This is a genomic window from Streptomyces sp. NPDC127108 (assembly GCF_042677545.1).
Lineage (GTDB): Bacteria > Actinomycetota > Actinomycetes > Streptomycetales > Streptomycetaceae > Streptomyces.
In genome coordinates this window covers 56,412-138,899 of record NZ_JBHXTE010000001.1, presented here as the reverse complement: position 1 = coordinate 138,899, position 82,488 = coordinate 56,412, and the positions used below count along the sequence as shown (strand labels likewise).

The following is an 82,488-nucleotide window of genomic DNA, read 5'->3' as shown; positions in this document are numbered from 1 at the left end:
AGACCCGTCACTGAAGGTATCGACGGACGGGGGGCCCGGCGGGCCTGGGGGGACCGACCGGCCCGCCAGGCCCGCCGCAACCAACGAGTCCGACGAGTCCGACCACACCAGCGACACCCATGAGTCCGGCCACACCAGCGCCACCAGCGACTTCAGCGAGAGGGAACCGCACCCATGCGCATCACCGACCCGCCGCGGACCGGCCTGAGCTTCGACGACGTGCTCCTCGTGCCCCAGCGCACCGCGCTGACGAGCAGACGCCAGGCCGACCCCGCGACGGACCTCCTCCCGGGCCTGCGGCTGCGCCTGCCCGTGATCTCCGCCAACACCCAGTGGTGCACGGGCGACCGGATGGCCCGCGCCATGGCCCTGCGGGGCGGCGTCGGCATCCTGCACCGCATGCAGACCGTGGCCCAGCAGGCCCAGCAGCTCGACGCGGTCAAGTCCGCCGAGCCCGGAGCCGAGGACAAGGACCGGGCGACCCTGGACGCCGACGGCCGTCTGGTGGTCGGCGCGGCGGTCGGCGTCACGGGGGACTGGCGCGAGCGCGCCCGGGCCCTGACCGGGCTCGGCGTCGACATCCTCCTGGTTGACGTGGCGCACGGCCACAGCGACCAGGTCATCGACACGGTGCGGGAACTGACCGCGGTCTACCCCCGGACCCCGGTCATCGCGGGCAACGTGGCCACCGCCGCGGGCGTGCGCGACCTCGCGGCGGCGGGCGCGCAGGCGGTGAAGGTCGGCATCGGCCCCGGCGGCGTCTGTACGACGCGGCTCGTCGCCGGGACCGGCGTGCCGCAGCTGACGGCGGTGCTCGACTGCGCCGCCGCGGCGGCCGGGGCGGGCGTGCGGATCATCGCCGACGGCGGCATCCGGCAGGCCGGTGACCTGGCCAAGGCCCTCGCCGCGGGGGCGCACGCCGTCATGCTCGGCTCCGCGCTCGCGGGCGCCGACGAGAGCGCCGCCACGCCCGTGGAGCGGGATGGGCGGGCGTACCGCGTCAGCAACGGCTTCGTCTCGCTCGGCATGGAGCTGACGCTGCGCCGGGCGAACGGCGGCAAGGTCACCCAGGAGGAGGTCGACGACTACGTACCCGAGGGCGTGGAGGCGACCTTTCCCGCCTCCGGGCCGCTGGCCACGACGCTGCGTCAACTCGTCGGCGGCGTGCAGTCGGCGATGAGCTATTCCGGAGCGCCCGACCTGGAAACCTTCCGCGAGAAGGCCGAGTTCATCCGCGTCACCGGCGCGGGCCGCGCGGAGAACGGGCCGCACGCCCGGGAGCGCTCGGTGCAGATCGATGTCGACCACGTCGCGGAGGCCGTACGGACATGACGGACATCCCCCTCGCCCCGAAGTCAACGCACGCGCCCCTCCCACAGGAGTCACCGGCCGCCCTCCGCGCGCAGGAGTCCCGGCATCCGGCCGCGACGCCCGGCATGTGGTCGCGGCGGGGCCCCTACCTCCTGGACTGGGCCTCCTTCGGCACCCTCGTCGACGACCTCGCCGACCAGGTGCGCGCGGACGGCTTCGTGCCCGACGCGGTGCTCGCGCTCGCCCGCGGCGGCCTCACCCCCGCCGGGCATCTGACGTGCGCCCTCGACGTCCCCGCGACGTACGTCGTGCGCGTCCGGCGCACGACCGACGACAGCCGGTACGCCACGAAGACCCCACCCGTCGTCGACAGCGCGGCCCCGCTGCCGCTCGGCGCGGGCCGGCGGCTCCTGGTCGTCGACGACATCGTGGGCACCGGCGAGACGGCCACGGTGATCCTCGACTATCTGGAGGCCGCGGGCCTCGCGGCGGACGACGTCAGGTTCGCCGCGGTCGTCCGCAACCACCGCAGCGCCTACGTGCCCGAGTACTGCGCCGCCGTCATCGACGACTGGATCGTCTTCCCCTGGGAGACGGCCCGCGAGTCCACCGCCGACTGCCGCCCGTTCCCGGCCGGACTGCGGGTGCGCCCATGAGCACGGACACGACCGGACCGGGCGGGCGGCGGCACACCGAGGGCGGCTACCCCGGCAGCGGCCTCACGCGTGTCGTCTGCGCCGCCGAGGTCGGCCTGCCCGGCTGCTACGACGCCGTCGACCTGTACACGTACGACGCTCCGCTCAGCACCCGCGTCGAGGCGGCCCGCACCGTCGCCGACATCGAGCGGACGCACGGCTCCCGGCCCACGGTGGTGTTCACCCACCTCACCGAGCGGCCGGGGGCGCGCGTGCTGTGCCACCCCTATCCACGGGCCGTCCTCCTTGCGGCGCTCACCACCTCCGAGGAGAAGCACCTGCCGGAGATGGCCGACCGCCTCGCGCGGCCGGTTCCCACCGCGTCCGTGCCCGGCCAGGGCGTCGTGGTCCGGCGCGACGTGCCGGGCCTGATGGCCGAGCTGCCGCTGCTTCAGCACCGCCCCGGTGACGCGGGCCCCTACCTGACCGCGGGGGTCGGTGTGACGACCCGCCCGGACGGCAGCGGCGTCAACATGGGGTTCTACCGTGCCCAGGTCGTGGGCCCGGACCGGGCGCGGATCTTCCTCGACCCGCGCACCGACGGGCACCGCAACCTGCGGGAGTGGCTGGCGACCGGCCGCCCCATGCCGATCTCGGTCTTCCTCGGCGCGGACCCGGCGGTCACCGTCGTCGCGGCGTCCCGCCTGCCCGCCGAGGGCGACGACTACGAAATCGCCTCACGCCTGCTCGGCCACCGCATCGGCACCTCGGGCAGTCCGCCGGTGCCGGACGACGCGACGCACGTGATCACCGGCCTCGTGCACGAGGAGGACGAAGTCGAGGGCCCCTTCGGTGAGTTCAAGGGCTACTACGCGGAGGCCCGCCGCAGCAACGTCCTCACGGTGACCGGTGTCTCGGCCACGCCCGGGGCGCCGATGCCGACGATCGTGGCGGGCGCCGAGTCAGGGCTCACTCTGATGAGCTTCCAGAACGAGTACCTGATGTACGCCCACCTGCGCGGGGCGGGTCACCCGATCAGGTCCGTGCGCTATTCCCTGCGGGCCCGGGGCGAGTTCGTGGCGTACATCGAATGCGACGAACCGAGCGCGGAACTGGTGCGGGAGGCGATGGCCTTCGACGTCCGCTCGAAGGTGGTCGTCTGCGGCCCGGACTTGTCCAACCCCGGCCAGGCCCTTGCGACATATGGTTTCACCACGCGCACCGAGCCCTACTACCGCAAGGGACGGGTGGAGGGGGAACGTATAGGTCTGGCCCTGGTCATCCCGCCCGAGGGCCGGCCGACCGAATACTGAGCGACCAGTACCGACCGACCAGTACCGACCGACTAAGACCGACCGGCCGAGACCGACCGAGCGCTTGACGACGACGGAACGAGGACGCAGAGCACGATGAGTCGATTCGCAGAGGCGCTGCCCGCCGCGCTGCTCGTGGTTCCCGGCCCCGGTGGGACCGTGACGTTCATCCAGCAGCTGAAGGGCCCGTACGCCGGGAGCTGGCTGTTGCCCGGCGGCGGCATCGAGCGCGGGGAGGCCGCCGAGGCGGCCGCGCTGCGGGAGGCCCGCGAGGAGACCGGCATCGCGGTGGAGTCCTGCTCCCTCTTCGCCGTCTACGAGTTCACCGGCAAGTGGGCGGAGGGCGACTACCACCTGCTGATGTTCGCCTGCCTCGCCGACCGGGCGTACGAGCTGCCCGTGGGCTACGAGGGCCACAACGTGGGCGAGATCAGGCAGGCGCGCCCCGGGGACATCGCGATGCACTGCACGGACTACCAGATCCTCACCGACGCCGGTCTCACCGCCTACGACGACGAGACCATCGCGCGGGGGCTCGCCGAGGACGGCATCACCATGCGCGCCCACCGGGTGGGCTCCACCAAGCGGTTCATCGCGCCTTGAGCGCCCCGGCGGCCGACACGGCACGGCAGGTGCTCTGTCGGCACGCGATGGTCACCCGGGCGGCCCGCAGCCCCTGGGCTAGGGCGGCCCGGGGGCTCGCGCCGGTGCTGAGGGCGAGCACGAACGCGGACGCGAGCGCGTCTCCGGCGCCCGTGTCGTCCGCGCAGGTGCCGTGCTCGGCGGGCAGGAACAGGATCCCGTCGTACTCCGCGCTGGCCACGGCGGCCCCGGCCGCGCCCGAGGTGACGACGACCGTGCGGGGGCCCAGATGACGCAGCCGCGCGGCCTGCTCGGTCGGCGTCCCGGCCCGGCCCAGGAGCTGCCGGGCCTCGCCCGCGTTCAGGAGCAGGACGTCGTACAGCGGCAGCAGATGGGCGCGCGGGCCGAAGTCGGTCTGGCGCGTGGGCATGCAGCACATGAGGGTGCCGTGCCGTCGGGCCTGCCGGGACGTCCGGGCAAGCAGCTCCTCGGAGAGGCCGCCCTCGGCGACGACGGCTCGGGCGCGGGCGACGCGGGTGTCGAGGGCGGGGCCGCGCAGGGCCGTGGCCGCCGCGGGGTCGGGCAGGGCGATGCGCGAGGCGATCTGCCGACGCAAGCCGTCCAGGGTGACGTCGAAGCGGCCCACGCCGTCGGCGGTGCGCAGGACCTGGAGCCGGACGCCGAGGCGTGTCAGCTCGTCCTCCAACGCCGCCGCGTCCGGGCCGAACCCGGACAGGCCCACGAAGGTCGGCCGGGCGCCGAGCCTCGCCAGATTGACCGCGACGTTGCGGCCCACGCCGCCGTGATGCCGCTCCACGCTCCAGACCGCCTGCGTCCGGCGACCGGCAGCCGAGGTGTGGGTTCCCGCGCTGAAGTACTTGCGGTCCAGCACGAGCGAGCCCATGACGACGATGTCGCCGAGGTGGTCGCGTCGATCACTCATTGGATCGTGCCCCCGAAACAGGTCGTGCCGCCCAGAGAAGTCGTGCCGCCCAGAGAAGTCGTGCCGCTCAGAGAAGTCGTGTCCCCGGACCCAGAGGAAATCTCACGTCGTGGAAGAGAAGGCTGAGAAAGCCGTACGGAGCCACGGAGTTGACGTGCCTTCGGACACCGCCGAGGCGCCCGGCTTCTGGTGGAAGTTCTGGCTGATCTACCTCGCGGGCGTCACCGCCGCGACCAGTATGGGGAAGATTACGCCGGTATCCGTGGAAATGCGAGAGGAGTTGTCGCTCTCTCTCAGTCAAGTGGCGCTCCTCGCCTCCCTGGTGACGGCCGTCGCCGCCGTCCTCGGTCTGCTCGTCAGCTATCTGCTGCGTCCCTACGACCCGCGCCGGATGCTGGTGGGCGGCCTCGTCGTCATGGGCGTCGCGGGCCTCTTCTGCGCCCACACCGGGAGCTTCGGCGCGCTGTTCGGCGGGCGGCTGCTGGAGAGTGTCGGCTACGTGATCGTGGTGATCGTCGCGCCGGTCCTGCTCTTCGGCCTGGGCAGCGGCAGCCGACTGACGTCCGCGCTCGCCATCTGGGGCACGTTCATGCCCGTGGGCCTCGCGGTCGGTTCGTTCGCGGGCGGTGTCCTGTCCACGTGGTTCGACTGGCAGGGCTGGCTGACGATCGCGGGGGCCGTGACGCTGGTGGTCGCGGTCGCGACGACGCGGCTGCCCGCGGACATCGCCGCAGGCCGCCCGGCACCCGCGCGCGCCGCCCACGGGGTCAGTGCGAAGGGGCACCCCCGAAACCTGCGCAGCCGTGTACGCAGGCTGGCGCGCCCCATCGCGCTGGGCGCGGGCTTCGCCACGATCAGCGGCGCGATCGTCACCTGCGTCACCCTCTACCCCACGTATCTGCACGAGGAGTTCGACGTCCCCACCGAGACCGCGGGAACGCTCACCGGCATCGTGTCCTTCGTCGGTGTCGCCGGTGGCTTCCTGGCCAGCGCCCTGCTGCGCCGGGGCAAGGACGTGAAGCACCTGTTCCTGGTCGCGCTGCTCATGCCGGCCGGAGCGTTCGCCGCCTTCGGCGGGGTGGGCGGCACCTGGGGCTCCGTGAGCAGCGCCCTGGTGGTCGCGCTCAGCAACGAACTGGTCGTGGCGTCGGTCTTCGCGGCCATTCCCCTCGCCGTGCGCGCCACCTCCGACATGGACGCCGCGAACGGCCTGGTCGCCCAACTCGGCAGCATCGGCGCGCTCGCCGCCCCGCCCCTGGTGGGCCTCGCCGTCACCGTGGCCGACGGCTGGTGGGCGGTCGGCCCGTGCCTGCTGGTCGGCACCGGCGCGGGGACGGTGCTGCTGTGCCTCGCGACGCGCGCGGCGTCCGCGCCGGATTTGTCACACGCGTAGCTAGTGGTTCACGCCTCCCTCGCCGACGGTGGTCCCTCCTGTGCGCGTGGAAGGACTCGGGGAGGGGTTCAACCGTGAGACGTAGGCGTTTTGTGGCAGGGATGACCGGGGCGCTCTCGGGGATCGTGCTCGGCGTGGACCCGGTCCGGGCTGCCACGTCGGCCGCCCGCGCGCCAGGCTGGCAGCCCGTACCGGCACCAGGCAGCACCCCGGCCGCCCAACTGCGCCGCATCGCCGCCGCCGGTGCCGGACTGGGGTGGGCCGTGGGCGAGGAGAACCTGGCAGGACCCTCGCGCGGCCGTGCCCTCGCCATGCTGTGGAACGGCAGCGCCTGGACGAAGACCGACCTGTCGCACCTGGAGCACAGCCGGTTGAGCGACGTCTCCGGTACGTGCGCGACCTCGGCGTGGAGTGTCGGCATGCCCACGGGGACGGCGAGCCCGCTGCTGCGGTGGGACGGGACCACCTGGCGCACGGCCGCGTTCCCGGGGCAGGGCGAGTCGGGCGTCCGCCTGGAGGGCGTCGCGGTCGGCGCCGACCGGCAGGTGTGGATCTGCGGCACCCGGGGCGGCGCGGCCCGCCTGCTGCACGGGGACGGGCAGCAGTGGCGGTGGCTGGACCCGCTGCCGGTCGCGAGCGCGAACCTGTACCGGGTCGTCCTCGCCGCCTCGGGCGAGGTGTGGGTGAGCGGTGACCAGGCGTCCGGCGGCGGCTGGGCAGGGCTCGTCGCCCGCTGGGACGGGGCGTGGACGGTCCTGCCCCCGGTCACGGGCGCCCGGCTCAGCGTCAGCGATGTGCACCCGGCCGCCCCGGACGACGTCTGGGCGGTGGGCACCGACGCGGGCGTCGGCGGCCCGCCCGGACGCCCCGGCAACCCGGCCCTGAGCCACTGGGACGGCACGGCCTGGACCCGCGTACAACCGGGCTTCACCGTCGGCGCGTTGTCCGGCATCGCCGCCGACGCGCAGGGCCGCGCGGCGTGGATATCGGGCTGGAACTACCAGGACCAGAGCCGCACCACCTACCTGCGCAGGGACGGCGACACCTGGACCGTGGTGCGCGGCCCCGCGGGACCGGCCTCGGCGCCGTACCTCAACGACGTCGTCCCCATCCCCGGCACCACGGGCTACTGGTCGGCGGGGATGACGAGGCCCGTCCCGGCCCCGCCGACCGAGGCGTACACGGAACGCTTCGAAGCCTGAGCCGGGCTCACTTGAGCCGGGCTCACCCCGAGCCGGACCGGCCTGCGCGGGGCTGGCCCGAGCGGGACTCAGTCGATCACCGCGGTGGCTTCGAGCTCGACCAGATGATCGGGCACGTCCAGTGCCGCGACGCCCAACAGCGTGGCCGGCGGCACGGGCGTGCTCCCCAGCTTCGCGGCCGCCCGGGAGATCCCCTCCAGGAGCTGCGGCATCTTCTCGGGGCTCCAGTCGACGACGTACACGGTCAGCTTCGCCACGTCGGCAAAGGAAGCACCGACCTCGGCAAGGGCGGTGGCGACGTTGAGGTAGCACTGTTCGACCTGCGCGGCGAGGTCGTCCGCGCCGACGGTGACTCCGCCGACGTCCCAGGAGACCTGCCCGGCGATGAACACGAGCTTGGACCCGGTCGCGATCGACACCTGCCGGTACGCGTCGATCTCGGGCAATCCACTGGGGTTGACCAGGGTGATGGCCATGCTGTCCGCCTCCTTGCCATGAGCACCCGCGAGGCCGCACACAGCCGCCCGGACCAGAGCACTCTCGGTTTCCTTTGGTTACTCGGGAACGCTAAGAGAGTCCGCGCTGACCTGGAAGAACGCACTTTTCGGTGACTGGGGAACCTGAAGGTGACCCAGCAGCTCAGAGCCTGAATCCGTGGCCAAGAGCGCTCCGAGGGAGCGCGTGGATCTCGGGATGGATGAGGGAGAGCAGGCGCTCAGCTTGTTCTTCGGCCTCCGAGCCGTCAGTCGGTCAGGGCAGCCGTGAACACATCGTGGTGCGCCGTCAGCCACTCTTGGATGCGGTCCCAACGCTGCCAGCCACCGCGCTCGGACAGAGCCCGGGTGTAGACGGGGTCACCGGTGGCCACTCGGTCGGCGACGAAGGCCCGGCAGGACGCGGTGGCCTCTTCGATGACGTCGGGCAGTTCGGCCCGCTCCTGTACGGAGAGGCCGTAGCTGTCGGCGAGGATCCGCAGTCGCGTCGGGGCATCCGGCCCTGCGGGATAGTGAGCCGCCGCGGTCGCGGGATCGAGCATGGGAACCCAGTAGCGGGCGGTCATGGCGACGTCCCACACCGCCCGGCCGGGGGCCGCCAGGTCGAAGTCGATCAGGGCCACGGCACGGCCGTCGCGGAAGACGACGTTGTCGGGGCACACATCGTTGTGGCACAGCATCGTCCCTCCCTCCGGGTCGGACAGGGACCGGGGCCACTCGGCGCCCGCGTCGACCGCGATGGCTGCGCCGGCATCGTGCAGACGCCGCAGCAGGCTCCCCACCGATCGCAACGCGGACTCGGTCATGACCCAGCGCGGATACGGCGGTAGAGCGACGTCGCCGGGGATGAAGGTCAGCTGTTCTCGTCCGTCCGCGGTGAGCCGGACCGGCCTCGGAGCCGCGTCGAACCCGTGCTCTGCGAGTGCGACCAGATGGGCATGAAGTGCGCGTGCGGTGCGCGGTGCCGGGCGCTCCACCACGGCACCGTGGCGGAAGACCGCGCCCGCGTTCGCCATGCCGCCGACCAGGGCTTCGCCCTCTGCCATCTCGCCCTCAGCCGTCATGTTGATCACGCTACCGTAGGGTCAACCCCCGTACGCCGCACCGGAGTACCCCCTCTCCTTGCAAGGGCAAACCCCCTCGTCGATGCGGTGGATCACCCCAATGTGCCCGGTGCCCTGGGGACGGCAGAGTCCAGTCATGACCTTCACACGTTTAAGCGGAAGAATTTCGACGTCCGGCGTGCTCGCCCTGGTGTGCGCCACGACCGTGCTTGCGGGCACCGGGTACGCGGACAGCAAGGACGCCTCCGCACCCACCGATCAGCGCGCCTCCGCACCGACCCCCCAGGCCACCCACCCCCAGCAAGCCGCCGCGCGCGGCTCGGTGGTCTCCGTGACTCCCGTGGTGGATCTGGACGCCGAGGAAGTCGCGGCCCGCATCAAGAAGGCCGGCATCGAGGCGAAGCCGGGGCAGGTGCGCTACGGGGTCCGCGCGTACCGGATCGTGTACCGCACGGTCGACACCCAAGGCCGTCCCACCACGGCCAGCGAACTGGTCGCGGTGCCCAGGAACGGCGACCGTGAACTGCGTGTCGTGTCCTGGTTGCACGGCACCGAGGTGTTCCGGGGCGAGGTGGCCTCGGTCAACGACGAGTCGACGGACCGGGATTCGGCGCTGCTGTTCGCCTCGACCGGGCTCGCGGTGTCCGCCCCGGACTACCTCGGCCTGGGGGAGGGCCCCGGATCCCACCCCTACGGGCATCCCAAGGCGACGGTCACCGCGCCGCAGGACGGGCTGCGGGCGGCGCGCTCCTTCGTCCGGCGCGACGGCCGCGACCTCGACCGGCGCGTTCTCATCAGTGGGTTCTCGCAGGGCGGGCCCGCCACGATGATGCTGGGCCGGGCCCTGCAACAGGGCATCGACCCGTATTTCCGCCTGGGCGCTCTCGCGCCGATCGCGGGCCCCTTCGACCTGACCGGTTTCGAGGCCGCCGCGGCGGACGACGGGATCGAGCGTTCCTCGCTCTACCTCGCCTACTTCGCGACCGCGTGGAACCGCATGTACGGCCTCTACGCCACGCCCAAGGACGCCTTCCGCGCCCCGTACGACAAGACGGTGGAGTCGCTCTTCGACGGGAACCACACCGGGGCCGAGATCGGGGCCGCGCTGCCGAAGACGTCGAAGGAGCTGTTCACCGCGGACTTCCTCGACAAGATCCGCAACCCCACGGGTGAACTCCGGCGGAACCTGAAGGTCCTGGACACCACCTGTGACTGGCGTCCGCAAGTCCCCGTCCACCTCTTCCACTCCAAGGCCGACGAGGACGTCCTCTTCAAGAACTCCGAGCACTGCGCGCGCCAACTGGCCTCCAACGGCGCCGCACACCAGCTCAGCGAGGTCAAGGATGCCGACAGCCACAGCACGACGGTCGTGAAGGTTCTGCCGCAGGTGGCACGAGAGTTCAACGCCACCCGCTGACCCGCTGCCCGCGACACCCCGGCCCGTCACGAACCGGCGAGTCCGGCCGTGCATCCGTACAAAGGTTTGCCCGTTCGCTCGTCGTGGCGATTTCCCTCCTCGTGTTCATGACGAGAAGCTGATCGATGGCATCGCCATCGGCGCCTGGTCGGCGCACGGCTTCCTGAGGGAGAGTCACCGTGAGGACCATCGAGCACGTCGTGTCGAGGCACCACCCGGCGTTCGTCGTCCCGGCCCTGCACCTGGGGCTCGGCCGGGACGACAAGGTCTATCTGGTGCTCGGCGGTCGCACGGACGGGCAGGCGCTACGGCTCGCGTCGGACGGCTCGCAACAGCGGTTCGGGCGGGTTGGGTACGCGGCGCTTGCCATCACGGCCACCGCCGACGGCGTGATCGCGACCGCCGAGGCCCACTTCCCGCACCGGATCGACTTCTGGGACAAGGACTTCAACTCCCTCGGCAGCATCGACGACTTCACCGGAAACGACACGGACGGCTACTACGCACCTTCGGCCGTCGAGGCGACTTCGAACGGCTGGTTCTACGCCATCGACCAGCACCGCAGACAGGTGGTCCGGCTGAAGCCCGGCACCGTGGGCGAGCGCATCACCCTCACAGGCCTCGACCAGGACGCCACTTCCAAGAGGGTCCCGGTGGGGTTGCGGGTGGCCGAGGGCCTCGGGCTGATCTACACCGCATGGCCCACGGCCGGGCCCGGGCTCATCTGTGTCTCGAAGCTCGACGGGTCGTATGTGCGGACCATCAAGACGAAGCCCGCTGGCTTCACCTTCGGCGGCTATGACGTGGACGACGAAGGCTGTCTCCACGTCTCCACCGGCCTGGAGAAGGAGCCGGATCGGCGGCAGGTCACCGTCTACGACGCGCAAGGTCAGGTCAAGCGCACGGTCACCCTGGCCCTGCCCGACGACCCGTACAAGATCCAGTACCTCAGGGTCCGCAACAAGCTCTACTACGTGAAGCGCAACGACCCCAAGTACCTGTTCGAGGTGTACGACTTCAGCGGGGGCCTCGTGCGCCAGGTCGGGGCCGACGTCGAGCGGCTCGCCGTGTCGTACGAGGCGGACCAGTGGACCGCAGGCCGGAAGATGCCGCTGACGGTCACCCACGAGCGGGGCCGGTGGTCCGACGACCCGCGCTTCCGGGTGTGGCTGCGGCCGCTGGGCGTACCGGAGTTCACCGAACTCCCGCTCACCGCCGGGGCGGTCACCCCACCCGCCGACGCGCGGGGCCTGTACCACCTGCGGGTGTCGCCCGACGTCGCCGGACGGCTCAGCGACTACGTCGTGGACGGCATCGTCGAGGTCCGGACACCCGACAGCACCAAGGGCTCGCTGTCCCTGATGACCTGCCGCGTCGTCATCGGTGAGGGCGGCGCCGAGACGTTCACCGCCCTGAACCGCTTCTCGTACGGCCGGGGCGAACCCATCACCGTGCGCGTCGTGGCCCGCGTCGCCGACGGCACGCCCCTGCCGGGCACCGCGCGCGTGCGGGTGCTGCGGGACGGGGCGGAGGTCCACGCCGAGAACGTCACCCTGACGGACGGCAGGGGCCGCATGGAACTCAGCGCCCAGTACACCGGCACGCTGGAGCCCGGGCGCTACGTCATCGACGCCGAGCAACTGCCCGGCTTCACCGTCGCCCCGCAACACCTCGACCTCGGACCCGGACTGGTGCGGCGGCCGGACTTCCACATCACCTGGTACAGCGACATCTACGCCAACAACCACGCGAGCATCCCCTCCGACCCCCGGGACGTCGTCAGGGACCCGTCGACGCAGCGCCTGCCGGCCTTCGCGGACCTCCCGGACACCGTCCAGGACCACGTCGCGAGGGCCGAGAAGCTCGGGCTCAACCTCTTCGTCGACCGGCTCGGCCTCGTGTGGCCCAAGTCGTTCAAGGACGGCGCCGCCGACGCCGCCATCGTCGGCCGGCTGAAGCTGTCGAAGATCGCCGTGCACTGGGACAAGGCGATGTTCGAGGACCCGGCCCGCCGCACCATCGCCGGATACGGCGCCCGCGGCATGGAGGAACAGGCGGTCCTCTACGCCAACGACACCTATCTGCCGCTGACCTGGCCTGGGAACCACGAGGAACGCAAGTATCCGGCGCTGGAGAGCGACCTGCGGAGCGTCACCGACAGCCTGCACACCTACACGGCGTTCCGGGGCTGGACCTGGGGCGCGAACTGGTGGGTGCCCGCCCTCGGCGCGGCCGCCGCGGAGAACGAGGACCAGCGCAAGAAGTACACCGACGCCCTGCAACACGTCGAGGAGCCCGGCGGCTGGGCGCCGATCCTCGACACCGTCACCGACCGCTCGATCGCGCTCAAGCCCGCCGACGGGGTCCGGTTCCGCGGCGTCCTGAACGAGCACTTCCCCGGCAAGGTCAGCGCGATGACCGCCCCCTACCGGGCACCACAGACCCTGCCCCCGGTCCTGTTCGCGTCCGCCGACGAGGTCGACCTGCACTACCAGGGCGAGCAGCTCCAACTCCTCGGCTCCACCGCCCACATGGTCGACTACTACCGACGCCCCGGCAAACCGGCCTGGGGCCACCCGGAACTGTTCAACGACGACGGCACCGGCGGCATGATCCTGCCGACCCTGCTGCAACAGGTGATGCGGGGCGCCAACGGCACCGGCATGACCGGCGACCAGGGCGCCTACCACCTGGAGGGCATCACCGCCCTCGACGACCGCGACGCGGGCAGCGGCGGCAGGCCCGGCGACCCCCGCTCCGGCGGCGCGGGCCGCACCTCGATGCTGCGCGCCGCGTTCGACCTGAGCACCCGCCTCGGCCCCACGACCGCGGCCGCCCGCAACGCCGACCGCGTCGCGATCGTCGTCTCCACCCGCATGCAGCGCCTGGAGACCTCGCAGGGCCTCAGCAGCAAGTACTTCATGCGGCTCTACGAGGCGTACACCGCCTGCCTGTACGCCCACCGCCCGGCCACCTTCGTCTTCACCGAGGACGTCAGCGCCGACGTCCTGCGCGGCTACGACGCCGTCCTGCTCATCGGCCAGCGCACCGACCTGGACCCGCGCCTCGCCACGGCGCTGGCCGAAGTGAGCCAAGGGCCGGGCGCCGTGCCCGTCTACGCCGACGACAGCTGCGTCCAGCGCCACAAGGACGCCTACCGCTCCCTCGGCACCGCCTTCACCCGCGTCGAGAGCGACGAGACGCCCCAGAGCGACGACGACTCCTACCGCCGCCTCCGCCAGGTCTTCCTCGACCAGGCCGCCAAGGTCACCACCGCCCTCAAGGACGTCGTCGCCCCGGTCGCCGAGTGCGACAACCCCGAGGTGCTGCTCAGCGAGCGCAAGACCGGGAGCACCACGTACATCTGGGCGGTCAACAACACACTCCTCGACTGGGAGCCGGGCCTGGTCTGGCGCGTGGGCCTGCGGTGCGGCCACCGCGTGCCCGTGACGGCGAGGCTGAAGGTGGCGCTGCCCGCGCGGCACCAGGTCGTCGACGTGCTCACCGGGGAGCAGGTGAGCCTCGTCGGCGGGGAGTTCACCGCGGACCTGCGCACCGTTCCCGCCCGGCTCTACGCCGTCGTCCCGCAGACGCACGACCCGCTGCCGCCCCCGGCCGAGTACGCCTTCGGGCCGCACGTGCGCGACATCGCGGTGGCCGCCGACGGCCGCACCGCCGCGCTCACCGCCTTCAACTGGGACCAGAACCTCTACGGCCTCGACCTCGCCACCGGCACCACACGCTGGCGCCGCCGCCTCGGCCACCACTTCGCCTACACCCCCAGCGCCCCCGGCACCGGCTTCGCCGCACAGGGCTTCGACGTGCACAGCCCCGAGGGCTACCACCTGTACCTGCTGAACACCGACGGCTCGCCCCGGCGCCGCTTCGCCCTGTTCGGCCTCGCCAAGAAGGCCACCGACTGGACCAAGGGCGAGTGGGGCCACGACTACGGCCTGAACAACTTCGCGACCGCGCCCGGCGGTTCCTGGGTCGCCACCTCCGGCGACCTGGGCCTCGCGCTGTGGGACAACCAGGAGGGCGGGACGCGCGAGAGGTGGGCGCACGAGTGGTGGAAGACAGGCGAGCGGACCCCGCTGCGGCTCCTCGCCCTCGACGACGACACCCTCATCACCTTCGCCGCGAACACGATCACCGGAGTCGCCGCCGCGGACGGCTCTACCCTGTGGTCGATCCCCACCGCCGAGGGAAGCTTCGGCGGCGGCGTCGTCAGCGGCGACCGGCGCACCGCGGTGATCTGGTCGGACGCCGACGGCGGCCGCGTGTACGTGATCCGCGGCGGCGCCCTCGTCGCCACGCTTCCCACCGCCGCCAGTGAGGTCTCCGTCAGCGCCGACGGCTCGTTCCTCGCGGTCACCTTCCGCAACCAGCTCAAGGCCTTCGACTCCCAGCGCGGACTGCTGTGGACGTACACCGGGGACGACCTGCTGCGCCGCCCCCGCGTCTCACCGGACGGCACCCGCGTCGCCGTCGGTAGCGAACTCGGCACCCTCGCCGTCCTGCGGCGCGACGGCACCCGGCTCACCACCAAGGACCTCAAGGCGCTCCCGGTCCCGGCCTGGCTGCCCGACGGCGGCCTCCTCGTCGCGACCTGGACGGGCACCGCGATCCGCTACACCACCGACCTCGGCGAACGCTGGCGGACCCGGCTGACCCCGTCCGAGACCGACATCCGCCCCGAGCTCCTCACCCCCGACCCCGTCCCGGTGGTCCGCCGTGCGGGCTGGGGCAACACGACCGCGACCAAGGACCTGACCCCCAACCTGATCAAGACCACGTCCGCCCTCCTGGACGTGCGCCTCGTCAGCCCGACCCGGTACGTCGACCTCGGCAAGCAGAACGCGGTCGCACTGCTCACCGACGGCCGCCCCGACGCCCCGGCCAACCCGTGGGTGCCCTGGTCGGTCATCGGCGCCGTCCGCATCCAGGACGGGCAGGAGCTCCTGTTCACCGTCGACACCTTCCGCACGCAGGTCCAGCTGACCGGAGTGACCTTCGCCGAGGACCCGGCCCACCCCGTGTCGTGGCTCCGCGACGTCCAACTGCAGTGGTGGGACACCAAGGCCGGACTCTGGAAGGACGGCCCGAAGCTCCTCTCCGACGCGGGCGCCGTGCATACCCACACCTTCGCGCCCCTGTCCTCCTCCCGCTTCCGGCTCCGCACCACCGGCGGCGGCATCTGGCCCGTGGGGAACATCCGGCTCGGTGAACTCGTCTTCCACGGCACCGTGGTGGGCAACTCCCACCGGGACGTGCTGGCGGGGAACGCGCTCGCCGTCCTCTTCGACGACCGGGAGGACGACGTGCGCGACATCGTCGAGGACAGCACGGCGGCCGACATCCAGATCGGGGGCGCGGCCGTGGGGACCAGGTGCCTGCGGCTGAAGAAGCCCGTGGAGCGCTACCCCACGTCGAGGGTGCCCTTCGGGCACGCCATGCACGACTGGGACTTCAGGATCGTGGAGAACCCGGGCGCCCCGGGCGAATACCGCTACCTCCAGTTCGCCTGGAAGGCCCTCAGCGACCGCACCACGGGGATCAGCGTCCGGCTGGGGCCCGCGAAGTCCGCGCCCGTCTTCTCGGCGTCCATCGGCGACTCGCGCTGGCCACCGCAGACGTCCATGGTCGAGAAGCGGTTCGGGGGCCGTGTCCCCGCCGACTGGGAGGTCGTGCGCCTGGACCTGTGGAAGTTCACCGCCGGAGCGGTGAAGGTGGTCGACCAGCTCGCCCTGCGCAGCAACGGCGACGGCGCCCTGTTCGACCAGATCGTGCTCGCCCGCACCGAGGACGCACTGCCCGACCTGCCCTGGCCCCAGTCGACGTGACACCCGGTGGCCCGGACGCCGGCTAGGCCCGTACTTCGCAGGTCGTTGATTCGTTTGGTGTGACCGGTTCGGTGGTGTCCTGGGCCGGTGGTGTGGCGTTGGATCGGGTGTGTCGATGACTTCCCGGTCTCCGCGGCCACGGGCTCAGCGTCAGCGTCTTGAAGTGGCGGTGACGTCCGTGGTGGAGAAGCGTCTGGGCGCTCTGCCTGTCGCTGCCGAGTTTCTGCGCCAGCTGGATGTCGCTGGGATTGTCGACGAGGTATGTCCTGGTGGTGCGAGTGCGCTGGTGACGCACGGACAGGTGGTCGAGGCGTTGGTGGCCAACCGGCTGACCTCGCCGGCGCCGCTGGTGCGGGTGGAGGACTGGGCCAGGTGCTGGGCGGTGGAGGAGGTCTTCGGGATCGAGTCCGGTCTGCTCAACGATGATCGTCTGGCCCGGGCACTGGACGCGATCGCTCCGCACCTGGAGCACATCGCGGGCACGGTCGGGGCGCGGGCGATCGGTGAGTTCGGGATCGACGTGGCCCGGATGCACTGGGACATGACCAGCATGTCCGTGCACGGAGCCTTCCCGGCTGAGGGCCAGGACGAGGACTTCCCCGTCACGGCCACGGGCATCCCAAGGACCGGCGCTTTGATCTCAAGCAGGTCCAGGCCGGGCTTGCGGTGTCGGCCGACGGCGGCATCCCGCTCCACGCCCGGGTCTTCGGCGGTGGTGCGGCCGAGGTCAGCCAGGTCGTCGGCGCGATGAAGGACCTGCGGGCCATGGCCGGTGAGCGCGACTTCCTGATGGTCGCCGACTCCAAGCTGGTGTCCTACTCCAACATCCGTGCCCTGCTCGCGGCCGGGGTGCGGTTCATCGCCCCGGCCCCGGCCGCGCAGGTCAAGGACGAGGTCTATGCCGCCCTCGGCCTCGCGCAGGCCGCTGTCGTGGACTGGACCCCGGACCGGGAGGCGGGCAAGCCCGCCGAGCTGCGCGAGACCTACCGCGTGCTGGAGGACGCCCACACCCTGACGGGCCCCGCAAGAGCGATCCGCCGCTCACCGTGCGGCGGATCCTGGTCCACTCCACCGCCAACGCCGCCGGCCGGCAAGCCGCCCGGAACAAACGCCTGGCCAAAGCCACCGAGGATCTGAACAAGCTCACTGCTGCGGCCGGCGGACGCCACTACAGGACCCGGGAGAAGATCGTCGCCCGGATCGGTGTCATCGCCGCCAAGCGCCGCGTCACCTCCTGTCTGCGCTGGACCGTCACCGACAACGACGACGGCACCCCGGTCCTGGCCTGGCACTTCGACACCAGCGTGCTGAAGGCCGAATCTGCTGTCGACGGCTGGTACGCACTGCTGACGTCCGTCCCCGCCGACCAGGCAGATGCCGGGCAGGCCCTGATCCACTACAAGGGCCAGGGCACGGTCGAACGCAGATACCACGACTTCAAGGGCCCGCTCGCGATTGCGCCGGTCTTCGTCCAGCACAACCGGCGCGTCGCAGCCCTCATCCAGGTCATCTGCCTGGCCCTGCTGGTCTTCTGTCTGATCGAACGCCAGGTCAGACGGGCGCTCGGCCCCGAGCAGACCATGAGCGGTCTCTACCCCGACAACCGCCGCGTCCGCCCCACCGGCCGCATGATCTTCTACCACCTCGGCGAACTCACCCTGCAGATCGGCAACATCACCGACCCGCCCACCGTCCAGATCACCCGCGGCGTCCAACTCCACCTCCTCGACCTGCTCGACACCGACATCGGACAGACCCGCTGGCCGCAGACCTGAAACGGTGACCGCGAAGTCCGGGGCTAGAGGGGACCACGCCTCACACAAGGCCGAGATCGTTATGCATTACTTGTCTCGAATGGGACTGGTCGCTTATGCACCCGTACCTGTAATGCGCAGGTGTGCCGGCACGGCCCACCACTGGTCCGGGCGGTCGACGACCGGGGCGTCGGGGCCGGTCTCGCCGTACCGGGCGAGGCGCAGAAGGTAGGCCGCGATGCCTGCCGCGCCCTGCATCCACGTCGTGCCGGGCGGCAGCAGCGGCGGGTCCTCGCGGTGTTCCAGAAAGCGCCAACGGGCGCCCGCGTCATCCCTGATGACCCGGTCGACCAACGCGTCACCCATCCTGTGCGCGGCCCGCAGCAGGGTCTGTCTCCTCTCCGGCGCCCGGCAGTCCTGGGCCGCGTCCAGCAGGACGTCTCCGACGCCCGCCGTTCCACAGCAGCGGCCGTCGTTGTCCCAGAAGCCGGGACGGAGGCGTTCCGGCACACCCGAGGTGAGGATCGAGGTCATACAGCGGTGCCGCAGTTCGTCGACGTCGTGGCCAGCCACCTCGGTGACCCCTGCGTGCGCCAGCGCGGTGAACAGGTGCGAGGTGCCCGCCGGGCCGTGGCACCACGTGTACGTCACCGGTTCCACCTCCCGGCGCGACGGCGGGATCGTGTGCGGGACGACGAAGCCCGCATCCTTCAACGACCCCACCGAGAGGACGTGCCGGGCGCCCGCGACCGCTGCCTCGACGAAGTCCTCGCGGTCCAGGGCGGCGCCCGCGACCGCCAAAGAGGCCGCGACCCCAGCGGTTCCGTGCGAGTAGTTCGGCGCCCTCGACGCCGCCCCCGGTTTCATACCCCAGTCGAGGCCCGCCTCCGTGCGGTCCGCCGCCCGCAGCAGGGCCTCGCCTCCCGTCGTCGCGATCGCGTCTGTGAACTCACTCTTCGCCCAGACCGCCGTCATCACCACGCCCGCGGTGCCCATGACGACGTCGGTGAGGGGCGCGTCGGAGCCCGGCTCGAAGTCGAGCGTGGTCTTCCATCCGTCGCCGGTCGCCAGGGCGGCCAGCCGCCGCAGCGCCACCACTTCCTCGCCCGGGGCAAGCAGTCTGAGCGCCGTCGCGTCGCCCGCGAGGCCGTCGTACAGCGAGGGTTCCGTTCGCTGCCCGGCCTGTCCCGACAGTCTGGTCACCATGCCGGTCGTCAGCGCCGTTTCCCGCACGTCCAGCTCCCGGTACTGCGCGATCTCGGCCAGCACCGGGGCCAGGCCGGCGATCCCCGCGTACAGCGAGTCGCGGTCCTGGGCAGGTGACGTGGCCTCAGGACCGCTCTCCACCACGGCCTGCACCAGCCACGGGCCCTCGTCCTCGCGCACGTGGTCCAGCACCCACGACCACGCGGCCTCACCCACATCCCGATATACGTCGCTTCTCACCAGGCCACGCTACAACCGCCGGATCACCGGCCCGTGCGGTGCGGTGTTGCCGCTCCGTCAGTTCCGGCGGTCGCGGAGGGCCGGTCATGACGCTGACGCTGAGCCCGTGGCCGCGGAGACCGGGAAGTCATCGACACACCCGATCCAACGCCACACCACCGGCCCAGGACACCACCGAACCGGTCGCACCAAACGAATCAACGACCCGCGAAGTACGGGGCTAGGCGTGCGGGCCCACCGTGACCGTGCCGACGGTCAGCCGCAGCGCCGTGGTGTCCAGGAACGCGCCGATCCGTGCCGCCTCCTCGTCGAGCGCGCGCCGCCGTGCCGCGCTCAGCGGGGCGAGGGGCTCGACGGTCAGGTCAGCCTTGCGTCCGGAGCGCCGCAGGTGCCAGACCCCGGCGACCGTCCCGTCGATGAGGAGGACGGGGTAGTTGCCCGCTTGGCCGGTGCGGGACAGGGCGCGTGCGGCGGCCGGGCCGGGGAAGAGCCGGTCGCGCGGGTGACATCCCACCACGTACGCGTCGAAGTAGGGCAGGAGCCGCAGCGTCCGCGCGGCGGTGGGAGTCTTCTCGTGCGGCTGCGGCTGCGGCTGCGGCTGCGGGTCGTCGGAGGCGTTGAGCCAGCCGGTGCTGCCCTCGACGTCGACCGGGCGCAGGCTGCCCGCGGCGGCCAGGGTGTCGAACAGGGCGGTAGCCCACGCGGGAGGTGCCCCCAGCCACTGGGCGAACTGCCGGGGCGTCGCCGGACCGTAGGCGTACAGGTAGCGCGCGACCAGTGCGTGCACGGCCTCGTCGGCGGGCTCGGGACGGAATCCGGGCAGCCGTCGCTGCGGGGAGAGGTAGGTGGCCTTGCGGCCCCGGTCGGGGCCGAAGCACAGCGCGCCCCGGTGGGCCGCCAGGTGCAGCGCCTGGCGCCAGCGCGGCCACATCCCCTGGAACGCGGGCATCACCAGGTCGCCCGCCCACGGCCCGGTGGCCGCGACGACCGCGTCGCCCAACTCCTCGGCGGTCAGCCCGTCGTCGTCGGCGTCGGCAAGAGCCACGGCGATGGCCTCGACGACCTCCTCGGTCTGCTGGTCCGTCAGACGCGCCGCCTGCGGCAGTCCGTTCGGGCCGGACGGCAGGGCGGACAGTGCCCCGGTCCACATCGGCAGGTCGCGCGCCGCGAGGAGGTGCACGGTGCCCCGCGGCCCGAACGTCTTGACCAGGCCGTCCGCCCCGCCGAGCGCCGCCCGGACATCCGCGCGGGTGCCGCCGCCGAGGCGCGCGCCGATCGACAGCTCGGCGGCGGACATCACCTGGGCGTGCGCGCCGCACATGGCGGCCACGATGTCGGCGACCCGGGAGGGCGCCGGGGCGGGCGCGGCCGTGCCGGTGAGTCCGTGTCGCGCCATGCGCCGGTCCCATACCTGCCGCCACGACAGCTGGGGGACCGCGGTGGTGTCGATGTCGATTTCCATGGGCGTCACCGTAGAAGCTAAAGAGGTCAGATCCTGTCCTAGACGGGGCCGCGCCGGGAGGCGGGTCCTCCGGGTCGGATCGGAACGGAAGTCCTCCGTCCCGCTCTGAACTGGGGTTATGGCGGAGGCGCAGATTGACTTTGCGTCCTCTTTACTGTTGTCTGCCGCCATGAACAGACGCATTCGCACCGCCGTGTGCACCCTCGCCGCCGCCGGTCTCGCGCTCACGCTCGGGGCCTGCTCGGAGGCCGAGAAGAAGGCCGTCGACGCCGTGGACAAGGCCGTCAACGAGAAGTACGAGGTGACCTACGAGGTCTCCGGCAAGAGCGTCGACGAGATCGAGTTCGCCGCCGGCGAGGGTTCCGCGTCCAACCCGAAGCTGGAGAAGGTCAGCAAGGCGCAGCTGCCGTGGAAGAAGACGGTGACGCTGCGCGGCATCATGCCGCCCACCGTCGTCCCGATCTCGACGGACCCGACCGGCTCCGACCTCACCTGCAAGGTGATCTACAAGGGCAAGGTCATCAAGGAGGCCTCCGGCGAGAACGTCGTGGCGGGCTGCATCGCCGTCTCGCCGATGGGCAAGTAGCTTTCCCGCCCCGGCGCGAAGCGACGAAGCCGGTACGAGACCTCCTGCGCCGCGCGCGGGAGGCGGGCCAGGACCCGGGCACCGCTCAGGTCCTGGCCGAAGCTCGCCCCGTGGCCCACCGCGCCCCGACCGCGAGCCACGCCGCCATCGCCGCCCACGCCAAGGGCCGCTGAGGGAGCGAAAGGGCGCCGACGCGCTGCGCCGCCGCCAACTGCGCGGTCGCGGTGGCGTACATCCCGAGAGGGAAGACGATGCACCACAGCGTGGGTTCGTAGGCCAGCGGGACGCGGTGGTGCAGATGCCGCCAGACGCCCGTGGCCAGCAGGAGCGGGATCAGGAAGGTGGCCCACGTCCACAAGGCGACGACCGTGCCGCCCAGAGGGGCGCGGACCGGGGCGGGCAGGAGACCGTCGTGGGCGAGGAGCCGGGCACCGGCGAGGGTGCTGATGGCGGCGGCGCCCATGGTCACCCAGTAGCTGGGTGCCAGGCGGGCGGGCGGCGGCGGGTCGTACCGCAGACGCCTCACGACGGCCGCCAGCGTGACCGCGTACAGCACCACCCCGCAGACCCACAGCCCGAGAGCGAGCGTGACGACGGGTCGGCCCGGGCGCAGGCCGACGAGCGTCAGGACGAGGGCCTGCAGGCCGACCGCCGCCAGGAACCAGGTGCCGTCGGCCTGGCGCAGGATGGTGCGTGAGCCGAAGCCGCGGAGCCGTGCGATCGCGTGGGCGAGCACGGCCCACACGACCGCCGCGACGACCAGGAGGGCGCACCCCGCGACCCGGGCGGGCCCCGAATCGAGGCGCGCGGCAAGGACACCGCTCGCCGCGACCAGGGTGAAGTGCCCGAACAGCCGCGTGGGGTCGCCGAGTTCGGCCCGGACGACAGCGCGGTGGTACCGGGCCTTGAGCGCGGTGGCGCACAGCAGCACGACATACAGGGCCGTCGCTATGCCGAACAGGACGAGGGACAACGCCCGTGCACCCGTCTGCGCCAGCGCCCGGGAGACGATGCCCGTGGCCATGACCGGCGCGAAACACGCGGGCGCGAGCCCCCGGCACCGGTCGGCCAGCGCGCGCCGCATCAGCGCCGGGTGAGCGTGTCCCGCTCCGACCGGGGCGCCTTGCCCCGCGAGTCGGAACGCGGGCCGGAACGTGGGCCGGACCGAGCGGCGACCGGCGCGCGCCACCGCCCGCCCGGACCGGAACGGCCGGGCGCGGGCACACGGCGCCCGCCCCGCGACCGGTACACGACGTAGGGGCGGACGAGGTAGCCGACCGGCGCGGCGAAGGCGTGGACCAGGCGGCTGAACGGCCACGAGGCGAACAGGGCCATCGCGAGCAGCGCGTGCACCCGGTAGGCGAGCGGCGCGTGCGCCATGGCCGACACGTCGGGATCGAGCGTGAACAGCGAGCGGAACCACACCGAGACACCCCGCCGGTAGTCGTACGGGTGCGGCTTCATCGTGGTGGCCGTGGCGGTGAGGCCCGCCAGGAGCACACACAGCAGGACGGGGTAGACGGCGCGGTCGCTGCGGCTGGTCGCCGCCCGGACGGCGGGCACGCGCAGACGGCGGTACAGCAAGATCACCAGACCGGCGAGCGTCGCGAGGCCCGCCGTGCCGCCGACGAGCAGCGCGTTCGCGTGGTACAGCCACTCGTGGACGTGCACGCGCTCGGTGAACGACTCCGGCACCAACAGGCCGATGACGTGCCCGGCGACCACGAACAGCAGGCCGAAGTGGAACAGCGGGCCGCCGACGCGCAGCAGCCGGCTCTCGTGCAGCTGACTGGAGCGGGTCGTGAAGCCGAAGCGGTCGTAGCGGTAGCGCCAGGCGGTGCCGGTGACGAGGACGGCGAGCACGAGGTAGGGCAGGACGCTCCACAGGGCGATGCGCAGGTGGTTCACCGGGAAGTCTCCTCCGCGTGCCGGGCGTCGGGAGCGCGTGCGGGATACGGCAGGAGGCCGACGGTCTCTGCGGGCGGGCCGGTGCGGGCCAGACGCAGGGCCGCCTCGCGGGTCGCCGGGGAGGGGCCGGGCAGGGTGCGGCAGACCGCGTCGACGACGTCGGCGTACGGGCTGCGGTACGAGGTCAGGGCGAGGCGCAGCAGTTCCAGGGCGGGCCGGTGCTCGACGAGCGGCGCCGCCTTCAGGTCCGGCGTGCGGGCGGCGAACTCCAGCATCAGCGGCAGGAAATCGGGCAGCTCGTCCTCGGGCGGACGCCACCCGTGCTGCCGGTAGAGCGCCTTGAGCCGCGCCAACGACGCGCCCCGCCTGCGGGTGTCCCCGTCGGTGTAGTACGTCAGATACAGACACCGTCGGCGGCTGCGGTCGAACGTGACGACGTACCGGGCGGCCAGATCCAGCGGCGCCGTCCCGCTGACCTCGTCGCAGAACCGCAGCAGCAGGCCCACCTCGGCGCCGGGCACCGGCTCCAGCGCCGCCCGCACCGCGTTCAGCCGCCCGGGCCAGTCGTCGTCGGGGTAGCGAAGGAGCAGCGAAGCGGCCTGGTGGACGACGGGGCGGCTCACCTCGCGCCGCCGTCACCGCTCGGGAAGAGCCCGTCGGGCCGCCCCTTGCCGTTCCAGTTCAGGAGATTGACCCGGCCGCGCAGCGACGCCCCGGCGTGCTCCGGTTCCTGCTCGGCGGCGGGCGGGGCGTGGAAGGTGTCCGGGGCGTACATCCCGGGGCCGCCGTGGACGTCCAGGCTGCACCCGGCGTCGAGTTCGTCGGCCGGGGAGGCGGCCGTGTAGCTGGTGGGGATGACGTAGCGCTCGTCGTACTTGGCCAGGGCGAGCAGCCGGTACATGCCCTCGATGCCCGCGCTGTCCATGCCGACGGAGCGGGCGATGGCCGGGTCCTGCTCCTCGCCGAGGTTGACGCGGCGCATGTGGGAGCGCATCGCCGCGAGGCGGCACAGCGCGGCCTCCACGGGGGCCGGGTCGCCCGCGGTGAACAGCTCCGCCAGATACGCCAGCGGGATGCGCAGCGAGTCGATGGCGGCGAACAGCTTCGCCGGGTCCTCGCCGTCGTGACCGGTGGCGGTGAGGGAGTCGACGACGGGCGAGAGCGGCGGGATGTACCAGACCATCGGCATGGTGCGGTATTCGGGATGCAGTGGCAGCGCGACCTTGTAGCGGCTGATCAGGGCGTGCACGGGGGAGCGGCGGGCGGCGGTGATCCAGTCGTGCGGGATGCCCGCCTCCTCCGCGGCCGCCGCCACCGCCGGATCCTCCGGGTCGAGGAAGCAGCCCAACTGGGCCTCGTACAGGTCCTGTTCGTTCTCGGTGGCGGCGGCCTCGCCGACTTGGTCCGCGTCGTACAGGACGACACCGAGGTAGCGGAGGCGCCCCACACACGTCTCGGAACAGACCGTCGGCTGCCCGCCCTCGATCCGCGGATAGCAGAACGTGCACTTCTCCGCCTTGCCCGTCTGGTGGTTGAAGTAGACCTTCTTGTACGGGCAGCCGGTCACGCACATCCGCCAGCCGCGGCAGCGGTCCTGATCGACGAGGACGATGCCGTCCTCCACCCGCTTGTACAGGGCGCCGGACGGACACACCGCCACGCACGACGGATTGAGGCAGTGCTCGCAGATCCGCGGCAGATAGAACATGAACGCCTGCTCGTACTCCAGGCGCACCTGTTCGTTCATCTTCCGCAACACCGGGTCGCCCGCGAGGTGCTCGGGCCCGCCGCCCAAGTCGTCGTCCCAGTTCGGCCCCCAGGTCACGGACGTCGGGGCGCCGTCGATCAGGGAGCGCGGCGGCGCGGTGGGGACGTCGTCGCCGAGCGGGGCGCTGATCAGGTTCTCGTAGTCGTACGTCCACGGCTCGTAGTAGTCGTCGAGCGAGGGCAGTTCCGGGTTGGCGAAGAGGCGGGCGAGGCGGCGGGCCCGGCCGCCGCTGCGCGGCACCAGCCGGCCGTGCTTGAGGTGCCAGCCGCCCTTCCACTTGTCCTGGTCCTCGTAGGTGCGCGGATAGCCCTGGCCGGGGCGGGTCTCCACGTTGTTGAACCACACGTACTCGGTGCCAGGACGGTTGGTCCAGGTCTGCTTGCAGGTGACCGAACAGGTGTGGCAGCCGATGCACTTGTCGAGGTTCATGACCATCGCGACCTGCGCCATGACGCGCATCAGTACGTCACCTCCTGGGAGCGCCGTCGGATCACCGTGACCGCGTCGCGCTGATTGCCTGTGGGCCCGTAGTAGTTGGGTGCGAACGACAACTGGGCGTATCCGCCGATCAGATGCGTCGGCTTGATGAGCAGCCGGGTGAGGGCGTTGTGGACCCCGCCGCGCCGCCCGGTCGCCTCCGACTTCGGCACGTTCACCAGGCGCTCCTGCACGTGGTACATGAACACCGTGCCGGTCGGCATCCGGTGCGAGACCACGGCCCGCGCCACGACGACACCGTTGGCGTTGTGTGCCTCGATCCAGTCGTTGTCCGCCACGCCGATCGCCTCCGCGTCGGCCACACTGATCCAGATGACCGGGCCGCCCCGGGCCAGCGTCTGCATGAGCAGGTTCTCCTGGTACTCGGAGTGGATGGACCACTTCGAGTGCGGCGTCAGATAGCGCACCGTCATCGAGCGCCCGCCGTCGCCGTCGGCCACGGGCTGCTCGCCGAGCGCGGCCAGGTCCAACGGCGGGCGGTAGACGGGAAGTTGCTCGCCGTACTCGGCGATCCACGGGTGGTCGAGGTAGAAGTGCTGGCGGCCGGTCAGGGTGTGCCAGGGCTTCAGGTGCTCGGTGTTGATCGTGAACGGGGCGTAGCGGCGGTCCGGGCCCTCCTTGCCCGACCATTCGAAGCTCGCCCCGACCTGCACCGGACGCGCCTGTGTGTCGGAGAACTCCACTCGCCGCTCCACCACCGACGCGCCCAGTTCCGCCAACCCGGTGTCGGCGCCGCAGCGCTCGGCGAGCCGCTCGAACCCCTCGGCGGCAAGCCGGCCGTTGGTGGTGCCCGAAAGCGCGAGGATCGCCTCGCACAGCTTGACGTCCGTGTCGAGCAGCGGCCGGCCCCGCGCCGGCCCGTGTCCGGCGATGCCGCACCGGGCGGCCAGCCAGGCGCTCTCCGGCAGTGGATGCACCGTCACGCCCTTGACCGCCATGCCCTGCTCACCGGCCAGCGGCCCGAGCGCGGCGATCTTGTCGCCGATGGCGGTGTAGTCCCGCTCCACGAGCGTGAACTGAGGGTGCGTGGGGCCCTCGGGCGGAGCCTCGCCCGGGGTGTCGTGCTGCAGCGCCGTCGCCACCAGGTCGTGCGCCACGTCCAGGCGGCCCGCGGCGAGGCGGCTCACCTCGGTGGCGAGGCCGTGGAAGATCTCGAAGTCGGTGCGGGCCTGCCACGGCGGGCTGATCGCGGGGGAGAAGGCGTGCACATAGGGGTGCATGTCCGTGCTGGACAGGTCGTGCTTCTCGTACCAGGTCGCCGCGGGCAGCACCAGATCGGCGTGCAGCGTGGTGGACGTCATGCGGAAGTCGAGAGCGAGCAGCAGGTCGAGCTTGCCGCGCGGCTCCTCCTTCCGCCAGGTCACGTCCCGTGGCCTGCTCTCCGGCGGCGCCTCCTCCGCGTTCGCGTTGTCGGACGCGCCGAGGAGATGGCGCAGGAAGAACTCGTTGCCCTTGGCCGACGAGCCGATCAGATTCGCCCGCCACACGGTGAGGACCCGCGGCCAGTTGGCCGGATCGTCGGGATCCTCACAGGCGTACGAGAGCCGCCCCGCCTCGCACTCGGCGGCCAGCCACGCCGCCGGGTCCGCGTCGGCCTCGTGCACGCGCCGCCCCAGGTCCAGCGGGTTGGCGGAGAATGTCGGATACGACGGCATCCAGCCCTGCCGGGCGGAGCGGGCCAGCAGATCCGCGGTGTGCAGACCCGCGAGGGCGCCCGGCCCGGTGGGGGAGACCAGGGCGTCCGCGGTGAACTTCTCGTACCGCCACTGCCCGGTGTGCAGGTACCAGTACGGCGTCCCCGCCATCTGCCGCGAGGGCCGCCCCCAGTCCGACGCCGTGGCCAGCTGCTGCCACCCGGCGTACGGACGCACCTTCTCCTGCCCCACGTAGTGCGCCCAGCCACCGCCGTTGACGCCCTGACAGCCGGTCAGCAGCAGCAGCGACAGGAACGAGCGGTAGATGGTGTCCGAGTGGAACCAGTGGTTCGTCCCGGCCCCCATCACGATCATGCAGCGGCCCCGGGTCTGCTCCGCGGTCCGCGCGAACTCCCGCGCCGCCCGCACCACGGCCTGCGCGGGCACCGACGTGACCGCCTCCTGCCAGGCCGGGGTGCACGGCGTGGACGCGTCGTCGTACGCCGTCGGCCCCTGCTCGTCGAGGCCCTCGCGCCGCACCCCGTACTGGGCGAGCATCAGGTCGAACACCGTCGTCACCAGGCGTCCGCCGACCCGCAGCACCGGCACCGCGCACCGGATCGTCGCGCCGTCCTCGTCGAAGCGGGGCAGTGTCACCGCGGCCTTCGTCACGCCCGGGCGGCCGTACAGGCTGAGCAGCGGTTCGATGTCGCCGAGGTCGAGGTTCCAGCGGCCCTCGCTCGCCTTGCGCCAGCGATCTCCCAACGTGCCGTTGGGCACGGTCGGCAGCCCGCTGGCCCGGTCGAGGAGCACCGGCATCCAGCGCCGGGCCTGCGCATCGGCTTCCCCGGCCAGGCCCAGATCCTTGGCGGTGACGAACGCACCGGGTGTATGGGAGTGCTCCGCCCGCTCGTCCAGGGACACGAGGAAGGGCAGGTCGGTGAACTGTTTGACGTAGTCGGTGAAGTACGGCACCTGCCGGTCGACGAAGCACTCGCGCAGGATCACGTGACCCATCGCCATCGCAAGGGCGCCGTCGGTCCCGGGATGGGGATGCAGCCACTCGTCGGCGAACTTCGTCGCGTCGGCGTAGTCGGGCGACACCACGACCACCTTCTGGCCGCGATAGCGCGCCTCGGCCATCCAGTGGGCGTCCGGGGTCCGTGTCACCGGGACGTTGGAGCCCCACAGCATCAGGTACGCGGCGTCCCACCAGTCCCCGGACTCCGGTACGTCGGTCTGGTCGCCGAAGACCTGCGGCGAGGCGATCGGCAGGTCCGCGTACCAGTCGTAGAACGACAGCATCGGCGCGCCGATCAGCGCGTGGAACCGGGCGCCGACCGCGTGGGAGGCCATCGACATCGCCGGGATTGGGGAGAAGCCCGCGATCCGGTCGGGCCCGTGCTCCTGGAGCGTGTGCACATGCGCGGCCGCCGCGATCTCCAGTGCCTCCGCCCAGCCGACCCGCACCAGGCCGCCCTTGCCGCGGGCCGACTGGTACCGGCGGCGTTGGTCCGGATCGCCGGTGACCTCCGCCCACGCCGCCACCGGATCACCGCCGTGCCGGGCCTTTGCGTCCCGGAACATCTCCACGAGGACACCGCGTGCGAGTGGGTAGCGGACCCGGGTCGGCGAGTACGTGTACCAGGAGAAGGACGCCCCGCGCGGGCACCCCCGCGGTTCGTAGTCCGGGCGGTCAGGACCGGTCGAGGGATAGTCGGTCGCCTGGGTCTCCCAGGTGATCAGTCCGTCCTTGACGTACACCTGCCACGAGCACGACCCCGTGCAGTTCACGCCGTGCGTGGAGCGCACCACCTTGTCGTGCGCCCAACGCTCCCGGTACGGCTGGTCGTTGACCTGCTGATCCGTACGGAAGACCGCCCGTCCCTCGGGCGTGGTCGGCGTCCGCCGCAACAACTGCCCGGCGGCGAATAATCGTTCGGCCGCATCCGAGGCGATCCGCTCCGCCTTCGCCCTGCCACGTCCCACGCCACAGACTCCCCTCGGAGATCGGCGTGCCGGAGTGGTCGTCACCGGCGCGCACCTCTCGACGAACGGGGGCCAGAATCCTCTCTTCCGGTGCGTGGTGTAGACCTGTTTTTGGCCAGTTGGATGTACCTAGACGTTATTTTCCGTGCTCTTTGCGATGGTTGATACAGGGAAAGTCAAAAAGGGGACGAAGCGGCATGGGCCGCTGGTGCGACAACCCCCGCAAGTGCGGTCGGCGATGACTGGGCTCCCCGCCGCGTCCGGCAACTAGGCACAACCTGCTGCGGTGCGTGGCCGGAGGGCGTCACACTGTGAGGGAGGACTCGCGGGGACGCCTCAAACGCATCATCGGGGGATCTATGCGTGACGACGCTGCGGCGGGGGTCGGTCGTACGGACCGACGGGTGGACGGTGTGGTGCACGTGCTGGTGTCGGTCGCGTCCGACCCGGAGCTGGACGCGGAGGCGGGGGAACGCGCGGCACGGCAACTCCGGTCCGAGATCACCGAATTGGACGTCGAATCGGTCCGTGCGGTTGCCGCCGGTCCGGCGCCCGACGGGGCGAAGGGCACCGACGCGGTGACCGTCGGGGCCATCGTGGTCGCGTTGAGTGCGTCCGGCGGAGTGTTCACCGCGCTCGTCGAGACCGTGCGTGACTGGCTGGGCCGGTCCGACGCGCGGCATCGGGTCTCGGTGACGATCGACGGCGACACGATCGAGCTGGAGCGGGCGACGGCCGCCGAGCGCCGTGAGCTCGTCGAGGCGTACCTCCGTCGGCACACCGGCGACTAGCCATGGGCCGTCGCCTTGCGCTGCTGATCGCCACGTACGACTACCAGGACGCCGGACTGCGGCAGTTGACCTCTCCGGCACACGACGCGGAGGCGCTCGCCGCGGTGCTGCGGGACCCGGAGATCGCCGGGTTCGAGGTCACCACCCTGATCAACCAACCGCACCATCTCGTCGGCGAGGCCGTCGGCGACTTCTATCGCGACCGGCGTCGAGGCGACCTCACCCTGCTGTACTTCACAGGCCACGGCCTCAAGGACGACGGGGGACGGCTGTATCTGGCGATGGCCAACACCCGCCGTGACAGCCTGCTGTTCACCGCGCTGTCCGCCGAACAGATCGACCAGGCCATGGAGGGCTGTGCCTCACGCCAGAAGGTGCTCGTCCTCGACTGCTGCTACAGCGGGGCCTTCCCGGCCGGCCGGATCTCCAAGGGCGACACGGCGGTCCACGCGCTGGAGCGTTTCCAGGGCCGTGGCCGCACCGTCCTGACCGCGTCGGACGCGACCCAGTACTCCTTCGAGGGCAATCAGCCACAGGGCCACGCCGCGCAGTCCGTGTTCACCCGCTACCTCGTGGCCGGGCTCCGCGACGGCAGCGCCGATCTCGACGGCGACGGTGACATCACCCTGGACGAGTTGTACGGCTACGTCCACGACCGCGTCATCGACGAGATGCCGCAGCAACGGCCGAAGAGGCTCGACAGCGTCGAGGGCCGCATCGTCATCGCGCGCAACATCAACTGGACCCTTCCCGCCCACCTGTGCAACGCCATCGGCAGCCCCATTGCCACCGACCGGCTCACCGCCCTCGACGGCCTGGCCCACCTCCACCGCATCGGAAACGACGTTGTCCGCGCCCGCGCTCTCGAAGAGATCCGCCGCCTCGCCGACGACGACAGCAAGGTGGTGTCCGCCGCGGCCGCATCGCGTCTGCGGTCCGCCCTTCCGGCGTCGGCCGAGCCGCCGGGGACGCTGCCCGAACCACCGGCGCCGCAGGCCCCGGCCCGGTCCCCGGCGGTACTTCCCGCGCCTCCTCCTCCTGCGCCTCCTCCCGCGCCGCCGAGCGATCGAACGTCCCCGACGCCCGAGGAGGCAGCCGAAACACCGCCCGGCCCTCATCCCGGGGCTCCTGCCCCCGGCCCTGCCCGCAGAGGATCCCGTCCGCGCCCCCGCACCCGCCGGGCCAAGGTCCTCACCGCCGCGGCCACCGCCCTCGCACTGGCGGTGGGCGTCGTCGTGGCGCTCCTCGCCTTCAGGGAGACGGGGAACGAAGGCCACTGCCCCAGCGCCCTCCCGCCCCCCGAAGTCCTCCGCGACGCCGGCCGTTGGCTGGCGTTCAGTCCGGACAAGAAGACCATCGCCACGTACACGGAGACCGCGGACGTCGACTCCGTACGGCTGTGGGACCTGCGCACCCGCAAGACCACCGCGACCGTCCGGCGGCAGACCCTCCCGAACAACGGCGAGGTGTTCAGCCCCGACGGGCGCTTCCTCGTCACCCAGGACCAGTACGACCCCGACCGGACGGATCCGGTCACGGTCCACCTGCGGAACATGTCCACCGGCCGGACCACCGCCATCCGCACCGACCACAAGGACGTCGTCAGCGCGGCAGTCAGCCCCGACGGCAAGATCCTCGCCACCGCCGACGCCTCGCGCCCCGACGAGGAATACCCCAACCCGGTGCACCTGTGGGACGTGGAATCCGGGAAGAGGACCGCAACCCTCCCCGGCCACACCAACGGGATCGGGTACATGGCGTTCAACGGCGATGGCGAAACCCTTGCCACCGGCAGCCAGGACAAGACGGTGCGGCTGTGGAACGTGCGCACTCGCGAGACCACCGCCACCATCACCGACGCCTACGGCGGGAGGTTCAGCCCTGACGGCAAGACCCTTGCTGTGTGGGGCAGCGACAGGACGGTGAGGTTGTGGAACGTGGGCACCCGCAAGGCCGGCACCACCTTGGCTGGCACCTCCTACGGATGGTTCGGCCCCGACGGCAGGACCTTCGCCGGTGGGGGCAGGGACGGGACGGTGCGGCTCTGGGACGTCGACAGCGGCAAGAGCAGCGCCGTCGTCACCCGCGCCGGATCACTCGTGGGGTTCAGCCCCAGCGGGAAGGCCCTCGCCATCGCGGGCAAGGACGAGAAGGTGCGGCTGTGGAATGCCGCAACCCGCAAGCCCGTCACCACCATCACGAGCGTCGGCTCCCTCGGCAGCCGCCCGGGGTTCAGCCCCGACGGCAAGACCTTCGCCGCTGCGAGCAAGGATGGGACGGTGCGGCTCTGGGACGTCGCCGATTGCTCGTGATCCCACAGCAGGACGTGGCGCCCCGGGCCCTCAGCGAAGCCCGCGGCTGAGGAGGGCGTAGAGCGACGCGGAGACGGCGATCCCGGTGGGGAGGGCGAGGTCCAGGCCGTCCAGGGCCGAGGCGATCGGGCCGGTGTAGAGGGTGTTGACGCACAGGGCCGACGCGGTGACGCCTCCCGTGAGGGCCAGGGCTCCGGCCGGGTTGACGCCGGCGGCGTACCAGTAGGGACTGCTCGGGGTCTCGTCCATCAGGGTGGGGCCGTCGTAGTTGTTGCGGCGCAGCCAGATGTCCGTGGCGTAGATGGCCATGGCGGGGCCCAGCAGGACGACGGTGAGCTGGAGGACGTTGCTGACGGTGTCGAGGAAGTCGGAGATGAGGAGGGCGTACAGGGTGAGGGAGACGGCCGCGGTCCCGTCGGCGAGCACGCTGAGGGAACGGCGGATGCGGATGCCGACGGCCTGGAGGGCGAGCCCCGCGCTGTAGGCGGTCAGCGCGTTGAGGGCGACCGTGCCGAGGATCAGGGCGAGCAGGAAGAGCGGGTCGAACCAGCCCGGCAGGATCGTCTGGAGCCCGGACTGCGGGTCCCCCATGTCGACCGCGGTCGCGGCGCAGGCCCCGAGCGAGCAGACGACGACGCCGGGTACGAACCCGCCGAGCGCGGTCCAGCCGAGCACCGCCTTCGAGGAGGTCGTGCGCGGCAGGTAGCGGGCGAAGTCGGCGCTGGTGGTGTACGACAGCGGCGCGGAGGAAATGAGGGTGACCCCGGCGACGAGGACCGTCCACAGGTCGGCTCCCCGCAGCGGCTCCGGCGGGGCGTACGAGAAGTCGGTGTGCCGGAGCACGCCGATCGCGACGACGGCGAAGACGGCGGTCAGGGCGAGGGTGATCGGCAGGTACAGCTTCATGATCAGGCCGTGCCCGTAGACGCCGATGGTCAGCGTGACGGCGGCGATGACCAGGACCACGGCGATCTTGACACCCGTGCTCGCGGAGACACCGGCCTTCTCGACGAGGGAGAACGCGGCGGTCGCGGCGGCGGCCAGGTTCAGGGCGAAGTAGCAGACGGAGATCATCCAGCCCACGACGGCGTTGTTCACGCGGTTGCCGCGGATTCCGTAGACCGCCCGCGTGATCACTTCGCTCGGAGTGCCCGCGGCGGGGCCGGATATGGCGAGCAGACCGGTGAGGAGCCAGAACAGGTTGCCCACCACGATCACCGCGAGGGCCTGGCCCAGCGTCAGGCCCATGAGGATCAGGGTCCCGCCGACCACCAGGCTCAGGTAGTTGACGTTGGCGGCCGCCCAGACGGAGAACAACTGCCGTGGGTGGCCGTGGCGTTCCCGCTCGGGGATGTGGTCGATGCCGTGCGCCTCGACGCGGGTCGCTCCGTCGGAGGTGGGCCGTGCCGCGTGCGCGCCTGGGGAGGTCTCTGCTTCCTTCCGCGTGGCGCAGGTGCTCTCGGGCGGGTCGGGAATCGTGGACGCCATGCGGCCCCTCCGGATGCTGGTAGCCCACCTGCTTGCTTATTGGTCGCACACTCAATAGCATCGATTCCATGGCGTCAAGCGTTCCGAACAAGCGAATCCGCAAATCTCCAGCGGCCAGACGTACGGAAATCGTTGCGGCCGCCGCAGGGGTGGCACTGGCGGAGGGGCTGGAGTGCATCACGCTCCGGCGCGTCGCCGAGGAGCTCGACGTCCGGCCGGGGCTCATCAGCCACTACTTCCCCGCGGTCGACGACCTCGTGGCCGAGGCCTACGGCAACGCCGTTGGAGCCGAACTCGACACGCTCCTTCCGGCCGACCGGGCCGGGGCCACCGCCACCCGGCACCTGGCGCGGTTCCTCGCCCGTACGACAGGGAAGGCGTACGACGACATCAGCAGGCTGTGGCTCAACGCCCGGCATCTGAGCCGCTACCGGCCCGCACTGCGCGACCGCGTCGCCGTCCAGGAGGACGCCTGGCGCGACCGCCTCGAAGAAGTCATCCGCGACGGCGTCGTGGAGGGCGAATTCCACACCGATGACCCGCTGGTGACGGCCATTCAGATCCTGGTCGTCCTCGACGGCCTCGGGATGCTCGTCAACAGCGCGAGCGCGGACGACGGCCCACCCGCAGTCCGGCGCCTGCCCGTCACCACGGCGGAGCGTGAACTCGGGCTGCCCGTCGGCACGTTGTCCGCCGACCCGGACTGACCCCTCTCCGTGACCCGTGTGCCCCGGCTGCCAGCCCGTGTCTCCCGGCAGTCAGCCCGTATGTCCCAGCAGCCTCCGCGAACCAGCAGTTCTCGCGCCTCAGCAGCCCCGCGTCCCAGCAGCTCTCGTGTCCAAGGAGCCTTCGTGTCTCAAGGAGCCCCCGTGCGCACCTCCCTCATCCTGCTCTCGGCCCGTCTGCTCGACCCCGTCACCGGCGAGCTCCTGCCGCAGACCGCCCTCGCCGCGGCCGACGGACGCATCACCGCCCTCGGGGACGCCCCGGACATCCGCCCGCTCGCCGACCCCTCGACCACGGTGATCGACCTCAAGGGCGCCGTCGTCACCCCCGGCCTGGTAGACGGACACATCCACCCCGTCACCGGCGCCGAACTGACCCACGGCCTCGACCTGTCGGGCTGCGAGGACGTGGAGCAGGTCCGCGCGGCCCTCGCCCGCGAGGTACGGGACCTCACCCCAGGGGCCTGGCTGCACGGATGGGGCCTCGACCCCAACGTCTTCGCCGGAGCCCCCGTCGAGATCGCCCCCTTCGACGCGGTGCTCGACGGCGTCCCCGCCCTGCTGCTGCTCTTCGACGCGCACTCGATGCTGGCCAGCCGCCGCGCCCTGGAACTCGCCGGAGTCGAAGGACCCCGCACCTTCGACCAGGCCACCGCCGAAGTGGTCTGCGACGCCGACGGCCGACCCACCGGCCTGCTCCTCGAAGACGCCGCGTGCGCACTCGTGGAGCGCGTCGCCCCGCAACCCACCCGCGACGAGCGCCGCGACCGGCTCGCCGCCGTCCTGCGCGCCATGGCCGCCACGGGCCTCACCGGCGGCCACGCCATGGACGCGAACGGCGACAGCCTCGCCTTCTACGCGGAACTCGACGCCGCCGGTGACCTGCCGCTGCGCCTGCGCGTCGCACCCTGGTGCCAGCCCGGCACCGACGCCGACGGCCTGCGCGCACTCATCGCACAGCAGGGCGCGGGCGGCCGGCTGTGGCGCACCGACGGCGTCAAGATCTTCATGGACGGCACCATCGACAACGGCACCGCCTGGCTGGAGCACCCCGACTGCCACGGCGAGTCCCGGCACGCCTTCTGGCCCGACCCCGAGGAGTACACCCGCGTCGTCGGCGCACTCCACCGCGCGGGCGTGCCCATCGCCACCCACGCCATCGGCGACGCCGCCGTACGCCATGTCCTGGACGCCGTCGAGAAGGCCCAGGCCGAGGACAGCCGACCGGTGCGGCACCGGATCGAGCACATCGAGACCGTCCCCGACGACACCCTGCGCCGCTTCGCCGACCTCGGTGTCATCGCCTCCATGCAGCCGACCCACTGCTGCGACTTCACCCGCGCCGACCACACCGACAACTGGTCGCGCCGCCTCGGCGAGGAGCGCGCCGCACGCGCCTGGCGCTGCCGCGACCTGCACGACTCCGGCGCCGTCGTGGTCCTCGGCTCCGACTGGCCCATCGCCCCCTACCCCCCGTCGGCCGTCATGGCGGGCGCCCGCCACCGCCGCCCCAGCCGCGACCTCACCCGGCCCCCGCACGGCCCGCACCAGGCGCTCACGGCCCTGGAGGCCCTGCAGGGCATGACCGTCAACGCCGCCTACGCGGCAGGGGAGGAGCACGAGGCCGGGCGCCTCGCCGTCGGCCACCGCGCCGACCTGACGGTCTTCGCCGAGAACCCCCTCACCACGGCGGCCACCGAACTCCCGGACCTGCCGGTGCTCCTCACCGTCCTCGACGGCGACCCGACCCACCGCGACCCGCGCCTGTGACCGGCCCGCGCGGAGGGCGACATCGGGGGTGACCGCCGGAGGGACCGGTAGCCCGCCGATCCGCCGGGCCGGGCACCCGCTGCTACTCCCGGCTCAGCAGCGGCAGCTCATCCGACGGATTCCGTAGCGCCTCAAGCACGGCGCGCACCGCCGCGCGAGGCGGTGAGCCGCGCCGGACCGCCGCCGTGATCGTCCGAGTCAAGGGAGTCGCGAGTTCCGCGGTGGCGACGCGGTAGCGGCTGCGGTCCACCGTCAGGCCGGGCAGTAGCGCGATCGAGAGCCCGGCCTCGACGTGCTGCAACGTCATCATGTAGTTGCTGAAGCGGCACACCACGCGCGGCTCGAACCGCGACTGACGGCACAGCCGCAGGGCGAGGTTGGCCATGTACGACTGCGGCATGTCGAACGCCCAGGGCTCGTCGGCGTACGCGGCGAGGTCGACGGCGCCGCGCCCGGCCGCGGGATGCCCGGGCGGGACGACCAGCAGGATCGGGTCCCTGGCCAGCGGGACCAGGTCGAGGTCCGGGCCCAGCGGCAGCTCGTCGAAGTCCGTGGTCGTGATGATGATGTCCGCGTCGCCGACACGCAGCGCGGGCATGCTCTCGTGCGGCTCCAGCTGTAGCACCTCCACGTCGAGGTGCGGATGGGCCTGCTTCAGCCGGGTCACCGCCGGGACGGCCATCGTGTGGATCGCGCTCTGGAAGGCCCCGAGCCGCACCAGACCCGCCGGTTCCTCGCCGAAGCCGCGCAGCTCCGCCTCGACGCTGTCCATGTGGTCGAGGATCGCCCGCGCCCGGCGAGCGAGGATCAGCCCGGCCGGGGTGAGCCGCACCCGGCGTCCCGTGCGTTCCAGGAGCTGGGTGCGGGTCTCGGACTCGAGGACGGCGAGCTGCTGGGAGACGCTCGACGGGCTCAGGTTCGCGGCCTGGGCGACCGCCCGCACGGTGCCCAGGGTGTCCAGCTGGCTCAGCAGGCGCAGCCTCCAGGGGTTCATCACGCCCTCATTGTTGTACGGATTCTCCGAACAGGACAGCCGGAATTGTGAGATGGACGTGTCGCTCGCGTGCGACCTACCGTCGAGGACATGCCTGCTTCGACCCCCGCCCCCACCGCTGTGCCGTCGCCCGCGTCGACCGCCTCGCCCGCCACCGAATCCTTCTGGGCCGATGCCGAGAAGCACCTCGTCCGCTACGGCCCCGAGTTCACCCGCGAGGTCATCGACCGCGCCGCCGGAAGCTTCGTGTACACCGCCGACGGCCGGAAGATCCTCGATTTCACCTCCGGCCAGATGAGCTCGATCCTCGGCCACTCGCACCCGGAGATCGTCGCGACCGTCCAGCACCAGATCGGGAACCTCGACCACCTCTTCAGCGGCATGCTCAGCCGCCCCGTGGTCGACCTCGCCCGCCGCCTGTCCGACACGCTGCCCGCGCCGCTGGAGAAGGCACTGCTCCTGACGACCGGCGCCGAGTCGAACGAGGCCGCGATCCGGATGGCGAAGCTCGTCACAGGCAAGCACGAGATCGTCTCGTTCGCCCGGTCCTGGCACGGCATGACGCAGGCCGCCGCGTCCGCCACGTACAGCGCGGGCCGCAAGGGCTACGGCCCGTCCGCGCCCGGCAACTTCGCCATCCCCGCGCCGAACGCCTACCGGCCCGACTTCACCACGGCCGACGGCTCCCTGGACTGGCGGCGCCAGCTGGACTTCGCCTTCGACCTGATCGACGCCCAGTCGACGGGCAGCCTGGCCGCGTGCCTGATGGAGCCGATCCTCAGCTCGGGCGGCATCATCGAGCCGCCGCTCGGGTACATGGCGGCGCTGCAGGCCAAGTGCCGGGAGCGCGACATGCTGTTGATCCTCGACGAGGCCCAGACCGGCCTGTGCCGCACCGGGACCTGGTACGCCTTCGAACGCGACGGCGTCGTCCCCGACATCCTCACGCTGTCCAAGACGCTCGGCGCCGGACTGCCCCTCGCGGCCGTGATCACGAGCGCCGAGATCGAACAGCGGGCGCACGAGCGCGGGTTCCTGTTCTTCACCACGCACGTCTCCGACCCGCTGGTGGCCGCCGTCGGCAACACCGTCCTCGACGTCCTGATCGCCGACAAGCTCGACGAACGCGCGCGCTCCCTCGGCACGTTCCTCCGCGACGGCCTGCTGGACATCGCCGCCCGCCACGAGGTCGTCGGCGACATCCGCGGCCGGGGCCTGCTCGCCGGACTCGAACTCGTCGTCGACCGCGAGACGAAGCGGAGTTCCAGTGAACTGGGCGCCCGGGTCACCCGGCGCTGCCTCGAACTCGGTCTGCACATGAACATCGTCCAGCTCCCCGGCATGGGCGGAGTCCTGCGGATGGCCCCGCCGCTGACCGCCAGCGAGGACGAGCTCTCGCTCGGCCTGACGATCCTGGACCAGGCGATCGCCGAGGCCCGCACCGCCCGCTGAACGGTCAGTGGCTCCTCGGCGAGCCGGCGCCCCGCCGACTCGCCGAGGAGCCATCGGTCAGCACCGCGCTCGCGACGACATCGAAGAGATGACCGGCGCGGGGCGCGAGCGAGGGCTGGTCGTTGAGCCACGCCAGAGCTCCGACCAGGGCGAACAGATCGGTGCCGTCGATGTCGGCCCGGGCCGCGCCCGCGGCCTGGGCGCGGGTGAGCAGGCGTGTGCCCGCCGCGCGCATCGAGACGCACGAGGCGTGGAGCGCGGACTCGGGGTCCTCGATGGCGGCCACCATGAGCGCCACGACGCCCCGGTACTCGTGCGCGCCCGCGACGCACTCGCGCAGCCACGAGACGAGCGCGTCCGCGGGTGAACCCGCCGTCTCGAGCGCCGCCGCCCGCCCCGCCAACTCGTCGAACCTCGCGCGGAGCAGGGCATCGAGCAGCGCCTCGCGCGTCGGGAAGTGGCGGTACAGCGTGCCCAGCCCGACGTCGGCCCTGCGGGCGACATCGCGCAGCGACGCGTCGGCGCCCTGCTCGGTCACGACGTCGCGCGCGACGTCGAGCAGGTGGTCGTAGTTCTTCTTCGCGTCGGCTCGCATGGGCCTTCCTCTGTGCCTTCCCCGCCGATGTGCCTTCCCCGCCAAGCCCCTGTTGCCAGGCTTTCCTTGCCAAGCGGAGCAGTGCTCCATATATTCGGAGCACTGCTCCGCTAAGGGTAGCCCCTCCGCAGGGAAAGGTGAAAGCCATGCCTACAGGCACGATGAAGGCGATCCGGGTGCACGAGTTCGGCGGCCCAGAGGTGCTGCGCCACGACGAGGTGCCGATTCCCGAGCCGGGCCCCGGCGAGGTGCTCCTCCGCGTGCGCGCGGTGGGCGTCAATCCCCCCGACTGGTACGTGCGCGAAGGCATGCGGAACATCCCGCCGGACAAGAGGCCGCCGCTGAGCCTGCCCGCCATCCTCGGGACGGACGTGTCGGGCATCGTCGAAGCCGTCGCCCCGGACGTGCACGGTTTCTCCGTCGGCGACGAGGTCTTCGGCCTCCTGCGCTTTCCCAGCCTCGAGGGCAGCGCGTACGCCGAGTACGTCGCCGCGCCCGCCGCGCACCTCGCCCACAAGCCCGCGCGCATCGATCACGTACAGGCCGCAGCGGTACCGATGGCGGGCCTCACCGCGTGGCAGTTCCTGATCGAGCTCGGCCACGACCACCCCTCGCCGTTCCAGGCGGCACGCCATCGCCCGATGCCGCTGAACACCGGGACGACGGTGCTGATCAACGGCGCGGCGGGCGGCGTCGGCCACTTCGCGCTGCAACTCGCCAAGGGGAAGGGCGCACGCGTCATCGCGGTCGCCTCGGGCACGCATGAGACGTTCCTGCGCGAGCTCGGCGCGGACGAGTTCATCGACTACACGAAGAGCCGCCCCGAAGACCTCGCGCACGATGTCGATCTCGTGCTCGACACCGTCGGCGGTCGCGACAGCGGCCGTCTCCTGCGCACGCTCAAGCGCGGCGGTGCGCTGTACCCGGTGTTCCCCGGCGACCACGACGCCGAAGAGGCCGCGAAGCTGGACGCCACCGTCTCGGCCACCCAAGTGCGCTCCCACGGCCCCCAGCTCGCGGAACTCGGGCGCCTGCTCGACGCGGGCGCGGTGCGCGTCGCCATCGACAGCACGTATGCGCTCGCGGACGCGCGCGACGCCCACGAGCGAGCCGCCCGAGGACACATCCAGGGGAAGATCGTGCTCACGGTGGCGTGAGCCGAGCCGCTCGGAACGGTCAGGAACGGAGAAGCGACGGCGATCGGCCGCACCTAGTGTGGCCTGCATGAACACCACATTGAAGGTCAGTGCCATCATGCTCGGCGTCAAGGACGTGGAGCGTGCCAAGAAGTTCTACGTCGAAGGCCTGGGGTGCGCGATCGACCAGGACTTCCCCGGTTTCGTGAAGTGCGACCTCGGCGAGGGCTCCTCGCAACTGGTGCTCTACGCCTGGGACGAGGTCGCGGCGGACGCCGGTGTCCCCGCCGCAGGATCAGGGTTCCGCGGCGCCTCGTACCACTTCCTCACCGACTCCAGGGAAGAGGTGGACGAAGTGATGAGTGCCGCCGAGGCCGCCGGTGGCACGGTGGTGAAGGAGGCGGCGGCCGCCGACTGGGGCGGGTACTTCGGCTGCTTCAGCGACCCCGACGGGCACCTGTGGAAGGTCGCCAACGCCACCTGACCGCACGCCGGGCCCCGTTTGGAGCGCGGACCCTGATCGGGGCGTGTGCTTCGATCCGGGCGTGCACAGGTTGATCAGAGCGTGCACAGGGTCAGGGCCAGACCGGTCAACCCGGTCGCAAGGCCCGCCACGGCCTGCTTGCGTCCGGCCCCGTGCATGCGGTGGGCGTTGGCCCACCCGGTCACACCCAGGACGAGGGCGGGCACGGGAATGGTGCCGGTGACCGCCCGGACCGGCGGGATCAGGGCGCCGATGACGGAGAGGGTCCCGTAGGCGAGCGCCAGGGTGGCGAGGCCGTTGAGCGGGCCCTTCGCCGGTGCCGGGGAGGTGTCCTGGACGGCCTGCTCCCGAGGCTCTCCCAGCAGGGGAGCGGTCTCCTCGGCGGGGGCGGGGGCGAGCGTGTTCGTAGGCATACGACTCCAAGTCGTCGAGGACGGCGGGGGAGGGGGCGACAGACGGGCGGCGGCGCCGGGCCACGCGAGGGAGGCCTCGGCGCCATGCCGTCGACCCTGTCGATGCTAGGAAGCCCATAGGCATAGATCAAAGACGCATTTCCACGGGGAAACATAGAGTGGGGCTATGGCAGCCCCACCGACCCTCCGGCAGCTCGAATACCTCCTCGCCGTCGTGGAGACCGGCTCCATCACGGACGCCGCGGCCCTCCTGCACGTCTCCCAGCCCACGCTCTCCCAGCAGCTCAAGAGCCTGGAACGCACCGTCGGCACCCCCCTCCTGGAACGCACCCCGCGCGGCGCCCACCTCACCCCGGCAGGCCGCGCCTTCCTGCCCGGCGCCCGCCACGCCCTGTCCGGCGCCGAGCGCGCCACCGGCGCCGCCCGCGCCGTCGCCGACATGGTCCACGGCGAAGTGCACCTCGCCGCCGTCCTCAGCGTCGCCCTGGGCGTCGTCCCCGGCGTCCTCGCCGCCTGGCACCAGCGGCACCCGCGCGTCGACGTGGTCCTGCACGAGTACGCCGACCTCGCCTCCTTCGCCCGCGCCATGGGCGACGCCACCGCCGACGTGGCCGTCGGCCCGCTCCCGGACGGCTGGGAAGGGCCCCACCACCCCCTGGGATCCGAGGAGTTCGTCGTCCTCGTCCCGCCCGGCGACCCCCTCGCCGGACGCAGGACCGTGCGCCTGGAGCAGCTCGCCGAGCGCCCCTGGGTCCAGTACGGCCGCACCCACGCCCTGGCCGCCACCGTCGAAGACCTCTGCTCCGGCGCCGGATTCACCCCGCACGCCGCGATCCGCTCCACCCAGACCGCCGCCGTCCCCCGCCTCGTCGCCGCCGGACTCGGCGTCGGCCTCGTGCCCGCCAACGTCCTCACCCCCGACTTCCCCGGCACCGCGCTGCGCCTCACCCCGCGAAGGCGTCGCGCCCTGTCCGTGTTCACCCGCCCCGGCCCGCACCCCCTCATCGCCGAGCTGGTCACCGTCACCCGCGAACACGCCCGCCTGACGCCCGATCACCTCGCCGAGCGGCTCTCCTAGTCGACTGGTCGACGCCCTTTCCGCCCGTCCGGTCGCGTCCCGCCACCGGCCGCCGCGGCATGTCCCCGTGGCAGATACCGGGCAGGGCAGGTCCAGACTCTTGCGCGACTGACGTAGACATGCCACTTTCCTTGCTCGGTACGTCCCACACGTACCGCGGTACGGCACACGTCACCGTCAAAGGAGCCCCCCACATGAGACGCACCACCTGTGCGCGTCTGGGCCTGTCCGCCCTGCTCGTCACCGGATCGCTCGCCCTGGGTGTCACCCCCGCCGGCGCCCAGAGCGAACCGGCGCCCTCCGCGACCCGTCTCAACGCTCTGAACGCCCAGGTCGAACGGCAGCTCGGCGCCGACAGCGCCGGCACCTACCTGGACCGGAAAACCGGAAGCCTCGTCGTCACCGTCACCAGCGACGCCGCCGCCGAACGCGTCCGCGCGACCGGCGCGACCCCCAAGCGCGTCGAGCGCAGCGCGGCCCAACTCGACGCCGCCATGGACGCGTTGGAATCCCGCGCCAAGATCACCGGAACGTCCTGGGGCATCGACCCCCGCACCAACCGGATAGCCGTCGAGGCGGACCGCTCGGTCTCCGCCCGCGACCTGGCCCGCCTGCACCGCGTCGCCGACTCGCTCGACGGAGCCGTACGCGTCAGCCGCGTGCCCGGCACCTTCAAGCGCGAGGTCGCGGGTGGCGACGCCATCTACGGCGGCGGCTCACGCTGCTCGGCCGCCTTCAACGTCTCCAAGGGCACCACCAAGTACTTCGTCACGGCCGGGCACTGCACCAACCTCAGCGCCAACTGGTCCGCCACGTCCGGCGGTGCGGCCGTCGGCGTGCGCGAGGGAACCAGCTTCCCGACCAACGACTACGGCATCGTCCGCTACACCAACGGATCCTCGCCCGCCGGCAACGTCAACCTCTACAACGGCAGCTACCAGGAGATCTCCTCCGCCGCCGACGCCGTCGTGGGCCAGGCCATCAAGAAGAGCGGCTCCACCACCAAGGTGACCAGCGGCTCCGTGACCGCCGTCAACGTCACCGTCAACTACGGCGACGGACCCGTCCACGGCATGGTCCGCACCACCGCCTGCTCCGCGGGCGGCGACAGCGGCGGCGCCCACTTCGCGGGCACGGTCGCCCTCGGCATCCACTCCGGCAGCTCCGGCTGCACCGGCACCAACGGCTCCGCCATCCACCAGCCGGTCCGGGAGGCCCTGTCCGCGTACGGCGTCAGCGTGTACTGACCCGCGTACGCGAGCACGCACGGCCCCCGACGGCAGGGGGCCCGCCTCCACCTGACCCCCGGCGGCAACTCCGGTTGCCGCCGGGGGCGTCAGCGCGCCAGGCCGAGCGGCACGTGCACCGGCCGCGCCGCGATCCGCGCCCGGTCCTCGTCCGAGGCGAACCGCTCGTCGATGCGCCGCACCGCCTCCGCCCAGTCCGCACGGCTGTGGATGCTGTTCAGGGTCTCCACGACGAACGGATCGTCCCAGCGCTCGTACGACCGCCGCCACAGCACCTGCGGGTCCTCGGTCAGCAGACTGCCCACGGTGCCCTCGTAGATGGGCATCGCGCGCACCTCGCCGTCCGGCTCGATCTCCATGGGGCGGAAGCTCGGGGTGCGCGCCAGGAACGCCGGGTTCATCTGGACCTCGAAGTTCTCGGTGGTCTCCACCGTGACGGACGCCGGCGCGGCCGCGCGCAACCGCTTCAGGGTGTCCGGCGCGATGAGCTCGGCGACCTGGTCGTCACTGAGCAGCTCGTGCTCGACGAACGACGGCCGGCTCGCCAGACCCGTGGGCACCACCGCGCCGAAGTACAGCGTCTCCAGATGCGGGAAGCGGGGTGCCACCCGCGCGCACATCTCCTCCAGTTCGTCGAAGTTGCTCCGGATCACGACGTAGTCGATGCCGAACCGCGGCGCCCGCAGCCCCTCCGCCTGGCGGCGGGCGACCTCCGCGTCGATCCGCGCGAGCCCGGCCGTCGCCCGCTCGAACGACCCGACGCGGCCGCGAATCCGGTCGTGGGACTCGGCGCTCGCGCCGTCCAGGCTCACCACGATCTTCGTCACCACATCGGAGAGCGCCTCGACCGTCGACGTGGGCAGCGCCCATCCGCTGGTGTACAGGAAGACCCGCACCCCCGCGTCGTCGAAATGCCGCGCCAGATCGATGATGCGCTTGATGGTCAGCGGTTCGCCGCCGCACAGCGTAATCATCTTCGGCCGCATCGAAATGATCGCGTCCGCGACCCGGATCATTTCCTCGTGCGTGAGGTTCTTCGCGGGCCGTCGCCCCGATTCCGTATAGCAGTGAACGCAGCGCAGGGGGCACGCGAAAGTGACGTCCCAGATCACGGCGTTGGGATTCCTGAGCGACTTTTCCATGGACGTTTCTCCAGGCAGAGGGCCGGTGTGCATTCCGGCTTCGCACCCTAGGAACCCCGGCCGAAACCCGTCGTCCGTAGCGCGGTACGCAATCACTCGCCGCCACTACGCAGGCGTTCCGTACGTAAGGGGTACGGCCCGACGATCTTCCGTGGTCGCCTTCCGCCTTTGCGTACCCGAGTACGGATCTGCGTGGCCACACGGCCGATTAGCTTTTTTCCCGGCAACGCAGTGCACCTGAGACGGAGAGGAGGTGAATCACCATGATGTATCCGCCCCCGACCGTCGGCGACTGACGGTGACGCATGCGGGCGGTGGCCGCTCCCGAGCCGGAGCGGCCACCGCACCCTTTTGGCCACGACGGCCGACGGGTTCGAACCGGCGGAGGGGACAGATCCATGACAGCCACGAGCGGCGCCAGCGTGGACACGAAGGCCGGGAAGACCGGCCCGGGCGGCGCGGACCAGGAGGGGAGCGCCGTGTGGGCGCTGATACGCCAACTGCCGCGCGTCGCCCGCGGCCTGACCCTCGTGCTCGCCCTGCTGATCCTCGCGCAGGCCGCGGGCAGCGCCCTTCTGCCCCTCGCCACCGGACACCTCGTGGCCGCGCTCACCAGCACCCCGAAGTCCCTGGACAGCATGACGGTGGGGCTCGCGCTGCTCGGCCTCGTCCTGATCCTGGACGTGGTCCTCGACCCGATCCGCACCATGGTGGCCTCCCGCCTCGGCACCGCAGTCGACGGCGCGACGGCCCAGCACACCGTCGACGGCGCCCTGCGCCCCGCCCAGATCGACCACTTGGACGACACCGAGGTCGCCGACCGCATCGAGCGCGCCCGCGCCGTCGGACTCGGCGCGCACCCGCCCGGCCAGGCCGTCACCGCGCTGGCCGGGCTCGTCCCGCTGCGCCTGACCGGACTGGTGTCCGCCGCCCTCCTGGGGTGGTACGGACAGTGGTGGATGCCGCTGGTCCTCGGCGCGGCCTGGGTGATCACCGGCCGCTGGCAGGAGAAGGAGATCGGCCGGTCGGTGTCCGCCCACTCCGGCAACACCGCGCAGCTGCGGCGCGCGGCCTACCTGCGCGAACTCGCGACCACCGCGCCCGCGGCGAAGGAAGTGCGGCTCTTCGGGATGCGCTCCTGGCTCGTCGAACGCTTCAGCACGGCCTGGTGGGACGGCATGGTCCACATGCGCCGCGCACGGGTGAGCCCGCGCCGGCACGCGCTGGCGATCGTGTTCCTCCTCGCCGCGCACCTCGCCGTCGTCCTCACGCTGGCGTTCTCCGCGGCCCACGGCTCCCTGTCGGTACAGGAGTTGACGGTCGCCCTGCAGGCGCTGCTCGGCCTCTTCGCCCTCGGCTTCAGCGGCGACCTGCAGTGGACCCTGCACACGGCGAGCGCCGCGGTGCCCGCGGCGCTCGCGGTCGGCGAACTGGACACCAAGGCCGCGCCCGGGACCCGTACCGCGACGGCTGCACTGCCCGGCCGGGAGATCCGCTTCGACCAGGTGTGCTTCAGCTACCCCGGCGCCACCACCCGCGTGCTCGACGGCCTGGACCTGACCATCCCCGCGGGATCCTCGCTCGCGATCCTGGGCGACAACGGCGCGGGCAAGAGCACCCTCACCAAACTCCTCGCCGGCCTGTACCTCCCCGACCGGGGCCGCGTCACCGTCGACGGCCAGGACCTCGGCGACTTCGATCCGGCGGCCTGGCGGCGCCAAGTCGCCGTCGTGTTCCAGGACTTCGTCCGCTACCCCTTCTCCGTACGCGACAACGTGACGTTCGGCCACATCGAAGCGATCCCCACCGACGACGAACACCTCCTGGAAGCCGCACGCCTCGGCGGCTTCCACGGCGTCGAACAGGAACTGCCCAGCGGCTGGAACACCCTCCTGAGCGGCGCCTACACCGACGGCACGGAACTGTCGGGCGGACAGTGGCAGCGCCTCGCGTTGAGCCGCGCCCTGTACGCCGTGCGGCACGGCGCCCGCGTGCTCGTCCTGGACGAGCCCACGGCCCATCTCGACATCGAGGCGGAGCACGAGCTGTACGCCCGCTTCCTGGAGATCACCGCCGGACTCACCACGATCCTGGTCTCGCACCGCTTCGCCACCGTGCGGCTCGCCGACCGGATCGCCGTCGTGGAGGGCGGCCGGATCAGCGAGTACGGCACCCACGACGAACTGCTCGCCTCCCAGGGACGGTACGCGCGGATGTTCCGCGTGCAGTCCGAACCCTTCGACGCACACCAGGGGAGCCACAGTGGCTGACAGCCGACGCACGTCACGGGAGCCCGGGAAGGGGCGCCGGAGCCGGGCCCGCAAGTGGCTCGCCGGGATCCGCCTGCTCGTCGGCACGGCGATCCACGTCGACCGCCGCCGCGCCCTGCTCGTCCTGATCCTCTCGCCGCTCCTCAACGTCGTCGCGGCACTCCAGGCCGTCGGCCTGCAGTGGATGGTCGACGGAACCAGCGGCGACGACCGCGCGCAGCTCGTGCGCGGCGGGCTGCTCCTGCTCGTGGTCACGGTGTTCGTGCACCAGGCGGCGGCCATCGCCACGGACGTACGACTGGTCCTCCAGCAGCGCATCGGGCTCGAGTTCGACCGCCGCCTGATGAACCTGTGCTCGTCGCCCGCGCACATCGGGCACTACCAGGACCCGGACTTCCTGGACACCGCCGAGGTCGTACGCCAGCGCCGCGGCGAATTCGGCACCGGCTTCGCGGCTCTGGTGGAGAACGCCAACCTGGTGGCCCGGTGCATCGGCGCCCTGGTCCTGCTGGCGTTCGCCAATCCACTGCTCGCGCTGCTGCCGCTCACCATCGTGCCGTTGGCGTCCGCCAACCACTGGCAGGCGCGTCTGGTCGCCGAGGCGGAACGGGCGGGCGCGGCGGCCGACCGGCACCGCATGGCCCTGTTCTCCCTGGCCACCGACCCGGTCCCGGCCCGCGAGGTACGCCTGTACCGACTGTCCGGCGAGCTGTCGGCGCGCCACCGGGATGCCTTCCTCGAGGCGAGCGTCCCGCGCGAGGCGGCACGGGCCAAGGGCGCGTGGGCCGTGGCGGGCGGCTGGCTGTTCTTCAGCGGCGCGCTGATCGGCGGCCTCTACCTCATCTCCCGGTCCGTGATCGACGGCAGCGGCTCCGCGGGCCAGGCGGTCCTGGTCCTGCTGCTCAGCACCCGGCTCGTCGGCGCGACCACCGGCCTCGGCTGGCTGCTCGGCTGGCTGCGCCGCGCACTGGACACCGTCTCGCAGTACCTGCGCCTGGTCGACTACCCGCAGGGCGATGTCACCACCGGCGAGGGCCGGGCCCTGCCGCCCCGAGGCGACCTCGTCCTCGAAGGCGTGTCGTTCACCTACCCGGGGCGTACGCAACCGGCCCTCGGACCCGTCGACCTGCGCCTCCCGTCGGGCGCCACCGTGGCCGTGGTGGGCGACAACGGCGCGGGCAAGTCCACCCTCGTCGCCCTCCTCGCCGGGCTGCAGCCACTGGGGGAGGGCCGCATCACCTTCGGCGGCCGCGACCTCAGCGAGGTGTCGCCGCAGGTGTGGCGCGCCGGGGTGACGGCCTGCTTCCAGGACTTCTGCCGCTTCGAGCTGCCCGTCTCCGAATCCGTGGGCCTCGGCGACCTCAAGGCGCTGGAGGACCGCGACGCGGTACGGGCGGCGCTGGACAAGGCCGGTGCGGGCGACGTCGTGGCCGGGCTCGACGCCGGACTGGACACCCAGCTCGGCCGCACCTACCCCGACGGCACCGACCTCTCCGCAGGCCAGTGGCAGAAACTGGCCCTGGCCCGCTCCCGGATGCGCACCCACCCCCTCCTCGTCCTCCTCGACGAACCGACCGCCAGCCTGGACCCGGACAGCGAGGCCGACCTCCTGCGCCACTACCTGCGCGCCGACAGCGCCCACGCGGACACCATCACCGTCATCGTGTCCCACCGCTTCAGCACCGTCCGCCAGGCCGACCTCATCGTCGTCCTGGACGGCGGCCGGATAACGGAGCTCGGCACGCACGTCGAACTGCTCGCCCGGCGGGGGCGGTACGCGAGCATGTACACGTTGCACTCCGCGGCGTACGCCGAGACCGCCCCGGCCGAGTCGGTCCCGACCGAGGCGGTTCCCGTCGAGGCGGTGCAGCCCGAGACGGTTTCGGCCCAGACCGCCGAGGCCGAGGCGGTGCCGGTCGGCGCGGTTCCGGCGCCCGACACGGCCGGCACCGCGGCTTCCGATCCCGCTCCGACCCCGACGCAGCCCCCGAATCCTGCGCCCGCCCCCGTTTCCGCTTCGGCGGCGGGCGCGGGGTCAGGTGCGGTGGAGGGCGGTCGGTAGCTCCTTGCGGGAGTGGACGCCGAGCTTGCGGTAGATGCGGGTGAGGTGGCTCTCGATCGTGCGGACGGACACGCCCAGGCGATGGGAGATCATGCGGTCGGGCAGTCCCGCGGCGGCCAGTGAGGCGATCTCCACCTCGCGCAGGGTGAGCGCGTCGGGCAGCGGCCGGGGCGGAGTGAGGCCGAGGCGATGTCGTAGGCGGCTGGCCAGGACGACCGCGTCGCCATGGTGGCGGCCCTGGGCGGGCAGGGTCGTCGCGGCGTGCTCGGCGAGCCGCCACGCGGGTGCGTCCATGCCGAGGGTGTCGAGGCGGGTGGCGTGGTCGAGGAGCTCGGTGCCGATGCCGCGGGACAGCGCCAGGACGGCCTCGGCAGCGGCGATCAGCCGGGGCGCGTCGACGTGCGGGACGGCGACGGTGAGCCGCTCGACGACATCGGCGGGCGGCCGGGCGGGCGTCAACCAGGCCGTGTAGACGAGGTACTCCACCTCCACCGCCCAGCATCCGGCGGCCCGAGCGGCCTCGATGGCACCGCGCATGTGACCGGTCGCTGCCGTCGTGTCGCCGCGGGCGACGGCCACGGCCGCGTGGGCCCATTGCCATCGGCCGGGCATGATCGAGACCGCGTCCGGCGGGCAGGCCGCGAGTGCGCGTTCGGCGTCCTCCAACCGCTGCTCCTCGGCCAGGCACACGGCGAGCCAGCACACCGCCTCGGTCCGCAACAGCCGCCTGCCGCTGAGCTGTTGGACGACCGCCTCACGCAGCCGGTCGGCCGCGGCGGGCCGATTGCCGAGCACCCACTGGAGACAGCCACCGATCAGCGTCGAGAGAGCGCCGTTGAGGTGCCCGGCAGGAGCTGACTTGCCGGGACGGGCTGTTGGGCGTGCTGGGGGCGCCGCGTCTGTGAGGCCTGTGTGACCTGCATGACCTGTGAGGTCTGTGGGGCCCGATGAGTGTGCTGAGCCTGCCGGATGGGCTGGATCTGACTGCTCCGGTCCTCGGAGCCCGGCCCCCTCACCTGCCCGCCCTGCACCTGTCCCCGCTGTTTCCCGTGAGTTCCTCTCCCGCGGGCTGTCCGGCACGCTCCCGAGGGCGAGGTCGTCGACGAGGGCCTGGATGTCGGTGGCGCGCCAGAGCTCGGTGAAGGCGCAGACGGCGGCCGCCCATTCACGTTCCCAGGGGCTGCTGGCCGGGTTGGAGGCCGTGGTCTCGGCGAGGGTGACCGCGTCGAGCGTCCTTCCGGTCAGGGCGAGGGACACGGTCAGGGCCAGCCGGGCATAGCCGGGACCCGGCCCGCGGGTGTCGTGGCGCAGCACCCGCTCGGCGAGGGCGAGAGCGCTGTCGATGTGCCCCGCGCAGAGCAGGACCAGGGCGCGCATGCCGTCGACTGCGGCTGTGGCCGAGGGCGAGGCCGGGGTGAGCCGGGCGAGGTGGAGGTCGGCGGCCGCCGGGTCCCGTTCCGCCCAGCAGCGGTGGGCGCCGAGTGCGATGGCCGCGCCCAGCCTGCCCCCGGGCGTGCGGGCCTGGGTGTGCGCCTGTTCGAGTACGGCGCGGGCCTGGGCGGTGTCGCCGAGTTCGACCAGGGCGTGGGCCAGTGGCACGGCGGCCGTACCGGACTGCTCGTGCGCGCGCCGGGCGAAGCGGCAGGCGAGCTGCGGGTCGTGCCCGCGAACCGACTCGGCCGCACGGATCAACAGCCCGGCGTCGACGGGCCCATGGGCATCGAGCTGCCAGCGGGCCAGCGTCACCGGATCGGGCGGGCTCGCGCACGCGTCGAGCAGCGCGGCGGCCAGTCGGCGCCGCCGCAGCCGGGGCATGCGCTGATGGACGACGGCGCCGAGCATCGGGTGACCCAGGCGAACCAGGAGCTGTCGCCCCGGGCCGTCGGCGGTGTGCAGCAACCCTTGGCACTCCAGGTCCTCCAGGCGGCCGGAGAGGCCGGGGGCGACCGCTTCCAGGACGGGCAGGGGCAGGGGCTCGCCGAGTGCGACGGCGGCCAGGGTGTCGTGATCGGCGGGGGAGAGGTGGTTCAGTTCGTGCTCGAACAGTTCGGCCAGGCGCGGCGGCACCGTCAGGGGGCCGCGCCACCGCCAAAGCCCGCCCTCGGCGACGAGGTGCCGCGAGACGCGGGCGTGGCGGACGAGTTCGGTGAGCAGCAGCGGGTTCCCGCCGGTCCACTGCTGAAGACAGTCCACGGTGGCCTGGGCGACCGGCCCGCCCACCAGACTGTGAACGAGCTGCTGCGTTTCGATCCGGCCGAAGGCGGCCAGGTCCAGGCGCTCCAGATAGCCGTCCTTCCACAGCGCCACCACCGCGTCCGACACCGGCGGGTCCGCCGCGCAGGCCGACCGGGACCGGGCGGCGACCATCAACCGCACCGTCCCCTCGGCGGCCAGACCCAGCGCCAACGCCGCGCCCCGGTCGTCCAGATGGTGCGCGTCGTCGATGACGAGCACCGGTATCCGCGCCCCGGCACGCCGGAAGAGTTCGGTGTGGAGCGCGCCGTACGCCTGGTGGTCGTCGAGCCGGTCGCAGGCACCGAGTACGGAGCGGAACGCCCCGAAGGGTACCTGCCGGCTCGCCTGCGTCGCGGCCGTCCACACCACCTCGAACCGCGACGTGGCAAGCCGCCGCGCGACGGCGGAGAGCAGTGCCGTCCTGCCTACGCCCGGCGGACCGACGATCGCCGTACCCCGCCTGGCCACCACGGCCGCCAAAGTGGTGCGGAGTTCTTCGTCCCTGGCGACGAACGCACCCATGCCCTGGTTGTCTCGCATCGGTTTTCTCCCCCACGCGCGGCGCGGCCCGCTGACATCCGACGTCCTGGCCGGGCTCCGCCGCACCGTTTCAGGAGACCCCCGCGGGCACGGGCGGTCTCCCCTTCATGAGCGAACTCGGGTGACCTGCCTGGCATAACGGGCCTCAGCGGCACGGACGAGCCGCACGAGGGTCCCAAGGGCGGGTCGTATGTCCGGTGCTCTCCCGTGCACCGGCCGCGTCACGCCGCGGGCGAGCCGTCCCTCAGGACGGCCGAGCACCGGTCCCTGGGGACCGCAGGGCTCTGCGCGGCGACAGGGCAAGCCCACGGCATCGTAATAAACGACCCATGAATGCCCACTCAACGCCGCCCCGCTGCGGGCCCGTTCGCCTCCCGCCGCACAGGGCCTGCCCCGTGCGGCGGAAGCGCTGCTCGGTGGCCGCTCAGCGCCTGCTCAGTGCTGCGCGGTGGTGTGGGTCTGCCGACGGTAGTGCCCGGGAGCCTGCCCGTGTTCGCGCTTGAAGGCTTTGGCGAAGGCGTATTCGGAGCTGTACCCGGTGCGCGCCGCGATGGTGGTGAGAGGCGCTTGTGTCTCCCGCAGCAGCGTCGCGGCGGTCGTCATGCGCCACCGCGTCAGGTACGCCATGGGGGGTTCGCCGACCAGGTGCGTGAAGCGCCGGGCGAACGCCGCGCGGGACAGCCCGACCCGTTGGGCGAGCGACTGGACCGTCCAGGGAGCCGCAGGGGTCTGGTGTATGGCCGACAGGGCCGGAGCGACGGCCCGGTCCCCGAGGGCCGCGGCCCAGCCCCGGGCGGTGGCGGGCGCCTGGTCCTCCAGCCAGGCCCGCAGGATGTAGAGCAGCAGGGAGTCGATCAGCGCGGGAACGATCCCGGCCGATCCGATACGAGGAGAGTCCAGCTCGGCCTTGAGCAGCTGCACGGCCGCACTCAGCTCCGCGTGACGGCCCTGCCCGGTGGGAAGGTGGATGATCTCGGGGAGCTGGCCCACCAACGGGTGCGGACGCCCCTGGTCCAGGTGGTAGTTGCCGCACAGCAGACTCGTCTGGGGCCCGTCTCCGCCGATGGTGACGGTGCCCAGGACGGGGCCCGCGCTGAACTGCTCGGGCTGTTCCTCCACCGCCGGTGTGGCGGGGTCGTCGGCGAGGATGTGGCCCCGGCCGTCACGCAGGAAGACCACGTCCCCCGCGGTGAGCGCGACGGGTGCCAGATGGGGTGCGTCCTCCAGCGGGACGAGCCAGCAGGTCCCGGACAGCACCACATGGAATCCGGCCCCCGCGACCGGGGGAAGCCGCAGCCCCCAGGGGGAGCGGCCGAGGGTGCGCACGGACGCGGGGCGCCCGGTGCGCATCGAGGACAGCGCCTCCGTCAGGACATCCACCACTTGCCCAGCCCCCGACTCCTGCTCCGCGGCGACTCCGCCTGCCCCGACTGTGCTCCCCGGCCCTGTTCCTTGCGCCGGTGCACCGGGCCGATGCCACATCGTCCCTGACGCACCAGCTCAGCCGAACCGGCACCCCACCTTACGTTCCCTCTGCCCCCGGCCCGGTCCCGCCTCAGTCGACACTCAGTACGACCTTGCCCTGGACCCGACCCGATGCGACGAGCTCGTGTGCCTTGGCGGCCTCGGCGAGAGGGAAGGTCTCGGCGACGTGCGGACGGACGGCGCCGGTGTCGACGAGCCGCGCGATCGCTTCCAGCGAGGCGTAGTCGGGCTCGACGGAGACCCCGGCGAAGCGGCGCCCCGCAGCCTCCACCCGTGCGGCCAGCTCCCGGTCGCCGTGTTCCATGATGCTCACGAGCGTGCCGCCGGGCCGCAGCACGGACAGCGAACGCTCCCCTTCGGAGCTGGAGTCGAAGACGACGTCCACCTCTCCGGCCGCCTCGGTGAAGTCGGTGGTGCGGTAGTCGATGACCTCATCGGCCCCCAGGCCGCGCACGAAGTCGTGCTTGGGCGCGCTGGCCATCGCGATGACATGAGCGCCACGGGCCTTGGCTGTCTGTACGGCGAAGTGCCCGACACCCCCGGCCGCGCGGTGGACCAGCACCCGCTGCCCCTCGCCGACCCCGGCGGCGTCGACCAGCCCCTGCCAGGCGGTGAGCGCGGCCAGCGGCATGGCGGCGGCCTCCACGTGGTCAACGGCCTCGGGCTTCCGGGCCACCTGACGCGACGGCACCGCCACATACTCGGCGTACGCGTTCGCGGCACGCGGGAAGAACGGCATCCCGAACACCTCATCACCCACGGCGAACCGGGCTCCCGGTCCCGCTTCCTCCACGACTCCGGAGATGTCCCAGCCGACCCCGAACGGCGGCTCACCCAGCAACGGGTAGGCACCCGAACGCACCGCCACATCAACAGGGTTCACCCCGGCCGCCCGGACCCTGACCAACACCTCCCCACCGAGCGGAACAGGACGGTCCACCTCGACCACCCGCAGCACCTCGGGCCCACCGAACGTCTCCTGCCTGACAGCACGCATGACCGATCTCCCTCATATGTCCCGGAGCCCTTGAGCGCGACCCGCGCCCCGCCGCTCCGACTGGCTGATGCACATCACTTTAGGAAGATCGAACGAGCCGCTGAATATCTACCAGTCTCCCAAAGATGTCTCATCGTCTACCACGGGCTTCTGCTGGCCGCCCTGGCCGGGCCGCAGCACCAGCGCCCGCAGTGCGGCGACGGCTTCGATGTCCGAAGCCGTCGCCGACCGCATGTCCCGGTCCACCGTGATCGCCGCGCGACCGGGGCGCACCGCGCCCTCGGCATGGGGTGACTGGGACTCCGGAACGCCCCACCCTCCGAATATCAGAGCATGATGAGCAGACGCGTATTCGGCTTGAGTTTCCTGTTCACCGAACGACTCTGCACGTACACCTCCAACTTGGGATTGTTCCCCGCCTTCACGGAAACGGTCCCCTGGATGCCCGTACCGAACAGGAGGCTGCGCGCCGCATCGCCCGTATAGGCGCGGTCGGTGTCCTTCTCGACGACAATGACTTCCTTGTTCTGCTGGACCTGGGCCCGAGCCCCCAACTGGTAGTAACAAGCCCCACGTTCATAAGTCACCCCCGGATGCGAGTCGACGAACGAACGAATCTCGACTTCCTTGTCGACCTTGAGGAGCCGGTACTTGTCAGCCGGAATCGGCTCGAGGTTCGCCCGCACTTCGTCGAGCGATATGTCCTGCCCGACGGCGAACAGGTTCTTCGTGCCCCGCACACCCTGCTCGCGGCCCCGGAGGAAGCTGGTGGCGGCGGCGCGCACGGTGCCGATCGCCTCCTCGACCCCCTTCTGGGAGTCGGCGTCCCAGATGGCGATGTTCCCCGCCGGGAACCCGTAGTTCTGCGCGGTGCGCTTGGCCAGGGAGTTCGGCACGAGGATCGCGGAAGTCCAGTGCCCGGGCAGCCCGCCCATCGTCGCCGTGATCCTGTCGAGCCAGGGCCCGAGGATGGCCGGGTCCCCGTCGTGCCGCCGATCCCCGCCGGAGGCGTTCTCCTCGCCGTCCGTCACCACGATCTGGAGGAAACTGTGCTCCCCGTACTCCTCCCAGATGTGCCCCAGGTCGTCCAGAGACTTCAACGAAGCCTCAATGAGGGCCGTGGCGCCATTGTTGACCTGATACAGACCCCGCATCGACGGCAGATGCTTCACGTCCATGTCCCAAACCAGGTTCTCCACCCTGTGATCGAAGGAATAGAGACTGATCCGGGTCTCATGCCCCAGGCTGTCCGACTCGGCCTTCAATCCGGCCACGAACTCGTCGACCACGCGAATGAGCTGGCTCTGATGTGGGCGCATGGAACCCGAACAGTCCACCACCAGCGCGACGTGATTCACCTTGTGCTGGATCCTGTGTGCGGACATGTTTGTCCTCCCCCTCCGAGGCTCCCCGAGTGATGTATTCACTCTATGGGGAGGCACTGACAACGCCCTTTGGTGTGCCGTCACCTGAGGTCGCCTGGTGCGGTGCCCAGGCGGCTGAGGATGTCCGGTGTTGCCGGAGTCACCGACAGCGGGCCCTAGTCACGCGGGTGCGACGAGTCGGAGGGGGCGCCCCGCGCCGCCCCCTCCGGACGGTCAGGTGAGGTCGAGGAAGCTCCACCGGGCGTCCGGCTGGGCGCCGCTCAGCCACTTGCCGCAGTTCTGGAGCACGACCGGGCTCGACGTGATGTGCTGCGTGCCCGTCCCGAGGTCGCGCAGGAAGCGGTCGATCGGGCCGCGGCGGATCGCCGCCGAGCCGGCCCAGCGGTGCACGGTGTGGCCCACCTCGTGCACGGTCGAGGTCGTGTGGTTCAGGACGAGACGGATGAGAGTGTCCTGCTCGGTGCTCGGCAACTCGCCCTGGTCCAGAGTCTGTTCGACGTCCTGCCAGACGTCGTTCGCCCAGGACCGGGCTGCCCTGAGCCTGGCCTCCGCCGTCGCGTACTCGGCGTGGAACTGGGAGGTGTCGACCGCGGCGCCCCGCGTACCCGTGCGCGCCGCGGCGACCCGCTTCATCTCGTCCAGGAGCCGACGGCCGACGCCGAGGGCCCAGCCCGTGTGCGAGATCGCTGACATGTTGACCAGGCCGAGGCGGTAGACGGCGCCACCGTTGACCGGGGTGTCCGTGGTCGCGATGTAGGTGTACTCGTGCGGTACGTACACATCGGTGCAGTGGTAGTCGATGCTGTGTGTCGCGCGAAGCCCGAGCACGTCCCAGTTGCCGTCCAGGGTCACCTGCGACTTCGGCATCGCGAGGACTCGCAGCTCACCGGTCCCCTCGACCTGGATCGCGCTGTGGATGTGGGTGGCGTGCGCCATCCCGGAGGCGAACTGCCACTGGCCGCTGACCTGGAAGCCGCCCTCCACGGGGACGGCCCGGCCGGGGCGTGTGCCGTGCCCGGAGAGCAGCGCGTACTTCCCGTTCGGCACGTCGGGGAACAGTTCGGCCGCCGCGTCCCCGGCGAGGTACGCCGCGGTGGTCCCGGTCATCATCTGCAGCGCGAACATGGTCCACCCGGCCGAGGCGTCGTGGTAGCTCGCCCGCTCCGCCGTCTCGATCAGCTGCCGCGGCGCGAACTCGTATCCGCCGAGGCTCAGCGGGAGCTCGGCCCGTACGATCCCCGTGTCGAGCAGTGCCCGCGCCGTGTCCTCCGGCAGCTTCCCCAACTCCTCGGCGGCATCGGCCCGTTCATCGAGCATCCCGCCGAGCGCGTCGATCCGCTCCAGCACTCCCGCCAGTTCCGCACTGACATGCAGCTGACCCTTGGCCCCCATGGATTTCCTCTCCTTGTGGCTTGTTTCCCGATCGTCTCACGCACACCCGCCCCGGTGGCCCGGCCCGAAGGCTCCAACGAGCTTGGCCCGTCGGGCTGTTGGAGTCGGGAGCCCCTGCCCGGCCGCGCAGCATGTGTCACTCGCAAAGAACGGGGCGAGACTCAGACCGAGGGACAACGACGCGCGGTGGAGGCGATCGCTGGGAAGGGGGCCGTGGCAGGCCCGCGGCAGCCACCGAAACACGTTCGACCGGATCGCCTGGCATCGCGGATCATGTGCGTATGCCGTCAATCGAAGCAGCAGCGCGTGACCTGCAGGATGTCGCTGCTCTGTGGAGTGCCGGTGAGACCCGGGCGCACGCGGTGGTCCGGGCTGCATGTGAGGCACTCGTCGCGGGGCTCGACAGTCCGGCACTGCGCTTCCTCGCCGCGTGCACCCGCGGCGAAGCGGAGTACGACGTACCCGGCCTTCTGCCAGCTGCCCTCGACGAGCTCGGCCTCACGTTCCACCCGCGAGGCAGCAAGGCCGGGCAGGAAGCAGCAGTGCGGTCGCTTGCGCACCAGACCCTGGCTGGCAGCCTGCCCCCGCGAGAACTTACCCTGCGCGCCCACCAGAGGTTCGGCCACGACCTGCCGCTGGCCGAGCGCCTTGCCGAACTCGACGATGAGTACGCCATCCTGGAACACGGAGACCGGGCAGCGGCCCAGATCGATGCCGAGGTCATGGCCGAAGCCCGTCGGCTGGCCCGCGAGACTGCGGTCCCCGGCACCTCACCTCAGGAGCACTGAGCCCTCGCTCTTGCCCCGTCCGGCCTGAGTTTCCCTGCCGCCGGGCGCGAACGAAGCCGCCCGGCGCGGGAGGACGAGCACGCGCTGGCCGTGAGAGGGCAGAGTGCGTGCTCGCCGTGGGCGGTCAGCCCGCGAGTTGGGTGCCGAAGGCCGCGTACCGCTTGGAGAGGCCCAGGCGGGTCTGGGCGAAGGCGGTCGCATCCGTGGGGGAGTACGGGGCGGAACCCGCTGCGCCCGGGAGGTGCCACAGCATGCCCGTGCCGTGGTCCGCCTCGGCCGAGGCGATCGTGAGGTCGGCGCGCCCGTCGGCGTTCACGTCGGAGGCGAGCAGGGTCGCACCGAAGGCGTGGCTCTCCGCGCGCTCGCCGGGTACGCCCGGACTGTCCTGGTGCACGGTCGCCGCGCCCGCCGTCGTCAGGCCGGACGCCGAACCGCGCAGGTAGACCACAGCACCCGCGTCGAAGACATAAGGGTCCTTGCCGTACGTCTTGCCGGACACGCCGACCGCCAGGTCCGCGCGGCGGTCGCCGTCGAAGTCACCGATCGCCACGGCCGTCCCGAAGCGGTCCCCGGTCCGGGAAGCACCGGGCACCCCCGGGCTGTTCTGTGTGAGGGTCTTGCGCCGCGTCGTGCTCGGACCCGACTGCGTCCCGTAGATCACGCTGATCTCGCCGCCCTTCGAGCCGGACGGCTCGATGTCGGGCTCGTCGGGGTTGCCGAGGACGATGTCGCCGTAACCGTCGCCGTCCAGGTCGCCGACCGCGGCCGTCGTGCCCGCGCGCAGCTTGGCGCCCTTGGCCAGGCCGGACGCGGTGCCCTTGTAGAAGACGGCGGCGCCCAGGACGTCCTTGCCGGTCTGGAGGCCGGTGACGACGAGGTCGGCCTTCTTGTCGCCGTTGACGTATCCCGCCGTGAGGCCGGGGGATTCGAGCGGGGCCTGGTAGGAGGTGACCCTGCCGGTGCGGCCCTGCTTCGTGAACGGGCCCCGGATCAGTCGGATCCGGTACGCGTTGCGGCCCGAGTCGCCCTGCGCGGACACGGCCAGGTCCGGCTTGCCGTCCCCGGTGAAGTCGGCGGCGGCCAAGCCGCCGCCGAAGTAGCTCCCGTACAGCGGCTGCGGGTTCTTCACCGTCGTCGCGCCCGACAGTCCGGTGCGGGAGCCCCACACGATGACCAGCGCCCCGGCGTCCTCCTTGCGGCCCACCTTCTCCTTGGGGGCGGACACGGCGAGGTCGCTGTAGCCGTCACCGTTGAGGTCCGCGACGGCGAGCTGCTGTCCGAACTCGTCGTTCTTCTCCGCCGCGCCCGGGACTCCGGGGGAGTTCTGGCTGATGACGGTCCGTCGCGCGGGGTCGGGACCGTGCTTCGTGCCGTACGTGACGACGACCTGCCCGGCCTACTTCTTGCCGCCGACGGTGGCCGCCGGAGCGGCGACGGCGACGTCCCGGTAGCCGTCGCCGTCGAAATCGCCGGTCAGTCGCGAAGGGGCCGGGGCGGCTGTCGCCGCGGTGGGGACGGCGAGGAGGCCGGCTGTCAGGGCGGCGGTGGCCGTGGCGGTGGCCAGGCGGGCAGGCGTGGTGCGGGGGGGCATGCGCGGGGTCTCTCCTGGAAATGCTGGTCTGGACCTAGGGGAGACCGGTGGGTGAGGCCAGAGGTTGCACGCGGGGACGAGGGACGTGCGTCACGTCCGGGCGGGTACCGTCGGCACGCCCCTCCGGTACCGAACCCGCCGTCGCCCGAGCTGCCCGATGTCCCGGCCCGCCAGCAGATCATGACGCCCTCCGCCGAGGCCGCGATGCCGGTGTTCGCGAGGACGATCCGACGTGATCGAGTTCCTGTGCAAAGACCGGCAACCCGTTCGATCGCTATGGAACGATCACCGGCATGGAGACCCTCCAAGCTTCGGCGCTCCGTCGTCGCGAGGGGCAGGGGCACTGCTCAGTGCCCCGGCATCCGCGTACGCTCCAAGGCCTTGCGGGCGGCGAGAAAGCCCGCGATCTTGAACGCGAGTTCGTGAGAGCCGAAGCGATCGGCGCGGGCACGCCGCAGCACCACCCGAGTGGCGGTCAGGACTCCGTGTTCGGGCAAGCTCAGTTGCTCCGCGATCCCCGCGGCGGCAGCCGCGAAGAAGCGCGGCAGGTCCTCGGCAGGTTCGTACTCGACCGTTATCCCTGGGGCCACCTCGAAGGCGAAGCCGTCGGCCGCGGGCTCGAAATCCACCGTGATCTCCGCGAAGTGCGGCGCGCAGTTCTGCTTCCGATGCAGCACGCACACACCACGGATCGGATACGGCGGAAACCGGGGCGGCACTGACGTCATGCCGGAACGCTACCCCCGCCCGGTCTCCGTCGTGACTGACCAGTCGGAAACGATTTGCCAGAGTTCCTGGCGCCAAGCGGCGGTCCGGCCCGGCCGTGCCCGCACTCACGCAAGGACCGACGTCGTGTCGTCTGCCGTTACAGCTCGATACCCGGCTTGGCCGGATAGCCCATGCGGACCGGCACACCGGGGGAGTACAGCACGCTCACGGGAGGTCCGGCGCACGTCGGCAGCCCGGCGGCAGACACCAAGTCATCCTCACATTGCAGAAGCTCGGCTCTGTGGAGCGGCCAGCGTGGGTGACTGTTGGGCAGGTAGACCGATCGACCGGACAGCGAATTGTGGATGCCCCAACGGGCGGTGAGGAAGTGTTCGAGAGGCGTCGGTTCCTCTATCCGCTCGCCGATCCGAACCGCGATCCGACAACGCGCCCCGCGCGGTCCCGGCCAGCGACGACTGCTCACGTAGCTGATGGTGTCGCCCTCGCGGCGAATCGTCATCCGCGCCCAGGTGTAGGGGAGTTGGAAGGCTGCACGGGCGATGGCCACCGGCAGCAGCCGGGCCGCCTCCAACGAGCGAAAGACCACACCACGCCGACCCTGCCGGTCCACCGAGTAGAGCCGCACATTGACCTCTGGGAAGGTGCCGAAGTACGGGATGCCCGGAGCCCTGAACCAGCCCACCCGGTGCATCCGGAACGCCACAAGGCCGACGTAAGTAAGCCCGTCGTGCGTGTCCGGCACGGTCCCTGCCGGCAGCAGCGGTGCCACGTCCGCCGGGTCAACGGCCCAATGCAGGAATGACAGGTCGAGCCAGGACTGGGTCAGCAGTGTGCTCGGCACCGTGCGCGCCGGATCAGCTGTTACCGGCTCCGGTGAGGCAGCGAAATTCAGCATCGGCGTACTGTTGCACGTTCAATGTCCGGGAAGCCGGGGAGGTGTTCAACACCACAGGCGCGCCGGGGCATTCGTATCCCCGTGGCTGCCCGCCGGATTTCGTCGGCCACCTCATCTGGGGCGGGCCCAGGGCCTGGCGGCCGCCCGTGAGGGTTGAGGATCTTGGCGTTGGAGAGGGGGCCCTGCGGTCAGTCTTCCTCCGCGATGCGGATGGCGGGCAGGGGGACTTCGTCGGCTTCTTGCGGTACGTCGCAGTGGAGTTCTCGCTGGACCTCGCGGAGTGCGTTCTCGTAGGAATCGGAGCGGTTTCCCTCTCCACAGCGAAGCCCAATCCGCACGAACCGAAGCCGGCTGAACAGAACGAGCCGCAGCAAATTCCGTTGCGTCGTCCCGGCTGCACCCCGACTGTGCTCCAGGCGGACTCCCGACGCCTGAAGAACGAAATACCCGATGTCACCGTCCGCCGGACAGGCTCGCTGTCCTGGCCCCACCCGCCCGCCGGGGATTCGCGGCTGAGGCCGGGCCGGTTTCGAGTGGGACGACGTGACGTCGCAGCGCTGGAGCCGAACCTCCGACACCCACCCGGCCAGGTCATTCACACTCCGAGCGACGCAGGAGTCGACCCGACAGCCTTGGCTCACGCGCTTGTGGCAGCTGCCGGCGACCACGGGGCAACCGTGCTCCACGAAACCGCCGTGACCTCCTTGCAGGTGACCAACGGACGCGTCGAAGGAGTGCTGACTTCGGCCGGGCTCCATGCCGCCACCACGGTCGTACTCACCTCCTTCTGGTCGTACCGCAGGTTGAAGGCTCAGCGGCAGCGGGTGATCAGGCCGCTCAAAACGCGTTCCAGCACTTCGTGGCGGCCTTCAGGGGAAGCGACCAGTGCTGCCTGCTGGGTTACCGCACCAGGAGACGCCCCATGCCCGCACACGGCCCCGTCATTGGTTACGCGACAAACGATCGATCCGTCTACGTCGCCGTCATGCACTCCGCCGTCACCCTGGCGCCCACCGTCGGCCGTCTCATCGCCGAGGAACTCGCGACCGGCAGGCCGGCCTCCGAGCTACAGCGTTGCCGCCCTCGCTCCCATCCGCGGGACTGACGCGCGCGGTGCGAGCCTGCCTGATGGGTCAGGCGGCTGTGGAAGAACGCGTGGGTCTGCTGTCTGCGGTCGTGACAGATGCGTACCGGGAACACCCGGTCCGACCGGCACTGTTGCATCGAACAGGGGACCGGCACCGCACGTGCGGGAAACACGGAGACCGCAAGGTCGTCCACCCGCCGGGATCCGGCCCCCGAGATAGCGGTACGCCCGCCGCGCACGTGGACCTAGACGTATTCCTGCAGGAGGACTGTTTCATGACTGACCGGCCGTTGACCCTCATGGCAGTGCACGCCCACCCGGACGACGAGGCCACCGGAACCGGAGGGGTCCTCGCGCGGTACGCGGCGGAGGGCATCCGCACGGTCCTCGTGACGTGTACCGACGGCGGCTGTGGTGACGGGCCGGAGGGCGTCAAGCCGGGCGACCCCGGGCACGATCCGGCGGAGGTCGCCTCGATACGCCGCCAGGAACTCGAGGCGAGCTGCGGCGCCCTGAAGATCAGCGATCTGGAGATGCTGGACTACGCCGACTCCGGGATGACGGGCTGGCCGAGCAACGATGCCCCCGGTTCCTTCTGGCGGACCCCGGTGGAGGAAGGCGCCGCCCGGCTCGCGGAACTCATGCGGCACTACCGGCCCGATGTGGTCGTCACCTATGACGAGAACGGCTTCTACGGCCACCCCGACCACATCCAGGCCCACCGCATCACGATGGCGGCACTGGAGATGACCGACCTGACACCGAAGGTGTACTGGACGACGATGCCCCACTCGATGATGCGGCGGTTCGGGGAGATCATGCGCGAGCTCGACGAGAACACGCCGGAGCCGGATCCCGCCGAGGCCGCCGCGATGGCCGAGATCGGCCTCCCCGACGACGAGATCTCCACGTGGGTGGACACCACGGCATACAGCGGTCAGAAGTTCGACGCCCTGGCCGCGCACGCCAGCCAGGGCGAGAACATCTTCTTCCTCAAGATGGGCAAGGAGAAGTTCGCCGAGTTGATGGGCGTGGAGACCTTCGTACGGGTCCAGGACACCACCGGCGCGGCCGTACCGGAGAACGATCTCTTCGCCGGGTTGCGCTGACCCGCTGGCAACGGCTCGACACCCGCAGGGCGCACTCAGCGGCTGCCGAGAGGCTTGCCGTACTTCTGAGCCGTCGAGAGGTACGGGAGGCCGAGCGTGCGCGGGGAGAACGCCGTCGAACCGCCGGCCGAGCCTTTGGGGAGGAGCCAGGCGGCGCCCAGGGAGGCGTTCTCGCCGGGGGATCCGAGCGTGACGTCCGGTACGCCGTCGGCGTCGTAGTCGCCCGTGGCGACCGCGGCGCCGAAGGCGTCACCCGCCTCGGCGACGCCCGGGACACTCGGCGTGTCCTGGTTCCAGGCGACGGACGCGGCGGTGCCCTTGGCGTCGAGCAGTCCCCGGGCGCCGCCGCGGAGCAGCCAGGCGGCGCCCGCCCCCGAGCCGCTTCCGATGGCCTCCCCGGGAGCACCCGCGATCAGGTCGTCGCGGCCGTCGCGGTTGACGTCGGCGACGGCGAGGGCGGCACCGAAGCGGTCGCCGTCCTCGGCCACGCCCGGGACGCCCGGGGTGTCCTGGTTGAGGGTCTGGGCGCGGGTGCCGAACGAGCCGCTTGCGGGGCTTCCGTAGTGGACGTGGATGCCACCCCCCTTGAAGCGTTCCTCGGGGCCGCACGGGTCGTCGATGTTCTCGTCGGCGATCTCACGGCATTCGCCGAGCGCCAGGTCGTCGTTGCCGTCGCCGTCGAAGTCGCCTGCGGCCAGGGCGGTCACACCGGCGTTGTCCGTGTTCCAGAAGTTGGCCATTTCGGCCTGGTCGGCGTCCCACTTCCACAGGCGCACGTGGGACTGCGTGCTGGGGACACCCGCGGTCCAGTACGCCACGGCCAGGTCCGCCGTGCCGTCGCTGTCGAAGTCGCCGGTGGCGAGGACGGGGGCGCGACCGCCCATGGGAGCGGCGACGACGGTGGTGACCATGCTGTCCTCGCCCTGGATGACTCGGGCGACGACCTTGTCCGTGCCGCCGACCACGATCGTTTTGTTGTCACCGCCGGTCAGATGCTCCGCCGCGACCGACTTGCCGTACGCGGCCGACTGCGACGGCCCGGTGAGGACCGTCGACCCCGGGCCCGGCCCGTTCTTCGAGCCGTCCACGACGATGACCATGCCCGCGTCCGTGCCGCGGTCGGTGACGTCCTCGCCGGGGACACCGGAGAGCAGTTCCGCGATGCCGTCGCCGTTGAGGTCTGTCAGGACGACGGACGCGCCGAAGCGGTCGCCCGCCTCCGGGGTGCCGGGTACCTCTGGGGTGGCCTGGGTGACGCGGATGCTTCCGTGGGCGCCGACGCCCTTCGGGCCGCCCCAGACGACGTTCACGTACCCGGCCTTGGCCTTGCCGCCGACGGTCCCGTCCGGGACGCCGACGGCGAGGTCCGCGTATCCGTCGCCGTTGAAGTCGCTGGTGGCGGTACGGGGTGCGGCAGCGGCGGCACCGGCCGGGAGCACGACTCCGGCGGTGGCCGCGGCGGCTGCGATGGCGTACGTCAGGATGCGGCGGCTGTGCGGCACGGAGGCCCCCACTCGGTCGACGGGATCGGGTTTTGTCTGGTGTGACCGTCGAAGGGTGGAGCTGGTTGTACGGAGTTCACCGGGGGCTGATGCCGGGTTCACGGCAGGTGTCGCGGTGCCGTTCGGCCATGGCCGTGGTGGTGGGGGAGAGGCCGGTCATGGGCGCGTTGGAGCCAGGGGGCAGGAGGGATGTCAGTGCTGCGCGACATACTCGTGCCGCGGCGCTGTCCGGGCGCTGCCCGCAGGAAGGGAGCGACATGGCTGAGGTCCTGGTTTTCCACCACGGGCAGGGGCTGACCGAGGGCGTCCGCGAGTTCGCCGAGCGCCTGCGACAGGCCGGACACACGGTCCACGTTCCGGACCTGTTTGAGGGGCAGGTGTTCGACAGCCTGGAGGCAGGCATCGGCTACGCCGAGAACGCCGGGTTCGGCACGATCATCGCGCGCGGCACCTCCGCCGCCGCTGCACTGCCTACGGAACTCGTCTACCTCGGGTTCTCGCTCGGCGTGCTGCCCGCGCAGAAGCTGGCCCAGACCCGCCCCGGCGCGAAGGGCGCGCTGCTGTTCGAGGCATGCGTCCCGGTCTCGGAATTCGGCGGTGTCTGGCCCCATGACGTCCCGGTCCAGGTCCACGGCATGGACGCGGATCCGTTCTTCGCCGGGGAGGGCGACGTGGACGCGGCCCGCGCCCTCGTCGAGACGGCCGCGGACGCCGAACTCTTCCTCTACCCCGGCGACAGACACCTGTTCACCGACAGCAGCCTTCCGACGTACGACAAGCATGCCGCCACCCAGGCCACCGACCGGGCGCTCGCCTTCCTCGCCCGCATCGACTAGCCCGGCCCACGCCAGCCGACGCCTCCCCAACGCAGGGCCATCTGTCTGCCGTGGGGATCGAGGGCGGGCGACGCGCCCCCGGGGTGGCTTGCTCGACGGCTGAGAAGGCACTCGCAACTCACAGCAGCAGGGCCCGCGCAGCCTCACATCCGGGCTCTCAGTACGTCGACCTCACCGCCCGGCATGGTCGGGTCGAAGCCGTGCTCGAACAGCCAGCGAACCGCCAGCAGGCTGCGCAGCGACCACCACCCGTGGATCACGTCGAGGTCGATGTCGGCGCCGTAGCCCGCGGCGACGTCACCGAGGTGCTCCTCGTGTCCGAGCGTCACGGTGGCGAGGTCGTACAGGGCGTCCCCCTGCCCTGCCTCGGTCCAGTCGATGATGCCGGTGACCTCGTCGCCGTCGACGAAGACGTGGGCGATCTGCAGGTCGCCATGTGTGAACACCGGGGTCCACGGCCGGAGCGCCGCCTCGGCGACGTGGCGGTTGCGGGTGACGAGGTCGGCGGGCAGGACGTCGTTCGTCACGAGCCACTCGCACTCGCCGTCGAGTTCCGCCACCAACTCGTCGATGCCTCGGCCGGCCCGGCCGGGCCAGGGCGGCGGGGGCGCGTCGTGGAGTTTCCGGATGGCGGCACCGGCCGCGGCCCACGCCGCCGGCGACGCGGTCGACGGCTCGCCGAGGCGGCCGAGCGCCATCCCGGGGAGGGCGGCCAGCGCGAGCACGGGCGGCTTCCGCCACAGGACCTCCGGAGTGGGGATCGGGGCCCTGGACATCGCCTCGACCTCGATGTCGGTGCGTGTCTGATGGGCGTCGACCTTCAGGAACACGTCGCCGACGCGCAGCGTCGCGCACTCGTGATGGGCGACGACGACCTTGACCTCATCCATGGCGATCAGCATCCCGGATGACCGCCGACGTCGCTCGGATTTTCCGGTGCGGTCGTGCGCTGCCTGAGCCCAGCGACCGCCACGCAGGTCCGACAGGCGCCCCCCCGCACGGTCCGCCGACGCGGAATCAGATGCGGGTTCTATCCGGTCGGGCACACGAGGTGGCTCCACGTGCCGAGTTCGTGGCGTTCGGATACGTGCACGGTGGCGAAGCTGCCGTCAGGTGCGAGGGTCGCGGTCGACCACCTGCCGCTGGGGGAGTCGTAGAACAGGAAAGCGCCGCGGCCCGTGCCGACGATGTGCGTCCAGTGGCCGAACGCACCGGGTTCGGAGACGAAGACGGTGTCGAAGCTGCCGTCGGCCTGGAGGATTCCGGTCGACCATTGGCCGTTGTCCTGGTTGTAGAAGACCAGGGCGCCGTTGCCGGCCCCGGCGATATGAGTCCAGCGCGCGAAGGCCCCCGGTTCGGAGACGAAGACGGTCTTGAAGCTGCCGTCGGCCTGGAGGATTCCGGTCGACCATTGGCCGTTGCTCAGGTTGGTGAAGAGCAGGGCACCGTTGCCGGATCCGACGATGCGGTTCCACTGGGCGAAGGCCCCGGGTTCGGAGACGAAGACGGTCTTGAAGCTGCCGTCCGGTTGCAGGATCCCGGTCGAGAACTGGCCGGTGGGCCGGTAGTAGAAGAGCAGCGCGCCGTTCCCGGCCCCGGCGATGTGGGTCCAGTCTCCGAACGTACCGGGATCGGATACGAAGGCGGTGGTCACGGTGCCGTCGTCGTGCAGGATCGCGGTCGAGAACTGGCCGGTCGGCCTGTTGTAGAAGAGCATCGCCTGGTTGCCGGCCCCGACGATATGGGTCCAGTCCGTGAAGGAGCCCGGCTCCGATACCTGCCAGGTTCCCCACTTCTTGCCGTGGGCCATGGGGTATCCGGTCGCCCATTGTCCGCTTTCCTGCTGGTAGAAGAGAAATCCCGCGGTCTTGCCGCCGAGCGGGTATTTGGCGTGCACACCGGCGATGTCATCGGAGTTCGGCGCTTTGTCGGCGAAGTCGACGTACGGCCACATCAACGCGTCCTGGTTGCTGCTGTGACCGAGGCCCAGCACGTGGCCGAACTCGTGGGCGGTGACGGAGAACAGGTTGGCCTCACCGGGGCTGTCCGGCAAGGAGTGGTCGGGGATCCAGGTGAACGCGTCGTTCATGTGGATCTGGCCGCGGTGCTCGTTGGGGGCGTGTGCCAGCGGGTTGCTGCTCGTGAACTCCCCGCTCAGGCAGTGCTTGCGGAAAGCGAAGCTCATGGCCACGTCTGAGTTTCCGCCCTGGCCGACGTGAACGAGCCTGATGAACGGCACGTGGGCGCTCCACGCTTCGAAGCCGTGCCGGATCGTACGCAACACGGGTTCGCTGGGTCCCCATTCCAGCGGATAGTTCACGGCCTTCCAGGTCAGCCTGGTGTCGTCCCACGCCGGATAGTTGTCGTTGAGTGTGAACCCGGCCTCAGCCGCCGCGGTGACCGGAGGTGGATCGGGTTCTCCGCAGCGCGGCGCTGCCATGACTCGCAAGGTGGGCCCGTCCACCGTACCGGTCGGCTCGACTCCGATGAACCGCTGGTAGTGCAGGAGAGCGGCGCGCGCCTCCTCGTCGAAGGTGTCCTGGCCCTGGGGCAGATAACCGAATCGGTGCAGGAATCCGCACACCTCGGCGACGCCCGCACCGGATGCGCCGACGGTGAGTCCTTCCAGGGACGCCTTGGGGGTCGGCACGCCGCCGGCCAGGGTGACCGTGGTGTCTCGGGACGAGGAGGACATGGGGATCTCCTTGTGACGCGCGACGTCGATTCCGGCGGACGCCCGGGCATAGGGGGATGCTGGCACCGGAAGACGATGCTCGGGAGGCTTCGTTCCGCCGTTTCCGAGCAGCCGCTTCGCTCCCGCGGCCGCTGGGAGATACGCGACGACATCCACGAAGCCTTCCGCACCCGTGGAAGCACGCTCATCCGCCGGCGAATGCTGAAGTCGTAGCCACCACTGCCTGGGCGGCCTGCCCGACTTGCACCTGACGCCAACGTGAGCTTTTAGCGTGGTGGGCGTCGGCACACGCCGAACATTCACCCCACTGATCTCACGAACGCCCGGTCCAGGCCGTGTTGGAAAGGCAGAACGTCATGCGTGCAGTCCGCTATCACGAGTACGGCGGTGTGGAGACCCTCGTGGTCGAGCAGGTGCCGGACCCGACCCCCGGTCCCGGTGAGATCCGCATCCGTGTCGCGGCGGCAGGCGTCAATCCCGTGGACTGGAAGGTGCGTTCCGGTGCGGTGCGCGAGGTGCTCCCCGTCGACCTGCCCGCGATTCCTGGGCGCGAAGCCGTCGGCGTCGTCGACGAGATCGGTACGGGCGTGCGGGGAGTGAGCATCGGCGACCGCGTCTTCGGTCTCGGTGGCGTGACCGGCGCGACAGCGGAGCTGGCCGTGCTCTCGGCCTGGGCCCACGCACCCGCCGCATGGACCGACGAGGAGGCCGCGGGCGCCGCTCTGGCATCTGTGACCGCGCTGGGCGGGTTGAGGGCGCTCGGCCCCTTGCGGGGGCGCACCCTTCTCATCGAGGGTGCCGCCGGAGGCGTGGGCAGTGCCGCGGTCGAGATCGCGGTTGCTCGGGGCGCCACAGTGATCGGGACGGCCAGCGAGCGCAACCACGAGTTCCTCACCGCGCTCGGAGCTGTTCCCACCACTTACGGAACCGGCCTCGCGGAGCGCCTCGCCACCCTGGCTCCCGACGGCGTCGACGTCGCGCTCGACACGGCGGCCTCCGGATCCCTGGCCGACCTCATCGCGATCGTGGGCGACCCCGCTCGCGTGTCGACGATCGCCGACTACACGAACGCGCAGCGTCTGGGTGTGCATCTGGCGAACGCGGAGAACGACTCCACGCTCCTCGCCGAGGCGGGCGAACTCGGCAGTCAAGGCCGCTACAGGCCGCGCGTCGAGCGCACCTATCCCCTCGACCGGACCGCGGAAGCGCACGCGTACGCCGAGCGCGGACACACGCGGGGCAAGATCGTGGTCCGCGTCTGAGCCCGTCCCACTGTTCTAGAGGCGGCAGCTGATCTCCATTCCGTCCTCCACGGGGAACGTGACGCTCTGGTAGCCGTTCCGGGGGTCACGGACGTAGTCGAGGTAGGGCGCGAGGTCCTCCAGGTCGACATCGTCGGCGACGACGAGGGTGCCGGGCGCGAGGCGTGGTTCGAGGAGCCGTAGGACGGGCAGGCACAGGTCCTTCCAGCCGTCGAGGAGGACGAAGTCGGCAGAGCCGGTGACCGCGGCAAGGGTGTCGCGGGCATCTCCTTCGAGGACGGTGATCAGGTCGTCAAGGCCCGTCTCGGCGAACGTCCGGCGGGCGGTCGCGGCCTTGGCGGCGCTCAGTTCCGTACTGATCACCCGCCCCGTCCCGTTGTCGCGCACCGCGGCGGCGAGATGGAGCGTGGAGATGCCGAAGGACGTGCCGAACTCGATGACGGTGGCAGGGCGGGCGGCTCGGATCAGGTTGTAGAGGAGGCGGCCGCCCTCGGCGGAAATCGGCATGTACACCTCCGCCTTGGCGTCGGCCTGCTCCTGCGGGCCGAGGGGCGCGGAGCCCTCGGGCCACGCCGTCCGGATCCGTCTGCTGGTCGCCTCGTCCTGCTCGGCACTGCGGAACATCCGGTCGAGGGCGGAGGCGACACGGGGGTCTTCGAGGGTGTTGGTGGGTGCCATGAACCTAGACTAGACGCACCGTTGCGTAGCGTCTAGGGGTTCTGGCCTACGCTGGCCCCAGGAGGCAGACATGGAGCAAGGAAGTACGGCCGCCGCAACGGCCGGGCCGAAATCGGCGGCACGTCACCACGGCAACAGGCATGGCCGCAGCGAACAGGCCCGACAGGCGGTGCTGGAGGCGGCCGACGACCTCTTGGTCGAGAAGGGCTTCACCGGTGTCACCATCGAGGGCATCGCCGCCCGGGCAGGCGTCGCCAAGCAGACCGTCTACCGCTGGTGGAAGACCAAGACCGACATCCTCCTGGACGCCTTCCTCCAGGACGCGGCCGAAGCCCTGACCCCACCGGACCACGGCGACCTGGCCCCGGATCTGCGCGCCCACCTGCGCCAATTGGCTCTGTTCCTCACCCGGTCCGACGCGGGCGCCGTCTTCAAGGCCCTCATCGGGCACGCCCAGCACGATCCCGCGTTCGCCACCGCCCTGCGGTCCGGGTACCTCGACGAACAGCGCCGACGCGACCGACTCCCACTGGAACGCGCGGTGGAACGCGGCCAGCTCGCCGCCGGACTCGACGTCGCGGCGGAGATCGACCAACTCGTGGGGCCGGTCTACCACCGCGTCCTGGTGACGGCGGAACCCGTCGACCAGGCTTTCACCGACCGCCTCGTCGAGGCGTTCCTGCACCGCGCAGACGTAGCGGACGTGGCCGACGCAGGGGAGATGGGGAGCAGATGACTCTGAAGGCAGGCCAGCGGGTGGTGCTGGCAGCGGACACCCGGCTGACCGATTCGGCCGAGGTGTCGGGGGTCGTCATCGGGTTCCTGTCCCTGGCGGCGGGCACCGGCGGGACAGTCGAGCAGGTGGTCGGCCACCAGGACGAGAGCGACGACGTGCGTGAGTACGAGCGCCTCAAGTCGCTGCTCGACTCCTTCGGGGCCGGGATGCCCACGGAGAGCAGGAGGCAGCTCGAAGAGAAGGTCGGCTCTCTGGAACCCGCGTGGACCGCCTTCCAGGAACGGGGGCCTCGGGTGAGCGTGCGCGTCCGCTTCGACAACGGATTCATCCTGGACGGGGCTCACGAGGACGTCTTCATCCCTGCCTGAGGGTGCGTCCTGGGTCGGACCGGTGGTCGGTCGGCTCGGGTGAGCGGGAGGGCCGGCATGAGGGACGACTGTCCGCCGGTCTCCAGCGGAGGTTCACCACCGGGGGTATCCGCATGCCCGACGCGAACCGTGAGGGGGCGGGGGTGCCGTCCTCCGCGAACTCGCCCCACTTGACGCTCGGCTGGACTCTTGTCCCGGCACTACGAGGCGTGCGCCGGGGCACGAGCTATGCACCGTCGTTGCCGTCGCGCAGAGAATGGATCATGCTCCGCAGGCTCCGGAACGCGTCTGACTGTTCGGCCTCGGTCATGCCGGCCAGCATTCTGGTCTCGACGGACCGGACCGCCACGGTCGCCTTCTCCAGGCTCCGTCGGCCGCGCGGTGTGAGCCGCGTGGGCAGAGCCTTCCCGACGGGGGCCGCCGCGGGCCTGGTCACGTAGCCGTCTCGTTCCAGGGCCTGGAGCAGCACGTTCATCGACTGCCGTGTCACGAACGCGCCGCGCGCGAGCTCGGAGTTGGACAAGCCCGGTCGCTGGGCCAGTAGTTCGAGGCAGGCGTAGTGCGTCACGCTCATGCCGAGCGGGCGCAGCACCTCTTCCATGGCCGAGCGGAGGACGCTCGACGCCTCTTTGAGCAGGTAGCCCAGTGACGTCTCCAGGTCGACACCGTCTTGATTCATGTCAGCATTCTGACATAGCTTGGCCTGTGTCAGAAAGCTGACATAAAGAGAAGGAGCATCAGCATGCCCGTCACCGGCCCCGACTTCATCTCGCTCCAAGCGCGCGACCTCGACGCATCGCAGGCGTTCTACGAGCAGTACCTCGGCCTCGTCCGCTCGCAGGCCGGGCCTCCGCACGCCGTCGTCTTCGAGACGAAGCCGATCGCGTTCGCACTCCGCGACGTTCTTCCCGGTACCGATCTCGCATCCGTCGCCCAGCCCGGCATCGGTGCCGCGATCTGGCTCCACGCCACCGGCGTCCAGGCCATCCATGACGCACTCGTCGCCGACGGCCACACCATCGTCTCCGCACCGATCGACGGCCCCTTCGGCCGGACCTTCACCTTCGCCGACCCCGACGGCTACCAGGTCACGCTCCACGACCGCGCTTGATCGGCCAGGCGCCCCCGCCGTACGAGAGTGTGCTGCGGCGACTGGCGCGCGTCCCGCTTGTACGGGCCGCCGTTTCGCCAATCTGCAGCCTGATCTGATGCTGTGTCAGCGATCGTTCTCCCTTGGTCCGCGGGCGGTGCGCGGTCGAGTGGGGGTCGGTAGGGGGTGACCGGTGCGAGCGGCGGCTGCTACACATGAAGGGCCAACGCCCGCGGCACGGGGAAGCCGGTGAGAATCCGGCACGGTCCCGCCACTGTGACCGGATGAGCCCCGGCTCCCGGAAGTCAGATCGCCGTCCGCGGGTTCACGACGAGGCCCACGAGGATGGCGCCGAGACGTCGGGGAGTTTTGCCATGCATGTCCGCTGCTTCTCCAGTGTGTGCGGAACCGAAGCCGTTCCTTCTCTGCGCTTGGGCGTGCTGGCCCTGCCCTGATGCGTACGGTATGAGCCGACGCGGGCTTCCAGCCTGCCGTGCCGCAGTCCTCCTGGCATCGCGTCCTACGCGCATTCGCCAGGCACACATCTCCAGTACCGCTGGATGTCGCGCATCGCCCGTGCGGAAACCGCCCCACAGGTTGACCGCCTCGCGTGCCCGCGTGCGGCCCTTCACCGCCTCCGTATGTGCGGAACCCAACCAGTCCATTCGCTGAAGCAGTTGCAGCCGCGGCCCACCACCGCCGCGCGCTCATGCCGACGGCGAACGGCTCCTCGCCCTGCCCGATCGGTGGGGCCGAGCCGACTTGGATGTCGTGTGGATCGTTCGTCGCCGAACCATTCCCCTGGCGATGTGCGCTGACCAGGAACCCCTGCCTTCCGGGCGCTGACTGCTGGACCGTCGAAGGGCGAATCCGTCCCCACGGCCTGACACCAAGAGCGCGGTGCGGAGCGCCGACCCCTTGGGCTGCCTGCTTCTTCCGCCGGTGATCCCGGCACGGGCAGTCGACCGGCCGCGTTGCAGGGCCGCTCCCTGCGCGTCCGTGCGCCTTCTGGATTCCGTACGACCAGCCCCTATCGCCGCGGCGTCGCGTTGCCTGCCTCCCTTCGCGGAGGGCGCCGCGCCTGCCGAACCAGGAAATCCGACAACGACAACCGCTCAGGAAGGACACCTGGTGACTCACACACGCACTTCACCCGCCGGAACCCCGCTCGGCGACAGCTTCCATCTCTATGACACAACCCTGCGCGACGGCGCGCAGGGCGAGGGGATTTCCTACTCCGTCACGGACAAACTCGCAACGGCTCGTTTGCTGGACTCTCTCGGGGTCGGATTCATCGAAGGCGGCTGGCCGGGGGCCATGCCCAAGGACACCGCCTTCTTCGAACGCGCGGCCACGGAACTCGACCTGAAACACGCGGCGTTAGTCGCATTCGGCAGCACGCGCAAACCGGGACGACGGGCGGAACAGGATGCGCAGGTGCTTGCCCTGCTGAATTCGGGGGCCCCGGTGATCACGCTCGTCGCCAAGGCCGACAGGCGACACATCGAGCGTGCTCTGCGTACGGACGTGGCCGAGAACTGCGCGATGGTCCAGGACACGGTGCGCTTCCTGACGTCCGAGGGGCGCCGGGTGTTCCTTGACGCCGAGCACTTCTTCGACGGCTACGCGGACGACCCCGACACCGCGCTCCGCGTCCTGGACGCGGCCATGACGGCGGGCGCCGATGTCGCCGTACTCTGCGACACCAACGGCGGTCAGCTGCCCGGCCGACTCGCCGAGGCCGTCGCCGAAGTCATCGAGCGCACCGCGTTCCGGATCGGCATCCACTGCCAGGACGACACCGGATGCGCCGTGGCCAACACGGTCGCGGCCGTCGAGGCCGGCGCCACGCACGTGCAGTGCACAGCCAACGGATACGGCGAACGCACGGGCAACGCGGACCTGTTCGCGGTCACCGGCAATCTCGCCACCAAGCTGAACATGCCGGTGCTGCCGCAGGCACGACTGTCCGAGCTCACACGGACCGCCCAGGGCCTGGCCGCGATCGCCCATGTCAGCCCGGATCGGCACCAGCCGTATGTGGGAGCCGCGGCCTTCGCGCACAAGGCGGGTCTGCACGCCAGCGCGATGAAGGTCGACCCCGGTCTCTACCAGCACATAGACCCGGACGTCGTCGGCAACGAATCCCGCATCCTGGTGACGGAGATGGCCGGGCGCGCCAGCCTGGAGCTGAAGTGCCTCCAGCTCGGCTTCGACGTCCAGGACACGGAGGCCGTGTCCCGCGTGGTCGCCCGAGTCAAGCAGTTGGAGGCCGGAGGCTGGTCCTTCGAGTCCGCCGACGCATCGCTCGCCCTCCTCCTGCACGACGAACTGACGGACACGGCCTCGGGCCCGAGCGCACCGCGACGAGCACCCTCCGCCTTCGCGCCCCTCACCTACCAGGTGGTCGAGCGCCGCTCGGCGGAGGGCGGAGTCGTCTCCGAGGCGAGCGTGCGACTGCGAGTGGAGGGATCCGCCGACGCCATCGGGGAAGTCACCGCGACGTCCGAGGGCGACGGTCCGGTCGCGGCCCTCGACTCGGCGCTGCGCCGGGCCCTCGTCCCGCACCTGCCGTGGGTGGCGGAGACCGCTCTCGCCGGGTACAGCGTGCGCGTACTCGAAAGTGCCCCCGGTACCCCGGCGTTGACCCGTGTGCTCGTCGTCTCCCGCGACGCGGACGGCGAATGGACCACCGTCGGTGTCCACACCAGCGCGGTCGTGGCCGCCATGCTCGCCCTCTGTGACGCCCTGACGTACAAGCCCCTCAAAGACGCACTGTCTCGTACGGGCGCACTTTCCCGTACGGATCCACTCCCTGCCACGGCGGCGACGCAGGCACCGGTCCCCAGCCGTTGAGACACGCCTCGCGCAGGCCACCCGCCGCCCGCGGGACCCATCGCTTGAAGGTCCTCAGGAACATGCAGGAATCACACCGAAGAGGTTGGACGATGAAGAGCTCCCCGAACAGCGCACGACACATCGAGCCCGAGCTGGAGGTCCTGGCCGAGATCGAGGACCGGGTGCTGTGGCTTTCGTCGGCGATCGTCCACCACGCCAACCGGGTGCGCCCGAACCCGACCGGTCTCAAGGTGGGAGGCCATCAGGCCTCGTCCGCGTCCATGGTGTCGATCATGACCGCGCTGTGGTTCCGGCATCTGCGGGCCGAGGACCGGGTGTCGGTCAAACCCCACGCCTCTCCGGTGCTGCACTCGATCAACCACCTCCTCGGGCATCTCGACGCCTCGTACCTGCCGAGGCTGCGGGAGTTCGGGGGCCTGCAGAGCTACCCGAGCAGGACCAAGGACCCGGATCCGGTGGACTACTCGACCGGATCTGTCGGCATCGGTGCCACCGCGCCGGTGTGGGGTGCCCTCGCGCGCCGCTACACCGCGTCCGTGGGAGGCGATCCGGGGACCGGACGTCAGTACGCGCTCCTCGGTGACGCGGAGCTGGACGAGGGAGCGATCTGGGAAGCGGTCCTCGACCCCTCGGTGGTGGAACTGGGCGAGATCGTCTGGGTCGTCGACATGAACCGGCAGTCGCTGGACCGGGTCGTGCCCGACATCGCGGCCGGGAAGCTGCCAGGAATGTTCGCCGCCGCCGGGTGGCAGGTCATGACCCTGAAGTACGGACAGCTCCTGGAGAGCCTCTTCGCTCGCCCCGGCGGTACCGAACTCCGGCGGCGCCTCGACGAGATGACCAACCCGGAATACCAGCGACTCCTGCGCTGCGAAGGTCCCGACCTGCGCCGACGACTGCCCGGCACGGGGCCCGAAGCATCCCGTGTCGCCGAACTGATCGCCGATGTGGACGACGATGTCCTCGTCGAAGCGGTGGCCAACCTCGGCGGCCACGACCTCCAGGCCCTCGACGCCGCCTTCGGCGCGATCGACGACACCCGGCCGACCGTCATCTTCGCCTACACGGTCAAGGGCCACCGGCTGGCGACGAAGGGGCATCCGCAGAACCACTCCGCGCTGCTGACCGAAGAGCAGATGCGCGACCTGGCCACCCGCGTCGCCGCGGACCTGGACGACCCCTGGCGTGCCTTGCCCGCGACCGGCGAGGCGCACCGGGTGTGCGAGAAGACAGCCGAGCTGCTGCGCCGCCCGGACGTCCGCCGGACCCCGCCCCCCGAACTGCCGGACGACTTCGGCCGCACCCCGAAGGGCTCGACCACCACGCAGGCGGTCCTGGGCCGCGTCCTGCTCGACCTGACCCGGCAGGCGCCCGAGGCGGCCCGCCGGATCGTGACGGTCAGCCCGGACGTCAGCTCCTCGACCAATCTCGGGGGCTGGGTGAACAAGGTGGGCGTCTGGTCCCCGCGCGAGCGTGAGGACTGGTTCGCCGACGACGCGGAGACGATCCTGCACTGGAGCGAGAAGCCGACCGGTCAGCACATCGAGCTGGGCATCGCCGAGACCAACCTGGTGGGCCTGCTCTCCGAACTCGGCGCGACCTGGAGCCGATGGGGTGAGCCACTGCTGCCCATCGGAGTCGTCTACGACCCGTTCGTCGAGCGAGCACTCGAACCGTGGTCCTACGGGATCTACGCGGGCGGACAGTCCATCCTCGTGGGCACGCCCTCCGGCGTCTCCCTCGCGTCCGAAGGCGGAGCCCACCAGTCGATCAAGACCCCGTCGATAGGACTCCAACAACCGGGGTGCGTCACGTACGAGCCCGCCTTCGCGATCGACACCGAATGGACACTGCTCGCCAGCCTCTCCCGGCTGGGCCGACCGGACGGCACTTCCTCCTACCTGCGCCTGTCCACCCGCCCGGTGGACCAGTCCCTGGCCGCCGTCCCGGTCGATCCGGCCGCCCGGGCACAGCGCCGCCGCCAGGCCGTCGCCGGCGCCTACGCGCTGAGGCGGCGCTCCGGCGCGCGAGTGACCATCGCGGCCATGGGAGCCGTGATCCCGGAGGCGCTGGCCGCGGCCGACCGCCTGGAAGAGGAGGACCTGCCCGCCGACGTCATCTGCGTCACCAGCCCCGACCTCCTGTACCGCGCGCTACGCGCCCGTCAGGGACACGAGCCCGCCGATTCCTGGATCCTGGACCAGGTGTTCCCCGCGGACCGCGCCACACCCCTGGTCACGGTCCTCGACGGCCACCCCCACACGCTGTCGTTCCTGGCCACGGTCAACAAGGTCGCCACGAGCGCGCTCGGCGTCACACAGTTCGGCCAGTCCGGCTCGCTCACTGATGTGTACCGCCACCATGGGATCGATGCCGACAGCATCGTGTCCGCCGCCCTGGATCTGACCACCTGAGCAGCCTCGGCCTGTCCGGCGGCTGAGGGCGCGGGAAACCGGGGCGTGCCCCCTGCTCGCAGAGCAGATGCTTGCGGCCGAGGACGACATGCGGCGGCCGCCCCCGCCTGATCAGTACGCGGACGCCGAGTTGAGCTTCGCCCAGTTCTTCTCGGCGTCGGAGCCTCCCGGGGGCGGCACGATTCCGTTGATCATCCAGAGGTCCTCGCTGGTCTCGTCGGCGTGGAACTCCCAGTGCAGTCCGGCGTGCCGTTCGAGGTGCGGCTGCAGCATGCTCTTGATCCACTGGGCGGTACGGCGGCGGGCCTCCCTGTCGGGGTTGCGTCGGGCGATGTGGTCGATGGTGATGCGGACCCCGGCCGGGGTGGGTTCGCCGCCGACGTAGAAGTCCTCGGGCCGGGTCTCGTGGAACAGCGTGACCACGTAGAACCGGGGCAGCCCGACCGCTTCGTAGTGGTCGGCGACGCGGGCGGCCAGTTGGTGCTTCTCGTCGGCGGTGAAGATTCCGGGGGTGTGGTGAATGGTCCACAGCGGCATGGCGGTTCTGTACTCCTCGTGTGCTGGGTCGGGGCTGCGGGGCGTCAGGCGGCGGAGAAGGTCAGGTGTTCCACGGGGCCGGAGAGCGCGGCTTTGACGGTGACGGTGACGTCGTCGGCGAGTACTTCCGTGTCCCCGGCCTCGAGGCCGTCGACGATCCGCGCGGCGATCTCGGCGGGCAGGGCCTTCGGCCGTTCCAAAGCGGAGACCATGTCGGTGTCGATGAATCCGGCGTGTACGCCCACGACCTGGGTTTGCTGGGCCGCCAGTTCGACCCGGAGGGAGTTCGTGACCGACCACGCCGCGGCTTTGGACGCCCCGTAGGCGCCGCTTCCGGCCAGCCAGGACAGCACCGAGTGCATGTTGACGAGCGCGCCCCCGCCGTTGGCGGCCAGGATCGGTGCGAAGGCGCGCGCCACCCGCAGCGGCCCGAAGACGTTGACGTCGAAGGTCCTCGTGGCGTTTTCCAAGTCGCCCGTCAGCAGTGTGTCCGGCAGCAGGACACCGGCGTTGTTGAACACGATCTCGGCGTCGGCGGCGACCTCCGCCAGGGCGGCGACCGACTCCGCCGAGCGGACCTCGAGTGCGGCGGTGACCACCTCCGGGCGGTCGTCGGCGTAGGCCGAGCGCGCGGTGGAGTACACCTTCCGCGCCCCGCGCGCCAGCAGTTCGTCCACCAGCGCCGCGCCGAGCCCACGTCGGCCGCCGGTGACCACGGCCACCTTGCCCCCTACTGCAACCACAGCATCCTCCATCTGGATAACGAAGTCGTTAGTGAGATGCAAGCACGCACCCCTGGATAACGCAAGCGTTAGTTACAATGGCGCCATGGCGATGGAGTTCGAGGAGCGGCTGCGCGACCGGGACACCTGGTCGATCGGCGACGGGTGTTCGGCGGAACGGGTGCTGGGCCTGCTGAGCACGAAGACGGTGTTCCTGGTGGTCCGAGAGTGCTTCTACGGGACCAGGCGGTTCGAGGACTTTGTGGCGCGGATCGGGACCTCCGCTCCCGCGGTGTCACGGGCGCTCAAGCAGTTGGAGTCCGCACAGGTCGTCGCGCGCGTTCCCTATCAGGAGCCGGGCAGACGGGCTCGCGACGAGTACTGCCTGACCGAGGTGGGCGAGGACCTGCTGCCGGTGTTCCTGTCACTGATGCAGTGGGGCGACAAGCATCTGCAGGAGGGCCGCCCGCCCCTGGCGTTCGTCGAGACCGACACCGGCCGCGCGATGGGTGTGCGCGTGACGGCGGAGCCGGTCCCGGATGCGGCGTCGGGCGACATCGAGATCCGCCTCAACCCTGCCTGGCGGCGCGGCCGGGGCGTGTCCGACGGGGCTCCGCCGGACACGCCTTAGGACTCCGCCGGGTCCGCTGCTACTTGGCGGAGGGTCAGATCTTCTCCAGCACATAGGTCCCGGTGCCGTCGGTCTTGCCTTGGCTGTACTGGCGCATGGCCGTGTCGTCCACCACGCGTTCCTGCCCGACCATGAATCCGTTGGCCTTGAGCTGGAGGCCGACCAGGTCGCTGCCGAGGACGTCCCGGTAGATGTAGAAGCGCTGGTAGTCATCGGCGGTGCGGCAGGGGTCCATGCGGAACTGCCCGCCTTCGGAATCGGTGTGGTCGGTCATTGTCGCGCACCGGCCCTTGTAGCTGTTGACCAGGGCGTACTCGGTCTTGCCGTTGCTCTGTGGCCCCTCGCACATGCTCCACGTCCCACCCTCGGGCAGACGCGGCCCGGGCCGCAGGCGGAAGTAGTCGCCGGCACCATAGGTCACCCAGAACAGTTTGCGGTCCGGGGTGCCGATGCGGTACTTGCCCGGAAGGCAGGTGAACCCCGGCGGCTCGCCGGGGATCCCACGCTCGCTGTTCGCGGAGGCCTCCTGGCCCTTGTGTGCCGTGTCCGGTGCGGGAGCCTTGCCGGCCCGCTTCTTCGCCGCCGTGCCGTCGCAGCCGAGGATCTCCTGCGCCTTCTTCATGATGCTGCCCGCGGGCACTTGGTCCTCGCAGCGGATCGCGCCCTCCTCGATCGTGGAGAAGGTCGTGTACCGACCGCCGGGACGCTCGGTCCACTGGGTGGCATACGTGCCGTCACCGCGGTCGACGCGGTCGCAGTTCAGGCTGCCGTACTCGCCGGTGACCTTGCGCGTGCCCTGGTACAGACCGTAGTAGCCGGGCTGCGTGAAGTTCCAGGTGATGGTCTGTTCTTCGGAGCTGGTGGTGCCGGTGGTCTTCTTGACGGTCCGGTTCACCGCGGTCTCGGCCTTGGTCAGCACCTCGAATGCGAACCCGACCGTGATGGTGGTGGAGGTGCCGACCTCGACCGTCACCTGGGTCTGCGTGCTGAGCTTGACCGACTGGCTGCCCGTCGAGCCCGCCGTGACGAAGTAGCCCTTGAAGTGCGTGATGGTCGGCTCGACCTTGACGGTCTTGATGAACGGGTACCGCTTGCCCAGATCGGCGGAGGTGCACGCCTCACCGGCCTTCGGGTCCCCGGCCGCGGCGGCGGGGCTCGCGAGGGCCGTCACGCCGGCCAGCGCCGAGGTCGCGAGGAGCGCGAGCGCGGTCGTGCCCGTGGTGAGGCGTCTGAGTACGGGATGTAACTGTCTGAGTCGCATGGTCCCCTCCTGCTGTCGATGGCGGCGGCAACGAGTCCTTGCCGCCCCCGAAAGCCTGCGGAAACCTCCGACAGAGCGACACTGCGGAATCCGTCATGCTCATGACTGGATCTCGACGGAATCAACGTGTGTCAGGGAGTGGAAGTCAGGCGGGCCGCAGCTTCTTCGGCCGCGAGGACGACCTTCTCGGTGTCCACACCCACCAGTTCGCCGCCGGTCTTGCGCAGTCGGCCGTCCACGTACACATCGGTGATGTTGAGCGGCTGGCCGTTGAGGACGATCTGGCTCGTCCAGTCGAAGCGGGGGGCGAAGTTCAAGGTGCCCGGGTCGAGAACGAGGACGTCGGCGCGTTTGCCGGGGGTCAGTGAGCCCACCTGGTCGGCCATGCCGATGGCCTCGGCGCCGCCCAGCGTGCCCATGCGCAGCACGGCGGGCAGCGCGGGCTGGATCTGCGGGTCCTCGTGCACGGCCCGCTGGAGGCCGACGGCGGCCTTCATGAGAGCGAACATGTCGGAGGTGTCGTTCGTCCCGCCGTCGTGGCCCAGGCCCATCTTGACCCCGGCCTTGTGCAGTTTCGGCAGCGGCATGACCCCGGAGGCCAGACGCATGTTGCTGAGCGGGCAGTGCGCCACCCGTACGTCGTGGTCACCCAGGAGTGCGATCTCCTCGCGGCTCAGGTGAACGGCGTGGTTCATCAACAAGCTGGGGCCGAAGGCGCCGATCTCGCGCAGGGTCGCGATCTGTTCCTCGGCGCGGTCGGTGCGGTGCTCCAGGACGTGCGAGTTGAGCATCAGACCCAGGTCCTGGGCCTGCTTCCAGGAGGCGCGCACCGTGGCGATGCTCCCCTTGCGTGCGTGCACCGCAATCTGGGCGGAGGCCAGCGGCAGCGGGTCCAGGAGTCGCTCCTTGACCGTGCGGACCTGTTCCTCCGCGCCCTTGAAGGAGGCCATGGCGTAGACGAAACGCAGACCCGCGTCGTCCAGGGCCTGCACGTAGCGCTCGCTGGTCGCATACGGGATCGCGTGCACCCAGTCGACCAGGGTGGTCACGCCCGCCTGGAGGGCGTCGAGCGCGGACAGGTGCACGAAGGCGTACATGCCTGCGGGGTCGATCTTCGGCAGGGTCGACAGGTTGCACGTCTTCAGCCAGCCGACCAAGTCCTGGTCCGAGCAGCCGCCTCGGATGCTGGACTGCCACAGGTGGTTGTGGATGTCCACGAACCCCGGCAGCACGAACCGCCCCGCCACGTCCCGCACCCGGGCGCCCCGCGGCGCCTCCAACTGCCTGCCGACCTCCGCGATCCTGCCGTCCCGCAGGAGCACATCGGCGTCCTTGAGCAGGCCCAGCTCCCCGTCGCCGATGTGGGGGTCCATGGTCAGGACGAGTGAGGCGCCCCGGAGCAGGGTGGCCTGCCCGGGCCGCTCGGGCCGGTCGGCCACGGCGGCCGCCGGCCCGGCGGTCTT

The 82,488-nt window shown here is 71.1% G+C and carries 67 protein-coding genes and 1 riboswitch (1 of these 68 cut by a window edge); of the genes, 34 read left to right on the top strand and 33 right to left on the bottom strand.

What is annotated here, in order from left to right; all coding sequences use genetic code 11:
* The first annotated feature begins 174 nt into the window (after positions 1-174).
* The 4 genes from ACFVHO_RS00580 to ACFVHO_RS00565 all read left to right on the top strand — a co-directional run bounded on the left by ACFVHO_RS00580 (position 175) and on the right by ACFVHO_RS00565 (position 3,862).
* Complete coding sequence (locus ACFVHO_RS00580; protein WP_385708034.1) at positions 175-1,332, top strand: IMP dehydrogenase; 1,158 nt, start codon at positions 175-177, stop codon at positions 1,330-1,332.
* Positions 1,329-1,967, top strand: coding sequence for a phosphoribosyltransferase (locus tag ACFVHO_RS00575; RefSeq protein WP_385708031.1), 639 nt, complete (start codon positions 1,329-1,331; stop codon positions 1,965-1,967). Before ACFVHO_RS00580 ends, ACFVHO_RS00575 begins: the two co-directional genes overlap by 4 nt.
* The gene (locus ACFVHO_RS00570; protein ID WP_385708028.1) at positions 1,964-3,259 is read left to right on the top strand and encodes a UbiD family decarboxylase; all 1,296 of its coding nucleotides are present in this window, start codon (positions 1,964-1,966) and stop codon (positions 3,257-3,259) included. The genes ACFVHO_RS00575 and ACFVHO_RS00570 overlap by 4 nt, the downstream gene beginning before the upstream one ends.
* A gap of 96 nt (positions 3,260-3,355) precedes the next feature.
* Positions 3,356-3,862, top strand: coding sequence for an NUDIX domain-containing protein (locus tag ACFVHO_RS00565; protein WP_385708025.1), 507 nt, complete (start codon positions 3,356-3,358; stop codon positions 3,860-3,862).
* On the opposite strand, the gene ACFVHO_RS00560 is transcribed toward ACFVHO_RS00565, so the two are convergent.
* Positions 3,849-4,784: a carbohydrate kinase family protein gene (locus tag ACFVHO_RS00560; protein ID WP_385708022.1), complete on the bottom strand. Its 936-nt coding sequence runs from the start codon at positions 4,782-4,784 to the stop codon at positions 3,849-3,851. The genes ACFVHO_RS00565 and ACFVHO_RS00560 overlap by 14 nt on opposite strands.
* A gap of 154 nt (positions 4,785-4,938) precedes the next feature.
* On the opposite strand from ACFVHO_RS00560, the gene ACFVHO_RS00555 reads away from it, so the two are divergent.
* Together ACFVHO_RS00555 and ACFVHO_RS00550 are read left to right on the top strand one after the other, a co-directional pair.
* Positions 4,939-6,177, top strand: a complete 1,239-nt coding sequence (locus ACFVHO_RS00555) for a CynX/NimT family MFS transporter (RefSeq protein ID WP_385708019.1) — start codon at positions 4,939-4,941, stop codon at positions 6,175-6,177.
* Positions 6,178-6,278: 101 nt separating this feature from the next.
* Positions 6,279-7,379, top strand: coding sequence for a hypothetical protein (locus tag ACFVHO_RS00550; RefSeq protein WP_385708016.1), 1,101 nt, complete (start codon positions 6,279-6,281; stop codon positions 7,377-7,379).
* Positions 7,380-7,447: 68 nt separating this feature from the next.
* On the opposite strand, the gene ACFVHO_RS00545 is transcribed toward ACFVHO_RS00550, so the two are convergent.
* Positions 7,448-7,855 carry a RidA family protein gene (locus ACFVHO_RS00545; protein WP_385708013.1) on the bottom strand — a complete coding sequence of 136 codons (408 nt, stop codon included), beginning with the start codon at positions 7,853-7,855 and terminating at the stop codon, positions 7,448-7,450.
* Positions 7,856-8,121: 266 nt separating this feature from the next.
* The gene (locus tag ACFVHO_RS00540; protein ID WP_385708010.1) at positions 8,122-8,937 is read right to left on the bottom strand and encodes a phosphotransferase enzyme family protein; all 816 of its coding nucleotides are present in this window, start codon (positions 8,935-8,937) and stop codon (positions 8,122-8,124) included.
* Positions 8,938-9,073: 136 nt separating this feature from the next.
* Here ACFVHO_RS00540 and ACFVHO_RS00535 point away from each other — a divergent pair, with 136 nt between their 5' ends.
* The 5 genes from ACFVHO_RS00535 (at position 9,074) to ACFVHO_RS00515 (ending at position 17,972) form a co-directional block, all read left to right on the top strand.
* On the top strand, positions 9,074-10,354 hold the full coding sequence (locus tag ACFVHO_RS00535) for a lipase family protein (RefSeq protein ID WP_385708007.1): 1,281 nt from the start codon (positions 9,074-9,076) through the stop codon (positions 10,352-10,354).
* Between the two features lie 179 nt (positions 10,355-10,533).
* Entirely contained in the window at positions 10,534-16,197 is a 5,664-nt protein-coding gene (locus tag ACFVHO_RS00530; RefSeq protein WP_385708004.1) for a WD40 repeat domain-containing protein, read from the top strand.
* Positions 16,198-16,312: 115 nt separating this feature from the next.
* A complete protein-coding gene (locus tag ACFVHO_RS00525) occupies positions 16,313-16,948 on the top strand; it encodes a DUF4277 domain-containing protein (RefSeq protein ID WP_385708600.1) in 636 nt (211 codons plus the stop codon).
* Complete coding sequence (locus ACFVHO_RS00520) at positions 16,945-17,334, top strand: hypothetical protein (RefSeq protein WP_385708002.1); 390 nt, start codon at positions 16,945-16,947, stop codon at positions 17,332-17,334. Before ACFVHO_RS00525 ends, ACFVHO_RS00520 begins: the two co-directional genes overlap by 4 nt.
* Positions 17,244-17,972, top strand: coding sequence for a hypothetical protein (locus ACFVHO_RS00515; RefSeq protein ID WP_385707999.1), 729 nt, complete (start codon positions 17,244-17,246; stop codon positions 17,970-17,972). Before ACFVHO_RS00520 ends, ACFVHO_RS00515 begins: the two co-directional genes overlap by 91 nt.
* Before the next feature lie 93 nt (positions 17,973-18,065).
* On the opposite strand, the gene ACFVHO_RS00510 is transcribed toward ACFVHO_RS00515, so the two are convergent.
* Positions 18,066-19,397, bottom strand: coding sequence for a lanthionine synthetase LanC family protein (locus tag ACFVHO_RS00510; RefSeq protein WP_385707996.1), 1,332 nt, complete (start codon positions 19,395-19,397; stop codon positions 18,066-18,068).
* Between the two features lie 220 nt (positions 19,398-19,617).
* Positions 19,618-20,859: a winged helix DNA-binding domain-containing protein gene (locus ACFVHO_RS00505; protein ID WP_385707993.1), complete on the bottom strand. Its 1,242-nt coding sequence runs from the start codon at positions 20,857-20,859 to the stop codon at positions 19,618-19,620.
* Positions 20,860-21,028: 169 nt separating this feature from the next.
* Here ACFVHO_RS00505 and ACFVHO_RS00500 point away from each other — a divergent pair, with 169 nt between their 5' ends.
* The gene (locus ACFVHO_RS00500; protein WP_385707990.1) at positions 21,029-21,445 is read left to right on the top strand and encodes an MmpS family transport accessory protein; all 417 of its coding nucleotides are present in this window, start codon (positions 21,029-21,031) and stop codon (positions 21,443-21,445) included.
* Between the two features lie 85 nt (positions 21,446-21,530).
* Here ACFVHO_RS00500 and ACFVHO_RS00495 read toward each other — a convergent pair whose 3' ends face one another.
* From ACFVHO_RS00495 to ACFVHO_RS00475, 5 genes are read right to left on the bottom strand one after another with little or no spacing between them, the layout of a single operon-like run.
* The gene (locus ACFVHO_RS00495) at positions 21,531-22,529 is read right to left on the bottom strand and encodes a tellurite resistance/C4-dicarboxylate transporter family protein (RefSeq protein WP_385707987.1); all 999 of its coding nucleotides are present in this window, start codon (positions 22,527-22,529) and stop codon (positions 21,531-21,533) included.
* Positions 22,529-23,353, bottom strand: a complete 825-nt coding sequence (gene narI, locus ACFVHO_RS00490; RefSeq protein ID WP_385707984.1) for a respiratory nitrate reductase subunit gamma — start codon at positions 23,351-23,353, stop codon at positions 22,529-22,531. Before narI ends, ACFVHO_RS00495 begins: the two co-directional genes overlap by 1 nt.
* On the bottom strand, positions 23,350-23,976 hold the full coding sequence (gene narJ, locus ACFVHO_RS00485; RefSeq protein ID WP_385707981.1) for a nitrate reductase molybdenum cofactor assembly chaperone: 627 nt from the start codon (positions 23,974-23,976) through the stop codon (positions 23,350-23,352). Before narJ ends, narI begins: the two co-directional genes overlap by 4 nt.
* Positions 23,973-25,580 carry a nitrate reductase subunit beta gene (gene narH / locus ACFVHO_RS00480; protein WP_385707978.1) on the bottom strand — a complete coding sequence of 536 codons (1,608 nt, stop codon included), beginning with the start codon at positions 25,578-25,580 and terminating at the stop codon, positions 23,973-23,975. Before narH ends, narJ begins: the two co-directional genes overlap by 4 nt.
* Positions 25,580-29,242 (bottom strand): nitrate reductase subunit alpha, encoded by a 3,663-nt coding sequence (locus tag ACFVHO_RS00475; protein WP_385707976.1) that lies wholly within the window; start codon positions 29,240-29,242, stop codon positions 25,580-25,582. The genes narH and ACFVHO_RS00475 overlap by 1 nt, the downstream gene beginning before the upstream one ends.
* A 359-nt stretch (positions 29,243-29,601) precedes the next feature.
* On the opposite strand from ACFVHO_RS00475, the gene ACFVHO_RS00470 reads away from it, so the two are divergent.
* Together ACFVHO_RS00470 and ACFVHO_RS00465 are read left to right on the top strand one after the other, a co-directional pair.
* Complete coding sequence (locus ACFVHO_RS00470) at positions 29,602-30,033, top strand: hypothetical protein (protein WP_385707973.1); 432 nt, start codon at positions 29,602-29,604, stop codon at positions 30,031-30,033.
* A gap of 2 nt (positions 30,034-30,035) precedes the next feature.
* Positions 30,036-32,345: a caspase family protein gene (locus ACFVHO_RS00465; RefSeq protein ID WP_385707970.1), complete on the top strand. Its 2,310-nt coding sequence runs from the start codon at positions 30,036-30,038 to the stop codon at positions 32,343-32,345.
* 30 nt (positions 32,346-32,375) lie between these two features.
* Here the strand turns inward: ACFVHO_RS00465 and ACFVHO_RS00460 are convergent, their stop codons facing one another.
* Positions 32,376-33,833, bottom strand: coding sequence for a purine-cytosine permease family protein (locus tag ACFVHO_RS00460; RefSeq protein WP_385707968.1), 1,458 nt, complete (start codon positions 33,831-33,833; stop codon positions 32,376-32,378).
* Between the two features lie 68 nt (positions 33,834-33,901).
* Between ACFVHO_RS00460 and ACFVHO_RS00455 the strand changes: the two genes are divergently transcribed.
* Complete coding sequence (locus tag ACFVHO_RS00455) at positions 33,902-34,540, top strand: TetR/AcrR family transcriptional regulator (protein ID WP_385707965.1); 639 nt, start codon at positions 33,902-33,904, stop codon at positions 34,538-34,540.
* A 162-nt stretch (positions 34,541-34,702) separates the two neighbouring features.
* On the top strand, positions 34,703-36,328 hold the full coding sequence (locus tag ACFVHO_RS00450) for an amidohydrolase (protein WP_385707962.1): 1,626 nt from the start codon (positions 34,703-34,705) through the stop codon (positions 36,326-36,328).
* 82 nt (positions 36,329-36,410) lie between these two features.
* Here ACFVHO_RS00450 and ACFVHO_RS00445 read toward each other — a convergent pair whose 3' ends face one another.
* Positions 36,411-37,322 (bottom strand): LysR family transcriptional regulator, encoded by a 912-nt coding sequence (locus ACFVHO_RS00445; RefSeq protein ID WP_385707959.1) that lies wholly within the window; start codon positions 37,320-37,322, stop codon positions 36,411-36,413.
* Positions 37,323-37,412: 90 nt separating this feature from the next.
* On the opposite strand from ACFVHO_RS00445, the gene ACFVHO_RS00440 reads away from it, so the two are divergent.
* The gene (locus tag ACFVHO_RS00440; protein WP_385707956.1) at positions 37,413-38,774 is read left to right on the top strand and encodes an aspartate aminotransferase family protein; all 1,362 of its coding nucleotides are present in this window, start codon (positions 37,413-37,415) and stop codon (positions 38,772-38,774) included.
* Positions 38,775-38,778: 4 nt separating this feature from the next.
* Here ACFVHO_RS00440 and ACFVHO_RS00435 read toward each other — a convergent pair whose 3' ends face one another.
* Complete coding sequence (locus ACFVHO_RS00435) at positions 38,779-39,369, bottom strand: TetR/AcrR family transcriptional regulator (protein ID WP_385707953.1); 591 nt, start codon at positions 39,367-39,369, stop codon at positions 38,779-38,781.
* Positions 39,370-39,515: 146 nt separating this feature from the next.
* On the opposite strand from ACFVHO_RS00435, the gene ACFVHO_RS00430 reads away from it, so the two are divergent.
* Together ACFVHO_RS00430 and ACFVHO_RS00425 are read left to right on the top strand one after the other, a co-directional pair.
* The gene (locus ACFVHO_RS00430; RefSeq protein WP_385707950.1) at positions 39,516-40,526 is read left to right on the top strand and encodes an NADP-dependent oxidoreductase; all 1,011 of its coding nucleotides are present in this window, start codon (positions 39,516-39,518) and stop codon (positions 40,524-40,526) included.
* A gap of 67 nt (positions 40,527-40,593) precedes the next feature.
* Positions 40,594-40,989 (top strand): VOC family protein, encoded by a 396-nt coding sequence (locus ACFVHO_RS00425; protein WP_385707947.1) that lies wholly within the window; start codon positions 40,594-40,596, stop codon positions 40,987-40,989.
* Positions 40,990-41,063: 74 nt separating this feature from the next.
* On the opposite strand, the gene ACFVHO_RS00420 is transcribed toward ACFVHO_RS00425, so the two are convergent.
* Positions 41,064-41,402, bottom strand: coding sequence for a hypothetical protein (locus ACFVHO_RS00420; protein ID WP_385707944.1), 339 nt, complete (start codon positions 41,400-41,402; stop codon positions 41,064-41,066).
* A 166-nt stretch (positions 41,403-41,568) separates the two neighbouring features.
* On the opposite strand from ACFVHO_RS00420, the gene ACFVHO_RS00415 reads away from it, so the two are divergent.
* Both ACFVHO_RS00415 and ACFVHO_RS00410 read left to right on the top strand, forming a co-directional pair.
* Positions 41,569-42,480, top strand: coding sequence for a LysR family transcriptional regulator (locus ACFVHO_RS00415; protein WP_385707941.1), 912 nt, complete (start codon positions 41,569-41,571; stop codon positions 42,478-42,480).
* 194 nt (positions 42,481-42,674) lie between these two features.
* Positions 42,675-43,727, top strand: coding sequence for a S1 family peptidase (locus ACFVHO_RS00410; RefSeq protein WP_385707938.1), 1,053 nt, complete (start codon positions 42,675-42,677; stop codon positions 43,725-43,727).
* 89 nt (positions 43,728-43,816) lie between these two features.
* On the opposite strand, the gene ACFVHO_RS00405 is transcribed toward ACFVHO_RS00410, so the two are convergent.
* Positions 43,817-44,869 (bottom strand): radical SAM protein, encoded by a 1,053-nt coding sequence (locus tag ACFVHO_RS00405; protein WP_385707934.1) that lies wholly within the window; start codon positions 44,867-44,869, stop codon positions 43,817-43,819.
* 398 nt (positions 44,870-45,267) lie between these two features.
* Between ACFVHO_RS00405 and ACFVHO_RS00400 the strand changes: the two genes are divergently transcribed.
* Positions 45,268-47,139: an ABC transporter ATP-binding protein gene (locus ACFVHO_RS00400; protein WP_385707931.1), complete on the top strand. Its 1,872-nt coding sequence runs from the start codon at positions 45,268-45,270 to the stop codon at positions 47,137-47,139.
* Positions 47,132-49,201: an ATP-binding cassette domain-containing protein gene (locus ACFVHO_RS00395; RefSeq protein WP_385707928.1), complete on the top strand. Its 2,070-nt coding sequence runs from the start codon at positions 47,132-47,134 to the stop codon at positions 49,199-49,201. Before ACFVHO_RS00400 ends, ACFVHO_RS00395 begins: the two co-directional genes overlap by 8 nt.
* Here the strand turns inward: ACFVHO_RS00395 and ACFVHO_RS00390 are convergent.
* The 5 genes from ACFVHO_RS00390 to ACFVHO_RS00370 form a co-directional block, all read right to left on the bottom strand.
* Entirely contained in the window at positions 49,175-51,976 is a 2,802-nt protein-coding gene (locus ACFVHO_RS00390) for a LuxR C-terminal-related transcriptional regulator (protein ID WP_385707925.1), read from the bottom strand. The genes ACFVHO_RS00395 and ACFVHO_RS00390 overlap by 27 nt on opposite strands.
* A gap of 435 nt (positions 51,977-52,411) precedes the next feature.
* Positions 52,412-53,359 (bottom strand): AraC family transcriptional regulator, encoded by a 948-nt coding sequence (locus tag ACFVHO_RS00385; RefSeq protein ID WP_385707922.1) that lies wholly within the window; start codon positions 53,357-53,359, stop codon positions 52,412-52,414.
* 172 nt (positions 53,360-53,531) lie between these two features.
* Complete coding sequence (locus ACFVHO_RS00380; RefSeq protein ID WP_385707919.1) at positions 53,532-54,458, bottom strand: NADP-dependent oxidoreductase; 927 nt, start codon at positions 54,456-54,458, stop codon at positions 53,532-53,534.
* A gap of 326 nt (positions 54,459-54,784) precedes the next feature.
* The gene (locus tag ACFVHO_RS00375; RefSeq protein WP_385707916.1) at positions 54,785-55,843 is read right to left on the bottom strand and encodes a VWA domain-containing protein; all 1,059 of its coding nucleotides are present in this window, start codon (positions 55,841-55,843) and stop codon (positions 54,785-54,787) included.
* 213 nt (positions 55,844-56,056) lie between these two features.
* Complete coding sequence (locus ACFVHO_RS00370; protein WP_385707914.1) at positions 56,057-57,235, bottom strand: acyl-CoA dehydrogenase family protein; 1,179 nt, start codon at positions 57,233-57,235, stop codon at positions 56,057-56,059.
* A gap of 281 nt (positions 57,236-57,516) precedes the next feature.
* Here ACFVHO_RS00370 and ACFVHO_RS00365 point away from each other — a divergent pair, with 281 nt between their 5' ends.
* Positions 57,517-58,023, top strand: coding sequence for a hypothetical protein (locus ACFVHO_RS00365; protein ID WP_385707911.1), 507 nt, complete (start codon positions 57,517-57,519; stop codon positions 58,021-58,023).
* Positions 58,024-58,147: 124 nt separating this feature from the next.
* On the opposite strand, the gene ACFVHO_RS00360 is transcribed toward ACFVHO_RS00365, so the two are convergent.
* The 4 genes from ACFVHO_RS00360 to ACFVHO_RS00345 form a co-directional block, all read right to left on the bottom strand.
* Positions 58,148-59,356, bottom strand: a complete 1,209-nt coding sequence (locus ACFVHO_RS00360; RefSeq protein ID WP_385708597.1) for an FG-GAP and VCBS repeat-containing protein — start codon at positions 59,354-59,356, stop codon at positions 58,148-58,150.
* Positions 59,357-59,419: 63 nt separating this feature from the next.
* Positions 59,420-59,614: a hypothetical protein gene (locus ACFVHO_RS00355; RefSeq protein ID WP_385707908.1), complete on the bottom strand. Its 195-nt coding sequence runs from the start codon at positions 59,612-59,614 to the stop codon at positions 59,420-59,422.
* Between the two features lie 347 nt (positions 59,615-59,961).
* Positions 59,962-60,342, bottom strand: coding sequence for a hypothetical protein (locus ACFVHO_RS00350; protein WP_385707905.1), 381 nt, complete (start codon positions 60,340-60,342; stop codon positions 59,962-59,964).
* 137 nt (positions 60,343-60,479) lie between these two features.
* A complete protein-coding gene (locus tag ACFVHO_RS00345) occupies positions 60,480-61,238 on the bottom strand; it encodes a YqjF family protein (RefSeq protein ID WP_385707902.1) in 759 nt (252 codons plus the stop codon).
* Here ACFVHO_RS00345 and ACFVHO_RS00340 point away from each other — a divergent pair.
* Entirely contained in the window at positions 61,142-62,545 is a 1,404-nt protein-coding gene (locus ACFVHO_RS00340; protein ID WP_385707899.1) for an FAD-dependent oxidoreductase, read from the top strand. The two genes, ACFVHO_RS00345 and ACFVHO_RS00340, sit on opposite strands and share 97 nt — an antisense overlap.
* Positions 62,546-62,600: 55 nt before the next feature.
* Complete coding sequence (locus ACFVHO_RS00335; protein ID WP_385707896.1) at positions 62,601-63,434, top strand: PIG-L family deacetylase; 834 nt, start codon at positions 62,601-62,603, stop codon at positions 63,432-63,434.
* A gap of 35 nt (positions 63,435-63,469) precedes the next feature.
* On the opposite strand, the gene ACFVHO_RS00330 is transcribed toward ACFVHO_RS00335, so the two are convergent.
* Entirely contained in the window at positions 63,470-64,936 is a 1,467-nt protein-coding gene (locus ACFVHO_RS00330; RefSeq protein WP_385707893.1) for an FG-GAP repeat protein, read from the bottom strand.
* Positions 64,937-65,193: 257 nt separating this feature from the next.
* Between ACFVHO_RS00330 and ACFVHO_RS00325 the strand changes: the two genes are divergently transcribed.
* Positions 65,194-65,772, top strand: a complete 579-nt coding sequence (locus ACFVHO_RS00325) for a dienelactone hydrolase family protein (RefSeq protein ID WP_385707891.1) — start codon at positions 65,194-65,196, stop codon at positions 65,770-65,772.
* A gap of 143 nt (positions 65,773-65,915) precedes the next feature.
* Here ACFVHO_RS00325 and ACFVHO_RS00320 read toward each other — a convergent pair whose 3' ends face one another.
* Both ACFVHO_RS00320 and ACFVHO_RS00315 read right to left on the bottom strand, forming a co-directional pair.
* Positions 65,916-66,662 (bottom strand): phosphotransferase family protein, encoded by a 747-nt coding sequence (locus tag ACFVHO_RS00320; RefSeq protein ID WP_385707888.1) that lies wholly within the window; start codon positions 66,660-66,662, stop codon positions 65,916-65,918.
* A 140-nt stretch (positions 66,663-66,802) separates the two neighbouring features.
* The gene (locus ACFVHO_RS00315; protein WP_385707885.1) at positions 66,803-68,623 is read right to left on the bottom strand and encodes a matrixin family metalloprotease; all 1,821 of its coding nucleotides are present in this window, start codon (positions 68,621-68,623) and stop codon (positions 66,803-66,805) included.
* A gap of 200 nt (positions 68,624-68,823) precedes the next feature.
* Between ACFVHO_RS00315 and ACFVHO_RS00310 the strand changes: the two genes are divergently transcribed.
* On the top strand, positions 68,824-69,729 hold the full coding sequence (locus tag ACFVHO_RS00310; RefSeq protein WP_385707883.1) for an NADP-dependent oxidoreductase: 906 nt from the start codon (positions 68,824-68,826) through the stop codon (positions 69,727-69,729).
* 15 nt (positions 69,730-69,744) lie between these two features.
* On the opposite strand, the gene ACFVHO_RS00305 is transcribed toward ACFVHO_RS00310, so the two are convergent.
* Positions 69,745-70,407, bottom strand: a complete 663-nt coding sequence (locus ACFVHO_RS00305) for an O-methyltransferase (RefSeq protein WP_385707880.1) — start codon at positions 70,405-70,407, stop codon at positions 69,745-69,747.
* 70 nt (positions 70,408-70,477) lie between these two features.
* On the opposite strand from ACFVHO_RS00305, the gene ACFVHO_RS00300 reads away from it, so the two are divergent.
* Positions 70,478-71,143: a TetR/AcrR family transcriptional regulator gene (locus tag ACFVHO_RS00300; RefSeq protein ID WP_385707877.1), complete on the top strand. Its 666-nt coding sequence runs from the start codon at positions 70,478-70,480 to the stop codon at positions 71,141-71,143.
* Positions 71,140-71,511: a hypothetical protein gene (locus tag ACFVHO_RS00295; RefSeq protein WP_385707875.1), complete on the top strand. Its 372-nt coding sequence runs from the start codon at positions 71,140-71,142 to the stop codon at positions 71,509-71,511. Before ACFVHO_RS00300 ends, ACFVHO_RS00295 begins: the two co-directional genes overlap by 4 nt.
* 226 nt (positions 71,512-71,737) lie before the next feature.
* Here the strand turns inward: ACFVHO_RS00295 and ACFVHO_RS00290 are convergent, their stop codons facing one another.
* On the bottom strand, positions 71,738-72,190 hold the full coding sequence (locus ACFVHO_RS00290) for a MarR family winged helix-turn-helix transcriptional regulator (RefSeq protein WP_385707872.1): 453 nt from the start codon (positions 72,188-72,190) through the stop codon (positions 71,738-71,740).
* A gap of 63 nt (positions 72,191-72,253) precedes the next feature.
* Between ACFVHO_RS00290 and ACFVHO_RS00285 the strand changes: the two genes are divergently transcribed.
* The 3 genes from ACFVHO_RS00285 to ACFVHO_RS00275 all read left to right on the top strand — a co-directional run bounded on the left by ACFVHO_RS00285 (position 72,254) and on the right by ACFVHO_RS00275 (position 77,874).
* Positions 72,254-72,622, top strand: a complete 369-nt coding sequence (locus ACFVHO_RS00285) for a VOC family protein (RefSeq protein ID WP_385707870.1) — start codon at positions 72,254-72,256, stop codon at positions 72,620-72,622.
* A gap of 219 nt (positions 72,623-72,841) precedes the next feature.
* A riboswitch (cobalamin riboswitch) is annotated at positions 72,842-72,916 on the top strand.
* 816 nt (positions 72,917-73,732) lie between these two features.
* The gene (gene cimA, locus ACFVHO_RS00280) at positions 73,733-75,457 is read left to right on the top strand and encodes a citramalate synthase (RefSeq protein WP_385707867.1); all 1,725 of its coding nucleotides are present in this window, start codon (positions 73,733-73,735) and stop codon (positions 75,455-75,457) included.
* 92 nt (positions 75,458-75,549) lie between these two features.
* Entirely contained in the window at positions 75,550-77,874 is a 2,325-nt protein-coding gene (locus ACFVHO_RS00275; protein WP_385707864.1) for a pyruvate dehydrogenase, read from the top strand.
* Positions 77,875-77,985: 111 nt separating this feature from the next.
* Here the strand turns inward: ACFVHO_RS00275 and ACFVHO_RS00270 are convergent, their stop codons facing one another.
* Positions 77,986-78,411, bottom strand: a complete 426-nt coding sequence (locus ACFVHO_RS00270) for a tautomerase family protein (RefSeq protein ID WP_385707860.1) — start codon at positions 78,409-78,411, stop codon at positions 77,986-77,988.
* A 44-nt stretch (positions 78,412-78,455) separates the two neighbouring features.
* Complete coding sequence (locus ACFVHO_RS00265) at positions 78,456-79,154, bottom strand: SDR family oxidoreductase (protein ID WP_385707857.1); 699 nt, start codon at positions 79,152-79,154, stop codon at positions 78,456-78,458.
* A gap of 85 nt (positions 79,155-79,239) precedes the next feature.
* Here ACFVHO_RS00265 and ACFVHO_RS00260 point away from each other — a divergent pair, with 85 nt between their 5' ends.
* Positions 79,240-79,764: a winged helix-turn-helix transcriptional regulator gene (locus ACFVHO_RS00260; RefSeq protein WP_385707854.1), complete on the top strand. Its 525-nt coding sequence runs from the start codon at positions 79,240-79,242 to the stop codon at positions 79,762-79,764.
* Between the two features lie 34 nt (positions 79,765-79,798).
* Here ACFVHO_RS00260 and ACFVHO_RS00255 read toward each other — a convergent pair whose 3' ends face one another.
* Both ACFVHO_RS00255 and ACFVHO_RS00250 read right to left on the bottom strand, forming a co-directional pair.
* Positions 79,799-81,025, bottom strand: coding sequence for a hypothetical protein (locus ACFVHO_RS00255; protein ID WP_385707851.1), 1,227 nt, complete (start codon positions 81,023-81,025; stop codon positions 79,799-79,801).
* 131 nt (positions 81,026-81,156) lie between these two features.
* Positions 81,157-82,488: the 3' portion of an amidohydrolase family protein gene (locus tag ACFVHO_RS00250; RefSeq protein WP_385707848.1), read on the bottom strand. 81 nt of this gene lie beyond the right edge of the window; 1,332 of the gene's 1,413 nt are visible here — the last part of the coding sequence; its start codon lies beyond the right edge, outside the window; it ends in the stop codon at positions 81,157-81,159.

Excerpts from the sequence above, each read along its gene's own strand:
- ACFVHO_RS00580 (WP_385708034.1), top strand. The coding sequence starts at position 175 with ATGCGCATCACCGACCCGCCGCGGACCGGCCTGAGCTTCGACGACGTG.
- ACFVHO_RS00575 (WP_385708031.1), top strand. The coding sequence starts at position 1,329 with ATGACGGACATCCCCCTCGCCCCGAAGTCAACGCACGCGCCCCTCCCA.
- ACFVHO_RS00570 (WP_385708028.1), top strand. The coding sequence starts at position 1,964 with ATGAGCACGGACACGACCGGACCGGGCGGGCGGCGGCACACCGAGGGC.
- ACFVHO_RS00565 (WP_385708025.1), top strand. The coding sequence starts at position 3,356 with ATGAGTCGATTCGCAGAGGCGCTGCCCGCCGCGCTGCTCGTGGTTCCC.
- ACFVHO_RS00560 (WP_385708022.1), bottom strand. The coding sequence starts at position 4,784 with ATGAGTGATCGACGCGACCACCTCGGCGACATCGTCGTCATGGGCTCG.
- ACFVHO_RS00550 (WP_385708016.1), top strand. The coding sequence starts at position 6,279 with ATGACCGGGGCGCTCTCGGGGATCGTGCTCGGCGTGGACCCGGTCCGG.
- ACFVHO_RS00545 (WP_385708013.1), bottom strand. The coding sequence starts at position 7,855 with ATGGCCATCACCCTGGTCAACCCCAGTGGATTGCCCGAGATCGACGCG.
- ACFVHO_RS00540 (WP_385708010.1), bottom strand. The coding sequence starts at position 8,937 with ATGACGGCTGAGGGCGAGATGGCAGAGGGCGAAGCCCTGGTCGGCGGC.
- ACFVHO_RS00535 (WP_385708007.1), top strand. The coding sequence starts at position 9,074 with ATGACCTTCACACGTTTAAGCGGAAGAATTTCGACGTCCGGCGTGCTC.
- ACFVHO_RS00525 (WP_385708600.1), top strand. The coding sequence starts at position 16,313 with ATGACTTCCCGGTCTCCGCGGCCACGGGCTCAGCGTCAGCGTCTTGAA.
- ACFVHO_RS00520 (WP_385708002.1), top strand. The coding sequence starts at position 16,945 with ATGAAGGACCTGCGGGCCATGGCCGGTGAGCGCGACTTCCTGATGGTC.
- ACFVHO_RS00505 (WP_385707993.1), bottom strand. The coding sequence starts at position 20,859 with ATGGAAATCGACATCGACACCACCGCGGTCCCCCAGCTGTCGTGGCGG.
- ACFVHO_RS00500 (WP_385707990.1), top strand. The coding sequence starts at position 21,029 with ATGAACAGACGCATTCGCACCGCCGTGTGCACCCTCGCCGCCGCCGGT.
- ACFVHO_RS00495 (WP_385707987.1), bottom strand. The coding sequence starts at position 22,529 with ATGCGGCGCGCGCTGGCCGACCGGTGCCGGGGGCTCGCGCCCGCGTGT.
- narH (WP_385707978.1), bottom strand. The coding sequence starts at position 25,580 with ATGCGCGTCATGGCGCAGGTCGCGATGGTCATGAACCTCGACAAGTGC.
- ACFVHO_RS00470 (WP_385707973.1), top strand. The coding sequence starts at position 29,602 with ATGCGTGACGACGCTGCGGCGGGGGTCGGTCGTACGGACCGACGGGTG.
- ACFVHO_RS00465 (WP_385707970.1), top strand. The coding sequence starts at position 30,036 with ATGGGCCGTCGCCTTGCGCTGCTGATCGCCACGTACGACTACCAGGAC.
- ACFVHO_RS00460 (WP_385707968.1), bottom strand. The coding sequence starts at position 33,833 with ATGGCGTCCACGATTCCCGACCCGCCCGAGAGCACCTGCGCCACGCGG.
- ACFVHO_RS00455 (WP_385707965.1), top strand. The coding sequence starts at position 33,902 with ATGGCGTCAAGCGTTCCGAACAAGCGAATCCGCAAATCTCCAGCGGCC.
- ACFVHO_RS00445 (WP_385707959.1), bottom strand. The coding sequence starts at position 37,322 with ATGAACCCCTGGAGGCTGCGCCTGCTGAGCCAGCTGGACACCCTGGGC.
- ACFVHO_RS00440 (WP_385707956.1), top strand. The coding sequence starts at position 37,413 with ATGCCTGCTTCGACCCCCGCCCCCACCGCTGTGCCGTCGCCCGCGTCG.
- ACFVHO_RS00435 (WP_385707953.1), bottom strand. The coding sequence starts at position 39,369 with ATGCGAGCCGACGCGAAGAAGAACTACGACCACCTGCTCGACGTCGCG.
- ACFVHO_RS00430 (WP_385707950.1), top strand. The coding sequence starts at position 39,516 with ATGCCTACAGGCACGATGAAGGCGATCCGGGTGCACGAGTTCGGCGGC.
- ACFVHO_RS00425 (WP_385707947.1), top strand. The coding sequence starts at position 40,594 with ATGAACACCACATTGAAGGTCAGTGCCATCATGCTCGGCGTCAAGGAC.
- ACFVHO_RS00420 (WP_385707944.1), bottom strand. The coding sequence starts at position 41,402 with ATGCCTACGAACACGCTCGCCCCCGCCCCCGCCGAGGAGACCGCTCCC.
- ACFVHO_RS00415 (WP_385707941.1), top strand. The coding sequence starts at position 41,569 with ATGGCAGCCCCACCGACCCTCCGGCAGCTCGAATACCTCCTCGCCGTC.
- ACFVHO_RS00410 (WP_385707938.1), top strand. The coding sequence starts at position 42,675 with ATGAGACGCACCACCTGTGCGCGTCTGGGCCTGTCCGCCCTGCTCGTC.
- ACFVHO_RS00405 (WP_385707934.1), bottom strand. The coding sequence starts at position 44,869 with ATGGAAAAGTCGCTCAGGAATCCCAACGCCGTGATCTGGGACGTCACT.
- ACFVHO_RS00400 (WP_385707931.1), top strand. The coding sequence starts at position 45,268 with ATGACAGCCACGAGCGGCGCCAGCGTGGACACGAAGGCCGGGAAGACC.
- ACFVHO_RS00390 (WP_385707925.1), bottom strand. The coding sequence starts at position 51,976 with ATGCGAGACAACCAGGGCATGGGTGCGTTCGTCGCCAGGGACGAAGAA.
- ACFVHO_RS00380 (WP_385707919.1), bottom strand. The coding sequence starts at position 54,458 with ATGCGTGCTGTCAGGCAGGAGACGTTCGGTGGGCCCGAGGTGCTGCGG.
- ACFVHO_RS00375 (WP_385707916.1), bottom strand. The coding sequence starts at position 55,843 with ATGTCCGCACACAGGATCCAGCACAAGGTGAATCACGTCGCGCTGGTG.
- ACFVHO_RS00370 (WP_385707914.1), bottom strand. The coding sequence starts at position 57,235 with ATGGGGGCCAAGGGTCAGCTGCATGTCAGTGCGGAACTGGCGGGAGTG.
- ACFVHO_RS00365 (WP_385707911.1), top strand. The coding sequence starts at position 57,517 with ATGCCGTCAATCGAAGCAGCAGCGCGTGACCTGCAGGATGTCGCTGCT.
- ACFVHO_RS00355 (WP_385707908.1), bottom strand. The coding sequence starts at position 59,614 with ATGCCCCCCCGCACCACGCCTGCCCGCCTGGCCACCGCCACGGCCACC.
- ACFVHO_RS00350 (WP_385707905.1), bottom strand. The coding sequence starts at position 60,342 with ATGACGTCAGTGCCGCCCCGGTTTCCGCCGTATCCGATCCGTGGTGTG.
- ACFVHO_RS00340 (WP_385707899.1), top strand. The coding sequence starts at position 61,142 with ATGACAGGTCGAGCCAGGACTGGGTCAGCAGTGTGCTCGGCACCGTGC.
- ACFVHO_RS00345 (WP_385707902.1), bottom strand. The coding sequence starts at position 61,238 with ATGCTGAATTTCGCTGCCTCACCGGAGCCGGTAACAGCTGATCCGGCG.
- ACFVHO_RS00335 (WP_385707896.1), top strand. The coding sequence starts at position 62,601 with ATGACTGACCGGCCGTTGACCCTCATGGCAGTGCACGCCCACCCGGAC.
- ACFVHO_RS00325 (WP_385707891.1), top strand. The coding sequence starts at position 65,194 with ATGGCTGAGGTCCTGGTTTTCCACCACGGGCAGGGGCTGACCGAGGGC.
- ACFVHO_RS00320 (WP_385707888.1), bottom strand. The coding sequence starts at position 66,662 with ATGGATGAGGTCAAGGTCGTCGTCGCCCATCACGAGTGCGCGACGCTG.
- ACFVHO_RS00310 (WP_385707883.1), top strand. The coding sequence starts at position 68,824 with ATGCGTGCAGTCCGCTATCACGAGTACGGCGGTGTGGAGACCCTCGTG.
- ACFVHO_RS00305 (WP_385707880.1), bottom strand. The coding sequence starts at position 70,407 with ATGGCACCCACCAACACCCTCGAAGACCCCCGTGTCGCCTCCGCCCTC.
- ACFVHO_RS00300 (WP_385707877.1), top strand. The coding sequence starts at position 70,478 with ATGGAGCAAGGAAGTACGGCCGCCGCAACGGCCGGGCCGAAATCGGCG.
- ACFVHO_RS00295 (WP_385707875.1), top strand. The coding sequence starts at position 71,140 with ATGACTCTGAAGGCAGGCCAGCGGGTGGTGCTGGCAGCGGACACCCGG.
- ACFVHO_RS00290 (WP_385707872.1), bottom strand. The coding sequence starts at position 72,190 with ATGAATCAAGACGGTGTCGACCTGGAGACGTCACTGGGCTACCTGCTC.
- ACFVHO_RS00285 (WP_385707870.1), top strand. The coding sequence starts at position 72,254 with ATGCCCGTCACCGGCCCCGACTTCATCTCGCTCCAAGCGCGCGACCTC.
- ACFVHO_RS00275 (WP_385707864.1), top strand. The coding sequence starts at position 75,550 with ATGAAGAGCTCCCCGAACAGCGCACGACACATCGAGCCCGAGCTGGAG.
- ACFVHO_RS00270 (WP_385707860.1), bottom strand. The coding sequence starts at position 78,411 with ATGCCGCTGTGGACCATTCACCACACCCCCGGAATCTTCACCGCCGAC.
- ACFVHO_RS00260 (WP_385707854.1), top strand. The coding sequence starts at position 79,240 with ATGGCGATGGAGTTCGAGGAGCGGCTGCGCGACCGGGACACCTGGTCG.
- ACFVHO_RS00255 (WP_385707851.1), bottom strand. The coding sequence starts at position 81,025 with ATGCGACTCAGACAGTTACATCCCGTACTCAGACGCCTCACCACGGGC.